This is a genomic window from Streptomyces sp. NPDC047017, from assembly GCF_040644175.1.
Taxonomy (GTDB): Bacteria; Actinomycetota; Actinomycetes; order Streptomycetales; family Streptomycetaceae; genus Streptomyces.
On sequence record NZ_JBEYVW010000021.1, the window covers coordinates 1 to 114,265 of the forward strand.

The following is a 114,265-nucleotide window of genomic DNA, read 5'->3' on the forward strand; positions in this document are numbered from 1 at the left end:
GATGCGCCAACACCGCCCGATTGACCTTGATCGCCACAGCGGGATCATGCCATCCACCTGGCACGACACTCACCCGCTATCACGCACCAACTCGTAAGGAATCAGGGCTGAGGAATCAGGGCTGAGGACTCCGGTCGACCACCGGCCACGTCCGGTATCCCTCGGGAAAGCCGCTCAGCGCAGTACGGCCGCCAGCAGGTCGGACCCGAGTGCCGTCAGATCGGGCAGGTTGACGGTGTAACGGACGTAACGCCCCTGCCGCCGGGCCGTGAGCAGGCCCGCGCGGCGCAGGACGGCGAGGTGGCGGGACACCTCCGGGGGCGAGAGTTCCCAGGCGTGGGCCAGCTCGCCGGTGGTGTGCGGGCCGCGGGCCAGGGTGCGCAGCAGCCGTAGCCGTATCGGGTGCGCGAGTGACTCCAGCCGTAGCGTGACCGTTTCCAGCGACACCGGCTCCGAGGGACTCGCCTCGGCCACGGGGTACTGCACCACCGGTTGCCACCCGGGCGCGTGCACCGCCACCAGGTGCGGGCGGCCGAAGACGCTGGGGACGAAGGTGACCCCGGTGTCGCGGGCGGTGGTCGCGTTGTCCTGCAGCTTGTCCACGATGATGCGGTTGCCGTCCGGTGCCAGGGTCACGGCGCTGGAGACCGACGCGAGGGCCGCTCCGATGCCCTGGCGCTTCAGCAGGTCGTTCTTCAGGCGCAGATCGGTGGCGAGTCGCACGGCGACGCCCGCCCACGCGGCGTCGAAGAAAGCCTCGGCGCACTGTTCGAGAGTGTGACGTACCCGTGCCCGTACGGCGGCCGGGTCGGCGAGCAGCCGCTCCGCGAAGGTCTCCTGGAGCGTGCCGCGGGCCTGGGCCAGGTCCAGGGCCCGCCCGCGCGCTGTCGCGTCGGCGAGCGGCGACGGCGCGGCGAAGTGGACCCGGTTGTTGCCGCACGTGGTGACGAGCGCGGCGGTCACATAGGTCTCGTCGTCGATCCGGTCCATGTCGTCCAACTCCTCGGCGAGGGTGGGCCGGGGACGGGCGGGTACCAGGAAGTCGGCTCGTGAGGAACGCCAGAGGAACTCCGCCTCCCTGAGCCGCTCGGCCAGCTCCGGCCGCAACCCGGCCCAGACGTCCGCGGCCCAGCCGGCGAGCTGCGGGTGATGCCCGGGTTCGGCCAGCACGTGCAGCATCGCGGTCAGCTCGGCCAGCGGGGAGGCGGCGAACCGCAGCCGCCCGGACGGCAGTCCGCCGATGTCGATCTTCAACGTCATCCCCTCATCATCACTGGTGGGGCGGCCGGCGAACGCGTCGATTGACGGTGTCCGTCAATCGTCCTGGCCGTCCCGGCGGTTGAACGCACCGTTGACGCCATGGCAACCACCACGGAGTCCCGGCCGCCGCTCCGGCCGCGCGCCCTCGTTCGCGCTTCCGGAGGCCCCCGCTACGCCGTCGCCCTGGCCGTGGACGCGCTCGGCACCGGCATGCTGCGGCCCTTTCTGCTGCTCTACGGGGTGACCGTGCTGAGGCTGTCCGCGTCGGCCACCGGCATCGCCATGACGGTCGGCGTCGTCGTGGGCCTGGTGTGCATGCCCGTGGTGGGCCGATGGCTGGACCGGGGCGCACGCAGCACGGTCGTGGCGGCGTCGATGCTGGTGCGGGTGGTGGGCGTGGCGCTGCTGCTGGCCGCCCCGGCGGGGCACGTCCGGCTGTTCGCGGCGGCGGCGCTCTTCCTCGGCATCGGCAACCAGGCATGGCCGGCCGCTCACGCCGCCCTCGTGGCCACGGTCGCCCACGGCCGCGAACGCGACGCCGCCCTCGCGGCGGGCCGCGCCCTGCGCAACGCCGGACTGGGCGCCGGTGCGCTCCTGGCCACCGTGTGCCTGGCGGGCGGCACCACCGCGTTGCGGGCACTGGCGGCGGTCACCGGGATCGCCTATCTCGCTGCGGCGGCCCTGGCCTGGTCGGTCCACGTGCACGCGCGGCCGGCCGCTGTCCCGGCCAAGGACCGGGCCGGCGGGCCCGCGCCTCGCACGCGCGTGCTGCTGGCCGCCAACGTCGTCTACGTCTTCTGCCTCAACGTCCCCGAGATCGCGCTGCCTCTGGTCCTGGTGACACAGTTGCACGCCTGCCCGGTGTGGTCGGCGGCCGTCTTCGTGGCGAACACGGTGCTGGTGGTCACCCTGCAGATTCCGGTCACCGTCCTGATGTCCCGCTTCTCCCGGCGGACCGTGCTGGCCCTCGCCGGCGTGGTACTCGCCGGGTCCTACCTGGGCTTCCTCGCGGCCACTTCCCTGGGAGGCGGCTGGAGTGCCCCGGCCGTCGCCACGGTGTCCGTGGTCTGCACCATCGGGGAGATCATCTATGCCGGCAGCGCCACCGCGCTCGTCACCGCCCTCGCACCGGCCCATGTCCTGGGGCGCGCCCTCGCCCGCTTCCAGCTCTCCACGGGCTTCGGCCTCGCCGTCTCCCCGGCGGTCATCACCGCTCTCGCCTCCCGCGGCTCGGCCGCCCTCTGGGGCAGCCTCACCGCCGCGACGCTGCTGTCCGCCGCCGCCGTCGCCACAGAGAAGGACGGAGGAACGCGGCCCAGCGGTGGCCGCCGCCGGGCGCGAACAGGCTCGTGAGTTCGACGATCGCCTCGGGGACTTGGGGGACTTGGGGGGCTTGGGGGGCTTCGGGGACTTCGGGGGCCGGACGGGGTCGCAGCCGAGCGGTACTCGCATCACCGTACGCGGGCTCCAGCACGTGTCCTCACGGGCCCGGCCCCGGCGGTGGGCCCGTCTTCTCCCGAAGGTGCACCTCGCGCCGCGCGATCAGCCGGTCGATCCTTGGACATCGGTATGGCCTGGCACCCGCGCGACGCCGACGCCGACGCCGACCCGGGCCACCAGTGGCTGCGGGGCCGGGTCGGGGATGTCCCGCTGGTCGTTCGGCATGTCCGGCGGCCTCTCGCATCCGGAGAACATTCCGCCCCCGGCACGCTGCTGCGACTCAGGTAGCACAGGGGCGTGCCCGGACTGCGACTGCGGTCGCATGTGAGGGCGACCCGGGGGCGATGTGGCAGCGCGTGCCCGTCAGGAGGATGGCCGGGTGACCGAGACCCTCGCGGGGCTGTACATGTCCCCTCTGGAAATCCTGGCCTTGCTGAGTGCCGTCGCGCTGGTGGTGGCGCGCTGGTTTCCCCCGACTGCCCGTCCACGCGTCACGTTCGTGGCGGTGGCGGTGCTCGTGCTGTCCGTGATCGTACTGAGTGTGGTGGGGTTCCGCTGGCAGCTGGCGCCCGTTCTGGCGGGCGCCGCCCTCGCGTTGCCGTTCGCCCTCGCTCCCCAGCTGCGACGCCGTACCGGGAAGCCGGCGTGGCGGGCCCGGTGGTGGCTGGCGTTGCCGGGGTCGGTGGCCTGCGTCGGCCTGATCGCCACGGGGCCGGTGGCCGCCTGGGCCTTTCCCGTCCCCGCGTTCCCCGAGCCGTCGGGCGGTTTCGCGGTCGGCACCCACGTGGTGCAGTGGACCGACCCCCACCGCCCCGAGACCTTCACCGCCGACCCGCACGACCGGCGCACGGTCGTGGTCCAGCTCTGGTACCCCGCGCGAAAGAGCCCCGCAGGCGTGCGGCGGGCCCAGTACCTCGGACGCACGGAGCACGAGGCGCGCACCGTCTCCGACGCCCTCGCCCGCCAGGTCGGCCTGCCCGGCTTCCTGGTCGACGGCGCCACGCGGGCCCACACCCATGCGGTCTTCGACGCCCCGGTGGCCGGTGGGGGCGCACGGTTCCCGGTCGTGCTGTTCTCTCCCGGGTCGGGCGGAGTGCGTACCCAGAACACCGCCTGGGCGGAGGAACTGGCCAGCCACGGCTATGTGGTCGCCGCCCTCGACCACCCGTACGACTCCGCCGCCGTCGTCCTCGACAGCGGCCGGACGATCCGCAGCAGGACCACCTCGACCGGGGACCGGGAGAAGGACGACAAGCTGGCGGCCGGCTGGACGGCTGTGCGGGCCGCCGACCTCAGCTTCGTCCTCACCCAGCTGGGCCGTCTGGACCGAGGTGAGATCACCGGACCGCTGACCGGACGGCTGGACACCGGCCGGGCCGCGGTCGGCGGTCACTCCATGGGTGGGGCCGCCGCGCTGCAGGCAGGCCGGCAGGACCGCCGCTTCGGCGCCGTCATCGACCTGGACGGCTACCCCCACGGCCCCACCTCCCCTTCCCTCCACCAGCCGACGCTCGTGCTCACCCAGGCCATCACCCCCCAAACCGACCCGCGTTACCTGCCCCGCCTCACCGAAGCCCTCAAGCACAGCACCGCGACGAGCTACCGGCTCACCATCCCCGGCGCCGCGCACCTCACCTTCATGGACGGGCCCCTGTACCTGCCGCCCGTGCCCTCGATAGTCGGCTCCCTGGGCCGCACCAGGAGCCCGCGCGTCGTCGCCGCGACCACCCTCGCCTTCCTGGACACCACCCTGCGGCACGAACCCGGTGACCTGACCGGCGTCCTGTCGGGCTACGGCGACCTCAGCGTCCTTCCTCCGGACCACAGCCGCTGACCGGCTGCGCCGCGACCGCCGCGACCGTCCGTGGCCTCAGTGTTCGTGGGTCGCCTCGCCGGACGCGGACGCGGGTGCGGGCGCGGTCGCCGGTGCCGGGTCCGTGTCCGTGTCCGTGTCCGCGGCCACCGTCCCGCCCGCGTGCACCGTGAACGCCGCCGTACGCACCTTGCCCGCGTGCTGGAAGTCGAAGAACAGCCGGTACGCGCCCGCGCTCGGCGCCGTCGCCATGAAGGAGACCTTCGGTCCGGGCTCGGTGCGGCCGTCGCCGGGCTCGCCGGTGGGGTGCACGTGCAGATAGGCGAGGTCGCCGGAGCGCAGGGCGACGAGATGTCCGTAGGCGCCGAGATAGGGCTGGAGGTCCCGCACCGGGCGCCCCTGCCTGGTGACGGTGAGGCTCAGTTCGGTGGCCCTGCCGGGGGCCGGTTCGCCGTCGAGGCGCACTTGGTAGCCGTCCACTTCGGCGATCGCGCTGGGCCCGGGCAGCGCCGCCGGCTCGTACGGCCCGGAAACGGCGAGATCGGCGCCGAGCGTGAGGGGTTCCCCGCCCTGCGGCCGGAAGTCGGCGAAGACGCGGTAGCCGCCCGCGCCGGGCAGGTTCACCGGCGCGCTCCAGGTGCCGTCGGCGGCACGCGTCGGATGCAGGTGGCGGTAGACGGTGAGGTCGCGTGAGGCGACGACCAGGTGCAGTTCCTTGCCGTGTTCCCGCTGGTAGGCGGTGACCTTGCGGCCCGTGGCGTCCCGCACGATCCCGAAGCGCAGTTCTGCTTCCCGGCCCGCCTGCGTGCGCGAGGTGCCCAGGGCGAGCGTGTAGCCGTCCCGGGAGATCTCCAGGCCGCCCGGCGTCTCCTCGGCGTGCCCGCCGCCCGCCGCCTCGGTGTGGCCGGCGTGGCCGGGTCCGGAGGCGGCATGGCCGCTGTGCGTGCCGGCCGCCGGCCGCGGGTCGATGGCGCCCACGGTGCCTCCGACGCCGTAGGCGGTGCCGAAGGTCGCGGCGAGCGCGGCGGCGAAGACGGTGATCCGCAGTGCGGTGTTCATGGCCAGCTCTCCTCATCTCACAGGCCGCTTGGCAGTGCGGCCGGCCGTCAGGCCAACATACCCCAGGGGGGTATCTAGTCAAGCCGGGGGTGCGGGCCGGAGGCGGAGGTTGCGCGGCATACGGGTGGGGGGTATACATGGAGGCGTCGAGATACCCCCTGGGGGTATGAATCGTTCCAATGGGAGGACCCCGTGTCGAACTGCTGCACCCCGGACGGCAACTGCCACACCGACGCCGACAGCACCGGAAACGCCAGCGGCACCGGCAACGCCGGCAACGCCGGCAACGCCGGCAACAAGGTCACTTACAAGGTCGGCGGCGTCGGGAGCGCCCACTGCCAGGGTGTCGTCGCCAAGGCGGTCGGTGGCCTGGACGAGGTCTCCGCGGTCGAGGTGGAGATCGGCACCGGCCTGGTGACGGTGACGGCCGCCGCCGCGCCCGACGAGGCGCTCGACGCGCTGATCGCCCAGACCGTCGACGAGGCCGGCTACGACTTCGCCGGCCGGACGGCCGCCTGACCGGCCGGTCCCGCCCGTACCGGCTGACCGGCCGGTCCCGCCCGGGCCGGTCCCGCTCCGGCACGGGCGGGACCGCTCCGGTACGGCAAGCCCCCAGAGCTCCGAGGAGCAGAGACATGACCACCATCACGCCCGGCGCGGCCGAGGTCGAACTCGCCATCGGCGGCATGACCTGCGCCTCGTGCGCCGCCCGGATCGAGAAGAAGCTCAACCGCATGGACGGTGTCGAGGCCACCGTCAACTACGCCACCGAGAAGGCCAAGGTCACCTACCGCGAGGACATCGGGGTCGCCGACCTGATCGCCACCGTCGAGGCCACCGGCTACACCGCGCGCGAGCCCGAGCCCGCCCGTACGGCACCGGCCGCCACGGACGACGCCGGGAACGGAGCGGAGGAGGACGGGCTGCGCCCGCTGCGCCTGCGGCTCATCACCGCCATGGTCCTCGCGGTGCCGGTGATCCTGACGGCGATGGTCCCGGCCTTCCAGTTCGAGTACTGGCAGTGGCTCTCCCTGACCCTGGCGGCGCCGGTGGTCACCTATGCCGCGTGGCCGTTCCACCGGGCGGCCTGGACCAACGCAAGGCACGGCGCCGCCACCATGGACACGCTGATCTCGGTCGGCACCTCGGCGGCGTTCCTGTGGTCGCTGTGGGCGCTGTTCTTCGGCACCGCCGGCCGGCCCGGCATGACCCACCCCTTCGAGCTGACCATCTCCCGCACCGACGGCGCCGGGAGCATCTACCTGGAGGCCGCCGCCGGAGTCACGGCGTTCATCCTGGCCGGCCGGTACTTCGAGGCCCGGTCCAAGCGCAAGGCCGGTGCCGCCCTGAAGGCCCTGCTGGAACTGGGCGCCAAGGAAGTCACCGTGCTCCGCGACGGCCGCGAGGAACTCGTCCCGGTCGCCCAACTGGCCGTCGGCGACCGGTTCCTGGTGCGCCCCGGCGAGAAGATCGCGACCGACGGCACGGTGGTCGAGGGCTCGTCGGCCGTGGACGCCTCCCTGCTCACCGGCGAGTCCGTGCCGGTCGAGGTGGCGGTGGGCGACGGCGTCACCGGAGCCACGCTCAACGCGGGCGGCCGGCTCGTCGTCGAGGCCACCCGGGTCGGGGCCGACACCCAACTGGCCCGGATGGCCCGGCTCGTCGAGGACGCGCAGAACGGCAAGGCCGCGGCCCAGCGCCTCGCCGACCGGATCTCGGCCGTCTTCGTGCCGGTGGTCATCGCCCTGGCCCTGGGCACCCTGGGCTTCTGGCTGGGCAACGGCGCCGGACTGACCGCCGCGTTCACCGCCGCCGTCGCCGTCCTCATCATCGCCTGCCCCTGCGCCCTGGGCCTGGCCACCCCCACCGCCCTCATGGTCGGCACCGGGCGCGGCGCCCAGCTCGGCATCCTCATCAAGGGGCCCGAGGTGCTGGAGACCACCCGCAAGGTCGACACCATCGTCCTGGACAAGACCGGCACCGTCACCACCGGCCGGATGACCCTGCTCACCGCGCACACCGCCGAGGGGACCGACGAGACGGAGGCGCTGCGGCTGGCCGGCGCCCTGGAACACGCCTCCGAGCACCCCATCGCCCAGGCCGTCGCCGCCGGAGCCGCCGCCCGCGTGGGCACCCTGCCCGCTCCCGAGGACTTCGCCAACATCGCCGGCCTCGGTGTGCAGGGCGTCGTGGACGGACACGCGGTGCTCGTCGGCCGTGAGCGACTGCTCGCCCAGTGGGCCATCGCGCTGCCCGCCGCACTGGCCCGCGCCAAGGCCGCCGCGGAGACCGCCGGGCGTACGGCCGTCCTGGTGGCCTGGGACGGCGAGGCCCGCGCGGTGCTGGAGGTGGCCGACGCCATCAAGGAGACGAGTCCGGAGGCCGTCCGCAGGCTGCGCGCGCTCGGCCTGACGCCGATCCTGCTGACCGGGGACAACCGGGCGGTCGCCGAAGCCGTCGCCGCCGAGGCGGGGATCGCCGCCGAGCAGGTGATCGCGGAGGTCCTGCCGCAGGACAAGGTGGACGTCGTCAAGCGTCTGCAGGGCGAGGGCCGTTCCGTCGCCATGGTCGGTGACGGCGTGAACGACGCCGCGGCCCTGGCCCAGGCGGACCTGGGACTGGCCATGGGCACCGGCACGGACGCCGCCATCGAAGCCGGCGACCTGACCCTGGTGCGCGGCGATCTCAGGGTCGCGGCCGACGCCATCCGGCTGTCCCGCAAGACGCTGGGCACCATCCGGACCAACCTCTTCTGGGCCTTCGCCTACAACGTCGCCGCGCTTCCGCTCGCCGCCGCCGGTCTGCTCAACCCGATGATCGCCGGTGCGGCCATGGCCTTCTCCTCGGTCTTCGTGGTCGGCAACAGCCTCCGGCTGCGCGGCTTCCGGCCCGCCGACCGCTGAGGCGCCGACGAGGACAAGGAGGCCGCCATGGCCCACCAGGACGACGTCGTCAGACGGCTGCGCCGGATCGAAGGCCAGGTCCGCGGCCCGCAGCGGATGGTCGAGGAGGGCGCGTACTGCATCGACGTCCTCACCCAGGTCGCCGCCACCAGCGCCGCGCTGCAGTCCTGCGCGCTGGCCCTCCTGGACGAACACCTCAACTCCTGTGTCACGCAGGCCATCGTGGAGGGCGGTGAGCAGGCCAGGACCAAGGTCAGCGAGGCGTCCTCGGCCATCGCCCGGCTCGTCCGCGCATGAGGGGGACGAGCCGGCCTCCACGCACCGGGGCCCGGGCGGACCGCTCCGCCCGGGCCCCGGTGCGCGTCACCCTCCCGCGCCCGCCGCGCGACCGGCCCGCAGCCGCGGACCCGGACCCGGTCGGGGTCCGGACCCAGGCACAGACCGAACACCTGACGCACCAGCACCCGTCCGGTCCCGGCGAACCGGAGCCCGCGGCCCCGGCGAACCGGAGCCGCGGAGCCCGCGGAGTCCGGCGCACGGGCCCGCGGGGGCCGCCGGTGCGGACATGTCCGCCGTACGACATCATGGGTCGGGTATACCCCACCCAGGTATGCCGACACAGCGGTCGGTCCGGAGATCCGAACAGGCCGAACGGGCCGGACGGGCCGAACACGTGGCCTACGATGAAGAGCGCCTCGGTGACGGGCGGCGGAGGGGAACAAGTGCGACGGCGCGGCGACTTGGAAGCCGAAATCATGGACCGCCTCTGGCGCTGGGGGCGGCCCGGCACCGTCCGGGAGATCGTCGACGACATCAACCTGACCAGGCCGGTCGCCTACACCACGGTGATGACCGTCGCGGACATCCTGCACCGCAAGGGCATGCTCCGGCGCGAGAAGGCGGGGCGCGCCTGGCTGTACGAAGCCCGGCGGAGCCGCGAGGAGAACACGGCGAGCCTGATGCAGGAGGCCCTCGGCAGCACCGAGGACCGGCAGGCCGCACTCCAGCGCTTCGTGGAGCACATGCCCCCGGAGGACGTGTCCGCACTGGCGGCCGCGCTCCGCGCCGCCGGGCACATGCCCGCCGACGCGAGACCGCCGGAGGGAGGTCGGTGAGCGGATCATTGCGCGGCGCGGCCGAGTTCCTGCTGGGCCTGCACCACGTCCTGGCGCCCCTGACGGTGGCGGTCGTCTGCGGAGTCTGCCTGCCGCGCGCGCTGACGCGCAGCCCCTGGGCGCATCGGACACCGCGGTGCACGCTCGCGCTCTGGGGGCTGCTGGCCCTCGCCCTGACGGCCTCCACCTCCCTCGCGGTCCTGCAACTGACCCTCCCGCTCACTTCGGGTCGTGGGCGAAGAGCATCATGAGCAGCGTCATGGCCGCCGGCGCGATCAGCGCGCCGCCCACGCCCTGGACCGCACGGCCGGCGACCTCCACGGAGGCGTTCTGCGCGGCGGCGGCGACGACGGAACCGGCGATCAGGACGACCCAGCCCGTGGTGAAGACCTTGCGGGCCCCGAGCAGGTCGGAGAGCCGGCCGCCGAGCAGGAGCAGGCCGCCGAAGGCGATGACATAGGCGTTGAAGACCCACTGCAACGCGCCCTGCGAGAAGCCGAGGTCCTTCTGCATCTCGGGAAGCGCCACCCCGATGATCGACGTGTCCATGATGACCATGAACTGGGCGGCGGCGAGCACGGCGAGCGCCCATCAACGCCGGGGATTGACGGCTGTCATGACTCCACCCTTCCTGTCTGTATACCCCCGGGGGGTACTGATCAGGCTGTGCCGTAGCATACCCGCGGGGGGTATATAAGAAGGGCGAATGATCCCTGCGGCAAGCACCCGCCACGCGCGCCCGCCGTAGCGGCCCGTGCGCGAAGGACGGGCGACGCGGTCGCCGGGCTAGCCGCGGTCCGGGGCCGGGTCCGGGGCCAGGTCCAGGTCCGGGTCGGGGGCCAGGGCCGGGTCCGGGTCCGGGAGCGGCGGAAGCGTGAGGGCCCGGCGGGAGGGGGCGGAGAGTTTGCGCATGGCCCGGCTGACGTGCTGTTCGACCGTGCGCGGGGAGAGGTGGAGGGTGGTGGCGATCTCGCGGTTGGTGAGGCCGCGGGCGGCCAGGTCCGCGACCTCGCGTTCCCGGGGTGAGAGCCCGAAAGCGTGAGAAGGGCGTCCGCGGCGGGGCTCGGTGAGCAGCCGGAGGTCAGCGCGTACCCGGGCGGTGTCCCAGGTCGCCCCCAGGCCGGCGAAGTCGCGCACGGCGCCTTCCAGTTCCGTCCGGGCCGATGCCCGGTCCCCCGTGGCCAGCGCGCAGCGGGCGGCGGCCTCGGTGGCCAGCGCGGCCAGGTAGGGCCGGGGCAGGGCGGCGTATCCGGCGGCCGCTGCCCGGTAGCGGGCGCGGGCCTCCGCGTGATCGCCGCTGTGCTCGGCCAGGGCGGCGGCGCACCAGTGGGCGGCGGCCGCGGCGGCAGGGGGTGGCGGCGCGTGCAGCCCGCCGGTGAACTCCTCGGCCAGCTGCGCGGCCTCGGCCGGCCGGCCGGCGGCCAGCGCCGCGGTGACCGCCCAGGGCGCGGCCTCCGCGGCCCAGGCCCAGATGCCCTTGCGGCGCAGCCGGTTCCAGGCGGCCACCGCCTGTGCCCGGGCTGCTTCACCGTCGCCCCGGGCGAGGGCGAGACGGATCAGGAGGGCGGAGGCGGCCGAGGCGACCGGCACCAACTGGGCGTCCAGCGGCAGGGCCCCGGGCCCCAGCAGGCAGTCGGTGACCTGCTGCCACTCCCCGCGGGCCAGGGCCAGGGAAGCCAGCACCAGGTGGGCGTCGGTGCCGAGCACCGGACTGCCCGAGACCTGGGCCACCAACCGCTCGGCCCGCTCGGCCAGTCCGGCCCAGCGGCCGGTGAAGCAGTCGAGCAACAGCGCGGCGCCGCGCCCGGCCAGCGTGGCGGTGGAGTCCGTGTGCGGGCGGCCCGGGTGGGCCAGGCTCTGGTCCAGCCAGTTGCGGGCCTCCTGGTAACGGCCCAGCCAGGTGACGGCGTCGGCGGCGTTGGACAGGCCGCGCGCCCAGTGGTGGAGGCACTCGGGGTCCGCGTCCGGGCCGGGCGGGACGGCGAAGGTGTCATCGGCCCGGGGCGCGCCCACGGTCAGCAGCAGGGAGACCCCGTTGGCCGCGACGGCCGCGTGCAGGGCGGGCTCCGCGACCGCCGCCGCTGTCACCTCGGCCCGCTCCAGCCAGCGCAGATGCTCCGCGACGGTGGCACCGGGCCAGTGCGGTATGGCCATGCCGGACAACACCCGCGCCACCAGCCCAGGTTGAGCGAACACCTCGTACGCGGTCAGTTCGCACGCCGTCCGCTCCAGGCACAGCCAGCCCTCCCGGTCGGGCGGCCGCGGACCGCACAGCGCCAGCGCCAGCGAGATCCGCGCGCGACCGCGTACCGCCCCCGGCAGCGCGGGATTCGCGGCGATCGAGGACAGCAGCCGTCCGGCGGTGGCGGCCGGCAGCGCCGCCGCCAGTGGACCCATCGCCAGGCTCGCGAGCCGGGCCCTGGAGTGCGTCGCCAGGCGCCCGTCGGCGAGGGTGCGGCGCAGCAGCCGGTCGGCCTCGTCGTGACGGCCCCCCTCCATGTGGGCGCCGACGGCACGTTCGACGGCACGCAGTCGCCCGCGCTCGTGGCCGCCGGCCTCCAGGTGCGCGGCGATGGACGGCCAGGGCGGTTGCCGGCGGCGGCCCAGCACCCGGGCCGCCGCGCGGTGCAGAGCGGCGCGCACCGGCCCCGGCAGTACGGCGGTGACCGCGTCGGCGGCCAGCGGGACGGCGAACCCGTAGGCGTCGGGACCGAGTTCCTGCAAGGCCGACACGTCCAGGGCCCGGACGAGTCCTTCCTCGCCCGCGGCCCCGGGAAGTCCGGCGATCTCCGCCAGCTCGGCGGCCGAGGCGGGCCGAGCGCCGACTCGGCCGGCCGGACTGCCCAGTATCGCGGCCGCCCGGACCAGGGACCGGAATCCGGCCGGGACGGCGGCCGTTCTGGCGAGGACCAGCTCGGACAGGCGCGGCGGCGGCTCCAGCGCCGCCACCTCGTCGGCGGTGAGCGGCCGGCCGCCGCGCGCCGCTCCGCCGAGCATCTCCAGTACGTCCACGACGACTTGAGCCACCCCGCCGGTCAGCCGGTGCAGCAGGACGTCCGGCGCGGCGGGGGAGGAGGGCGGCAGCGGGCCGAGCCGGGCGGCGAGCAGCCGCCGTACGGCCGCGAGGTCGAGCGGTCCCACCCGGTGACGCACGACAGCGGTACCCGCCGGGGGCGCCAACGGGCGGCCCAGGGGCAGACCGCGCACGGCCAGTTCCTCCGGCCGGTAGGCCAGCACCAGGACCTGACCGGGGGCCGCCCTGCGCACGGTCTCCCACAACAGCTCCCGGTCGGCTTCACCCGCCTCCTGGACGTCGTCCACGATCAGTACCGCGCACCCCCGGACCGGCCCCTGGACCGGGCACATGGCGGACGGTACGGCGGGCGAGGCGGAACCGGGTTTCCTGCCCGCCTCCGGCCGCCCCGTCGGCAGTCGCCCGGCGGCGGAGCGCACGGCACACTCCACACCGGCCGGAACAGCGGCGCGGAGCCGGCGTACGAGATGCGACTTGCCCGTGCCCGCCGCGCCCTCGACCAGCAGTACCAGGGCGGCGGCGTTCGGGGAGCCGAGGGTGCGCCGCACCCGCGCCGCCACCTCGGACTCGTCCACGAGGACCACCGCGCCCCTCCGGTCTGCGTCCCCAGCCCGCACGTGCGCCGGGCCGGTTCAGGACTTCTCTACTTCTTTGCGTATCCGTATTCCGGCCGTCCTGATTGCCCGGGCGTACGCCGGCGCAGCAGCCTAAGGGCCGCCGGGTGACCGAATCCAGACTTTGAACGGACACGGTCACGTGGCTGGCAGGCGTCGGCCCTCCCCACCTCCCCGCCTCCCCGCACGGAACCGCCCGGATCACGCGTCCCGGTCGTTCCGTCCATCCCCCCCACCTCCGGCGTCCGGCCCTGCCCGCACGCCGAGTAAGGAAGACGCATCGTGAAGACACTCAGAGCCGTCCCCGCGCTCCTGACCTGCGCCGTTATCGCGCTGTTGGCGAGCCCGGACAGCGCGAACGCCCGCGAGGCCGCCCACCCCACGAACCCCCGCTCCGCCGCCCCCTCCGCAGCCGGCCTGTGCGCCTCGGCAACGCTCTCCGGCCGGGGAGTGGAAGGGGCGCTCTCTCCGCGCGAGGTCACCCGCCGGCTCGGCCCGCTGACCGACTCGCACCGGGCCGCCCGCGGTTACGTGCCCGGCAAGGGCGCCCTGGCCGCTCCCGGTGCCGTCCGCAACGGCGGAAGTCTCGCGGCGACGGCCATCCATCCGGCGCAGGGCACCGCGTTCAAGCGGTTGCAGGGCAGCGACGGCTCCTGCGCCACGCAGTCCGTCTCCACCCAGGTACGGGTCAGGGGCGCCGACACCACCCTCTACACGCCGACCATGTATCCGGCGGGCGGCTCCTGCGTCGAGCTGGTGACCGTCTACAACCAGGGCGAGGCGTCGGTGTCCGCCTGGGACTGGTGCCGCAACGTCACCTTCGAGGCGTCGGTGCCCATCGACAGCGGCTTCCTGAGCACCTACACGGACGGTTCCTCCAGCGCCTACACCGGCCGGGTGATCAAGACGTCCGCGGCGAGCAACACATGGGCCGCCGACCTGTACAACTACCGCACCCGCGGCTGGGACCGGCTGTACAGCCAGTCGGGCACCACACAGGCCCGGTACGACGGCTGGGACATCTACGAGTTGTACTCCACGGTGGGGTCCTCGGGCCGGGCCGGCTCCTGTGACGCCCTGGCCGGCATCACCGTCGAGTCCTCGAACATATCGGTGCGCGTGGGCGGAGCCTGGACCGCGGCGTCCCCGGCCAACTCCGACACCGGATACGACGCGCCGAACAGCGCCTTCTACTGCCCCACACGCACCTATCGCATGGTGAGCGCCTACGACCACTGGCTGGCCGTGGGCTGACCCACCGCGCCGTGCCGCCGGGGAGCCTCGCGTCTCCCGGCGGCGCGGCGCTCGGACGAGGCGACCTCCCGGTGCGCGGCGGCCGGGGACGACCGGGGCGCGGCCGCGTCCGGCAGCCGGGCCGGCTGACGCGGCGGCGGTGCGGGCTCCCTCGCGACTACGACCGTGCCCGCGTCGGCAGGGTGAGAATCTCGGCCCCGCTGTCGGTGATGGCGATGGTGTGCTCGCTGTGCGCGGTCCGGCAGCCCGTCGCGCTGCGCAGAGTCCAGCCGTCGGGGTCGGTGACGAGGGTGGCGGTGTCGGCCATGACCCAGGGCTCCAGGGCGAGCAGCAGTCCGGGGCGCAGCTGGTAGCCGCGGCCGGGCCGACCGGTGTTGGGGACGTGCGGGTCCTGGTGCATGGTCGAGCCGATGCCGTGGCCGCCGAACTCGGTGTTGACCGGGTAGCCCGCCTGGCTGAGGACCGTGCCGATGGCGTGGGAGAGGTCGCCGATCCGCGCGCCGGGCCGGGCGGCGGCGATGCCGGCGGCGAGTGCGCGCTCGGTGGTCTCGATCATCGCGACGCTCTCCGCCGGCCTGGCCTCGCCCACCAGAAAGCTGATCGCGGCGTCCGCGGCCACCCCGCCCCTGGCCACGGTGAGGTCGAGTGTCAGCAGATCGCCGTCCGTCAGCGCGTAGTCGTACGGCAGGCCATGCAGCACTCCGTCGTTGACGGCCGTGCAGATGTAGTGCCCGAAGGGGCCTCGCCCGAAGGACGGCGCGTAGTCGACGTAGCAGGACTGCGCCCCCGCCTCGGTGATCATCTCCTTGGCCCACTGGTCGATCTCCAGCAGGTTCGTCCCGACCGCGCTGCGCTGCTTCAGCGTGTGCAGGATGTCTCCGACCAGGGCGCCGGTCTCCCTCGCCCGCTCGACCCGCGCGGAGTTCAGGATCTCAATCATGGGGGGCCTTTCCTCTACGACCAATAACTATCCCGGTCTAACTATACCGGTATTAGTATGGGGTCATGGTCAGGTCGCCGCTCACCCCCGCCGAGGTAGAACGCGGACAGCGCCTCGGCGCCCTGCTCCGCCGGGCCCGTGGCCGCCGCTCGATGCTGGACGTGGCGCTCGCTGCGCACATCTCGCCGGAGACTCTCCGGAAGATCGAAACCGGCCGCGTGGCCACCCCCGCCTTCCCGACCATCGCGGCGATCGCCGACACCCTCGGCCTGTCCCTCGACGCCGTCTGGGCCGAGCTGAGCCGACCGGAACGAACCGCCGACGATCAGCGGGTCCTGCCTGCCACACGGCGTCCCTCACTGGCTTCGTGACGCCGCGCTGAGGGAGTCGGCGGTTCACCGCGCCTTCGGGCGGCCCCTTCCGGGGGGCCCGGTCGGCCCGCGGCGGGATACGGGAGACAGGGGTCACATGTCATCGCGGTGCCGCTCAACGCGTTGCCGCGCGCGTCGGAGTCCGTCATGAAGCCGCTGGATCTGCGGGCGATGTCGTGAACAGCTCCGCGAGCGGCTTCCCGAGGGCTTCGGGCGTCCTGGAGGGTGAAGTTGCCTTCGACGTCGACGAACGGTGCCGTTGTGCGGTGCGTTTCGGCGCGGTCGGCCGCGCCGTGGATGACGACGAGCTTCAGCTGTCCTCCGGGCCGCGCGGGAGACCGCGTACAGGGACGACGCCCGCTGAAGGACGGCGACGGCCTCGTCCTCTCCACCCTGGTCATCCACTACGTCTACGACCGCATCGTCCAGCGGGCCAAGGAGGATGTCCACCGGGCCGCCCACGGCGACCAGGAGTTGCTTGAAGCGATGGCCGCCGGCGAGCCCCCCTCGACTCCTTCGTGCCGATCTCTCTGGGCGTCCGCCGCCCACGGGTCGTCGCCCGAGCCGAAGGCAGGAACTTGAAACGCGGTGCCGCACTGAGCCTTCGCCACCTCGAAGTCGCAGGTCACAGGGACGGTGTGCCTCGTGCTCGGGGGGCCTACCCGTTGTGGGCGGCAGTGCGCGGAGAACGGAGTTCGTTCTCAGGCGTCTGTGCCACTACGGTGGCGCGATGGTGCACGTGCGGGAGATGGGTGCGGCCGATGTCGAGGCCGTTTCGACGATCCGAGTCCGAGGATGGCAGGCGGCGTACGCCGGCATCGTTCCCCAGGCGTATCTGGATGCCATGACGGTGGAAGGTGATGCCAGTCAACGGCGGCAGTGGGTCTCGCAACCCGGACGGCAGTCCCGGGACCTCGTGGCGCTCGGTGAGCGGGGCCCGGTGGGGTGGATCTGCTTCGGGCCGTGTCGCAGTGAGGTGCCTGGTCCTGGACGGGCCGGTGAGGTCTATGCACTGTACGTCTTGCCGGATCTGATCGGCCAGGGCATCGGTGGGAGGCTCCTCGAAGAGGCTCACCGGCTGATGAGGAGTCAGGGCTTCGAAGTGTCGGCCCTGTGGGTCCTCTCTGACAATCAACGAGCCCGGCGTTTCTACGAGCGGTCCGGCTATCAAGCCGACGGTGCCGCTCAGGACGACGCCTACGACGAGGTCACGCTCACTGAGCTTCGCTACCGGCGAGGGCTCTGAGTTCAGCGGCAGCGGGCGCACCCTGGCCAGTGCGAAGGCCGCTGTCGCTCGTTCCGACTGTCAGCTTGCTGATCCCCGCAAGTCCGGAAGGGCGGCCGAGTGGGACGAATTCGCCGTCGCCGAACGCGTCCTTGGCGACCTGGCCGCGAGCCGTCACCGGGTGAGGAGTCGGCGGCACCGTCGCCGTGTGCGGGACGTCGCCGCGGTACGGAAGGAAGCCATCAAGCCTTCTTCAGCGTGCCCGGACGCTTGCGCCGGGTCAGCAGGGTGACCAGCAACGGCACGCCGCCCATCAGGATCGCCGCCACCGATTCGGCCACCGGCACGAAGCCCAGGACGTGGTACCCGCCGGTGCCCGAGCGGCGTACGTCGATCGTGTGCCCGTCCTCGCGGGAGCCCGCCGACACGGTGGCGTGGCTGTCGGTGATCGAGCCGTCGTCCGAGGTGAAGGTGCCCGAGCAGTGGTAGGAGGGCGTGTCCGTGGAGCCCTCGTCCCGGCAGGCGGTGACCTTGATGGTGCCGGGGGTCCCGGCCCAGCCGGCCGCGTACGGAAGAGTGACGGCACCGTACACCGCCAGTGCGAGGAGGAGCAGGACGAGTACCGACAGTGCGATGCGGCGCCCGGCACGGCGCCCCGGCGAGGCAGCCGTACTGGACCGGCCGGACGAGGACCGGCTGGACGAGGACCGGCCGGACGAGGACCGGCTGGACGAGGACCGGCCGGACGAGGACCGGCCTGTCGCGGCCGGTCGGCGAGCGCGGGCCATGCGGCGGCCTTTCCTGAGGTCGAACCGCACCGGGTCGGGCGCAGGGGCGGGCGATGACGTGCTCGCCATCCTCGTCCGGCCGACCGGCTCCGGGCAACTCCCCGTACTCGTGCGGTCGGCGGGGCTTCGGCGTGCTCACGAGGCGAGGAGGGGCGGGGACATCACTTCGCGGACCAGCGCCTTCGTTCTGCCGTCCCGCTCGACTCCGCGGACCAGCACATTGGTTCCGCCAATGCCCGGCCCCGGCCGCTTTCAGGCGGCGCTGCCGATCGGTGCCGGGTTCTCGGGAAGCCGCCAGTCGCCGCCGCGGTCCTCCTTCGAGAAGCGTGCGGCGAGATCGGGAACGCGCAGGAAGCAGGCCAGCGCGGTGGCGGCCTGGAAGGCGTCGATCGCACGCCGGGTCATCGGCAGGCCCAGGCGCAGAAGACGCGGATTGACCCCGCGCTGGATCGCGTCGGCGAAGGGCCGCAGCACGCGGTCGTAGTTCGCCAGTGCGGTCGGCAGGTCGCCCGGGTGCCGGTTGATCTCACCGGCCAGGACATGGGCGCCCACCAGGCCGCCGGAGACGCCCATGCCGCTGTAGGGGGAGGCGCAGTGGGCGGCGTCGCCGGCGAGGACCACACGGCCCTTGGACCAGGTGCCGGTGCGGACCTGGACGATCTCCTGGGAGTAGAAGAAGGGGCTCGTCCGCATGCCGTCGACGAAGCGCTCGGTCTGCCAGCCCGCGTCGCGGAACCTGCCCGCCCAGAACTCCCGTTGGCGCTCGACGGGTTCCCGGTGGATCGCCGTGGCCTCCGCGGACTCCTCCCGCAGCACGAAGTACACCTGGGTCTCGGTCGGGTTGTGGCTGCGGCGCATGATCTGACGGCCGCCCGGGACCATGTAGGTGTCCCGGATGGTGCTGTCGGACGCGGTGCGCGGGACGAACCAGTAGGCCATGTGGATGCCGAGCCGCCGGTACGGGTCGAAGCCCGCGGGGAGGAGCGCCCGCCGGATGCGCGATCCCTGCCCGTCGGCGCCGATCAGGAGGTCGAACTCGCCGGTCGACCCGTCGGAGAAGTGCGGGACGACCTTCTGTTCGTCCTGCTCGAAGCCGTCCACGCTCACGCCGAAGACGTACTCGGTGTCGTCCTTGGACGCGTCGTGCAGGACGCGTACCAGATCACCGCGCATGATCTCGTACTCGGAGGTGAGGGTCTGCCGGCCCCGGCCGGAGGTGTTGGCCATGATCGTCGCCTTCGCCCTGCCCCGCGCGTCGACGAAGGCGACGCCCGCCTCGTCCACCAGCTTGCCGCGGACGGCGTCGAGAAGCCCCATCCGCGCGACGGCCTCGATGCCCTGCCCCCGGAGGTCGACCTGCGCCCCGGTGGCCCGCAGCGCCGGAAAGCGTTCGGCGACGGTCACCCTGTGGCCGCCCCGCGTGAGCCAGAAGGCCAGCGCCTGGCCCGCTATGCCGCCGCCGGCGACAAGGACGCGCAGGGGGCGTGCTCCCGATCCGTCAGCCATGACCAGCACTCCAGAATCTATCAGTGAATGATTCGGCTTCAGGGTCATCTATCAGTGATAGATTTGTCAACGTGACCAAGGTGAACCGGGAGATGGTCGTCTCCGAAGCGCTCGACCTGCTCGACGAGGTCGGGCTGGACGCGGTCAGCACGCGGCGGCTGGCGAAGCGGCTGGACGTCGAACAGCCCTCGCTCTACTGGTACTTCCGCACCAAGAAGGACCTCCTCGCCGCCATGGCGGAGGCGGCGATGGCACCGCATGCGGCCGCCCCGCTGCCGGTGCCCGGCGACGACTGGCGCGCCTGGTTCCTGGACAACACGCGAAGTTTCCGGCGCACCCTGCTGAGGCGCCGGGACGGCGCACGCCTCCACGCGGGCAGCACCCCGGTCAACGACCTCGACCGGGTCCGCCGCAAGATGGAATTCCTGGTCACCTCCGGAGTGCCCGAGCGGGACGCGCAGCTGGCGATGCTGGCCGCCGGCCGTTTCACGGTCGGCAGTGTCCTGGAGGAACAGGCGGACGCCGGCCCGGGTGACGGCTCGGACGCGTCGGCGGACATGCCGGTGATCGACCACGAGTCGGCATTCGAGGCCGGCCTGACCCTCATCCTGGACGGCCTGGTGCACCGCACCGCGTAGCGGGCCGCCTCCCTGCCGTCAGGCGACCGAGCGTTTTCGGAGCGGGAGTCGCGGTACGGCCCGCAGGACGCGGTGCGGTCCGACGGCATCAGCCAGACCCGATCAGCCTTCCCGGTCACGGCGCTGGGCGCGGCCGGGCAGCGGGATGCGTACGGCCAGCAGGGCGACGTCGTCGTCGTTGTCGGACGGGCGGGTGCGGGCCAGCAGGTGGTCGGCGAAGGAGTCCAGGGACCGGTGCGCCAGGGAGGCCGCGTGCCGGCGCATGCGCTCCAGTCCGGCGTCGAGGGACTCCCGGCGGGACTCGATCAGGCCGTCGGTGTAGAGCACGAGCGTCGAGCCCGGCGGCAGGACGGTGCACGCGTCGGAGCGGGGACGGGCAGAGGCCGTGCCCAGCAGCAGGCCGTTGCCGCCCTCCAGGTAGGAGGTCACTCCCTCGTGGTCCACGAGCAGTGGCGGCGGGTGCCCGGCACTGGTCCACCGCAGCGTACGGCGGCCGGTGTCGTCGACGGACAGGCGGGCCAGGGTCAGGGTGGCCATGCGGACGGTGGTGATGGCGCCCATCGCCTGGTCCAGGCGTTCGACCGTGCGGTACGGCGGCTGGTCCTGCGCCCAGGTGTAGGCGCGCAGCATGTTGCGCAGCTGGGCCATGCCGGCCGCCGCCTCCAGGTCGTGACCGGCGACGTCGCCGATGACCAGCGCGGTGTCCCCGCACGGGAGCGTGAAGGCGTCGTACCAGTCACCGCCGACGTGCGAGGCGTCCGGGGCGGGCAGGTACCGTGCGGTCATCTCGACCCCGGACAGGCGCGGGAGCTGGGGCAGCAGATAGCGCTGCATGGTCTCGGCGACCTGGCGCTGGCGCTGGTAGTGGCGCGCGTTCTCCAGGGCGATGCCGACGCGCCGGGCGATGTCCTCCAGGAGGGCGAGATCAGCGGCAGTGAAGGCCTCGTCGCGGCCGGTGCGTCCCAGCGTGAGGGCGCCGAGCACCTCGCGGGGGCCGCGCACCGGGACGATGGCGGCGGTCCGGATACCGGTCACCTTGAACAGCTTGCCCTGCTCCACCGCGATGCCGGTGTCGGGCGGCACCTCGTAGGTCTCGGGCCCGGCGAGCGTGGAGGCCGCGCCGCGCAGCGCCCTGGACAGGGGCATGGTGGACGTCTCGGGCACCGGCGGCATGGGCCCCTGTAGGTCCTCGCGGACGTGCAACGCGCCGTCCCGGGCCTGGACGACCAGGGAGCGGGTGACCTCGTCCGTCTCGGTGATCAGGTCGACGACGGCCCAGTCCGCGAGCCGGGGCAGCATCAGCCGCACCACCTGGAACAGGGATTCGTGTACGTCGACGTTGTAGATCAGCTGGGCGGTGGTGTCGGCCAGCAGCTCCAGCCGTTCCGTCTCCGACAGGGCACGCGCCGCCACGGCCGGCCGCGCGGCACCCTGCGGTGAGTCCTCGACGGGATGGAAGGCGATCAGTCCGGCCACCGTCTCGTCGCCCGGCTCGCAGGGGAGGGAGAACCACTGGACGGGCAGCAGGGTGCCGTCGCCCCGGGGGAACCAGGCCCGGTCCGTCCGGAGCATGCGCCGGGCCGACGGCTTCCGGGACCGGTCGCACGACTCCCGGGTGACCGGGCGCCCGTGGGCGTCGCGGTGCAGCAGATCGTGGGCGTCCCGCCCGATCACGTCGCCGGGGGAGAGGGCCAGCAGTTCCAGGGCCCGGGCGTTGGCCCAGACGATGTGTCCGCTCCCGTCCACGGCATACACGCCCGCGCTCACGCGAGCCAGCGCCTCGGCCGCCTTCAGCCGGCCGGCGGTCTCCAGCGGTGCGTCCGGACTGCTCTCCACCACGCCTCCTCCTCTCAGAGACCTCTCACCCACCGCGATACTCCGGTGACGAGCACAAGGGCGGACAGGTCCGGGAGACAAGGCGGCGCGGCCGTTCTGGACGGAACAGCCGTCTGCGACCGGCTGCGGAAGCCGAAGCTCAAGTTGTAACACGCCTGGGCCCGGAACCGGTGGGGCCGGCGGCCTGGTCCGGGGCCGAGGGGAGCGGCGAAGCCGTCCTGCCGGAACCGGCGGACGGACGGGCGCGGCGCGCCGTTACGGTGCCACGAGACCGTGGACCGTGCGGCGGCCGTCGACCACGAGCGTGCCGCGCTTCGGCCGGGCCCGGGTCCTGCCGCCGCCCGGGGCGCAGCCGTGGGAGGGCGTGCGCCCGGCGGAGAGCGGAAGCCCCAGGTCACGAGACCCCGGCGGGGACCGCGACGCCCGCACCGGCGGCGACGCACCCGCCTCTCCGACACCGACACGGACTCCGCCACCGACACCGACACAGCCACCGGCGCCGCTACGACCTCGGACGCGAGGACACGGCCATGATGGCCGACGTCGTCACCGAGTGAACGTACCCCGGCAAGCGGACATGCCCATGATCTCGCGCACCGTACCGCCGTGCCCGGCCGCGCACCGCGTGAGTCACCCCGCGTGGAACTCAGGGGCCCGTCGCGGTCGGGGACGTGTCATTGCGGACGGTGCCTCAGTGGATGCCCCTCTTGTCGATGCGGGGTAGGTGAAAATGTCGGGGCGGCGCGAGGTCGATCAGCCCGTCGTCGATCAGCCGTCCCACCTCGTGGACGGTCTCGTCGCGCACGACACCCGGCGCCACCGGCGTCACCCTCACCGCCCTGGTCGTCCTCATGACCCGGACCCGGGCCCGGCTGACGGCGAGGGCCTCCGCCGTCGACCGCGCCCACGGCTGATGTCGACCGCGCCCACGGCTGATCCGGAGCGCCAACGTCCATATGTACGGGCGTACTTACCGAATGCGTCCCCGGGGCCCGGGTAGTCGGGAGGTTCAGTCGGTCTGGGAGGAGTGACAGCTAGTGGTACCGGAGGAGAAGACGGGGGACCGCGCACTCGGCGCGCTGAAGCCCGGCACCAGACAGCGTGCGCAACTGCGCGTCCGGGTCGCCGACATCGCGTGGACCGCTCTGTGCGCCGTGCTGGCGCTGTGGGCGGTGGCGAGCGCGGTCGGCGCCGTACGAGGGGTGACGGCCTGGGGGTACTGCGCGGTGGCGTGGGTCCTGGCGGCGATCGTGTGCGCGGTGCGGCTCGCCGCGGTCCGGCGCACGAAGCGGATCTGAGGGGGCGGGGGCGTGGAACGGATCAACGTCTTCCTGGCCAGGCACCTGTGGGCACAGACCCTCCTGTCCGTGCTCGTCGCCGCCGCGCTGCTCATGCTGGTCTTCCCGGGACGGTCGTTCGCCGAGGTGGCGGCACGCACCGCCGCCATCTCCCTCGGGGGGATCGGCGTCGCCGCCACCGCGCGGCGCAGGGAGAAGCGGGCCACGGGCGGTACGACGGACGGTGTGGTGTCGCTGGACCAGAAGCTGCGCAAGGGCGAGGTGCCGGCGGAGCCTCGGGAACGCCGGGCGATGAGCGCTCTCGTCGAGCAGCGGCTGCACCGCAGCCGTCACCGCGTGACGGCACTCCTCTTCCTGGCGGCGCTGTTCGTCTCGATCACGGTACTGACGGCCTTCACCTCGGGCCGGCGGCAGACCATCGGCATGGCGGTGTTCACCGTGGTCTTCGGCGGGTGGATGCTCTGGATGAGCAACTTGCAGAACCGCCGACTGCGCACCATGCGCGCGGCACTGCGGGACGAGTCCCCCTCCGGGGCCGCCTCCGGGTCCCCCGCCGAGACCTCTGACGGCGGCTCCCCGGCGTAACACCGGCGGGCCGCGCGCCGGGTGCCGGGCGGGCGCCGCGCGCCGGAGCCGCCTGCCTGTCTCAGTGAACGTCGGCGGGTCTCGTGCCTGTTCCTAAACCGGCTTGCTGAGCGGCCTCGGGCTCTACGCTGGCGGGGTGTCCGAGGACGGCAGGCGTGCCGTGGAGCGGGTGTGCGGGGGCTGTGGTGAACGGCTGTGGCCGGGAGCACGGCCCGATGCTGTGTACTGCTCGGCTGCATGTCGTTCCAGGCAGTGGCGCCGGGACCGCCGGTTGCGCAAGCGGGTGGCCGGGGAGCTGAGCGGTGCTGGCGAGGCCAAGTGCCCCAATTACGGGGCCACTTGGGTGGCCGGGGTCGACCGCCGTTCGAACGCGGTCTACTGCTCACGGCCGTGCGTCACGAGGGCCTGGAGGGCCCGGAAGGAAACGTTCGGCGAACGCTCACAGTGACCGCATCGCGAACGCATCCGGACCCCAACTTCGGTCAGAACCTGGTTAATTGCGGTCTTTCGTTGCGATCGTCGCATTATCGGTCTGACTCTCGGCCCAGGAAGCGGGCCGGGTCTTGTCACGGCCGCGGGGCCGTGCCCCGGCCCCGCGGTGGGTGGTGGATGCCATGCCCGATGAGATGGAGACGAGTGGCAAGGTCGGCAGCGTTAGCGCGAACCGCTATGCGGAGATCGTGGCTGAGCTGCGGAAACTGGTTGAGACGGCCAGTCGTATCCAGTTCACGATCGGCGACTACGCCCTGGAGGTCGAGCCGATGCGCGAGCACGGCGGCTCGGCGCCGGCCGATGAGCTGTTCACGGTCAAGGACTCGCTGTTCCGCCTGTCCGAGGACATCGGGCTGTCGTACTTAACGGTGAAGACCGCGCGGTGGACGGCGTCGAGGTGGCCGGAGGACCGCCGGGCTCAGGGGGTGTCCTTCACGGTCCACAACATCCTGGCGGGCATCGTCGACGACGAGGAACGGTGGGCGACCATCCTCACCCCGCCCGAGGGCAAGGCCCGGTGGACTCCGGATGAGGCCAAACGCCGGACGGGCCGTCAGGTCGTCAAGCCCGTCACTCCGCAGGAGAAGGTCAGCGCGATTCACACCCTGGCCCAGGACGAGAAGGTGGCCGCCCAGGTCACCGGGGATCTGCTGCGGCGTCCGGCGGTCGTCGCGCAGGTCAAGGAGGAGGACAAGGTCCGGGTGGTGGAGGAACTGACCCGTGAGGAGAAGGTCGCGGCGGCCGTCGCCCCGGACTTCCTGCGCCGGCCCGAGGTGGTCGCCCGGGTCACGAAGGCGGACAAGGTGAAAGTCGTGGAGGAACTGACCCGCGATGAGCACGTCGCGGCCGAGGTGACCACCGGCCTGCTCCGGCGTCCGGACGTCGCGTTCCGGGCGATGTCCGACGACACCGCCCGCCACCAGGTCAACCATGCCCAGGTCGAGCGCGGTCGGCAGGCCCGCGAGCACTTCGAGGAGACCAGTCCCGTCGCGCCGGCCATCCGCAACATCGACCGGTCGGTGGAGTTCCTGGACCTGGTCACCGCCTGCCACTCGTTCGTCGCGGCGACCGGGCGGGTCGTCCCGGGTATACGCGACCGCTAGCTCGGCGACGACGAACGCACGATCGTCCACGAGAACGTCGCACGAGTGAGGGCGACGCTGGACTGGATCGAGACCGCGGTGGACACCGGCCAGGTCGACGTCGACGGCGAGCTGGCCCGCCTGCTGCAAGGTGAGTAGGCGATGCCTCGCGCTTCCCAGCGCAGATCGCCCGCCGCCCAGCGACATACCGACACCGTCCGGTTCGTACTCTTCGAGGCCCGCCCGGCCGGTCTGGCCTTCAACCAGCTGGTCAGATCCAGTGAGCTGTCGCCCAGCCAGGCCCGCGCGGGCCCGGCCTGCCTGCGGGACACCATCGCCGAACGCGGCTGGCCCCCGCTGATCTGGACCCGGGTGGACGGCTACAAGTTCTGCTCGGACCCGGCCGAGCTCCAGGCATACGAGGTCGCGATCATCCGGGAGAAGCTCACCGAGATCCGCCGCTTCATCACCGGCGTCGTCGCCCCACACGCCGCCCAGCAGCCCAAGGGCCGGTGGATCAAACACCTGAACACCCAGCTCAGCTCGGTCGAGTCCACGCTCGACGTGATCGCCGACTACATCGACGCCTGACCGGCTGGGCCGGCCGTGAAGCGGCCGGCCCAGTCCCGTCCTTGAAAGGGAGGGAACAGAAGTTGCCGCGGCGCCGCTGCTACCCCTCCGACACGTTCGACGACGAATGGGCCCTGATCGAGTCCCTGCTGCCGCCCCCGGCCTGCGACTCCCCCAAAGGGGGACGCCCGGAGAAGCACCCCCGCCGGGAGATCGTCGACGTCATCCGATACGTCGTCGACACCGGCTGCAAGTGGCGGGCCCTGCCCAGCGACTTCCCGCCCTGGCGGACCTGCTACAACTTCATGGCCCGCTGGGCGGCGACCGGCATCATCGGGCAGATCCGCGACCATCTGCGCAAACGCATCCGCCGCGAGATGGGCCGGGCCCCCGGCGCGGTCGCTACCGTCATCGACTCCCAGTCCGTCAAAGCCGCCGAGACCGTCGGGAAGGACTCCCGCGGCTACGACGGCGCGAAGAAAATCAACGGCCGCAAGCGGCACCTCGTCGTGGACACCAAGGGCCTGCCGCTGTTCGTCATGGTTACCTCCGCCGACATGACCGACCGCGACGCCGCGAAGGAAATCCTGTTCCGGCTGCGGCTGATGCACCCGGAAATCACCATCGTCTGGGCCGACTCCGGCTATGCCGGACAGCTCGTGACCTGGGCGAAGGCCCACAGCGATTGTCGAGAGGTCCAGGTTTTTGCTGTCTCCCTTTGACGCCCAGCGAGTGGTTCCGGATGTTTCACCGGCTAGGCATCGGTGACGTCCCGGGGCGTCGCCGGGTGGAGGGAGTCGATGTCCTCCATGAAACTCAGCATCCGGGCGTTGACGAGGTCGGGGTGGTCGATCTGCGGCCCGTGTCCGGTCGCAGCGACGATCTCGGCGCGGGCGCCGGGAATCACCCGGGGAACGCGTTCGAGCTGACGCTTCGGGTGCACCAGCAGGCTGCGCTTACCCGTGATCAGGTAGAACGGCGTCCGGATGGAGCCCAGCTCGGCGTCGGACAGCGGCAGTGGAGCGGGACGGCGTATCCGGAAGGCCTTCACGCCGGCCTGGATCCAGGTGCGCAGATCCGGGTCGGATATGACCGGCTGTTCCAGCCACTTGGCCAGGGCCGGGCGCAGCCGCTTGGGAGCGAAGGTGGCGAAGAGGCTGGCGAAGATCCAGACGAAGAAGCGGAGCCCCACCTTTTCCAGCCCGCCCGGGTCGAGGGCGGTGACTGAGGCGAGCCGTTCGGGCCGGCGGTAGACCTGGTTGATGACGAGCCAGCCGCCGTAGGAGGAGCCAACGAGGTGGACCTTGTCGAGGCCCAGTGCGTCGAAGGCCTCGTCCATCCACTGGGCTGCCCGCTCGGGTTGCCACATCGGCTCGCGGTGGATGCTGCGGCCCGGGTCGCCGGGGGTGTCAAGGGCGTAGACGGGGCGATCGGCGCTGAGCGCGGCCGTGTTGGGATACCACATCGCGGAGCAACCGCCCGAGCCGTGGATCAGGACGACCGGCGTACGGGACTCGGCCGCCGGGTCCGCGGGGCCGTACCGGTAGACGTGAGTCGTCCCGAAGCTCGTCTCCACGTCGGTCTCGGAGCGGATCGGTGCGCCCTTCGCGTAAAGCACGTCGCAGGCGGCGAAGTAGCGGTCGCGCAACTGGTCGTTGACGTAACGCCCAATGTCGCGGCGCGTTCCGGGCGTGTTCTCGGACATGGGCTACCTCCGTGAGATCCGCTCTTTATGATACGACCGTACCATGGTGGTGATACGGCGGTACCATGAAAAGAAGCCCTCGAGCCGGACCAGACGGCGAACAGGGATCCCACCAACCCACCACGGCCGGAGACACCACGGATGCCCAAGCTCGTGGACCACGATGAACGCCGCACCCAGATCGCTGAAGCACTCATCCAGGTCGCAGGCCGACAGGGCCTGCACGCGGTCGGCATGCGCGACGTCGCCGCCGAGGCGGGCGTCTCACTGCGCCTGGTGCAGTACTACTTCCAGACCAAGGAAAAGCTGCTCTTCCACGGCCTCCAACACCTGACCGACCGCTTCACCGCACGCGTCGGCGCCAGCCTCGCCGCTGCCGGCCAAGACCCGGGCCCCCGCGCGACCATCGAGGCTCTGCTGCTGGCCGCGCTGCCGACCGACGAGGAGAGCCGAATCTTCCACCTTCTCTACAGCTCCTACTCGATCCTGTCCGTGACCGACGAGAGCCTCGCCGCCCAGCCCTTCATCGACAACCCTGACGCCGCCGAGAATGCCCTCACCCGGCTGATCCAACAGGCACAGGAGATGGGCCAAGCCGATGCTGGAGCCGACGCTCGCATTGAGGCGATCAGCCTGCTTGCCATGACGGCAACCATGGGCACCAGCATCCTCGTCGGGCAGCGCACGCCGGAGTCTGCCACCGCGGCACTCCAGTACCACCTCGATAGGATCTTCAGTCGCAGCCAGGCCTCGCTTACGACCCGGTGACTTCCGCTCTTGGCTTCACCGGCATCGGCCTGAGGTGCTGTTGAGCTGGGACATCAGCTCGCGGTTGGTGGCCCGAGTGGCTGCCAGATCCCCGTCGCGTTCACCCAGTTGATCAGTTGCGGTGCACGTGCGCCAGGCGCGCAACGATAGACAAAGCGATCTTCAGCCTGTCGCAGGTCAGTAGTCGAAGGCGGCCAGGACGCGGTGGCGTCCGCGGACTGAATCGTCAGAGGATGCCTTCGCGAGCGGGTCGGCAGGCAGCGGCCAGCTAACGCTTCCCCGCCTGGCCGGATACCGCTCGCGGCAGAACGGATGCCGGCCTACCTTGTGGCTCAGCTCGGAACATTGAACGGTCTTCGGCGAGGGACCACACACTCGGAGTGCGCTCAGCCAGGCAGTTTCGCTGCGTAGATCCAGTCGAAGCCGTCGTATCCGGGGCCGTCGAGGTGTTCTGCCCGCATCAGGTCGGCACGTACCGCCACGCGCTGCGAGGCAGCGTTAGCTGGTCGGACTCGGGCGATCAGCGGGAGGTCGGGAACGTGGCGCGATACCCAGTCGGTCACTGCGGTCGCCGCCTCGCTGGCGAAGCCCTGGCCCCATGCCGAGGCGGCGAAACGGTAGAAGAGGTTCAGAACGTTCATGCCATTCAGGTCCATGGGCTTGACCCCGCAGAACCCCAATTGCCGGGCAGAGCTGTGACGTCGGACGACCCAGTACCCGTATCCGCAGCTCCGCCATTGGTTGTTCCAGCGCTGATAGAGCTCCTCGGCCTCTTCAGATCGGGCGAGGGCGTCGGAGGGATTGTGCAGGCAGGTTGCGGGGTCACTGTGGATCGCGAAGATTGCATCGATGTCGGCTTCGGTCGGACGCCGCAGTGACAGTCGGGCGGTCGACAGCTCTTCGCCTGCCAGCTCCCATTCGCTCATACGAAGATCGTAGAGGCATGAAGATGGCGGCGATGTGGAGTCCGGCGAGGTAGATAGTGGCGGACTCGCTCTCGGCCTCAGTCGTTCAGTACAGCCCCCACACACCCGCCCTCCGGGCCGCCGGGCACCGTCGGACGCTGACCCAGCCTATAGGCACCAACGTCACCCAGAACCGGAGATATGGAACAGGCACTCAGCTTGTTCTTTTTCTTCTGGCCTCGAACGGTGTCCCGAACGAGGTCACTCACCTGGGCATTCGCCGGACATGAGGGTGGCCTTCGTCTGATCCTGTGCTCCGTCACGAGGAGAACCAGTCGAAGGCCGTTGTCATGAGTGTGATGTGCCCGGATGTCCGACGGGAAGCGTTAGCGGAAGCGTCACGCTTCCGAGCAGAGTTCTACGAGTGTCTGACCGCCCGACGTGACGAACTGTTCGAACTGACCGACGCGCTGTTGTGCGTCGAGGGGCCGGTCACCTCGCCGGTGGACCTGACGATGGTGCCCGAGCACCGGCGTGGGCACGGAGCGTTGTACGGAGCCCTCAACCAGGGCAGGATCGGCGTCGAGGGTGCTCGCCGGGCTGCCGTTGCCCCGGTTCGAGGGCGGCCGCCTGGTGCTGGCGGTCGACGTGTCGCCGTGGCTGCGCTCGGACGCACCGTGCTCGGCGGACCGGCTGTTCTGCCACGTCTACGGCCGGGCGAAGTCCGCCTCCCAGTTCATCCCAGGGTGGCCGTACTCCTTCGTCGCCGTCCTCGAACCGGGAGCCAGCTCGTGGACGTCGGTTCTGGACGTGGTCCGGCTCGGACCCGAAGACGATGCGACCGCAGTCACCGCCGCCCAGCTCCGCGCCGTGGCCGAGCGGCTCATCTCAGCCGGCCAGTGGGCGCCCGGTGACCCGGACATCACGATCGTCATGGACGCGGGTTACGACGTCACCCGCCTGGCCTGGGTCCTGCGGGATCTTCCTGTTGAGTTGGTCGGGCGGGTCCGCAGCGACCGGGTGATGCGGCTGCCGAAGCCCTCGGCCAAGGCATACGCCCTGGCCTATCCCCAGGGCGGACGGCCGCCGAAGCACGGCAAGGAGTTCCGCTTCGCCCAACCCGAGACCTGGCCCGAAGCGGCGATCACCACCGTCGCCGACACCGCCAACTACGGCAAGGCCGAGGCCCAGGCGTGGGACCGTGTCCACCCGAGGCTGACCCACCGCTCGGCCTGGCTGGAGCATGACGGTGAACTCCCCCTCGTTGAGGGCACTTTGGTCCGGCTGAAGGTCGAGCACCTCTCCAAGGAACGGGAAGCACCGCCGGTCTGGCTGTGGTCCTCCAAGACCGGCGCCTCCCCGGCAGACGTGGATCTGTGGTGGCAGGTGTTCCTCAGGAGATTCGACCTTGAGCACACCTTCAGGTTCACAAAGCAGACTCGCGGCTGGACCACCCCGAAGGTCCGTACTCCCGAGGCCGCGGACCGGTGGACGTGGCTCGTCGTCGCGGCCCACACCCAACTCCGCCTCGCCCGGCCGCTGGCCGCCGACCTCCGTCGCCCCTGGGAGAAGCCGGCCAAGCCCGAACGCCTCACCCCGGCCCGGGTCCGCCGGGGGTTCAGGAACATCCGAGCCCACCTGCTCTGCCCGGCCCGTGTTCCCCAACCCCGCGGCACCGGCCCCGGACGCCCACCCGGCACCAAGAACCGGCACCCCGCGCCCCGCTACGACGTCGGCAAAACCGTCAAACGCCCCGAGACCCTCAAGGCCATCGGCAGACCCGGCCGATCTTGGTAGATATAGAGCAAGCCGAGTCCGTTCCGTCGCCCCAGCACGCTGCGCCTATGGATGGTCGGGAGAACAAGTGAGGCCGATAGTCGGCCGTGACGGGCTGCGGCGGCTGGCCGGTGGCCTGTCAGTGGCACCTGGCACCATGGCCACCCATGAACGCTGAATCGGCCGACCGCTCCTGGCTCCGCGACTTCCACCGCGGCTTCCTGCTTGAGGGCTACACCCTGACGCTGGTTCGCGGGCTTACTCCGCGTGAGTACCTCGACCGCATCGGCGCCCAGCCGCAGGAAGACTGCGACGGCTTCGACGACTTCATCGCCCGGGACCGAGAATTCCAGGACGATCAGGACGACTGGGGCGACCGCATGTTCGTCGGCGCCGCCCTGGTCCACGACGAAGACACCGACTGGGTCCTGGCCCTCGAGATCAACGGCGGCATCGAGATCCACACCGATGCGATGAAGCACGCCACTCGCGGCACCCGCGGCGTCTCGCACTTCCGCAGCCCGAACGCCATGTCCCTGTTCTCCTGGTGGGAGGACGGTGAGCTGCGCACTCGCTTCGAAGGTCCCCTCCATCGAGAAGGCAGCACACCGGACCACCTCCTCGACCTCATGCGCCAGACGGGGTTCGACCTCGAAACCGGCGCCTACGACCTGGAGAATTACGTCGCACTCGCGGAAGAGCTCACCGGCGTCCACCTGACTGAGAACATGCTCGAAGACGGCACCTACTCCACGGGCACCGTCGAGATCCCCACCGAGCACTGAACCGGTGTCGTCATCGACGTCACCGATACGCACGACACCCGCACCTACACCAAGCTCCCCAACCCCGCGCACGATCAGCGTTAGATCGGCTGCAAGGCCATGTGGGTAGATAAAGAACAAGCTCAGCGGAGCTTGGCGGTGGGGGTTGACCAGGACCGAGCCGGCGAGAGACCGCCCCTCCCCGCACACCGACCACGAAGGTGACGTGGGCCCCACCGGAGGCGGGAGGTCGGCGGGGCCCGCGTGTGTCACTGCGCGGCAGATACTGCCTGGGAGCGGCGCCAGGCGATGTGTGAGGCGGCCTCGGTGACGGCGACGAGGTCGGGGGCGGAGGTGTCGCGGTCCAGGTGACGCCACTCGGCGGCGAGTGTGATGGCCAGCCGCTCCGGCAGCCCGAGTCCGGGATAGCGGTCCTCGGCGAGGAGGATCTCCGCGGCCTCCACGGGCGTCTTGCCCTGGCCGTGCAGGAGAAGCGCGTGGTCGGCGAGATCGTCGAGGTAGTCGATGTGGGCGCGCAGGCCGGCCGGGTCGAGAAGCGGTCCGTGACCGGGGACGATCCACTCGGGGTCGAGAGCGAGGATGCGCTCGCAGGCGGTGGAGACGGCCTCCAGCGGGCCCGCCCAGTGGGAGGGATGGTCGCCGTTGAAGACGATGTCGCCGGCGAACACGACGCGCTGTTCGGGGAGATGGACGACGAGGTCGCCGGCGGTGTGGGCCGGGCCGACTTCGTGGAGTTCCACGGGGATGTCGCCGACGGTCAGGTCCAGGCGGCCTTCGAAGGTTCGAGTCGGCGGAACGACCTGTATGCCGGCGAAGTCGAATATCCCGAAGTGCTCCCGGAAATACCAGCCCAGCGGCGTTCCCGGGTCCGTGTTCTCGGCGAGCGCGCGCAACTGCTGCGGCGTCGGCTCGTGACACAGATGATCGAGGGTGCCGCGCGTCGCGATGACATCGGCACCCGGGAGGCACTGGAGGCCCCAGGTGTGGTCACCGTTGCCGTGGGTGGCCACGACCGTGTCGAAGCCGGCGCCCGGAGCGGCCTGCCGCGCCGCGTCCAGGAACACCCGGGTGAGCGCCGGCGTGTACGGGGTGTCGATCACGAGCGCGTCCGTACCGGAGGTGACCAGGCCGCAGTTCGCGAAGCCCCAGGCGTTGTGGACGCCGGGAGACCACATGTGGACGCCGGGGGCCACCTGGTGCAGGGAAGGAAGAGTGTTCATGATCGAGCATTGTCGTAGGCCCCGGTGACGACCCGGTGGCCGCCCCCTGCGAAACGATCACCGGCGCGGTCACCGCCTCGTCCGCCTCCTGTGCACGTGCGCTCGTCAGGGACGTGGCGTCGCCGCCGTCCCCAGCCGTTTCAGGGCGCGGTCGACGGCTTGCCGGTACGCGCGGATCTCAGGTGTCCGCTCTTCTTCGATCCGGTCGCGACAGCGGGCATCGAGGGAGCGCACGACGCGAGCCCGCCCGGTGAGCCGATCGCACTCGGCGTCCGCCACCGCCAGAGCCGTCTCCTGCCTCCGTACGTCCGCCCGGGCGGCGGGGGCGGCCTTTTCGTAGGAGGCGGCGATCCGGCCGCGGGCCTCCTGCGGTGTCGCGTAGCGCAGACCTCGCCGGGTCATGCACGTGCTCCACGGCCGTACGGTCGCCGCCAGCCGCCGGTCCTTGGCGATGAGGTCGTCGACCTCGTAGGGGAGGTTGGCCACCACAGTGCTCGCGACGAGCCACTTCCTGAGATCCCCGTACAGGTCCTGTTCTGCCCGGGACAGGCATCCGTCGGTGTACAGGAAGACCACTTCGCCGTTGGGCAGCGTGGCGTCGACACGATGGGCGGCGGTGCCCATCAGCGCGTCGGTGTAGAGGGTCCGCCGCCGGGGCGAGAGACCTTCGACGTAGGCGTCGTCGGGTGAGGCGGGTGCGCTGCGGGCGCCGGCTGCGAGGCCGTAGCCGCTCTTGCGGTGCAACGGGACATCGTCGCCGTAACGCCAGTCCTGCGCCTTGTCGGCGGGCTCCGGAGGCTGCCACCGATTCGGCTCGTAGACCCAGCCGCGTGCGGTCATGCACCGGCGCGTGAGTGCCTCCTTCGCGTCGAACAGCCGCTTCAGATCGCGGTTGTCGCCTCGTACGGCGGCGACGTCCTGGCCGTGGAGGGGCGCAGGCCGGGCGGGACCGCCCGAGCACGACGTCAGAAGGGCGGCACACAGGGCCCAGGCGCTCACCGCGGCGGCCACGTGCCTGGTTCGTCGGATTCCGGGGGGCATGACAGGGCCTTCTCCTCGGCGGGAACCGGCCCCGGAGCCGAGTGGCCCCGGGGCCGGTCGATCGGACTGTGACGGAGGTCTCTAACAGACGCCGAACGGCTCTGTCAGCAGGCCCAGGTCCACTTGTTGCCCTCCCCCTTGTTGGCGGGGTTGTGGTGCCACCACCCGTGGTTCTGGGGGAGGCACCCGAGGACCCTGCCGCCGTCGCCGATGAGCTGCACGCCCATGCCGGAGGTGCCGGAGTTCCAGGAGGACTGGTCGTTGTGCCAGCTGCCGTAATTCCGCCAGCTCGGGTTGCTGTCCTTGTAGGCGTAGCGGGTGCCTTCGTAGCTGTCGAGGGTCCACACGCAGTAGTACCCGGCCACGCAGGTCTGCGCCTGAGCCGATGCCGGGGCGGCCGTGGCGGTGCCGGCGAGCACACCGGTGGCGGCCAGGGTGAGCGCGGACGTCGCGACAGCCAAGCGAGTGCGGAGTTTCACTGGGGCACTTCCTCTCCTCGGTTCTGCGGATCGGGCAGAAGCGGGCTCCTGATCCGGACTCGGCGCCGGTCCTGTCCGGTGCCGGCAGCCCGGAGGCGGTCGTTGCTGGTGGTGCTGCGGGCAAACCTAGGAGGCTGTGCCGGCCGAGTCATCGGACGGCCGGTCGAGTCCCGTCTCAACCTGCGGCGTACAGACGCCGCCTCGCTGCGGCCGGCGGTGTACCGCGCGTGGACCAGGGAGGTACGCCCTTCTGGCTCTCGGGCCGACGATCCCGGAGGGCGGGGTGTGTCACCATGACGGCCGCGAGCGGGGAGATGAGGGTGCGCAGAGCTGTGGACATCGCGTTGGCGCTGGCACTGGCGGTGAGCGGGTGCCTGGCGGGGGCGTTCTACCACCCGGCCCCATGGCCCGCGTTCGATGCCGTGGCCTGCGCATGGACCTGCGCGGCGGCGCTGCCGCTGGTGGCACGGCGGGACGCGCCGACAGTGACTCTCGTGCTGTGCACGGCGGGTGTGACGGGCTATCTGGCCCTGGGATACCAGCCGTCACTCAACTCCTGGATACCGGCGATCGCCCTGTTCAACCTCGCCGCGCGGCGCCCGTGGACCCGCACGGCGGCGGGCGCCGGGCTGACCGCGGCGGCCACCGCGTACAGCGGCTGCGCCGCGCGGCTGCACCCCGTGGTCATCGCCGTCCAGGCCCTGATCGTGCCGGTGGTCGCGGCCCTCCTCGGGCGCGGACAGCGGCTGCTGGCCGACCGCAACACGGAACTGCGCCGGCTCACCGAACTGCTGGCGCGCCGGCAGGAGACGGAGGCGGCGCAGGCGGTCGCCGACGAACGGCTGCGCATAGCCCGCGAACTGCACGACGCCATCTCCCAGCACATGACGGTCGTCACCCTGCAAGCGGGGCTGGCCGAGTACGTGTTCTCCACCGACCCCGCGACCGCCCACACAGCCCTGCGCACCGTGGCCGGGGCAGGACGCCAGGCCATGAACGAACTGCGCAGGCTCCTGGTCGTCCTGCGCGCCCACGACGCGCACACCGAGATCCCGCCCGGCGAGCTGCTCCCCGGCATCGCCTGGATCCCCCGCATGGCACAGGACATGGAAGCCTCCGGCCTCCACGTCGACACGCACATCGCGGACCTGCCGCCCGCACTGCACCCCGGAATCGAATGGTGCGCCTTCCGCATCGTGCAGGAAGCGCTCACCAATGTGATCAAGCACTCCGCCGCGACCAGCGCACAGGTCAGCGTCACCTGCGCGCCAGGGGTCCTGCGGATCAGCGTGGTGGACGACGGCGGGAGCAGAACTGACCGGAAAACGGTCCCGCCGGGCTCCGGTGCCGGGTTGATCGGCATGCGCGAACGCGTCAGGATCTGGAATGGCTCCCTGACCGCGGGGCAGCGCACACAGGGGGGCTTCGCGGTACGCGCGCTCATCCCTCTGGACAGTTGACCGGACCTGCACCACAACAGTGGGCGCCCGCCGCACTCGCGGGGCGCAGATCGGGGGAGAACGCCGTGCCGGGGATCCTGGTGGTCGACGATCAGTACCTGATCCGTGCGGGAATCGTGGCCCTGCTGCGAACCAACCCCCGACTCCCCGCGGTGAGCGAGGCGGTCGACGGGCCGACCGCGATCGAGAGCGCCCGCGGCCTGCGGCCCGAGGTCATCCTCATGGACATCCGCATGCCCGGCATGACCGGGCTCAGCGCCGCCCGGCAGATCCTCGACCTCGACCTGCGGCCCCGCCCCCGCATTCTCGTCCTGACCACCTACGACACGGACGACTACGTCTACGCCGCGCTCAAGGCCGGCTGCAGCGGATTCCTCCTCAAGGACATGCCGCCCGGACAGCTCCTCGACGCGGTGTCGGCCACCCTCCACGCCGACCTCCTGATCGCACCCGCCCGGCTGAAACACCTCATCGAAGTCCACGCACCCGCGGCCCGCCCGGCGGCCATGACCGCGCTGGACCAGCTCACCGGGCGGGAGATCGAAGTACTGGAACTCGTCGGCAGGGGAATGGCGAACGACGACATCGCCCGCCGGATCCACGTAACCGAGTCGACCGTCAAGACCCACCTCCACAACCTCATGACCAAACTCGGCCTCCGCAGCCGCGCCCAGGCTGTCGTGGTCGCCTACGAAACCAGGCTGGTCCCCGTCGGCGGGACCCTGGCACCGGGCATGTGAACTCCGCCTGGGCCGCGAATTCGGCCAGGACGCGGGCGCTCGCGGCGGTCAGGCGCCCCTCTCGGCGGTGAAGTGAGGTGCCCGGGGAAGTCGACGGCGACGTCAGATCGTCCCCCCTCGTGCCGTGCGTTCCGCCGGTCGGCCCCGGCGCTCTGGATTCGTCACTGATCAGGACTTGATCACCGTGCGCCAGCATGGTGGTGGACGTCTTCCGCCGGGGAGGTCCGTCGGCGGGGAGCCGTCAGGACGGAGCCCGCGTCGGTTTCACCCGGGTCGGCCAGGGTGCAGTCGTAAGCCACAGGAGCACGGATGAATCGTTCTTCGCTGATCACCGGAAGGGAGGTCCTGGTCTTTCTCGACCGAAGGCAACAGGTGCAGTACGGAAGTCCGGAATTCTTCCGGCAGTTCGCAGCCGCGGGTCAGGAACTGCACGGAAGACCGTTCCGCCACCTCGTGGCACCGGACCTCCGCGCGACCCTCGACCAGCACCTGCACCAGCTGCTCGCCGGCACCCGGGACCAGTTCAGCCACGCGACGGCACTGCTGCGGCGGTCCACCCCGCCGCTCGACGCCGTCCTGACCGCGACGGCCCTGCACGGCAGTTCACCGAACAGGGCTGTCGCCATTCAGCTCGCCCTCCCCGCGGGCGTACCCGCTCAAGGGGCCGTGAGCGCCGGCCCGAGCATCAGCGAGATGGCGGCGAAGGTGCTGGAGGGGACCGCCGCCGGACTGACCTCGGAATTCCTGGCGTCGCGCCTGTTCATCAGCCGGCAGACCGTCGAATACCACATCTCCCGCATGCTGCGGCAGTTCGACATACCGAACCGGGTGGCGCTGATCGCGCACGCCTATTCGACGGGAATCCTGAAGACCAACGCCTGGCCGCCCCGGGTCGCCGACGAGTTCGTCAAGTAGGGACCGGGACAGACCGGTCCGCCGCTCCCCGTCCGGCAGACAAGCCGATCACGTGTCACCGTTTCACAGAATGGGGTAGGAGTGGAGTTCGCGCCCAGCGCATGGCTGAACGACGGAATGCTTCGCACCGGTGCCGCCCGCGGCACGGCGGCCGAGCCCGGCCTCACACAGCTGAACCTCCTCGGGCCGCTGGAGATCCTCGTGTCGGGCGTCACCATGTCCCCGGGCGGAGCGAAGCCGCAGATCCTCTTCGCCTACCTGTGCCTCAACGTCAACCGGCATGTGTCGGTCGGCGACATCATCGAGGCCACGTGGGGAGAGCGTCCGCCGTCGAGCGCCAGGAAGAACGTACAGCTGTACGTCAGCCGGCTGCGCAGGCAGTTCCACCGGGCGGCCGACATCCGCCTGATCACCACGGGCGACGGCTACCAGCTCTCGGCCGAATCCGGTCAAGTGGACCTGGAGCGGTGCCGGCGGCTGGGGCAGCTCGGCAAGGAGAAGCTCCGAAACGGCGCGCCCGGAGAGGCGGCCGGGCTCCTGGGCGAGGCGATCCGGCTGTGGCGGGGCAAACCCCTGAGCGGCCTGACCAAGACCCTGTTCATGCAGGGCGAGGCCGCCCGGCTGGAACAGTTCAGGCTCGGCCTGCTGATGAACTACTTCCAGGCCCAGCTCGCGGACGGCCAGCATTTCGAGATCATTCCCGAACTCCTCGCCGCGGTCGCCGATCACCCTCATCAGGAACGGCTGCGTGCCGGTCTCATGCTGGCCCTGTGGCGGTCGGGCCAGCGCCGTGCCGCGCTCGCCGCCTATCGCGAGGCGTACCAGCTTCTCGCCGACGAGCTGGGCATCTCCCCGGGGCGGCAGCTGCACGCGCTGCACCAGGCGATCCTGGCCGACGACGCCGAGGTCATGGGCGGTTGCACGGCGCAGTGGAGCGTCGCGCAGTGAGGCCCGTGCTCCAGGTCCGCCGCCTCACCCGCGTACGGTCCGCCGTCTCACCCGCATACGGTCCGCCGTCTCACCTGCGAATGGGCCGCCGCCTCATCTGCTTATTGATCGGGCGTTGATCGCGGGCTGCCATCATGGCGAAGCGCCGCACACCCCGGCGGCGCGCAGTCCAGAAACACCACAGAAATGGGCATACAGAGTGACTTTGCGCAAGGGTGACAAGTCTTCGCGTCTGTGTCGTTCGTTCGCGGCGCTGGCATTGGCGGTCCTCGTGAGCGGCGTCGGCGCGAGCGCGCTGAGCGGCGCGGCGCCGGACCGTCCGTTCTCCGGCCCGGCGAGCCACCACGAGCTGGCCGGGGACCAGGCAAGTCCGGTGTGGAACAGCACGGGCTCGGAGTGCGAAACGTGCAACCAGCTATGACCTGTCACGGCGTGGCCGGCCGCCTCGTGGGACCGGCCCGCCGCTGACCTCCTGGGCCCGGGGCCGCCCGCTCACCGGTGACCGGTGCGCCCGGCGGCCAGGTCGCTGAGCGAGACCGGTACGCCCGGCGCGGGCAGCGCGGCGAGCCTGCTCCGCCTCGCGTGGTCCACCAGATCCTGAGGGGTCAGGTCCGCCACCGCCTTGCTGATGTGGTCGAGCATGGCGGTGGCGGCGGCGAGCAGGGACGCCTCGTCCAGCGGGCGGGCCTCGACGTCCATGGCCCTGGCCGACAGCCTCTGCAGGCTGCGGAACAGGTCGCCCTTGTGGACCTCCCGGATCGTCAGCGACAGGTGCGCGGACAGGCCCTCGCTGCCGACGGCCACATGAGGGAAGCCGCGCGGAATGTACAGGACCTCACCGGCGTGCACGGTGGTGCGCAGGACCTCGGCGGGCGGTTCCCCGTCCACGCGCCCTTCCTGCCAGTCGCCGTCGGCCGGGCCCTCGTGGACCCGCCAGTCCTTGCTGCCGCCCAGTTGGAGGACGAGCACGTCGGCGTCGTCGCGGTGCAGCGGGGCCCCCTGCGCGCCCGGCGGCGTGACGAAGCAGAACGCCTCCACCGGCCGCCGGAGTTCGGCCGACAGATCCGCGAGCAGGTCGCGGGTGGGGCCGTGCCACTGGTCGACCCTGCGCATGAGCAGGGTCGCACCCCGCTCGATCAGCGCCCGGATCTTCCCCTGGTCGGCGAAACCGGCGTACGAGGTGTGGTTGACGGAGCGGGCCGAGAAGTAGGCGTCGGGGGGAAGCGGCCCCTCGGGGCCGGTCATCTCCACATACGGCTCGTGCAGGAAGCCGGTGGCGAGGGCCTCGTCCACGTCGGCCAGGGTGAAGGGACTGGCCAAAGGCCCGTCGGGAGTGAAGACGCCGGGGCGGCGGCGCCAGTGGCCGGTGGCGAAGGCCGCCGGATCGCCGACCCACCGGGACAGTGTCGTGGCGTGTGCGATGTTCATGACGTGCGTTCCCTCTCGTACTCGGCTGGTGCCCGCCGCGGTACGCCGGGCCACAGGACGGGCAGGGCGCCCTGTTCGAAGCGCCGTCTCGTCTCCAGGACCCGGACCTTTCCGCTGGTCGTCACGGGAAGGCCGCCCCTGGGCAGCAGGGCGACCTCCGACACGTACAGGCCGAGGGCCTGCGCGAGACGCCGCCGGACCTGGGCGGCCACCTGGGCGGGAGGCGGTGCGCCGGGTCCGTCGGACGCCTCCGCCACCAGGCACAGGCGCTCGCCGGAGTCCCCGCCCGCGGCGGCGAAGACCGCGCACCGGCCCGGTCTCAGGCCCGGTACGCCGGCGCAGGCCGTGAGGATGTCCACCGGGTGGAAGTTGCGGCCGTGGTGGACGAGTACGTCGTCGGACCGGCCGAGGACGAACAGCTGGCCGCCGTGCAGGAATCCCAGGTCCCCGGTGGCGTGCCAGCGGGAGAGCCGGGCCGGCGCCCGCCAGTAGCCGCGGGACAGCTGCGGGCCCTGGACATGGATCTCGCCCACGCCCTCCTCGTCCTGCCGGCCGTCGCCGACGCGTACCCGGGTGCCGGGCAGCGGCACCCCCGAGGAGAGCAGGGCGACGGAGGAGGCTCCCGGCCCGGCAGGGACCACGCGGCCGGCGCGGAGCGCGTCGGCGGCGACGGTGAGCCGGAGCGGCGGGACGGCGGGGGTGGTGCCGGTGACGGTGAGGGTGGCCTCCGCCATGCCGTAGGAGGGGCACAGGGCTCCGGCCCTGAACCCCGCGGCCGCGAACCGCTCGGTGAACCGCTCGGCGGTGGCGGCGCGGACCACTTCCCCGGCGCTGCGGGCCACGCGCCAGGTGCGCAGGTCCAGGGTGGCCGCCTCGGCGTCGGTGGTCCGGCGCGCACACAGGTCGTACGCGAAGTCGGGAGCACTGGAGAGCGTGCCGCGGCGGGCGGTGAGCGCGCGGAGCCACTCCGCCGGGCGCCGGGCGAAGCAGTCGGGGGACATGAGCACCGACTCGTACCCGGTGAACAGCGGTCTCAGGACGCCGGTGATCAGGCCCATGTCGTGGTGGAGCGGCACCCAGGTCACGGCGACGTCCGCCGGGCTCTCACCGTAGAAGGAGGCCGCCTGGCGGCAACTGGCCAGCAGCGCGCGGTGGCTGACGACCACACCCTTGGGAGAGCCGGTCGAGCCGGAGGTGTACTGGAGGAAGGCGGGCGCGTGCGGGCTCACCGGGCTCACCCGGGCGCCGGGCGCGCCACCCGGCACGGGCGCGCCACCCGGCACGGGCGCGCCACCCGGCACGGGCGCGCCACCCGGCACGGGCGCGCCGCCGGGCACGGGCGCGGTGGCGCCCTCCGCCCGCAGCTCCTCCCAGGTGGCGACCCTGGGCCGGGTGGCCGGGCCGCCCAGCGCGCGGTGGACGGTGTCCCGCCACGCCTCCGTGGTGATCACCAGGGCCGGGCGGCAGTCCGCGGCGATGGCGCGCAGTCCTTGCTCGAACGCCTCCGTGCGGGTCGTCCGCGGGACGGGGGCGGGCACCGCGACGAGCCCGGTGGCGAGCGCGGCCAGCAGGACGGCGGTGAAGGCCCCGTCGTTCGGCAGCACCAGGACCACCCGTTCCCCGGGTGCCGGGTCCCGGCGGCGCAGCGCGCGGGCGGTCGCCTCCACGAGGCGACCCAGCTCGGCGAAGGTCAGCCGGTCACCGATCCCCTCTTCACCCCAGCGGGTCAGGGCGATGGCGTCCGGCCGCTGCCGGGCGTGCCGCCGGAGCCATCCGGCGGCGGTGCCCGTGGGGTGCCCGGCTTCGCTGCCGTCAGACGGCATGGGGCGCGCTCCCGGCCAGGGTGAGGAGAACGGCCCGCCGCAGTTTTCCGCTGGGCGTACGGGGCAGGGAGCCGGGGGCCGCCAGGACGACGCGGGGGCAGGGCAGTTCGAGCATGTCCGCGGTGGCCTCGATGGCGGGCACCGGGTCCTGGAAGGCGCTTCCGACACGGTGTTCCACGAAGCACACCGGCTCGTCACCGGGACCGTCGAGGACGGCCGCGTCGGTGACTCCGGGCAGCAGGCGGATGTCGTGTTCGAGGCGGGCCGTCCGGATCTGCCGGGGGCTCTCGGCGCGGCCGAGGACGAACAGGTAGCCCTCGTCGTCGACATGGCCCACGTCGCCGGTCTTCAGCACGTCCCCGTCCGCCGGGTCCCGGTCGGCCGCCCGCGGCCGGATGCCTATGTCCCCGGTCTCGCCCGCGGGCAGCGGCCGGCCGTCCCGGGTGATCTCGACCCGGATGCCCGGAAGGGGCCGCCCGACCGATCCGGGCCTGGCCAGCCACTCGGCCGTGGTGATCTCGGTGACGACGCCCTGCGAGGTGCCGTAGTACTCGTGCAGGACCGGTCCGAACAGGTCGACGGCCGCGCGTTTGACCGAGGGCGGGCAGGCGGCCCCGCCGTGGAAGACGACCTGGAAGCGGTGGTGCGGTGCCTCGCCCGCCTCGACGACGTCGGTCAGCCGGTCCGGGCTGAGCATGGCGCTGTCCGCGCGGTACCGGTCGGCCAGTTCCGCGAACGCGCCGGGGGACCAGGACCGCTGGACGACGACCGTGCTGCCGGCCTGGAGCGCGTACAGGGCGGGGCCCAGCGTGCCCAGGTGGTAGGTGGGGTTGGCCATCAGGTGAGGGCCGCGGCCGGTTCCGGCGCCGTAGCGTTCGACGACCGCGACGCCCTGGTACGGCCTGCGCGGGCGGGCGCGCGCCACGGCCTGGGGCAGTCCGGTGGTGCCGGAGGTGGCGAAGACCAGGCGGCCCGCGGCGGGCGGGCGCGCGGACGCGTCCGTGCCGTCCGCCCGGGTCGCCGTCAGCTCCGCGTCGGTCCAGACGGGGCAGGGCAGGCCGGGGCCGCCTTCCCACGGTCGCGCGGACAGGTGCGCGGCCGTGGCCACCGATGTGAGCAGGGACGATCCCAGGGGGAGTGCGAGCAGGTCACGGTCGATCGGGAACAGGCCGAAGCCGTGGCGCAGCGCGGCGAGGGCCAGCGCGAAGAAGGCGGGCCCGGTGGGGAGGTCGGTCGACACGGTCGCGCCGTCGGGCAGCCCCCGGGCGCGCAGGCCGCGGGCCAGGGCGTCGGCCCGGCCGACGAGGTCGCCGTAGGTGATCTCCTCGTCGTCCGCGATCACGGCCGCGCGGTCCGGGTCGGTCCGCGCGGTGGCCCACGGGTCCCACAGATAGGGCTTCATGATTCCTCAGCGCTTCCTCAGTGCTTGGCTGTCGACGGGACGGGAACCGGCCGCGCCAGCGCGGCGGCGAGGGCGGCGAGACTCGGGGCGGCGACGATCACTTCGACGTCGACCTCGGTGTCCAGGCGTTCCTCCAGGCGGATGCTCAGTTCGACCGCGGTGATGGAGTCGCCCCCGAGGGAGAAGAAGTCGTCCTCGGGCGTGACCGGGGGGCCGAACACCTCGCTCGCGGCGGTCAGTACCTCGTCGATGGGCGTGTCGGACATGGCGCCTTCTCTGCTGGGTGAGGGGACGGGGGTCGTCTTCGGGCGCGGCGGGGAGGCGGAGGGCTGCGGACGCGGCGGGGAGGCGGAGCGCCGCCGGGTCCCGCGCGGGCCGGCACGGGACCCGGCGGGACCGGTTCACCCCTCATCCGGACGCGCGCCGCGTACGGCGGACGTGATGCCGGCGACCATGTCGTCCAGGACCGACCGGGCCAGCCGGCGGTCGGCACGGTGCCCGTCGTAGAGGAGGTCGATGTCGAGGCGGTCGCGGAACTCGGTGCACCGAAGGTGCAGGGCGAAGGAGTCGTGGAAGGCGATCTTGTGCAGCGGGTAGGCGTCAGCCGTGATCCGCAGCCGCCCGCCGTCGTCCGCGACCGACGCGTCCCCTTCGTAGCGGCGCAGGTTGACGTAGAGGTCACGGCTGACGGGCGCGCCGCCGGCCTCCTCCGCCTCACGGGTCAGGGCGGCGATCTCGTCGGCGGTCAGCCGCTGGTGCCTGAGCGCGTTGAGCAACTGCTCGCGCACCTGGGTCCGTACGGACAGCGCGTCCGCCGCGGCGTCGTGGACGGTCAGCGGGCAGGAGCCGGCGAACATGCCCACCACGTCGCTGTCCCGGGACGCGCGCGAGTCCATCGAGGTCCACAGCCCCACGGCGGACCGGCCGGTGCGGGCGGCCAGCGCGGAGACGAAGAAGGCGACCGTCGACTGAAGGACGGTGAAGCGGGACCGCGCGCACAGGCCGCGCAGCGCCGCGACCGTCGCGGCGGGCAGTTCCACACCCACCATGCCGGCCTCGGTGCGGCGAGCCCCGGCGGGGGCGGTCCAGGAGGCGCGGGTCAGGAACGCCAGGCGCTCCCGCCAGCTCGCCAGCGCCCGTTCGCGCTGTCGTGCGCCGGTCCCGGCCCGCTGCCGGACCGCCGCCTCGGCGAAGGAGGGGGCGGTGGCCGGCGAGGACTCGCCCCTGCGCAGGGCCGCGTAGTCGCGCCAGACCTCGTGCCCGAACAGGTGATGGGCCCGGCCGTCGAAGACGAGGTTCTGGAAGGTGGCCAGCAGGGCGTGGTGGTGCCGGTCGTAGCGCAGCAGCCGCATCCTGAAGGGCCGTTGGGTGCCGTACGACCATGGGGTGACACAGTCGCGGGACAGCAGGGCGGAGGCGTAGTGGGAGAACTGCCCGGGCGAGGCGGCCTTCACGTGCGTCCGCTGGACGACGTCCTCGTCGGCGTCGATCGGCCGGGTCCACTGGAGGGGCCGCGGGCCCGGGGCCGCGGCGAGCTGGAGGTGCAGGGCGTCGTGCCGGACCGCGAAGGCGCGCACGGCGGCCGCCAGGGCGCCGGTGTCGAGATCGCCGAGGATCTCGAAGGCGAGCTGGACGTTCTTGTGGGACCAGTCGGCGGAGCGGGTCTTGGTGTGGAACCGGTCCTGCTCGTAGGTGAGGGGGAAGGGCGTACCGGCCCGGGGGCCCGTCAGGCCAGACACAGGTACTCCGTCCCGCTCTCCTTGAGGACGGCGGGGGAACCCGTCTCCACGATGCGTCCGTCGCGCATGACGACGACCTGGTCGGCCTCGTCCAGGACGGTCAGGCGGTGGGCTATGACGACGACGGTGATCCCCGCGTCCAGCAGCCCTCGCATGATGGATTCCTCCAGGGCGGGGTCCAGGGCGCTGGTCGCCTCGTCGAGGATGACGAGTTCCGGTTTCTTCGCCAGCATCCGGGCCAGCACGATCCGCTGGCGCTGTCCGCCTGAGAGGCCGTGACCGCCGGGCGCGACGAGGGTGTTGTAGCCCATGGGCATGGCTTCGATCTCCTCGTTGATGTGCGCCAGCCCGACAGCCGTGATCAGGTCGTCCTTGCTGATGTCCTCGGCGCCCAGGACGATGTTGTCCCGGATGGAGCCGCCGAACAGGTGGGCGTTCTGGTTGACGTAGCCGATGCGGCGCCGGTGCGTGGGCCGGTCGAGTTCGGCCAGGTCGGTGCCGTCGACGGTGAGGGTGCCGCTGGTGGGGGTGTGCAGGCCGGCGAGCAGCATGCCGAGGGTGGACTTGCCGGAGCCGGAGCGGCCGACGACGGCCATGAACTGGCCGGGCCGCAGGTCGAGGTCGATGCCGTCGAGGGTGGGCCGGGGGGCTCCCGGGTAGCGGAAGGCGACCCCTTCGGCCTTGATGCGGCCGGGCCTGGCGACGCCGGTGCCGGCGAAGGCGCCCCGGGGTTCGGGGGCCGCGCTCAGGACGTCGTCGAGCCGGGCGAGGGTGGGCCGGACGGCGGCCAGCTGGGAGCCGGCGTCGAAGAGGCCCTCCAGCGGGATGAACAGGGCGATCGTCAGCGTCATGAAGCCCATGGCCTCGCCGAGCGGGTAGTGGCGGCTGAGGACCAGCCAGATCCCGGCGACCAGCACGATCAGGGGGGCGGCGAACTGGAGCGTGCGGCTGAGGGAGGCGAACAGGGCGAGGTTGCGGCGGGCGCTCAGACGCTTGTTGACCTCGTGGACCAGGGTGTGCGACCAGCGCTCGACGGCTCTGCCGTCCAGGCCGGCGGCCTTGAGGGTGGTGATGCTCTCCAGCATCTCCACCAGTTCCTCCTGGGCCTTGGTCTGGCGTTCCAGGACCTCCTGGCTGAGGCCCGTCTGCCGCCGCCAGGTCAGGGCGAGGATGCCGGTCTGGAGCACGACCAGGGCGGTGACGAGGACCGCGAGCAGCGGGTTGGCCACGGCGATCGCGATCAGGTAGAGCACGATGAGCAGGCTGTCGAAGACGGCCGAGACCGCGGTGAGGCTCAGCACCTGGACGAGGACGTTGCTGGTGCGGACACGCAGCGCGAGGTCGCCGGAGTTGCGCACGGTGAAGAAGTCGTACGGCAGGTCCGCCATGTGCCCGACGATGCCCAGGGTGAGCCGCTTCTCGATGACGGCCTGGCGCCTGGTCACCATGAAGGAACGCGCCGCGTACAGCGTGAAGTAGAGGACGACGAGCCCGGCCAGGACGGCCCAGGCCGTCCACACTCCTCCGGTGGACCGGCTGCCGAGGACGTGCTCGACCAGGAACCCGGTGGTGAGCGGCAGGGCGAGTTCGAAGGCCATGAGCCCGGTGGAGGCCGTCAGGAGCAGGGCCAGTTCGCGTCCGCGCGGGAGGAACTGGCGCAGGCGGTGCCAGGGACCCGACCCTTCGCCGGCCCGTCGGCGGCCGGAGCCGGTGTCGAGCGGCGGCTCGAACTCCAGGGCCACCCCGGTGAAGGATTCGGCGACCGACGCCATGGCGAGCCTGCGGCGCCCGTGTACGGGGTCGATGACGTCCACATGGTCCCGGCCGGCTCTCTCCAGGACGACGAAGTGGCTGAAGTTCCAGAACAGGATGGAGCCGGGGGACAGCCGTGCCAGGGCCTCCGGGGTGGCCCGCACGCCGCGGCCCTTGACGCCGTACTCGCGGGCGATCTCCAGCAGGGTGCGGGCGGACGCGCCGTTGCGTCCGGAGCCGGCCCGTGCGCGGACCTCGTCGAGGGTCACGTCCACACCGTGGTGGCGCAGCACGCTGACGAGGGCGGCGGGGCCGCAGTCACTGACCTGGGTCTGGAAGCAGACCTGGAGCCGCTGAGCACGGGTGCGGCGCCCGAACCGCTCGCGGATTGCCGTGATCCGCTCGGCCGGTCCCTGGGGCCGGGCCGGGGAAGGAGCGTGACCGAACACCGGTCCCAGGCCGTCGCCCCTGCGGTGGTGTTCGAGCGCCTCGGCGTTGAAACGCGATTCGCCAGGCATGAGTCCCTTCCCGTGGTGAGCCGCCGACCCGTCTGCCGGAGGAGTTCTCGCTCCTCCGGCAGACGGGTCGTGGAGCCGGATCCGGGCGAGCGTCAGATGACGCAGCCGTTGGTGACCGCGAACTGGCCGCCGACGATGTCGTCCAGCTCCTCGTCCGACAGCTCAGAAATGTCGATGTCGTCGAAATTGTCCATGACTTTTTCCTTTCGAAGAGGCTTCTTCGCGCCTAAATGAATGGCCGGAAAAAATCCACTGCGGGCACCGGACCATCTGACAGGAAGAAGCGCAGGGGATGCTACGAAACCCGCAGGGAAAAGAGAAATTCCCCGCAACCGGTCGGAGTCATGTTCCCACGGCGAATCGAATCCCCGAAGTGGGTCGCGGAAAGACTAGTGGATTCCCTAGATTTTCGATACTTCCGGCCCCTTTCGCCACGCGGCGTGGGCGGGCGCCGCCACCCGGACAAGAGTTGCCCGCTCTGCCCGGCCATGGTCAACTCCTCTGACATGCGGCTCCGTTGACTCGCCGTGGTGGATGGGGAGGACTGATCTCGGTGTTGACGATGCAAGAAGCGCTGATGGTGCTGAACACGTACTGGACCGGACACGGATGTTTGATCGTCCAGCCCATGAACACCGAAGTGGGCGCGGGCACCCTCAATCCGGCCACGTTCCTGCGGGTCCAGGGGCCCGAGCCATGGCGGGTCGCGTACGCCGAACCGAGCGTCAGGCCCGACGACTCGCGCTACGGCGAGAACCCGAACCGCCTGCAGACGCACACCCAGTACCAGGTCGTCCTCAAGCCCGAACCCGGCAACGCGCAGGAGCTGTTCCTGGGCAGCCTGCGAGCCCTGGGAATCGACACGGCGGCCCATGACATCCGCTTCGTCGAGGACAACTGGGCCTCTCCCGCGCTCGGTGCCTGGGGACTCGGATGGGAGGTGTGGCTCGACGGCCTGGAGATCACCCAGTTCACCTACTTCCAGCAGTCGGGCGGCATCACCCTCGACCCGGTGTCCGTCGAGATCACGTACGGCGTCGAACGCATCCTGATGGCGCTCCAGGGCGTCAGCCATGTCAGGGACCTCCGCTACGCGCCCGGTGTCACCTACGGCGAGGCGTTCGGCCAGGCCGAGTACGAGATGAGCCGCTACTACCTCGACGAGGCCGACCTGGACACCCAGCGAAGCATGTTCGAGGCCGGTGCCGGCGAGGCGCGTCGCCTGCTCGACGCGCGCCTTCCGGTGCCCGCGTACTCCTTCGTCCTCAAGTGCTCGCACGCCTTCAACGTGCTCGACGCGCGAGGCGCCGTCTCCACCACGGAGCGCGCGCGTTCCTTCGCCCGGATGCGCGGGCTGGCCCACGAGGTCGCCGCGCTGTGGGTCGCCCGCCGCGAGGAACTCGGCTTTCCCCTGGGCCGTGGCTCGGACACCGGCTCCGGCTCGGCCCCCGCCGCCGCCTCCGCCTCCGCCTCCGCCTCCGCGAGCGGGACGCCGGCCGGGGAGTCACCGGGCGAGATGGCACCGGCCGAGGAGTCACCGGCCCAGGAGTCACCGGCCGAGCCGGGTCCCGACGAGCCGGGTCCGGCCACGCTGATGATGGAGATCGGCGTGGAGGAGATGCCGCCGGCCGAGGTCACCCGGACCGCGCGGGCGGTGCGGCACGCGCTGACCGGGAGACTGGCGGCCACCCGGCTGGGGCACGGGCACATCAGCGTCCACGCCGGCCCCCGGCGCGTGGTGGCCACCGTCGAGGGCGTGGAGCACCGGGAGGCCGACCACGAACAGACCCTGCGCGGCCCCCGGGTCCCGGCGGCCTACGACGCGGAGGGAAACCCCACGAAGGCGGCCGTCGGTTTCGCCAGGAGCCACGGCGCGGACCCGGCGGACCTCGGCCGCGTCACCGTGGGGGCCCACGAGCACGTCGCGCTCACCCGGCAGGTGGCCGGTCGTCCGGCCGAGGAGGTCCTCGCCGCCCTCCTCCCGGAGATCGTCACCGGCCTGCGGTCGGAGAAGAACATGCGGTGGAACGCCCCGCGGCTCTCCTTCACCCGCCCGATCCGCTGGATCACGGCCCTGCTGGGGGAGCGGGTCGTCCCGTTCACGGTGGCCGGCCTGACCTCGGGACGTACGACACAGGTGGACCGTGACGCGGTGCCCGCCACGGTGGAGGTGCCGACGGCCGACGGGTACCCGCGCTTCCTGAAGGACCACGGAATCCTCGCGGACGCGGCGGAGCGGCGGCGCCTGGTGGTGGACGGCGCGACCCGGCTGGCCGCGGGCGTGGGCGGACACATCGAGGTGGACCGCTACGACGCGCTGATCGACGAGATCACGAACCTGGTCGAACTCCCGGCCCCGGTCCTCGGCGGGTTCGACCCGAAGTACCTGGCGCTGCCCGCGGACGTCCTCGTCACCGTCATGCGCAAGCACCAGCGGTACCTGCCCGTCGTGGACGCGCAGGGCAGGATGCTGCCGTACTTCGTCGCGGTGGCCGACGGATCGTGCGACCACGACGTCGTCCGCCGCGGCAACGAGGCCGTGCTGCGCGCCCGGTACGAGGACGCCTCCTTCTTCTGGAAGGCGGATCTCGCCACACCGCCGCACGAGATGAGGGAGCGGACCCGCCTCCTCACGTTCGAGGAGCGGCTCGGCTCCATGGCGGACCGCGCCGAGCGCGTCTCGGCCGTCGCCCGCCGGCTGGCGGTGGCCGTCGGCGTCTCCGCCACGGACCACGAGGTCCTGGAGCGGGCCGCGGCGCTCACCAAGTTCGACCTCGGCTCCCAGATGGTCACCGAGCTGTCCAGCCTCGCGGGTGTCATGGCCCGCGAGTACGCCCTGCGCGCCGGTGAGAGCGAGGCGGTGGCGACGGCCCTCTTCGAGAACGAACTGCCGCGCTTCGCAGGCGACGCGCTGCCGGGCACCCTGCCGGGCGCCCTGCTGGCCCTGGCCGACCGGCTCGACCTGCTGACCGGCCTCTTCGCGATCGGAGCCGAACCCACCGGCAGCTCCGACGCGTTCGGGCTGCGCCGCTCCGCGCTCGGCGTGGTCAACATCCTTCTCGCCAGGAGCGACCTGGCCGGGATCACGCTCAGCCAGGGCCTGGCGATCGCGGCGGACCAGCAGGCCGTCGTGGTGAAGCCGGAACACCTGCACGACGCGGCCCAGTTCGTGCTGCGCCGCTTCGAACAGCAGCTCATCGAAGGGGGACATGCCACCACGGACGTCCGGGCGGTCCTGGTACGGGCCGACTCGCCGCGGCTGGCCGCGCACACCCTGGAGGAGCTGGAGAGCCTGCACGGCGACGACCGGTTCGCCTCGGTCCTGGCCGCGTTCCAGCGGGTACGGCGCATCGTACCGGCCGGACTGGAAGGGGCGTACGACCCGCACCGGCTCGACGAACCGGCCGAGCAGGCGCTGCACACCGCGCTGACCGCCTGCCGGCAGCACCTCGGCGCGAACACCTCACTGGTCCGCTTCACCGCGGAGACCGGTGGACTGGCCGCCGCGGTGAACACCTTCTTCGACGACGTCCTCGTGATGGCCCAGGATCCCGGCGTCCGGGCCGCCAGGCTGGGCCTGCTCGCCGCCGTACGCGACCTCGCCGAAGGAATCGTCGACTGGGAGACGCTCGCCTGAGGGGCCGCCGGCTCCCCCGAACAGTCCGCCGGGCCGCAACCGCCTGTTCATGTCCGCACACCGCCGAGTGACCGAGGCGGGAACCGACCGTTGCAGTGACCACTCTTCGTAACGGGACGTATTCACCAGTGGCGGTATGAAGGGGTGGGCGGCGTGATGGAGGAGCTTCGCTTCACTGTGCTCGGGGCGGTGCGTGTGCACCGGGGCGACGCCGAACTGCCTGTTCGGCCACCGCAGCTGCGGGCCGTGCTGGCGGTCCTGCTGCTGCGGCCCGGACACGCGGCGTCCAAGGCGCAACTGATCGACGCGCTGTGGGGGGTGACGCCGCCCAGCAGGGCCACCACCACGATCCGCACCTATGCCTGGCAGCTGCGCAGCCTGCTGGAACCGGACCGCTCCCGGCCGAGTGTGGTCGTGTCGGTCGGGGACGGCTACCGGCTGGCCGTCCCGTCCGCGGCGCTCGACGCCGGGCGGGCCGAACTGCTCACCCGGGAGGCGGCGCGGGCGCGTAGCTCGGGGCGGACACGGGAGGCGAGCGACCTGCTGGGCCGGGCCCTGGGCATGTGGCAGGGGGAGACCCTGGCCGGTGTGCCCGGCCCCTTCGCCATGCGCCAGCGCGACCGGCTGGAGGAGCTGCGGATCGCCCTGCTGGAGGAGCGCCTCGATCTCGACCTGGCCCTCGGCCGCCATCGCCAGGTCATCCCCGACCTGGCGGATCTCACCGCCACGTTCCCCTTGCGCGAGCGTCCGCACGGCCTGCTGATGCGCGCGCTGTACGGGGCGGGCAGGCAGGCCGACGCGCTCGCGGTGTACGGCGGTGTCAAAAAGCTGCTGCTGGAGGAGCAGGGCATCGATCCGGGGCCCGAACTGACCGCCGTCTACCGGCAGGTCCTGGAGAACGACCCGGCCCTGTCCATCGCGGTCGCCGAGAAGTCCGCGGCACCCGACGCGCCGGCGGGGCGAACCGAGCGCGAGGCGACGGGCACCCGTGACCGCCATGCGCCGCCGGCGCCACCGCCGCTGCCGGTTCCACTGCCGGTACCGGCCCACCTTCCCCCCGGTCTGCCCGACTTCGCCGGGCGCGCCGACGCCGTCAGCGACGTGCGGGCCGTGCTGACGATGTCCGTACGCCGGGCGCCGGCCGTCGTGGCGATCGCCGGGATGGGCGGGGCCGGGAAGACGACGCTGGCCCTGCACATCGCCCACGGGGTGCGCCACGCCTACCCGGACGGGCAGCTCTACGCCGACCTGCGCGGGGACGACGACAGCCCGGCCGAGCCCGCCCTCGTCCTGACGGGGTTCCTGCTGGCCCTGGGCGTCGGCGCCGAGGCCGTCCCGGACGCCCTCGACGACCGCTGCCGGCTGTTCCGTTCACTGCTGGACGGCCGCCGGGTGCTGATCGTCCTGGACAACGCGCGGGACGCCTCGCAGGTCCTGGACCTCATGCCCGGATCGGCCGGCTGCGGCCTCGTCATCACCAGCAGGTCGCGTCTTTTCGGCCTGCCGCTCACCCGGCAGCTCAGCGTGGACACGTTCCGGCCCGACGAGGCCCTGTCGCTGCTGAGCACGGTCATGGGGCCCGAACGGGTCGAGGCGGAGCGGGCGTCCGCGCTCGAACTGCTCGCCCTCTGCGGGTTCCTGCCGCTGGCCATCCGGATCGTGGCCACCAAGCTGGCGTCCCGGCCACGGTGGACCATCGCGACGCTGACCGCCCGGCTCGCCGACGAGCGACGCCGCATCGAGGAACTGCGCGTGGGCGATGTGTCCATCCACGCGGCCTTCGAGGTCGGCTACCGGCAACTGCCGCAGCCGCAGGCCCGCGCCTTCCGGCTGCTGGCCGTCGCGGGTCCGCTGGACTTCGGCCTGCCGGTGGCCGCGGCCGTGCTCGAAGCGGACGAGGAGACGGCGGAGGAACTGCTGGAGGCCCTGGTGGACGCCGCCATGCTGGAGTCCGCGGGGCCCGGCCGCTACCGCTACCACGACCTGCTGCGCGTCTTCGCCGAGCAGACGGGCAGCGGTCACCGGGCCGACACCGAGCGGGCCTTCGGCCGGCTGCTCGACCACCTGCTGGCCACCGCGTGCAACGCCTTCGCGCACGCCGTGCCGGGAGACCCGGTGGCCGGCTCCCTGGGCCCGCTGCGCTCGCCGGGGCTGCGGTTCGGCGACGTCCACGCGGCCCGGTCCTGGATCGCCGGCGAGATCGGCGTGGTGACGAGCGCCGCCCTGCGCACCGCCGCCCGCCCGGCGGAACCGGACGACGACCGGCTGCGGACCGCCGTGGACCTGCTCATCGCGGTCAGTCCCTTCTGTGTCGACGTCCGCTTCGAGGGACTGGAGTCCGCCGCGCTGGAGCTGGCCCGGGAGGCCGAACTCCGGGGCGACCGGAGGGCCTTCGGGCGGGCGCGGTTCCTGTGCAGCAACCTGGCGCTGCAGGCGGCCAGGCCCGTCGACACCGAGCAGCACGCCCGCCTCGCCGTGGACGCGTCGAGGGACACGAAGGACCCGGTGATCCTCCGCCAGGCGCTGAACAACCTCGGCGTGGCCGTCATGTTCCTGCGCCGGCACGCCGAGGCGGTGGTGTGCTTCGACGAGGCGATCGCGCTCGCCCGCGTGCTGGGCCACAGGTCGGGCGAGGCGGCGACCACGATCAACGCGGCCCTCGCCCGGGTCCGCAGCGGCCGGGCCGGCGAGGCGGCGGCGGCCTGCGAGGCCACGCTGGCGGTACTGCGTACCCTGGGCGACCTCCCGGGACTCGCGTACGCGCTGTACGTGCTGGCCCTGGCGCTGCACGAGGAGGGGCGGTTCGAGGACGCCATCGCCCGCTACACCGAATGCCTGGCCCTCTGCCGGTCGGCCGACCTCCGCGGGCGCGAGGCGCACGCCCTGTACCGGCTCGCCGAGACGCTCCGCAGGACGGGCCGGCCCGAGGAGGCGGTGCGCTACGCCGCCGAGGCCGTGGACCGGTGCGAGGAGATCGGCGCCGTACGGGACCAGGCGTACGCCCTGACGGTGCTCGGCGAGGCCCAGGCCGATCTCGGCCGGACCGGGACCGCCCGGGTCCAGCTGGACCGGGCGCGGACGCTGTTCGCCCGCCTCGGGCTGCCCGACGCGGGCGATGTCGGCCGGATCCTGGACCGCCTGGCGGAGCGCCCGGTGTCCTCGGGCGGGCTGTGACCGATCACCGCGAGGAACGCCGCGGCCGGCGGCCGGCAGCGGCCTTACGCCACTGAGAGAAAGTACCGAAAACACTCGGGGAACGCCGAATATACCGGGAATGGACCGCGTTTATGGCCCGCCGTGCGACGCTTACCATTACCACTCAGAATGTGCGTGAAAAAGCCGCATGGCTTTCCGGAGTTCGGTTCCGGTGCAGCACAGACTGAATTCTCTCATTTCTCCAGGAGGCGTTCAGATGCCCAAACCTCGCGAACAGAAGGACAACCACCTGATCTACGCCGACGCGGTGGGATCACGGGGGAAGTCGGGCGTTTGGTTCGGCGAGCGCGAAGACATCAAGGCCAAGCAGGTCACCGTGATGGACGCGGTGAAGGAGCGGGTCGAGTGGGTGCCGGTCGAGGACGCCGTCATGGCGATCAGCCTCGACCCGCCCGGCATCGTGCTGATGGCGCCCAACCCGTCGCTGCCCGGCATCATCGTCCTCGCCGACGGTGCCACGGCCGAGAACACCGAGCACCTCAAGAAGCACTACACGGAGATCGTGCAGGACGTCCTGAAGGCCGAGAACATCGAGCAGGAAGACTGACGTTCCCCTTCTGCTGCGGTGTCATCGGCGATCGGCGGTGACACCGCGGCAGGCTTCTCGCCGTGCGTTTTCCGGCGCACGACTGATTCCGCTTCTAGGAGGTCTCCGTGCTGAACGATGCCGATCGGCTCTGGAACAAGTATTTGCTGGTGGCTCAGGGTTCGGAGGGAATCGTCTTCGATCCTGTCTCCCTGGGGAGTGCCAGTCTCACCGCCGACGAGCTGCGGCGGATCCATGCCGACGAGCCCGGGATCCTGGAGGAGATGCGGCAGCTCGGCTTCACTCCGGACCCGGCGACCGTGCCGCAGCGTGATCTCGTTCTCGACCGGGTCCGCGGGCTGGGCATGACGGGAAAGCCGCCACGGATCAGCGGCTACCGCATCGTGGTGACCGACCGCTGCAACATGACCTGCACGTACTGCTTCGTGGACACCAACACGGGCGCCGACGACATCACCATTCCCGACCTCCGTGAGGGACTGGAGTACCTCTTCGAGCAGAACGCCGGCCAGGAGGAGGTCACGATCCAGTGGTTCGGCGGCGAGCCGACCACCCGGTTCGACCTGATGAAGTACGGCGACGAGTACGCTCTCGAACTCGCCGAGAAGCACGGTGTCGGACGGGTGCAGTTCACCGTCGTCACCAATGGCGTCCTGATCAAGGACCCCATGATCGAGCACTTCAAGGAGTTCAAGTACGGCGTGGGCGTGTCCTTCGACGGCACCCCGGACGACAACAAGCTGGAACGCTTCCTGCTGTCGGGCAAGCCGGCCGACGCGCGCATCCACCGGAACATCCAGCGGCTGATCGAGGCCGGCGTGTACGTGGGCTGCAACCTGACCCCCACGCCGACCAACGTGGGCAATCTGCCGGACACCGTCGAGTACGTGCTGTCGCTCGGCATCAACTTCATCTACGTCAACACACCGATCCCGATCTCGGGCCGCTGGCATGTCGACGGCGAGGCACTGTGCCGCGCGGTCTTCCGGTCCCGGCTGCTGGCCCTGTCGCGCGGCGCCATGCTGTTCTCCTCGCTCGACCGCATCTACCAGGCCCTGGACACGCGCCTGCCGAAGATGTACGAGCACATCCAGCAGGACGGCGGCCTCAACGCGGCGCTGCTGTCCCGCGGGCGGATCTCGGTCCTCGACCTCAACTGGCGCGACGACTCGTTCGTGTTCCCGATCAGCGAGCTGCGGGAACACCCGGAGCTGCTGGCCGGCGCCGCGAAGAACCTGCTGCCGTCGAAGGCGTGCGGGGAGTGCCCCGCGGCCGCCGTCTGCGGCGGCCCGTCCCGCAACGACGTCTCGCTGCGCGACAACGCCGAGCCCGACCCGCAGATGTGCGACTTCTTCCAGGTGGGTCTCGAACTCGCCCTCACCGACCAGACGGGGTTGCAGTGACCGACCGGCTCGCAGCACTCAGCGGGGTGCTGATCTCGACGGCGGACAACTGCGAGGTGAACTGCCGGTTCTGCTTCCGGGCCGACGTCGGGCGGGACGTCCTGAGCCTCGACGCCTACTCCCGGGCCCTGTCCAGGCTGCGTGAGTTCGGCGTCGACGAGCTGTGCCTGTCGGGCGGCGAGCCGACCGATCACCCGGAGTTCCGCCAGCTCGTCCGCGTGGCCCTGCAGTTCGGCTTCCGCCCCTCGGTGGTCACCGCCGCCAGGACCGGGCCGCGGCTCGACGCGCTCGCCGACGTGGCCGGCATGCTCAGCCATGTCACCGTCTCCGCCGACAGCCGCCGGGCGGACGAACTGGGCCGCACCGGCCGGACGATCTCCTCCACACCCCCCGTCTTCGAGGCGCTCGGACATCACCGGGCCAGCCTGCACGTCACCGCCTACGAGCTGGACGAGGACGACCTGAAGTCGATCGTCGGCGTGGTCGAGACGGCCGACGTCCCGGTCGAGGTGAGTCCGCTCCTGCCGTCACCGACGTTCCGGTTCGAGAACCCCGACCTCGAACGGGACCTGGCCCTGATAGACACGTTCTTCGGCATGTCGCAGCAGCTGAGGACCGTGGTGTCCGACTACCACGCATGGCTGCGGGGCCCGGTCGTGCGCCCCTGCCAGTCCGCGCGGCTCTACCTGTCCGCCGACGGCTTTCTGCGCCGCTGCCCGTACGACAAGTCCGGCCAGGTGTCGGTCTTCGCGCCGCGGCGGGAGATCGGCGAAGCGCTGGAGCTGTCGTTGTGCGAACCACCGGCGACGAGTCTCGCCTGCATGGCGATCTGCCGTTCGGAAACCCCCGAGGGATGAGGTGTCGATGAGCACGACGCAGGACCGACCGACCGTGGTGATCGGCACCATGCGATGCTCGGGTTCCTTCAACGGCCTGATGGTGCTGGGCCGGGACACGCATGACGGCCGCGAGTTCATCGAGGGGGCGATCGCGCGCGGATTCACCACCTTCGACACGTCCCCCGTGTACGCCCGCGGGAACGCGGAGGAGGACCTCGGGGCCTACCTTCCCGCCGACGCGGCGGTGTGGACGAAGGTGGGCATCGACACCACCACACCGCTGCCGCAACTGGACTACAGCCCCGAAGGACTGGCCACGTCGCTGCGGGGCAGCCTGGACCGGTTGCGGCGGGACCGTGTCGAGGTCGCCTTCGTGCACAACCCGGATCCGAAGCGGATCGCGGACATCGACCTCGCGGGCTTCGCCCGGCACTGCACGCGGACGGGCCAGGCGGAGCGGGCCGGCGTCAGCGTGCTCCTGCCGGAGGTGAGCCTGCCGCGGATCGCCGGCCGGCTGCCCGCCGGCAGCGTGATCATGTGCGAGGCGGACCAGCTGGACCCCGACGACAAGGACACGCTGCGCCTGCTCGCCGACTACCGTCTCGTGGTCCGCAGCCTCTTCTCGGGCGGCGCGCGGCTGCACGCCGTACCACCGGAGCGCAGGGCGGAGGCGATCGCCGCCAGGATCGCCGAGATCCACGAGATCTACGCTCCCGAGGCCGTGGTCGTGGGGCCCCGCACCCGGGAGCAGCTGGACGACTACGGGGCGGCGGCGCTCGGGGTGCCGGCCGCCGGTCCGGCCGCTTCGGCCGGGGGGTCCCATGCCGCCCCGTGACGCCGAAGTGTCCCGGCAGCTCCAGGTGTTCGGCTTCGCGCATCTCCGGCAGGCCGCCGCGGACGCCGTCGGGGCCCTGGAGCGCGGTTTCGACGGCCTGATCGACCTGCCGGCGGACGGCCTGCCCGAGGAACGGGTGACCGAGTTCGACATCCTCACCGAGCTGCCCGCCCTCGGGCTCCTCTCGCGGTCGGCGTGGGTGCGGGGCATCTGCGAGGCGTACTTCGGGCGCCGCCACCGCATCATCACCAGTGACGCCAATGCGCTGGTCGGCGATTCCTACTGGCACTCGGACGGCTTCTACAACACGCCGTTCCTGCGTTTCGTGCTGTATCTCGACGCCACCGCGCACGACACCGGCGCGCTGCGCTTCCTGCCCGGCTCGCACCGGGCCGACAACGGCTGGCCGGGGGAACCGACCCGGCACGTCATCAGGCACCGGCAGGACCTCGGTCTCGACGGCGGCGACGTCCCGGCGGTGGTCGTCGAGTCCCGGCCCGGCGACGTCATCGTGTTCGACACGAACGTCATGCACGCGGCGTGGCACGGCGGCGTACGCCGGCAGCTGGCGTTCAACTGCGTCGGTGAACCGGAGACCGAGGCCGAACAGCTCGACACCCGCCGCTATTTCCTCAACCGCTACGTCTCGGGATCGGTGCTCATCGGATGAGGCTCGGCTCTTTGTCGGTGACCGCTGCCGAGGTCACCCATTTCAGGACGTTCGGATTCGTGCGCCTGCGGGGTGTGCAGGACGACGTCGTACCGGCGACCGGCGACGCCTTCGAGGACGTCCTCGGCCGCTTTCCCCTGGTCGGGCGGCAGGGGGGCGCGGGCGTCACCCGTATCGCCGAGCGCAGCGACGTCCTCCAGGAGGCACTGCTGGCGGACGACCGGTGCCCCCGGCTGGCGCGCCGGCTGCTGGGTACGGACGTGGTCTACGCCGGCGGCGACGGGGTGCGGTACGACGGTGCCGTCGACTGGCATCGCGGCAGCGAGCACCGCGCCCTGCGGCTGGTCGCGATCGTCCAGCATCTGGAGCCGCTCGACGGCCGCACCGGAGCGCTGCGGATCATCCCGGGCACCCACCGGCGCGGCGGGAGCTGGGACACGTTCTCGGCGGACCTGGAGAACCCGCTGCGGTGCCTCGGCATGGAACCGGCGCAGGTGCCGGCCTTCACCATCGAGTCTCAGCCAGGTGACCTCGTGGCCTTCGATCCCCGCGCGTATCACGCGTCGTTCGGCGGCTCGGCCGGACGGCGCCGGATCACCACCACGTATGCCTCGGTGCCGGAGTCGGACGCGGCACGGCGGGAGCTGGGCGAGCACCTGCTCGGCGACCGGCCGGGGCTGTAGACGCCCGGCACCGGCCGGGGTTTCGGAACGGATGAGGGAATAGGGCGGTGCGCGATGGACGAGACGACGACGGGGACCGGGGTGGCGCGGCTCCGGGCGAACCGGGAGACGGCGCCGCTGGAGTGGTTCGACGAACTGCGCGAGTCACGCGGCATGGACTGGGACGAGACCACGGGCACGTGGTACGTCACGCGCTACGACGACGTGTACGAACTGCTCCGGGACGCCCGGCTGGGCGCGCAGGTCGAGACGTACTGCCCGCCCGGCCTGACGGAGGAGCAGGAGAAGACGTACTGGCGGGTGACGGAGTTCATCGACCGCTGGCCGGTGTTCTCCGATCCGCCGCGGCACACCGGCATGAGACGCCTGCTCCTGCCCCTGTTCACCCCCACCGCCGTCAGCCGTACGGCCGCCGCCGCGGCCGAATTCGTCGCGGCGGCGGGTCCCGCGGCGGCGCCCGGCAAGCTGTTCGCCGAGGTGATCAGGCCGGCGTTGTCGGCCGGCCTGTGCCGCCTGCTCGACGAGCCGCCGGACGCGCTGGCGGAACTGGCGGACTGCGCCACCCGGATTCTGGCCTTCGGGTCGGTGGAGACGTACGAGCCCGCGGCGGGGCTGCGCGCGGAGGAGGCCCTGGACGAGCTGACCGACCTCGTCGCGCGGCGCTGCACGGCCCCGCGCGGGGCCCTCGCTTCGGCGCTGAGCCGCTCCCTGTCCGAGGGGGCGCTGGATCTCCTGGACGCCACCGCGGTCTACGCCCAGCTGGTCAGCGGAGCGCTGGAGCCCACCGCGGCGGCTGTCGCACGCCTCCTGGAGGCGGTGACGGGCCCGGAGGGCGCCGCGCTCGACATCAGGACGGACACCGACGGAGTCATCGACGAGGCGCTGCGCCTGGCCACCCCCTTCCACCTGGCCATGCGCCGCGCCCTGACCGATCTGCGTCTGCACGGCCACACCGTCCGGGCCGAGTCGCGCGTGGTCCTGGTGCTGGTGGCGGCCAACCGCGACCCGAGGAGGTTCACGGACCCGGGCACGTTCCGCCTGGACAGGACCGGGGCACGGCATGTCGCCTTCGGGCGCGGCCGGCACGCGTGCCTGGGCGCCGCGCTGACGCGGCAGGTGATGAAAGAGATGGTGCTCGAACTCGCGGCGACCGGAGCGCTGGAGGAGCTGCCGCCGCTGAAGGCCGTGTGGAACACGGACTTCGGGGGCCGCTTCGTCCAGGACGTCGTGGCCACGCAGGGTGCGTGAGGCGGGCCGGGCACAGGTGACGGACGACCATTGACCACCGAGGATATCGATGCCCAAGACGATCACGACCATCAGCGAGTTCAAGGAACTCTGGACGGCCCCTCCCAACTTCCGCATCGGCCCGGAACTCTACCGGCCGGACTTCTCCTTCCCCAGCGCCCTGGAGGTCCTGGACGTCGTCCGGCGGGACGACGAGGCACGCCTGACGCTGCTCGGCGCGGACAGCCCGGCCGTGCGCACGGCCAGGACGATGTCCTTCAAGCGCGCGCCGGTCGAGGAGGTGGCCACCTGGTCGTTCCGGCTCGCGCACTTCAACCTCTCCCGCCTGTACGACACGGTGCTGGCCGGCTTCCACGAGCAGGTGATGGTCCCCTGGCGGACGTTCCTGGCGGCCCAGGGCTACACCTGGCAGCGCTGTGCGCCCGACCTGTTCATCTCCGGCCCCGGCGGCAGTTCCACCTATCACGCCGACCAGTCGCACGGTCTGGTGTGGCAGGTCGAGGGGGTCAAGACCTTCCACAGCTACCTGTCCCCCGACAGCGCGGTCCCCACGGACTCGGCGATCAGCGGCGACTTCACGGCCGAGGACCCGCCGCCCCATGACGACGCGGACCGCCAGGACGCGCTGATGGAGCCGGGCGACCTGCTGTGGAGCCACTTCCTGACGCCGCACTGGGTCACCGGCGAGTCGCCCCTGAGCATGAGCGTGACCCTCTCGCACGGCGGCCTGTGCCACCGGGGCCGCTACGCCGAACGGGAGACCGCCCTGCGCCGGCACTGGGACCGGCACCCCGACCAGGCGTGGCTGACCGATCTGCGCAACACGCGCTACTGACCGCCCAGGCCCCCGAAAGCCGATCAGGGCCGGCTCCGGACACCTCCGGAGCCGGGCCCCTGCCGGCCGCAGGCCCGGGGCGGCGAGGCGCGAGGTGTGCGTGGGAGTGGTGAAGAGTTCCCGCACGGTTCTGGGGATCCGGTCCCGGGAGCGGAAGGATCGGGGGGCTCACTCGGCGCTCGCGGACAGGCCGGGCGCCGCTCCATGCGATGGGAGACCGATCAACGATGTTCACTCCGGTACGGAGCAGAGTACGCACGGCCGTGCTCGCACTCTCGGCCGTCACGGCCCTCGCCCTCGGCGCGACCGCCACGACGGGTGCGACCGGCGCGGCAGCGGCCCCCGCTCCCGCGAAGCAAGGGCCGACCTCGGTGGCGTACGTCGAGGTGAACAACAACAGCATGCTGAACGTCGGCAAGTACACCCTCGCCAACGGCGGGGGCAACGTCTTCGACGTCGCCGTGATCTTCGCGGCGAACATCAACTACGACACGGGCACGAAGGCGGCGACGCTGTACTTCAACGAGAACGTGCAACGCGTCCTCGACAACGCCGCCACGCAGATACGGCCGTTGCAGCGGAAGGGCATCAAGGTCGTCCTCTCGGTGCTCGGCAACCATCAGGGCGCGGGCTTCGCCAACTTCCCGTCGAAGCAGGCGGCTTCGAAGTTCGCGGACCAGCTGTCGGGCGCCGTGGCCAAGTACGGCCTCGACGGCATCGACTTCGACGACGAGTACGCCGAGTACGGCAACAACGGCACCGGCCGGCCCAACGCCGGCTCGTTCGTGTATCTGGTGTCGGCACTGCGCGCCGACCTGCCGAACAAGATCATCAGCCTCTACAACATCGGCCCGTCCGCCTCGCGCCTCTCCTACGGCGGCGTCGACGTCTCCTCCCGGTTCGACTACGCCTGGAACCCGTACTACGGCACCTGGCAGGTCCCCGGCATCGCACTGCCCAAGTCGAAGCTGTCCCCGGCAGCCGTCGAGATCGGCGGGACCTCGCAGAGCACCACCGCCGACCTCGCCCGCCGCACGGTCGACGGGGGCTACGGCGTCTTTCTGACGTACAACCTCGACGGCGCCGATCGCAGCGCCGATGTCTCCGCGTTCACCAGGGAGCTGTACGGCAGTGCCGCCGTCTACACGCCGTAGCCCGACCGCCGTCCCCGGCGTCCGGCGCCCCCTCGGGGCGTGCCGCGTCCGGTAGACCCGGGTCCCGGACGGACCGCGCTTCCGACAACGATGTCGGAGGCGCGGTCGCACGGAAGGCGACTCTCACGCCCTCCTGTGCGGCGACGGTGAACCGCCTCCTTCGGGCGCCGGCCCGGAATCCCGCTGATCTCGGAAGACCACCGCGCGAGTCCGGGCCCCCGCCCCACAGGTCACGGCCGACGATCACGGCACCGGCGCGCCACCACCCACCACGCACGACCTCGTGAGTCCGCCGTGTGCCGGTTCACAGGGTGATGACGATTTTTCCGTGAACGTGCCTCTGGGCCTGCGTGGTCACGGCTTCGCGGATCTGCTCGACCGGGAAGGCCGCCGCGATCGGGACGGTGATCTCGCCGGAGTGGACGGCGTCGGCGATCCGTTCCAGGGAGCCCGGTGCCGCTTCGAGGGCGCCCGTCTTGCGTACACCGGGCGGCGGGGCGGGGCCGTCGGCCACGACGGAGATCCGCTCGGGTGCCACGCCGAGCTTGAGCGCGGTCTCGGCCGTCTCCCTTCCGAACAGGTCGGTGGCGGCGGTGATCCCCTCGGGTGCCAGGTCCCGCACCCGGTCGGCCAGCCCGGGGCCGTACGCCACGGGTTCGGCGCCGAGCCCGCGCAGAAATCCGAACGTGCCTTCGGAGGCGGTGCCGAGCACCCGGGCGCCCGCGAGCTTCGCGAGCTGCACGGCGAAGATGCCCACGCCGCCCGCCGCCCCGCCGATCAGGACGGTGTCGCCGGCGCGGAGCCCGGTCGCGGCGAGCGCGGCGGCGGCCGTCAGGCCGGACACCGGAAGCGTGGCCGCCACCTCGTCGCTGATGCCCTCCGGGGTGCGCCACAGGTGTGCGGTGGGTGTCTTGACCAGTACGAAGTCGGCGACGGACCGGCCGATCGCAGCCCCGTACACCCGGTCGCCGGCCGCGAATCCGGTGGCCTCGGCGCCCACTTCGTCCACCACTCCGGCGAAGTCGCTGCCGAACCCGGCGGGCAGGGTGATGCCGAACCCCGCCGCCATGTCGGGCTGTGTGGTGATCTGCCAGTCCATCGGGTTCAGCCCGGCGGTGGTGACCCGGACGCGGACCTCGTCCGGTGCGGCGTGCGGCTCGGGTATCTCCTGCAGTTCGAGTACTTCGGGACCGCCGAATCGCCGGTAACGGACAGCTTTGCTCATCGGTGACCTCTCCTGGCCAGTGATGGGACTTGGTCTCATCGACCCTACACCAGTGATGGGACGAAGTCCCGTACACTGCTCCCATGGCCCGCTGGCAACCCGACGCACCAGGACGACTCGCCGCCGCCGCTCTCGACCTCTTCGAGGAGCGCGGCTACGAGAACACGACCGTGACCGGGATCGCGGAACGAGCGGGGCTCACCAAGAGCACGTTCTTCCGGTACTTCCCGGACAAGCGCGAGGTGCTCTTCGGCGGGGGCGAGGTGTCCGGCCTGCTCGCCGAAGGGATCGCCTCGGCGCCGTCGGCGGCCGGCCCGCTCGACGCGGTGGCGGACGCCCTCGACGCGCTCGGCCGGACGTTCTTCACCGCCGACCGCCGCGAGTTCAGCGCCCGGCGCCAGGCCGTGCTGAACGCCAACCCGGAACTGCGCGAACGCGAAGCCCTGAAAAGGATCGACCTCACCACCTCGACGATCGAGGCCCTCAACCACCGCGGGGTCCCGCCCCTGACCGCGCGCGTGGCCGCGAAACTGGGCATGCTCGCCTGGGAGATCGCCTACGCCCAGTGGCTCGACACCGACAACAGCGAGGACTTCGGCCCACTGGCACGTCAGGCACTCGCCGCGGTACGCGCGGCCGGAGCCATGGGCTAGGGGCCGTGGGCCAGGTCCGTCTTCACGGATCATCCCGGTGACGGCTCGTGGAGGAGCGGTGGGTCGTCAACGGGACGGTCTGCAAGGCCCGTACGGGAACCTCTGACGTCACCTGCCGGGCGAGTTGGCCGCCGGCCCGGACGGCGCTGCGGCCGTCTCCCCCCTGCTGATGCTCTTGCCCTTCCCGCGCGGGGGCGCCCGCGCTCCGGCGACGCCGCGGGGGACTCGGCCGCCCGCGCCCCCGGGGACATCGCACGTGCGTGGTGGACGGCGACGCTGGAGGCTGGCCTGCCACCCGGCGCGCCGCCGACGCCAGTTGGCTCACCCCTCTCTCTCCGGCCTCACAGACGAGGTATAGGGGTTTCCGGTCACATGGCCAGGTCCAGCCATTCCCCGACGGCCAGCACATGTGCGCGCCGTCCGGCGTGCGTACGCAGTTCATCCCCCGGGTCGGAGACCTCGACGTAACCCGCGATCTTGTCCGGCTGCTCCGGCTCGTAGTGGATCGGCACCGCGTAGCGGGCGTCGAGGATCTCCGAGACCACGGCGGCCTGCCGGGGGTCCAGCGCGGCGGGCAGCGGGCTCGGCGGCTGTAGGTGCGGTGCGTCGACCACGGCGCCGTTGGCGGGCAGGAACACCGCGTCGAAGGGGCCGAACCGGCGCGCGATGAGCCACCAGTAGCCGTGGAACATCGTGTCGCCGCCGTGGAAGACCCGCTGCCCGTCGGCCTCCACCACCCAGTTCAGCTGCGGGTCGCCCAGTCCGTCGACGGCCGGGACCGCGGTGGCACGGAACGGCCCGAGTTCGCGGGTGGACCAGACGTCCACGACCTCGGCGGCCAGCCGGTGCCGGGCCAGTTCGCGCTCGGCCGGCAGTGTCGTCATGTTGTCCACGTCGTCGCCGTGGCCGGGCGCCGGCCGCAGCACCGGCGCCCCCGGCGTCAGCGCGTCCGCGAGCGCGGGCGCGTCGGTGTGGTCCCGGTGCAGGTGGGTGACCAGCGCGGCGGCGGCCTTCCCGCTCGGCGCCGCCACGTGTTCGCCGGGCTTCCACCCCGTGAACAGCGGCGAGAGGTCCCGTACGTAGTCGATCAGCAGTCGCTCGCCGCCCGCCTCGATCTCCAGCCCGGCCCAGCCCAGTCGTCGCGCCCGCATCTCGCACTCCTTCGTCTCGTGTGGTTGCCGTGGAATTTAGCGTACGACCGTTCTCCAAATCAATAGCGAACGGACGTACGCTATCCTTGCCGCATGTCACCACGACGCTCCGCGGCCGAAGCGCAGGCCACCAGGGGCCGGATCCTGGGCCGTGCCGCCGAGATCGCCTCCGAGGAGGGGCTGGACGGCATCACCATCGGCCGGCTCGCCGAGGAACTCGGGATGAGCAAGTCCGGGGTGCACAAGCACTTCGGCACCAAGGAGACGCTGCAGATCTCCACGCTGGACAAAGCGTTCGTGGACTTCTGGCACCGGGTGGTCGAGCCCGCACTGGCCGAGCCGCCAGGGCTGCGGCGGCTGCGCGCGGTGTGCGCCAACTCCGTGGACTACCTTCAAACGCCCCTGCTGCCCGGCGGCTGTCTGATGACCGCGGCGCTCACCGAGTACGACGGCCGCCCCGGCCGGGTCCGCGACGCGGTGGCCGAGGTGTGGTCGCGCTGGCGGAGACAACTGCGCGCCGACCTGGCCGCGGCGGTGGACAACGGCGAACTGCCCGCCGGGTTCGACGTCGACCAGGCGCTGTTCGAGATCGTCGCAGCCGGGCTGGCACTGAACGCGGCCATGCAACTCCAGCACGACCGGGCGGCCGCGGGCCGGGCCCGCCGCGCGATCGAACGGGCCCTGGAGCAGCAGTCCTGACCGCCCGCCAGACCGGGCCGCGCCGGCCCGGCAGGCTGTGAGGGCGTGGCCGGAGCCGGTGCTCAGCGGACCTCCTGCCCGATGTGGGAAAATCGTTCGACGCTGCCTTATTCTTTGGTCCGCGCGACGGCCAGGGGAGGTGCCGTCCGCTGCGAGTCATGACGGGGGTGGCACATGTCCAACCAGACCGATGCGTCTGCGGACACGCTGGAGCGGCTTTTCGTGGAACTACGCCGCATCAAGCAGGCGGCGGGGTTCAGCTACGGGCAACTGGCGGACAGGACGCACTACAGCCGCTCCTCCTGGGAACGCTTCCTGAACGGGAAGCAGCCTCCTTCCAAGGTCACCGTTGAGCAGTTCGCGGCCGCTACCGGTGCCGACCCGCGTCCTCTGCTCGCCCTGCTCGAACTGGCGGGGCAGTCGTCGGCCCGGGGCCCGGCCGCAGGTGAAGCGCACGCGCCCCTGCCGGCTGCCTCGTCCACCACTGCCGACGCTGCCGAGACCCCCAGGGCCCAGGACACCGCGGCCTCGGAGGGGCCGGACATCACGGCCTCGGAGGGGCTGGACGCCGGTCCCCCAGAGGTGCGGGAACCGGCTCACCGCGCCGCGGAGCCGGCTCGCACCGTGCGGCGTGCATCGGAGTCGCCCCTGGGGTTTCTCGCCCGCGGCGGGAACGTCGCCCGTCCGTCCTGGCAGCGCCAGCTGAGGGCGGCGGCTCTCATCTCGGCCGGCGCGGTCATCGGTGCGGTCGCCATGGTGCTGACCATGGGTTCGGGAGCCGGCCCCCACGGCGGGTCCGCCGGCAGTGCCGGTGTCCAGGCGCCGGGTACCGTCGGCGACGGCGGAGCCTCGGCGGTGCCCGCGGCCGGGAAGGTCGACGTGCGCTGTTCCGGGGACACTTGTCTGCGGCGTGATCCGCAGGCCATGGACTGCCAGTGGGACGCGACCACCGCGCATGACACCTGGCTGCGCGGCATGCACATCGAGCTGCGCTACAGCCCTGCCTGCCATGCCGTGTGGGGGCGGATCGAGAACGGGGCCGTGGGGGACGTCGTCACGATCAAGGACCGGACCGACCTGGAACTGCAGGCCACGATCAGGACCGACCGGGACACCTACACCCAGATGCTCGCGGTCACCGACGACGCGCCCGCCGAGACCGTGACGGTCTGCGGAGCGATACCGAGCCAGAAGCAGTCGGAGTGCTCACCCAGCTCCCACGTCCAGCCGTAACACCACCTGCGAAGACCGGCGGCGGGACGGATTCGGCGTAGAGCGCCGCCGTCCCCGCCCGGCGACCATGCCTGGGCTCCCGAGGGGAATCCTCCCGTCCTCCCCACCCCTGTCCAGTGACCTCGTAGCAGCCACTGCCGCGCTCCTTCCCGGTGGCGACATCCGCTCCGCACCGGCGCCCTCCGCCGCGACGTACCTCCTGGTCATCGCCACCGGTCCCGAGTAGTCGACCGGGCACCGGGCCGCCCGGCCATCCCCGCCCCCGGTGCGATCGGGCGGGCGTCGACGTACCCCCGAGCGACCCCGGCAGCCGGCGTCCCAGCCGCCGTCTCGGCCACCATCCCGTCACTTCCCTGATCCCGGGCGCGTTTCAGGGACGCCCGGGACGCCACAGCGGGTCGCCGCGGGGCTAGCGTGCGGTGCGCTCCGGGTTCCGGCAGCGCCATCGGCTCTGCCCGCCCGGTGCCCCGGGCCACCGCTCGGTGCGCCAGGCCACCGCCTGGTGCCCCGGGCCTCAACGTCCTTGAACACACGGGCAGGACGACCATCCCTGCCTTCTCTCCATGAGTCGGCATAAGTCGGCATGGCTCCGCATGACTCGCATGTCTCCGCATGACTTCGCGTCACGTGCCGCCGACACGGGTGTGCCCCTACAACACCAGGATTCCCCTTGAGACTTCGCAGACCCACCCGCACCGCGCGGGCACCACTGTTCATGTCGGCAGCACTGGCCATCATGGCCGGGCTGCTGCAGGGCAGCGCCGCCTGGGCAGGCCCGGCCGAGGCCGCGTCCCCGCCGCCCGCGGGTTCACCACCCGACACGGTGGCCCCCGACCAGCGCGCCGACCTGCTCGGCAAGGACTGGAAGAGCTCCGGCGACCGTGCTTGGACGACGGCGGGCGACGCCACCGGGTTCCACATGCTGGTCGCGGACGCCGATACCGGCTACACCTGGCGGACCGTGGCCACGCTGTCCGAGCCGGGACTCGAGACCGATCAGTGGATCGGCAACGCCTGTGTCACCGGATCGGGCAGACGAGCCGTGGCCGTATACGCTCCCCGGGCCTTCGCCAACCGGCCCGAACTCTTCGACCGCGGCGCCTTCACGGCCGTGATCGATCTGGACTCGGGGAAGGTGACCAAGCTGGCCCTGAACGCGAGCCTGGCCTACTTCGACCCCGGTTGCGGGACCGGCGAGAACGCGGTGGTCACCCAGGCGTCCTCGGACGCGAAAGGCGAGCAGACCCGACTGCAGACGGTCGACACCACCTCCGGGACGGTCGTCTCCACGGCTGCGGCCGATGGCCAGGTGACCTCCGCGATCCCGCTGGGCAAGGACGTCGTCGCCGCCTCCGGACCGCACCTGATCAAGGTCGCGCCGGGCGGCAGGGCACAGGTCGTCGCGACCACGCACGGTACGCCGACGCGCCTGCACCCCGATGCCCGCGGCGACGTCACCTTCCTGGAGCCCGCCCGCGACGGCAAGGTCAACGTCCAGCACCTCCAGGGCCGTACGGTCACCACCCTGGCCAGAGGCAGCGTCGGGCAGGTCGGCCTGGCCCAGGGCAGGGCCGGCAAGGTCTTCGTGACGGGCCGGTCGGAGCCCGCGGCTGGACTTCCCGACCCCGTACGCCGCCTCTCCACCGCGCCGGCCCAGGCGGAGCTGTCCACGGACGGCAAGCTGGCGGTGGTGCAGGCAGCCCCGCGGCACCTCGCGGACCAGGTGGCGTCTCCGCTGCGGGCCGGGACGCGGTCCGCCGAGCCCGTCGACATCAAGGCGACGGCAACCGGCTCCGGCAAGCCGCTGGCCTTCACGGTCGCCACCCGGCCCACCGCGGCGCAGACCGCTACCGGTGCCAGGCCCTCACCCCTGCTCCCGTTCATCGCGGGCGGACGTACCGCCGTCAAACGGGCCCTTGCGGCATCCGGAGCCAGGAGTGCGGCCACGGGGGACACCGCGAGCGATCCGGCGGACGGCGAGCGCTCCTGTTCGGTGCCGCGCAACGACGTGAACACGCAGGTCTACCAGCCGACTCCGGCTCAGGTGGAGTGGGCGGCGGACATGGCGATCCGCGGGTTGCTGACCTCCGACCACCTCGCCCGCCCGGCCAACTGGCACAACTCGGGCCTGCCGGCCTGGTCGCCCCAGGGCATGTTCCCGCCGCTCCCGGTGGCCGGCGGCGGCCGGATTCCGGCCCAGGTCCTGCTGGGCATCCTGACGCAGGAGTCCAATCTCTGGCAGGCCAGCTCGCACGCGGAGCCGGGCGAATACGGAAACCCGCTGATCGGCAACTTCTACGGCACCAACATCTATCCCGGGACCACGGGATACGACCCGAACCGTGTCTGGAAGATCGACTGGGACAAGGCCGACTGCGGTTACGGCATCGGCCAGGCCACCGACGGCATGCGCCTGTCCGGGCACCCCAAACCGGGCGAGTCCCTGCTGCCCCCCGACCAGCAGCGAGCCGTCGCCCTGGACTACGCCACCGGCATCGCGTACTCGGTACGCATCCTCCAGGACAAGTGGAACGAACTGCACACCGCGGGAACGCAGATCAAGCTCAATGACGACGACGCGGCCCGCCCGGAGAACTGGTTCGCCGCGGTCTGGGACTACAACGGCGGCCTGAACCCGCGCGGCAGCAATACGGACGACCCCGCCGCCTGGGGCCTGGGATGGGCCAACAACCCCTCCAACCCCAAGTACCCGATGGACCGCGGGGCGTTCCTGGACAACAACCACTACGCGGACGCCGCCAAGCCGCAGAACTGGTCCTACGAGGAGAAGGTGATGGGATGGGGAGCGTTCCCCATCGACACCGGACACTCCTACGACGACAACGGCAACCTGAACAAGGGCAACACCCACGGTTTTGCCGCGGCGTGGTGGGTCAACCCCTCGGAGCGCACCTACGCCGTCAAGCCGCCGGCCGGGACGTTCTGCGACACCACCAACGGATGCGACCCGTTCAACCCTCCCGTGTGCCACACCGTGGCCTGCTACAACCAGCACTGGTTCAACCACGATGTCACCTGGAAGAACTGTGGCAGCAAGCCGACGGTCCCGGGCGGCCCGGTGGGGGAGTGCGGCAACGAGTACCTCACCTACAAGACGGTGCGCGGTGAGCCCGGGGACGCCCATCCCAAGCTCGGGCCGTGCGACTCGGCCGCGCTGCCGAGCGGCACGGTGCTCGTCGACGACGAGCCGGACGGGGCCCCGCAGAACCGCTGCGGCACGAGGGGATGGTCCAGCAACGGCTCCTTCTCGTGGGAATTCCGCCCCGACGACGAGGGGCGGTACGAGGCCAAGGAGGATCTGCACCAGATCGGCGGCGGCTTCGGGGGACACTACTGGTTCTCCCACGCCCGCCAGCCCAACAACTGGGACAACTACCTCACGACCAGCGGCACATGGACACCGCACCTGGGCGACCACATCTACCGGATCCAGGCGTTCGTCCCCTATCCCTCACACACGACGAAGAGCGCGCACTACGAGATCACCACGAAGGACGGCAAGGTCCGTGAGCGGATCATCGACCAGTCGAAGGCCAACAACGACTGGGTGACCCTCGGCTACTTCCAGCTGGGGCCGAACGCCAAGGTCTCCCTCACCAACGTCACCAGCGACTCCACCTCCGGCGACCTGGACGTCGCCTACGACGCGCTGGCGTTCGTCCCCGTGGAGGGGACCTACGAGCACCACACCTTCGACGCGGCCGCGATCTTCGAGAGCAACCAGAATCTGGACACCGACACGCCCTGGCTGATGGACACCCCGATGCGGACGCGTCAGACCATCTACGACTGGGCCCACTCACGGACCACGGGCGGCCCGACCTTCGACAACCACGGACGGCTGGTGGGCCTGTCCAACTTCCAGGTCTGCGACGGCACCACGTACAACGATCTCTGCCTCGGCAGCAACGTGTCCACTGCCGTCAAGGCATGGGGCGCGGACGTCGAGAAGGCGGGGACGGACCCCAACAACCACCCCTCCCAGTCCGACTGGCTCGGCTTCGCGATACCGGCGCCGCCGGCCACGATCGACGAGCACACCTTCGACGACGACCGCTCCTACAAGATCAGGACGCATATCGACACGTCGTACGTCGTCGGCCCGGACGGCAAGATCATTCCGGGGTCCGAGGAACTGACGGACACCGGCAGGACGGGAAACACCGAGATCGCCCCGTTCGCACGGGACTTCGTCCAGGCCACCGTCAAGGACTACGGATCGCTCGGCGTCACCCTGCCCGACCTGTCCTTCGACGCCAAGGACGGCAACGTCACCGGTCGGACGACCCATGTGGCCAATCCGCTGGAGACCGGTGTCACCCCCGGCCAGGCATACCGCCCGGGCCGGCAGCCGACCGCCATCGACTCCACCGGCAAGTGCCTGACCACCAAGTACGTCAGCGGCGGCAGCATCGGCTACCGCCCACTCGATGAAGCGCCCGACACCGACGCCCGGATGAGCGCGTGGGTGGGCAAACTGAAGAGCCTGGCCGACCAGCGCTCGATCCCCGCCGAGGTGGCGGACACGGCCGGCGACATCTACAGCCTCTTCTTCCGCAAGCCCGCTCTCGACGGCGGCGGCAACCCCCAGGGGTCGTTGTTCAACATGGCGCCCCCGATCTGGCAGAACGTCAGCATGGGCTTCTGCGCCGGAGGGACGGTCAAGTCCACCGCGGCGGCCGACATCGACGACACCCCCACCACCGGCCTCGTCTACCAGAGTTACATGCCCAACCTGTACCTCTACCTCGACGGGCACATGGTCGACCAGAACGGCCGGCCCACGAGCGGACCCGTACAGCGCGGCGACTTCCGGTCCTTCTCCAGCCTGCCCCTGGGCGACGACCACCACACCGGATACGGCTCCTGCGGCACCGAGGTGAAGGGCAACGGCGGCAATCCCTGGAGCCTCAAGGCCGTACCCTCCGGCTTCCCGGGCGGCACCCCCAACATCCCCATGTTCTGCGACGACGGGAGCCACGCCGGCTCCTGAACCCATCCCGGCGGGTCCCGCACCTGCGGGCCCCGCCGGCCCACGCCCCGATCCGGAGACGGGGACCGCCCGTTCTGAAAGCTTCCGTCGAAGGGACGGGCGGTCGGCGGCCCGGCCGGCCCCCACGCGCTACGACCCAGTTGGCGCCGCGAACCAACGCCTCCAGCCCCGGAGACGGAGTCGGCTCGGCCACGGCGGGGGACTGAGGTACCTGTCAGCCGGTACGGACACCAGGGCCTGCGGGCGTCTGCACCCGAAGCCGCAGTGGTCCGGCCGCAGTTGGACGCCGCCCCCGCACAACGGGAATCCGGGCCGTCCCTGGGACGCGGTGAGAAAGAAGGACCGAGGGTGTGGGAAGGACGGGTTCGGAGCCTGTCCCGGAGCATCCCGGGGCCCGGTGGGACGGGCGGGACGGCAGGGACGGGGCGGGAGAGGGGAGACGGCGACCGGGGCCGCGTTGTTAGCTTTCGGTCGTCGCCCTCCGGCGGCACATCCCGATCACGCCTCTCAGGGGGAGCCCAGTCATGAAGCGCACACTCGCCGGCCTCGCCGCCATCGCCACGATCTCGCTCAGCGCGATCACCACCGGCGCCGCTCCGGCATCTGCGGCGATTCCGACCTGCACGAGCTTCGGCGGGTACACCGACGCCGCCGGCTACATCACCGTGGTGCCGCTCGACGCGGCTCAGAGCAACTTCTGCACCCTCCAGGCGGGCAACTCCGGCGAAAGCGTCCGCGCCCTCCAGCAGACCCTGAACGGGTGCTACTACGACGGAGTCACCCGCCTGGCCGAGGACGGCGATTTCGGCCCCGCCACCACGAAGGCCCTCAAGCGGGCGCAGCAGCTGGCCGGCGTCACCGCCGACGGCGTCTACGGCCCGAACACCCGCGACGCCCTGCGCTGGTCCTGGAGCCTGAACTGGCAGCCGCGCTGCCTGCGCCTGAGCGCCGCCCCGCAGCCGATCCGCTAGCGCCCTACGCCGCATCCCGGCTCCCGGAAGCCGACGAGTTGAGGCCGGCTTCGGCTCGCCGGGTCCGGATGTGGTGCCTGACGCTGCCGGGGATCTTGGAATTCGGTGTGGCTGATTTCGGCCGGTCGCGGCGGCGTGTGGGTGGGCGCGGACGATGGTGGAGTCGATCTGGACGAGCCGGTCGATGTCGCCGACCGCGTCCGCACGGGACTGGATCTGCTGCGGAGCCTGGGTGAACACGCCCGTCAGGGCGTAGCGGCGGAAGCGGGTGAGACGGTCTTCCACGGCCTGTGACGTTCCGGCAGGTCACGCCACGAGATGCCGGTGCGGATCCTGTAGACCATCCCGTTGACGCCCCGCCGGTCCGACACACGCGGCCGCCCAGTAGCAGCCCCCGGTATCAGTGGAGCGAGTAACTTCCACTCCTGACCGCTGAGTTCATGGCGGCGTATCACTCCACCATGATCCACCACTGGATGATCTTCGAAGACGGACCCTGGGCGACGTCGGACGGGTCGGGATGTTCGGCCGGTCGGCTGGCGGTTTCACCACGCTCCAGGCGATGTACGACGACCCGCCGCGGATCGTGGCCGGCGCGAACTTCGACGGCGTGACGGCCTACGTGCAGGACGGACGACGGCGACCACGGCTACCTCGCGCCGGTGACCGAGGCCGGCCTCGACCGCCCGTTCCTGCTGATCGGCAAGGACGGCAACACCCGCCGCACAGTGCCTTCCTGGGACGCGCTGTGGCGGCACAGCCGCGGCTGGCACCGGGGCCTGACCCCGGTCGGCGCCGAGCACGCGACGTACCCCGACGCCGAGAGCCTCCTTCCGCAGATCGCCCGCGACCTCCACCTGCCCGCCGGCACGGCCGAGGCGAGCATCGGCACGCTCGCGCCCGGACGCGTCGTCCGCACCCAGCGCGCCTACCTCACCGCCTTCTTCGACCGCTGGCTGCGCGGCATCGACGACCGCGACCTGCTCGACGGCCCGTCCCCGCACCACCGCGAGGCACGCTTCTTCGGGTGAACGGCATCGGGTGCGAGGCGTATCGGCGAAGCCGCGGAAACCGGGCTGTGTGCTGCACCCACCTAGGGTGGGCGTCTCGGCGGCAGCCGAGGAGCGCCGGCGACCAGCGATCCACGAGCTGCGTCAGCGCATAGTGCGCCGCGCGGCATAGGCCACAACGCCCACTGTTACGGCGATCAGGGCTGCGAGTGCGCCGGCGGCTGCCCACTGCATGGCGTTCATGTGGGAGTAAGGAAGGTACTCGACCGACCAGCCGACTACGCCTTTGTCTCGCAGGCAGGCGGGACTGTCCTCCGCGTTGACGCAGCTGCCCCACCCCACCAGTGATCCGTCACCTGTGACATAGGAATGGTCTATCGACAGGGCACTGGCACTGATCTGAGGGAAGTCCTCGCTGCCGAACCGGCCACCACCCGTCGTCTTCGTCAATGTGGGAGCGAACATCATTCGCACCGATCCCCAGACAGCCTTCACTGCCAGCAGGACGATGAAGGTGGTCACCATCGCGGGCAGCGTCCGCCGCAGAAGCAACCCGCTGGCAGCACCGATCAGCAGACCGAGCAGGGACAGGGCCACCACAACCGGTCCCGTGGTGTCGAATCCGCCCGCGGTCGTGAAGTCGGCGTTGACGGCCGCATGACGGGCCAGCGGGGACCACAGAGCCTTCACGGCGAGACCGGTGGACAACGCCACAACGATCACGAACGAAGCGGCCATGAGCAGTTTCGTCGTCACCCAGTTCCAGCGGCTGCGGGACTGGACCCCTACGAACTTGGCGGTACCGGTCTCCAGATCACCGGCGAACAGCGGGGCGCCGACGAACACACCGATGACAAACGGCAGGCAGGTCAGCGCCAAGCCGACCGGCTCCAGTCGTTGGTAGACGCTGTCGAGAGCTGCCACCTTGGCAAGGGACGGATGCGGCCCCTCGACGGCGGCTACCGCGCTGGTCGCGTCCTGGGCCAACCAGAGCACACCGGCCGTTGTGGCGGCGCCTGCTGCGAGCAGCAGAACGAATGTGAGCCTGTGCTGCCGCCACACCAGCCAAGGCAACCCGCTCAGGCGCACGCGTCCGGTCCGCCCGCGCCGAGGTGTACCTGAAAAGTCTTCGCTCGTCGTCCGAGGCTGTACGGTCCCGCTCATCTGGCCACCTTCGTTTCCGGGCCGGGCACATGTGAGTGAGGGCTGATGAGGGGTGAGGAAGTGTTCTGCTCCAGATAGGCGAGCACCACTTCCTCCAAGGTCGGCGCGGTGACGTCCCATACGGGGTCGAGAGGTCCTCCCGGGCGCACCAGCGCGGTGGTGAACCGGTGATCGCCATTCGTATGCACCACCGCGTGATCTTGCAGCCCCGTGGGCAGCCCGTCCGAGTCCGTAGCTATACGCGCGGTGGGTGCGGAGAGCATGCGGTGGACGCTGACGATCTCATCCACGTCCCCGGCGAGGCGGAGGCCGCCCTCGGCTACGAGCAGCAGATAGTCGCACAGAGTGTCCAGCTCGGCCACCAGATGGCTGGAGAGCAGAACGGTGATACCGCGTTCGGCGACCTCTCCCAGCAGAGCGGAGACAGTCTGCCGGCGCACCAGCGGATCGAGATCGGCCAGAGGCTCATCCAGGAGAAGTAGATCGGGACGCTTGCCCAGGGCCACCGACAGCGCGACTCGGGTGCGCTGGCCACCCGATAGCTTCCCCACCTTGGCGTCGAGCGGAACCGAACCCGCCCGCACGAAGTTCTCGGCCAGCGCCTGGTCCCAGCGCGGGTTCAGCTCCCGGCCCAACCGCAGCGTCTCGGCCACGGTGAACCTTGCGAACAGCGGCTTTTCCTGCGGCAGGAACGCCACCCGCTGACGTGCCTCCGCTCCGCCTGCCGGTTCGCCGAAGACCTCGGCCTGGCCGGCAGACGGTGTGCGCAGCCCCGCGATGATCTCCAGCATCGTCGTCTTACCCGCTCCATTGGGCCCCACGAGCCCGCACACCCGTCCAGCGGGGAGCCGGAACGTCGCATCGCGCAGTACCCATGTGCGCCCGTACTGCCGGCCGAGCCCCCGCACTTCCAGGGCTGTCTGTTGATCGTCTCGCACCAACGCCCGTTCAGAACCTTCACGCATGATGGTCTCGGCCCCCTTCGACGGCCCGGGGCTCGGACTCCCGGCATTCCTGCAGAATCAACTCGACCAGGTCCCGCACGTCCTCCTCCGCCAGGCCCACATCCAGCGCCCGCCCTACCCACTGCTTCAGTCCGGCATAAAGCGGCGACTCCGAAGCGGCCACAGTGCCGGCCACCGCTTGCGCGGCGCCGGCGATGAAGGTGCCGACCCCCTGCCGCAGCTCCACCACTCCGTCCCGGTCGAGCTCTCGGTACGCCTTGAGCGTGGTGTTGGGATTCACCGCGCAGGTCTCGGCCACCTCACGCGCGGTCGGCAGCCGATCGCCGGGCTTGAGCACGCCCATCCTCACAGCCCTCTTGGTCTGCTCGACGATCTGCTGATGGGCCGTGACCCCACGACGTCTCTCGATGTAATACCGCACGCACCTCACCACTTGTCAACTAGTCGAATAGATGAATAGTGGAATGAGGGTGCCGCCTTGTCAAGCACCGCACGCGTGGCCATCCCGCGACCGGAGGTCGACTCCATGGACTCAGAACCAGAGCCGACGGAAGAGGGTCGAAGCAGTGGACCAACGCTTCCATCGTGAGCAGCGCGACCAGCAACGCCACCGCCATGACCGGGGCCGTGACGGCGACCGCCCACCGCGGTTCGACCGGGCGGTCCACCACCGACGCAACACCGTCGAACCCTGTGTCGACCGACTCAAGAGCTTCCGCGGTATCGCTACCCGACACGACAAGACCGCCACTTCCTGCGAAGCAGCGGTCACACTCACGTCGTTCCTGCTCTGCGCAAGATCCGTTTGAAGACGGACCCTGGCCCGCCCGTCCGCACGACAGGGCAAACGTTGCCTGATGCGGCACTAGTGATGACGATGTGACCACTGACGGTGGGTCGCTCGGCTCCGCCCGGACGGTCCGGCCACCGCCTCCTCCTGGACGGCAAGAAGGGCCGCGCGGTGTCCTCAGCCCGCGAGTGCCACCAGCGGTGTCGGCAGCGGACCCGCGGCCCCGTCGCGGGCGAAGGCGGCCCAGGCCGCACGCATCCGACGGCCGACCGCGTCCACCTGCGCCCAGTCGAGGTCCCCCAGCATCGGTGAGTTCCGCCAGGCGTCCGCGGAGCCGAGGAGCAGGGGGATCTCGACGCAGTGGGTGGCTCCGAACGGGGAGCCCGGTGGACGCCAGTCCAGCCGGTAGCCGTGCACGCGGGCACCGGCCCGCTCCAGTTCGCCACGCAGGGCCGTGAGCGGGGCCTCGTACACGCGCCGGGTGCGCTCCGCCACACTCCCGGTGTCGTCCGGGCCCTCGGGGAAGGCGGACATGTCGTCGCCATTCCATCCGTACAGGACCTCCGGGGTGCCCTCGGGAAAGCTGGGCGGACCCGTCTCGGCGGGCAGTGGACCGATGCCAATCACCGGTCCGAAAGGGGGAATCAGGAAATTGCCCGTACGGCGTCGCTGCTCGGCTGCGGTCCGCGCCTGGGCGGCCAGCATCCTGTCGGGTTCGGCAGTACGCGGGTCGGTGCCGAGGTGGGCGGCGAAGACGCGGCCGAGGTCGTGTGCCTCGTCCGCCGGTCGGATGCCGGCGGCCAGCGGGGCGCTTTGCAGGATCGCCCGTCGGAACAGGCCGCGTGCCTCAGGCACGTCCATCAGCAACCGAATGGACAGCGCACCGGCCGACTGGCCGAAGAGGGTCACGTTGCCGGGGTCCCCGCCGAAGCGGGCGATGTGGTCACGCACCCAGCGCAATGCCTCCACCTGATCCCACAGTCCCAGGTTGCCGGCGCTGACGCCGTCCAGGAGGAGGTAGCCGAGCGCGCCGAGCCGGTAGCCGACGCTGACGACGACCACATCCTGCTCCGCGGCGAGGGCGCCGCCGTCGTACCAGTCGAGGATGCCCGCACCGCTGCTGAACCCGCCCCCGTGGAACCAGATCAGCACCGGGCGGCCCGGCGACATGCGTGCGGGGCGGTCCGCCGGAGCCGTGACGGCCAGCTGTAGGCAGTCCTCGCTCTGGGGACGCCGGTCGCGGGGTGGACCCATCACGGCGTCGAGACGGGACGGTGGCTGCGGGCAGACGGCGCCGGCCGGCGTGGCGGGAGTCGGCGAAGCCGGGGGGCGGGGCCGACCGAAGCGCTCGGCGGTGGCGTACCTCAACGGGCCGCTGCGGAAAACGGGACGGCCGGTCATGCCTCACCCACACATGCGGGCAGTGCCGACGCCTGCTCCGCCGGGGCCCGGGCTTCGGGAGAACGCGGAAGAATGCCACCGCGCCGTCCAGACTGAGGGCGCATACGCTGACCATATATCACGTCGCGCCGGTCGAGGGACTGCCCACTCCGAGGGGCGCTGGAGATCATGGATGCTGGGCCATCACCGAGCGCGGCACCGGTTCGGTGATCAGTGAGGTGCCGGAGTACCGGACTCGCACCGGAATAGTGTCGGCGACGGTGGCGACTTGAACGCAGTGCGTCGCCGGAATGATCACACCCATTCCGGCGAGCACCAGAGGTGTCATGGTGGCGTCGCCGCTGTCGAGCAGCGGGAAGAAGGCCGCGCATCAGGTCTGGAGGGCCACCGAACCGCGGATGAAGAGAGTGCGGCTGCTCTTGAGGTCGGCGACCAGGGTCCCGAGTTGGCCGAGGGCCCCGACGGGGACGATGCTCGGACTGGGCCTACGGATCCGGTGATACCGGGAAGGGTGGGATTGACGGCGCGTCAGGGGCGAGCGGGATACATGATCCGCAGAAGCGCGTTCGGTGAAAAGGCTTTTCGGCCTTCGGGAAGGATTTTCAGACCTCGGTGAAACTCACTGAACCCCGGCGACCACACCCGCATCTCACGGTACGCAGGACGCGCACGGTAGTGACTGCCGACCCAGTTCGGAACAGGTCAGTTCCGCGAGCGGTAAATTGCACGCCCTCTGTCGCACGGAGGACTTATGAAGTCACCCGGGGGACGAGGTGATTTCCGACGACCACTCAGCCCAGGATCCCGATGTGTCCGCCGCTGGCCGAAGTGTGCGCGCCGGTGACATGTCCGGCGCCGGCCGGAACGTCAGGCCCGGCCGTGACGGTCACGATGGGTGACGCCCTGCCGGAGGCCACTGAACTGGTGGCCAACGCTGAGGCCGCGCAGCGGATGGAGGCCGCCGGCGGGCCCGAGCCCCGGTCGCGCGAGGACGTCGCGGAGACGGGCGTCGCGAACGCGGCGAGGTGTGGGCCTGGGGGAGGCGGGCGGCGTACCGCGCGGTCCATCGGTGAGCCCGGACCTGACGCCAGGCCCCGGCTTCCTGGAGGCCGTGCCGTGCCTTTGCCCTCTGCTGGTTCGTACGGAGCGCTCGGCGTGGCAGGCCGGGACGGTGCTGACGCTCCAGTGGGCTCCGCCCGCCGGCTGTCGGGAAGACCGGACGAGAGGGGGCGGGAGGAACCGGACGCACCGCGCGGACGTCGCGTCGTGAACCATCGGATGCCTGGGTGAGGGCCGAAACTGGGCCGGCCCGCCGTTCGGCATGGATTGCAGCCACAAAGTACGACAATCCAGTTTTGGCGGGATCGGGTCGTGCACGGGCGGGGGAGGGTCGGGCTGAATGGTGTCGCTCATCGGCACTTCATGAGGAATGGAGGGGATCATGACCGCAAGCGCTGGCAAGGTCGGAAAGGAACAGGTTCAGGCGCGAGTCCAGAAGATCCAGGAAGTGTTCGCGCGCAAGCAGGCGGAGAGCAGGGGCCTGGAGGCGGGACTCGACCTGGAGGCATCCGTGCGCCGGGCGATGCAGGCGAGGGCTCAGTCGGCCGCGCTGGCACAGGAGGCGGCCGGAGCCGAACAGCACACCGACGCGCAGTCCCTCGACAGCGATCCCGCCATCTGGTGCGAGCTCTACGGGTTCCTGGACCTCGGGTACAAGATCCACCTGAACTCGCCCGCCGTGGCCATGGTCACCAGCACTGCTTCGGCTCTCGAACAGGTGCTGGGCGACGCTGTCGAGGGATTCCCGGAGCTTGAGGCGATCTTCATCCCGCTGCTCGCCGCCGTCTACGCCGAGGGCGGAGCGATCGGCGCTGCCGCGCAGGTCAACGGCTCGGTCGTGCTGATCGGGGTGATCCCTGACCCGATCCCCGTCCCCTTCCCCGACAACTTCTAGGCACGCCACCGCCGACGCGGCCCCGGGTGGTCGCCGCCTGTGCTGGTCGACGAGTCGATCCCCACGAACGGTCCGGTGCCACATTCCACCGGACCGCCCCGAACGTCATATGACGGGCGGCCCGCGGGGATCGCAAGGAAATCCGGGACCTTCACCCGCAGGGCCGACCCCGGTGTCTTCTGCGTCCAGGTGAACGGACCGGGGCCGGCTCAGCTCCGCTCACGCGGAAAGGACACCGCCGTGTCGTCCCACTCCGAGCGCAGAATCGGCTCACTTCCGCTTGAGCGGAAGTGAGCCGCAGGGGCCAGTGATGACCGACACCTTCCCCGAGGCCCAGCGGGCGATCGAACCGTCAGGATCGCGTGCCGGCCCGGAGCGTTTCGGGGGCTTCGCTGTCTCATTCGGCTGCGCCGCTACGGCAGATCCCGGCGCATCAGGTCGGCGTAGGTCTCGCGGCGCACCACGGCGCGGTGCGCGCCGTCGCGGACGAAGACCACCGGCGGGCGGCGCGCGCCGTTGTAGTTGTTGCTCAGCGCATAGGTGTAGGCGCCGGTGACCGGCACGGCGATCAGGTCCCCGACGCGCGGGTTCGCCAGCGGGACGCCGGCACTGAGGGTGTCGCCGGACTCGCAGTGCCGGCCCACCAGGTGGCACAGTTCGCCGTCGCCGGTCGGGCGGCCGGCGACGGCGGCCTCGAAGCGCTGCTGGTACAGGGAGACTTCGAGGTTGTCACCCATGCCGCCGTCGACGGCGACGAAGGTGTGGCCGCCGCCGCGCTTGACGGAGACGACCCGGTACAGCGAGACACCGGACTCGGCGACCATCGAGCGGCCCGGCTCGATGAGGATGCGGGCGTCGGCGGGCAGCAGGCGCCGGGCGACGTCGGTGACGGTGTCGAGATACGCCTCCACCGTGGGCGGCCGGTCGGCGTAGGTGTAGCGGGAACCGAGGCCGCCGCCCAGGTCGTAGACGGCGAACTCGCCGAGTTCGGCGACCGCCTCGACAGCCTGCGCGAAGGGTGCGAGGTCCAGGATCTGCGACCCGACGTGCACGTGGACGCCGTCCAGCCGCAGCCGGTCGCTGCCACGCAGCCGCGCTATCGCCGCCCGGGCCTGCGACAGGGACAGACCGAACTTGGAGCCGTTCTGGCCGGTGGACACGGCCTCGTGGGTGTCGGGGCGGATGCCGGGGGTGACCCGGACCAGTACTGCCTGCTCCGCCGCGGTACCGGCGAGGATCTTCTCCAGCCGGTCGATGTCGTCGAAGTTGTCGACGACGACCGTCCCGGCGCCGGCCTCGACGGCGAGGCGCAGCTCCTCCTCGGTCTTGGCGTTGCCGTGGACGACCAGGCCGGCCGGGTCCGCGCCCGCGGCGAGGGCGAGGGTCAGCTCACCCCCGCCGGCCACGTCGATGCCGAGACCCTCCTGCGCGAGCAGGCGGATGACGGCGGTGCAGGGGAAGGCCTTGGAAGCGAAGGTGGCGCGGGAGTTCGGCCAACGGGCGGCCAGGCCGTCGGCGTAGTGGCGGGCACGGGCGCGGACCGACGCCTCGTCGAGAATCAGCGCGGGAGTGCCGTAGGAATCGGCGAGTTCGGCCGCCGGTACGCCGCCGATCACCAGTGCGCCGCTCCCGTCCCGGGTGGTCCCGGGCGGGAACAGCCCCAGCAGTTCCCGGCCCTCGTGCGTCCCCGTCGTTGCCATCCGCGCTCCTTGTGCCACTGATCCGGACCGTTCTCCTGCCATGCTCCCGCTACGGTCACTCCGGATCATCGTTGACATCGTCAATGTGGGTCTCCCAGACTTGACGTCCTCGACAACCTTTGAAGTCGGAGGTGCACCATGCGGGAGTGCGGCCCTCGGGGGCACCTGCCCGTCCGGCAGCTCGTGGACAACATCGGGCCGGCGCTGCTGCGCCTGGTCCAGGAGGGGACCGGCGGCGGGCCGCTCACCGACGTCGTCATCCATGCCCCGGGCGCGCCGACAGTGCTCGGCCCCGGGTGCGTGGTGCTGGGGGTCGGTGTGACCACGGCGGCCGAGCTGCGCGAGCTGACCGCGGCCATGCGGCAGGCCGGCGCGGAGGTGCTGGCGGTGAAGGCCCCGGTGCCGCCGTCGGCCGACGACAAGCCGGCGATCATCGAGGTCAACGCGGACGCGTCCTGGATGCATGTGGCGACGACCGTCCGTGAGCAGTTGCTCGAGTACGCGAGGACCAGCGTGCGCTCGGCCGGCAGCGGCGCGGAGCTGTTCGCCCTGGCGAACGCGGTCTACGAGGCCGTCGGCGCCCCGGTCACCATCGAGGACCGCTCCTCGGCGCTGGTCGCCTGGTCGCAGGGGCAGGACCGGACCGACTCCGAGCGGATCGAGACCATCCTGGGGCGGGCCGTCCACCAGCGGACGCTCGCCGAACAGCGCGAGCGCCAAGAGTTCGAGCGGCTCCATGCCAGCACCGAACCGGTGTACATGGAGGCGACCGGGGCCGATCAGCTGGCAAGGGTGGCCATCGCGGTCCGGGCCGGTTCGGACGTCCTCGGCTACATCTGGGCCGCCGTCCCCGGGCCGCTCGACGAGGCGGCCACAGCCCGGCTGCGCGAATTCGCCCCCCTTGTCGCGCTGCAGCTGGTCGGCCTGCGCACGGAGACCAGCTACGTCCGCCGTCAGCGCGGCGAGCTGGCCGCTGCCGTACTGGGCGGGGCGGCCGACCCGGTGGAGGCGAGTCGGCTGCAGTTGGGCTCCGGTCCGGTCTGCGTCCTGGCCGCGGCCCCGCGGATGGCCCAGAGCACGGGCCCCGACGCGCTGGACGCCGCCGGGCTGCGCCGGTTCGCGGACACCCTGGAGTACTTCCTGGCGGCCGTACATCCCCGTTCAGCCCTGGTGACGGGCACCGGAGCGGTATACGTACTGGCCGCCTGGCCGCCGGAACACGCCACGGCCCTGGAGTCGGCCCTCGCCCTGGCCCGTGACTTCCTCGCGCGGACCCCACTGGCCGGTGACTACGTCGTCGCCGTGGGCGGCCCGGCCGAATCGGTGCGCCGGATCGCCGATGTGCGGGTGCAGGCGGACGCCGCGCTGCGGGCCCTGCGGCACCCGGCCGTCCGCGGACCGGCCGTGCGCACCGTGGAGGACATGGCGCTGGCGGTGCTGCTGCTGCATCTCGCCGACGCGACCGAGGCGCTCGGCCTTCCGGACGCCGGCGGCGCCCTGTACCGGCTGCGCCAGGAAGAGGGCCAGGACGGTCCGCTGGCGACGACCCTGGCCGCCTATCTCGCCGCCGCGGGAGCCACCGACACCGCGGCGGAGGCTCTGCACATCCACCCCAACACCATGCGCTACCGGCTGCGCCGTATCCGCGAGGTCTCCGGGCTGGACTTCGCCGATGCCGACGCCATGCTGCTCGCGCACCTTCAGCTCCGGGTGCGCGAGCTGCGGACGGGCGCTTCCCGAGCTTCCGGTTGATCCCGGAACGAGCGTGTGTAGCGGCATCCGTCCAGGTCGACCCAGAGCACCGCGCCGTCCGGGGCGGGGCCGGACGTCAGGCGCTCCGGCAGCCGGGGGTCGGCTCCGACGCGGAACGTCCCGTCGTCGAGCGGCACGAGTTCCGGTTCGTCGCAGGGCGCTTCCACGCCGGTCGCGGCGATCATGTGCAGTCGTCCCGCCCGCTGCACGATGCTGAAGCTGGGATACCAGGGGGTGTAGCTGCGGTAGTGACCCGCGAGCGCGTGCGGGGGAGCGGCCGGCGCGCAGGGGCCGGGGCCCAGTGACTCGGGTCCGTAAAGCCAGCGTCCGTCCAGAGAGTGGTGGTAGGCGGACCATTCCGGGTGATCGCACACCAGCCGCCCGTCCCCCGCGTCGTACAGCCTGCCGCTCACCCCGTCCGAGGTGAGCGAGAGACGGTCGTCCCCCGTGGCCTCGACGCGGATCTGGCGCGGCGCCGCTCCGTGGGTCCCGACGTAGCGCCGGGCGTCGGGGATCCGCTCCGGATCGAACAGCGCCGGGTCCGCCGGGGCTCCCTGGACGACGGCGAGCACATGGCGGGCGAAGCGGTCGATGATCTGGCACTCGCCGGGCGCGTTGGTCAGCACGGCGACACCGTGCCCGCCGTCGGTGTCGACGGCGAGGTACGAGCGGTATCCGACCATCCCGCCGGCGTGCGTCAGCCAGGTGCGGCCGTCGATCACTTCCACGTCCACGCCGAGCACGTAGCTGGAGCTGGCCGCGTCGGCAGGCACCGTGACGATCTGCCGGAAACGCTCCGGCCCGATGATCCTGGTGCCGTCCAGGGTGCCCCGGCCCAGCAGCATGCGGGCGAACAGTCCCAGGTCGGAAGCGGTTGCCAGTACGTTCCCGTCGGCGGCCGAGTACTCGAAGAAACCGGCCGGCGCGAGCGGGGCCGACGGTAGCGGCGGGCGGTCGTCGCGAAGGAACCGGTACCCGGTGGCGAGTTCGGCGATGTCCTCGTGGGTGATCCGCGCCGCCGAGTCGTGCATGCCCAGGGGCCGCAGCAGCCGTCCGGCCATGGCGTCCGCCAGCGACTCCCCCGTCACCTGCTCGACGATCAACCCCAGCAGGTTGTAGCCCTCGTTGGAGTAGTGGAACAACTCACCCGGTTCGGCCCAGGTCCGCGCACCGCGCAGCGCGTAGCCGCGTGCGGCGGCATCGGGCAGCGCGTCGGCCCCGGCCACCAGGCCGGAGGTGTGCTGCAGGAGGTGCCGGACGGTGATCGCGCGGGAGCCGCCGTTCGGGGCGAACCAGGGCAGGTGGTCGGCGACCGCCGCGTCGAGGTCCACCTTCCCCTCGTCCGCCAGTATGCCGAGCAGGAAGGCGGTGAAGGTCTTGCTGATGGAACCGATCTCGAACCGTGTGCGGCGGGAGAGCGGCGCCCCGGACTCCGCGTTCGAAAATCCCGCGGTGACGAACGCGGACTCGCCGCTCCCGTCGACAACGCTGATCGCGATTCCCGGCACCGGCCACCAGGTCCGCAACCGCTCCGCAAGTCCAGTGAGCACCCGTTGCACATCCATCAGACGCCCGCCTTCCGCGAACCGAATCCCGCGAACCGGTCCGGACCCAGCTCGACCTGGGAGGAGTCGATCTCCGCGTCCGGCCGGTCGCCCTTGACGAACCGCCGGCACACCGGGTAGAGCAGCACGGCCAGGAGCGCCACCGCGAGACTGATGCCGAACATCGCGGCCTCGTCGACCGCCGTACTCCATGCCAGGTACACGATCATCGCCGTGGGCAGTGCGACGACCAGGACCGCGCCGAGCCGGCCGCCGGGGACCCGAACCGGCCGGAGCATCTGCGGATACCTCCAGCGCAGGACCAGGAAGGCCACGAATTCCAGCAGGATCGAGGCCAGGGTGAGCAGCACCGTGGCCCGCAGGATCGAGCTGAAGTCGACGGCGGAGAGCACGACGACGACGGTGGTGCTCGCCAGCAGCGCACCCACCGGCGTGTTGAACCGTCTGCTGTCCCGGGCCATCCAGCGCGGCAGGTACGCGTCCGCGGCGAGCGCCCGCGGGACCCGGGTGCTCGTCAGCAGGATCGCCATGAACAGCCCCACCAGGGAGAGCGCCGATCCCAGGGAGATCAGCACCTTCAGCCAGATGCCGCCCAGGGCGTCGCCGGCCACGACGAAGTCGCCCTGGGCCCAGTCGGCGGGCGAACCCCGGTGCAGTCCGCTGCCGAGGGCGGCGATGGTGGGCAGCAGGTAGGCGGTGATGATCAGCGGAACCGAGATGACCAGTGCCCGGGTATAGGTCCGGTGCGCGTCGGCGACCTCGCCCAGCACGGTGCTCGGCCCGTCGAAGCCGAGGTACAGCCACACGATCACGCTGAGCGCGCCGGCCACCGACGAGTGGACGCTCTGCCCCGGCACCATGAAGGGCTGGAGCACGTTGATCCCGTTGCCGACCGCATGCCAGATGCCGAGGACCGTCAGCACCGCGAACGGCGCGAGGATCAGCAGCATCATCCCGACCGAGTACTCGCTGACCGCCTTGGAGCCGCGGTAGTTCAGGTACGCCATCGGGACGATGAGGGCAACGGTGACGATCCAGTGCAGGTCCACGACGAAACCGCCGTGGAACAGGTTCACGATCACCAGCCCCTTCCCGCGGGCGATGTCCGGGATCCAGGTGGCCAGGTAGTCGACCAGCAGGATCGGGTAGAGGGCGAGGTTCAGCACCGACCCGATCGAATTCCAGGCCCCGAACACGAATGCCGCACCTCTGCCGAGCGCGATCTTCGTCCAGTGGTAGTAGCCGCCGTCGACCGGTATCGCGGCACTCAACTCCGCTGCCACCAGCGCGTTCGGCACGCCGAAGACCACCGGCACCAGGACGATCATCAGCAGGGTCATGCCCGGACCGGCGCTGGAGAGTGAGGCTTCGAGCCCGAAGGGGCCTCCGGACACCGTGAAGAAGAAGATTCCGACCAGCGGCAGCACGCCGAGCGTGCGTCTGCCCGCCCCGGGCGCCGACCGCGTGCTTTCCAGCGGGATCAGTTCGGTCATCCTGGGCTCCACTCTTCGTTCGCGCCTGGTCGGCACAAGGTACGGGGGCCTCATCGGGGCCGTCCTCGTCGTGCGCGCCAAAGCGACAGGCCGCCGGTTGTCGCTGCCGTCAACGCCGGGCTGATCCACCCGGAACACGACGAAGCCCAGGGCGCCTGGCCTGCCGGGTACCCGGGCGGGGCCGGTCAGATTGTGGTCGGCAGCGCGTGGTCCAGGAGGATCTGGGCCGCTGCCCGGGCGTGCCGGCCGTAGGCGGAGTCGCCAAGGACCATGGCGCGGCCGGCGGCGCCGTCCGCGAGGGTCACGAGCTGCTCGGCGAGGGTGGAGGGTTCGCGGCAGCCCAGTTCCGCTACCAGGTCGGCCACCAGCCGGACCATCAGCAGTTTCTGTTCGCGGGCGTAGGAGTGGACCGCGTTCTGCGGGTCGGGGAACTCCACGGCGGCGTCGATGAACGGGCATCCGCGCACCGGATCCGTGCCGGCCGGGGGCGGGTCGAACAGGGTGAGGATGCGCTCCCTGGCGGGGATGTCCTCGCGTGCCAGCGCGCCCTCCAGCGTGCGTCCCGTCGAGGCGAGGTCCTTGAGGTGGGCGAGGACCAGCTCGTCCTTGGTCCGGAAGTGCGCGTAGAGGGTGCGCTTGGACACCGGCGCCCGCTCCGCGATCTGCTCCATGCCGGTCGCGTTGATCCCCTGGGCTGCGAACAGTCCGGCTGCGGCGGCCAGGATGCGCTCCCGTCCTCCGCGTCCTTGCCGTCGAGACGCCGTCGTCGCCGTGGTCATAGCGTAAGTATACGTTCTCGTTTACTTCGGAGGGGCGACTGGCTATAGCGCGATCCCAGGTAAACACTTCTGTTTACTTCAGTGCTGCTGGGGAGAGTCCCATGACCGGACCGGTCTTCACCGGACACACACGAGCGAGGCGCCCACCGGCGGGACACAGCCGGAGGGGAAACGAACGTGGGGGTACGCCGAGCAGCTGATCCGCGGGCGCCACGCGACCCGCGCCTTCCTTCCCGACCCGGTGCCCCAGGACACCCTGCGCGGGATCTTCTCCCTGGCCGGGGCCGCGCCGTCCAACTCCAACGCGCAGCCCTGGCGGGTCGAGGTGGTCAGCGGCACACGGCGAGACCGTCTGGCCGACGCCCGGCGGACGGCGCACGCCGAGCGACGTGTCACGGCCGTCTACCCGTACTCCGAGGACATGTACGCCCCCTCCACCAGGAACGCCGGGCCGCCTTCGGCGCCGATCTGTACGGAGCACTGGGCATCGCCTTCGACGACCACCCGGCCCGCGCGGCCTACGACGCGGAGAGCCTGGGCTTCTACGGGGCGCCCCATGCCGCGTTCCTGTTCGTCACCGGCGACGCCGGGCCCCGCCTGGCCGCCGACGCCGGTGCCTACCTGCAGACACTCCTGCTGGCCCTGACCGCCTACGGCGTGGCCAGCTGCCCACAGGGCCTGCTCAGCTTCTACGCCGACACCGTCCGCGACCAACTTCGAGTGAACGAGGGGAAGCTGCTCGTCGGGGTCTCCTTCGGTTACGCCGACGAGAACGCACCGGTGAACCGGGTCGCGACCGGCAGGGCGGCCCTGGAGGCAACCACCACATTCCACACCTGGAGTCCGCCGCGAAAGTGCTGGTTTCTTGAAGTCGTCCTGGTCGAAGGCCGGGTGAAGGCCAGTGGTCGGCCACCCGGGATCCGCGCTTCTCGCGGAGTCCATAGGCTTCGTCGGTCGGACTCCGTCCGACGTGGTGCGCGGGCGTCCGAGACCGGTACGAGGCACGCGGACGCGTTCGAGGACGTGCTGGAACTGCGGACTGTCGTCGCAGTGGCCCGCAGTGATCAGCGGAACAGTGGCTGCTGCCCCTGCTCGGCCGCGAGGTGGGTCTTCGTTGCCAGGCCGCCGCGGAGAGGCCTGTTCGGTGTTCGGGGTCCTCCCGTGGCCGACTGCTCCTCGATCGAAGGTGTGGCCGGCTTGTCTGCGGCGGGCCGGAACCGTCCCACTGCACACGGGCGCTGGGGCAGTCGGGCATCGCCGACCTGGTGGATACGGCGGCCGCCGGTGGCACGGTCGTATTTCACGACGCCATAGCCGCCGAAGCCTTCCTGGTCGGGGAAAGAGACCGCGTACTGGCAGCGATGCTCCGCTCCGAGGAAGTCGTCGTTGCGGGCCGGGAATTCGACGGCGAGGCCATCGATGTTCTGCTCGTCGACCTCGCCGGCAGTGGGGTCGACGACCCAGCGCCGCCCACACCCTGGCCCGTCAGACGCCGGCCGGTTCACCGAATGCGCCGCCGCCCGCCCGCGTGAGCCTGACGCCCTGCTGCTGGCCGCGCACCTGCTCACCCGCCCCGCCCCCGAAGGCGCGTACGACGGCGACGTCCGCCGCCACGCCCGCGCTCTGCTGCGGGCTGCCGAGGCCCTGTCCGTATCCGACCGTCCGGCCGAGACCGCGCAGCTGCGCCGGGCCCTGCTCGAAGCCGGCGAGGTGGACTTGGCTCAGCACCGTCGACGGCCGGCTGTCCGGTTCGGCTCCGGACTCCGGCCGGACCGGGAATGATCGGGGGATGACCGAAGACCTCCCCGCCGGCCCCGTGCCCGGACAGATACCGAACCCCGGCGGCCGGGACGGGCCGCGCGGGCTGGTGGCGCTGCGCCAACGCACTGTGGTCGAGCCCATGTTCACCGCCCCCGGTGCACGTCCGGTACCGTCGCCGACTTCCTCGGCACACCGGCCGTGGATGTCTGGCAGCGGGCCGACCAGCGGATCGCCGACCAGTTCGGCGTGAGTCCGAGTGCGTCCGATGCGGAAGCGGACCCGGATGGGGGTCGTCGTGATCGTGGCCGCAGACCCGGTCGCGCAGCAACTGCTCGTCATCGGTGTTCGTCCGACCAGCCTCTCAGCCGCCGCCGACAGCCCCCCGCCTCGATCAGCCTTTCGGGGCGGCGGTGCTGCGGGGAACCGGGTTCAGGCGAAGCCACGCTGTCAAGGCGGCCTGGAGCCCGGCGACCTCGTCATGCGAGAGGGCCACGCCTCCAGCCCCTGCGTGAAGGCGTACGTCGTCGGCGGTGACCCTCCAGCCGATCGACCGGCGTTTCGGCGAGGTGACGGCGGAGCCGCGGGCGAGAACGCGTAGCGCTCCGCTGACCCGAGAGGGAAGAGCCGTCGGCGTTCGCCCGGCGCGGATGAGGTGCTTGGGGCGTGTCGGCAGGCCGATGGCTACGTAGAAGTCGTGCAACGCCTCGTCAAGATCCCGGGCAGCGGACGGCGCGAGGCCGATGAACTCCTCCAGCAGCTCCGGGTGGGCGGCGGGGGCGTTCGGCCCGTACGGATGCGCGTGAAGTGGGTGCTCGGCAACCTCCAGGCGCACGCAGGCCGGTGGCACCAGCACACGGCCGTAGCCCTTCTCAGTCAGCTCCGCGTGGATCTTCCGGAGTCGCGCTGCTTGCCGCGGCACTGGATGGGGATCCCCGGGAGTGGGCACGGAGGGCTTTCTGGTCGGCTTGGGGGCCGCGCCCATCGGGCCGTTGCAGCGGTGCAGGACACCGGCCTGCGTCAGCACGGCCGTCACCTGACGGCCCTGGCTGTCGGACCCGAGCCGGAACCCGACGACGGTTGTAGGCACTCGACCTCCCTGCGGCTGCCGGCCACCGTAGCGGGAACGATGTGGGCGAGTGGGAGAGTTGCCCAGTCCGACCGAAAAACACCGGCGTGGTCCCCTCGCCCTCGACCGCTCAGCCCCGGCCGTTCAGCCGGGCGACGGCTCCTGCCGCGCCGGGAGCCGCACGCGTCACCGGCTGGTGGGCCCGCCCGGGTGGCGCGGCCCACCGTTGTCACCGCGCCCTCGGCCACGCGTCCGGCGTCCGGCGTTCCTCGCCGTGGCCGCTGCCGACGGCCCGCCACGCCGCTTGGTCCGCGCCGTAACCCCCTCAGCATCGGTCGTCCCTGCGCGTGCGGGCCGGTCCGGGGCTCGCGGTGGCCATACCGGCCGCGACGGGCCCGATGACGGTCAGGGAGGGCATGCGCGTACGGCTGCGGTCCCGAGCTCAGGTGGTGTTCGGGAGCGGGCGCTGCCGTGCGTGGCTGGTCAGGTGTGATGTGTGGCCAGTTGGGCTGGGGTATTGAGTGCCTGATGGTGGCGGCGGGTGACGGTGGCCGTGCCGATGAGAAGTCCGTCGGCGGTGAAGTGTGGCGGTGCGAGGTTGGCCTCGACGGCGGGCAGGTAGTTCCACCGAAGGCCTGGGTGGGCGGAGTGTGCGTAGTGGTGGAGGTCGCCGTAGGGGAGCCAGGTGGTGGCGGCGATGGCTGCCATGGTGCGGCTGCCGGGGTAGAGGCGCAGGCAGCGGCCGGCTTCGATCTGGGCGGGGGTGCCGGTGCGGTGGTCGGGGTCGAACCAGGTGTGTTCGACCAGCAGGGACATCCAGGCCAGCTGCGGGTAGAGCAGCAGCCGCGGGATGAGCAGGCCGCACAGCAGGGCGGGCCATCCGCCTGCGGTGTACGCGGCCGCGCAGACGGCGGCGGTGGCGGCGGTGCGGTGCCAGGCTCCGGGGCCGCGCAGGTGAGCGGTGAGTCCGGCGACGGTGCCGCGGATGCCGCGTGGGGTGAGCGGGTGGACGAGCGCGGCCGCGAAGGCGGGGCCCGTGGTGCCTGCGCCCAGCCCGGCCTGGCGGAGTTCGGCGAGGTTGGGGTCGCCGGCCTGGGTGGCGTTGGGGTGGTGGTCGCGGACGTGGCGTCGGCGGCGTGAGGTGACGGGGCCGAGTCCGAGAGGGTGGTGGGCGAAGACTTCGGCGAGCAGCTGGTTGGCGCGCGGGGTGCGGGCCAGGACGCCGTGGACCGCTGCGTGGCTGATCTCCTGGAGGTGGCGGAAGTGCACGGCGACCGCGGCGGCTGCGAGGGCGGCGAGAAGGGGGCCGTGGGCGGCGAGCATCCACCAGCCGGTGATCTGTACCCATTGTCCTGCCAGGAGCAGGAGTGGAGTGAGGTTGTTGGCGCGTGTGCGCTGGATGGCTATGAGGAGGGCGGCGTCGGCGGCGTGGGGCCGGTGGCGGGCGAAGTGCAGGCGGTCGATCTGGCGCAGTGCGGTCCCGGTGATCAGAAGGACTAAGCACAGGAGCATGGTGGTCCTGGGTTGATGAGGGGCGGGCGGCTCCCACCGGTCATCACCGAGGGTACTTATTGGTTCACCATTTTGACTTGAGATTCACGCGCTCGCTTGTCGGCCCGGCGGCGCGAAGGCCCGGCACGGGGCCGGACCTTCGCGTGTGTGGGGCAGGAGGGTGGCTGCTACAGGGTGTCGACGGTCTGCCGGATGCGGATGTCGTCCCAGGCGGAGCCGAGTAGAGGTCGTGCGGTGTTCTCGTAGGTGCGCAGCGCTGCGGCAGCGGAGTCGGCTCCGTTGCCCCAGGCGGACTCGAAGCGCGTGATCCAGCGGCCGACACCCTTGAAGTGCACGGTGCTGCGCCCTCTGGTGTAGTCGGCGTCCCCTTGTTCGTCTTCGACGAGGGCGGCGGCGGCAGAGATGATGATGACGTCCACGGCCTGGTCGGCTCGCAGCCGGTCACGAACGGCCAGTCCGCAGGTGACACCCATCTCGCGCTGGTGGTCGATGAGTTGTAGCAGGCTGCGGGCGTAGTCCTCGCGGACCAGATCGCGTTCGTAGGCGATGTAGAGCCGGTTGATGGTGCCGCCGGCCTGGAGCAGTTGCCGGTTCGCGGCGAGGTATTCACGGCGGCGGGTGAGGAGGCCGGGGTCGGTGGTCAGGTCGCTGGCGAGGACTCGCTGCGGCTGCGATCGGGCCTCGAGGAGGGCCTGGACCAGCATGACCGAGAGGCGTGGCACCTCGCTGGCGTAGACCTGGAGGTGGCCGTCGGCGACGGCACCGTAGTCCGAGACGAGTTCGTGCTCCAGCTTCGCACGGATCAGGTCGTAGTAGTACGCGTCATCCATGTCCCGCAGGTTATTGGAGCGCCGGAGCTGGATGAAGCGCTTGCGCAGCCAGATGTGTGAGCCGACGAGCATCATCACGATCACCGTCTCGGCGATCAGGAGGACGTTCTTCGTGGTGCCGCGCGCGGTGAGCCACGCGATGATCGGCGTGACGATTCCCACGAGCCCGATCACATTCGTGAGCGCGGGTGACGCCAAGGTGTCGACAGCCCGGCCTGCGGAGTCGCGGCGCGGTGCAGCCATGGACCCTTCCCCCTCCCTGCCGCGGCCCCCAGGGGGCCGCGCTGCCTGCTGATGATCGTCCGCCCCCGGCTGGCCGGCGCGGGCCCCTCTGACGAACCCGGCATCAGGTGCGGGGCACCTGATAGAGGGGGATGTCGTACGTGATGTCCCAGCGCTCGGTCGGTACCAGGATGTCTGCGGTCTCCACGGGCCGGCCGCCCGTGTCGTAGTGCGTGCGCTCGATCAACACCGCCTGACCTCCGGGCGAGGCGCCGAGCAGTTGCGTCGTCTCGCGGTCGAGCTGAACGGGGCGGGGCACCTCGGTGACGCGCGCCACCGTGATGCCGATCTGGGCCATCCGCATGGCGACACCGCGGCCGGCCAGCGGTCCGCCTTCGGGAAGGACGACCGGTGTACCGGCGGTCAGGGCGTAGGGCTCCCAGCTGGTGGCCGTCAGCACGCACCTCCGGGCGGCGAGCACCTCGTAGTCGGTGCGTACGCAGAGGTCGCCCGCTGTGATGCCCAGGCGGGCGGCGATCGGTGCCGGTGCCGGGATCTTGGCCGTGCTTTCCGCTTCCACGCTGGTGGGGGAGCCGGCCGGGGCGAGCCCGAGGCGGCCGGGCGCGGCGGTGGGAGTCAGGGTGCGCGGCAGAATGTGTCGTTCACGCGGGGCGCGGACGTACGTGCCGCGGCCACGGCCGCGGAAGCTCTCCAGCAGACCCTCGGCCAGGACGATTTCCAGGGCTTGGCGGACCGTGTTCTCACCGACCCCGAACTCACCCGCCAGAGAGGGCCTGTTGGGGAGTTTGTGGCCGGGCAGCCAGGTGCCGTCGGCGATGCGGTCCCTGATGGCCTGGGCGACACGCAGGTATCCCGCCTCCTGACGGTCGGCCTGTCGGTCAGCCATGCATCTCCCTCTGCCCACGGCCTGGTTGAAACGGATTGACAATTTAGTCCACCAATAAAAAAATGGGGGACCAATAAGTACGCGCAGTAATCACCGGTATGTGAATGTGGGTGCAGTGGGCTACGACCGCCGCCAGAGAGCCGCCATCGATGCCGCGGCCGCGAGGGTCGCGCAGCAGCTCGCCGAGCTGACCGGCGTCCCTCCCCGCGTCACTGCCGAACCGGATGGGGTCCGCATCGAAACCGACGTCACCGACGCCGCTCTGGATCACTGGACACGTCTCCTGGCCGTCCTCGAACTCGGCACCGAATACGGCGTCACCAACACCCCCGACGGACAGACCGCCTGGCTCCGCATCGAGTTGCGACGACAAGGCCTCCATCCATGACCGAGATCACTGGCTCTCGGATGGACACCGTGCCTTTCGCCAAGGGGCACGGCTGCCAGAACAGCTTCCTCATCCTGCCCGACCCCCACGGTCGCCTCTGCCTCTCCGCCGAGACCATCCGCCTCCTGGCCGACCCCCACACCGGCGCCGGAGCCGATGGCATCCTGCGTGCCGTCCGCTGCCTCGCCCATCCCCGAACCGTCGCCACGGCCCGAGTCGCCGAATGGTTCATGGACTACCGCAACGCCGACGGAAGCCCCGGCGCGATGTGCGGCAACGGCATCCGGGTCTTCGCCCGCTACCTCGTCGACACCGGACGGTGCGCCCCGGGCACCTTCACCATCGCCACCCGCGCGGGCGTGCGCCGTGTCCGGGTCCCCAGCCGCAGCGAAGACTTCCAGGGCCCGGTCACCGTGGCCATGGGCGCCCCGGCCTTCCCCGGCCCGGACCGCATCACCGTCACCGCTGCTCAGCAGAGCCGGCCCGCCATCCACGTCGATGTCGGCAACCCCCACGCCGTGGTGTTCGTCAACGACCTGGCCGTCGCGGGGGACCTGGACACTCCGCCCGCTGTCGAACCGGCCGATGCCTACCCCCACGGCGTCACCACCGAATTCGTCACCGTCCTCGGCCCGGGCCACCTCGCGCTACGGGTCCACGAGCGGGGCGTCGGGGAAACCCGCGCCTGCGGAACCGGCGCCTGCGCCGCTGTCGCCGCTCACCGACGGCACATCGGCCAGACCGCAGCCGCCGACTACCGCGTCGACCTCCCCGGCGGGAGCCTGTACGTATCCGTCAGGGCCGACGGCACCATGGCGCTGACCGGCCCTGCTGTCATCACCGCCCAGGGCACCCTCCACCTTGCCCACGCGAAGAAGGGCAACGGCTGACCCGGGGAACGAGTGGTCGATCCGCCGGCCCAAGCAGCCGCGGTGGCGGGTGGGGGCGGTGATCGGCTCCCGCCAGACTGGGGGGCAGGCGCTACCAATCTGGCGGACTTCGCTGCCGGCACCAGCCACATCAGAGCCCGGGCGGTACCTGGCGCCCAGCCGAACACCGGACACCACCCGCAGTGGCCAGGGCATCCTCGCCCACCGCGTTGCGTCGGCTACCGTTGGGCGGGCAACACTGAAGGCGGGCGAACCCGGTGTACGGCTGTGCTGTTACTTGCGCCTGCGTCATACCATAAGCGACGCTGCGCTGGCCGAGCTTGGCTCGCAGAGCCGCCGGACTTCACAGATGGTGGCAGAGCCTGCGGTCTCCTGGACCCAGGGTGTGCTGCTCTTGTGCCCCCGTCCGACTGCGCCTTCAGCCAGAGCCCACAGGATGCGGGTGTGCTCGTGGGATGGCTCGAGGACGACGACGGTGGCGGACTCTATGGCCATCGAAGCGATGCCGTGGGCACAGTCGGGGAAGGTGTGCTCGCGGCGAGTCCCGCTGATCGTTACGGCTATGGCTCTGACTCTCCCGGGGCCGGTGCACTGGAAGTCGAGGCGACGGTCGGGCGGGGTGCCGGGCTGGGCGAAGCGCAGGGTGGCGGGGAGCCCTGGCCCGGATATGCCGGTGCGGACGACCGTCTCGGCGAAGGGGCGGCTCTGCTGCAAGGCAGCGAGAAACCGTGTCATCCGCTGGTCGGTTCCCTCGCTCTTGCCCTCCGGGGTTTCGTCGGAGGTGTAGGTGCCGGCCAAGGCCAGGCCCACGGCGCACAGGGCTGCGAAGCCCACGGTGGCGATCGCGACGACCGGGCGTTGCCCTTCGTAGAACCGCCCCGGAGCGCCGAAGGTGCTGCTCCGGGCATCACGTCGGCTGGTCCGTCTGCTGTGCACCCCTGGCTCTCCTGTCTACTGTTCGCTGGGGGGACCTGCCCTTCCCGAGGTGCCGGGAGAGCGGGCGTAGTTGGCGATGGCGGCGGCGATGAGGGTGAGGGCGGGCCCTCCGCTGTGAGCCAGATCGTTCAGCCGTGAGAAGCCGTCCAGGTAGCGTTCGACCTCACCGCGCTGTTTGACCGTGAGGTAAGCGGAGACGAGCTCGACGTTGACCTGCCGGTCGTCGAACACCCAGAAGTCCTCCACCGGTGGCATCAGGCCGCGGTCGGCACCCATGGGGATGATCCCCAACCTGACGGAGGCAAGGACACTGGCCTCCAGCAGGCGGCTGAGCTGCTCGACCATGACCTCGTGAGGCCCCACCCGCCGGTAGAGCACGGACTCCTCCAGGACGATCTCAAATCGCTTGCTCCTCTCGGTGAGGACCTTCTGCTTGTCCATCCGAGTGGCGACCGCGGCCTCCACATCGTCGAGAAGGCCACGGCGCTCCCGGATGCCGGCCAGGACGGCTCTGGTGTAGGCGCGGGTCTGCAACGGACCGGGGATCAGGTTCTGGGCATACGCCTTGAACAGACGCGTCTGGTCCCACAAGGGAAGGACGCTCTCCTGGGCCCGCTTGAGGCCGGCCTTCTCCATGGCCCGCCACTCGACGTACATGCCGTCGATGCCGCGGGCGATGTCGATGAGTTCCGCTGCTGCGGCCTGGTCCCCGCAGGCAGCTGTCCAGGCTCGGATGTCCTTCGGGGAAGCGGCTATGTGCCCGTTCTCGATACGGCTGCACTTCGACTCGTGCCAGTCGCACCGGCGGGCCAGTTCGCGTGCTGTCAGGCCGTGTTGCTGGCGCAGGGCCCGTAACTGCTGGCCCAGGGCGAGTCGGGCTTCGCGGATGCTGGAAGAGGTAGGCATGCGGACAGTGTGCAGGCTTTGGAGTCGGAGCCTCTAACCGCACGAATGCCTATCTCACCCGCAAATCAGCAGCTCTCACCCGATATATTTCTTGTGTTTCTTGCGATTGTGTGCGGCATGGATTCGCATGACGGGAAGAGCGCGAGCAGTCGTGCGGGGAACTCGACGACAGTCTCGTGATCGGGCACGACGACCGAGGACAGACGGGAAGGGTCCTCGACCTTCCAGGACTGCAGGAGATAGCTGCCCGTTTCATCATCATAGTAGAGGGTTGGGCTGCCATTGTTCGGGCTCTCCGGGTCCTTGCACAGCAAGTGCAGTGCCACAGAAACCTCCATGTGGCTCGGGGTTCTTGACCCTTCGAGGGTGAACGATCGCGCACCGTAGCACCCGCTCCTTGCCAGGACTTGCTACGACTCGTAGGCCAGGAAGCCTTTACTTGCGGGAACTTGCTCACACTCCTTGGTGTGATGGGATGAGAGGGTGAGGCAAGCAACCTCCTGCTGACGAGAGCTGCGTCGTCTTCGTCCACATCGACCAGTACGGCGAGACGTCGGCGGGCCAGGCGCCTGTCCAGCCTTCAACTGGCCGAAGAGGCAGAGCGCCCGGCGGAATGGGACTACACCGAGGCGCCAGAGGGACGCGAGAACGAGGCGGACCGCCTGGAAGCGGTTCGGCGCCATGCTCACGGCCGCCGGCTTCCCGGTGCCCGAACCCACCGTCGACATCCACGCGCAATTCCTGCCCGGCTTCTACCGTGAGGCCCTGCACGCCGCCGGTCTCGCCCGGCCCGACGGCATCAGGGCCCTCCCCGCACGGACGCCGCCCCGCCCGGGCCACCCGCCGTCCATCACTCTCATCCGTCCGACCCTACGACCTCTCACACCGGCCTTCATCACTCCAGAGGACCACTCACACCACAACGCGGCACGGCCGGTCCTGAATGTTGCCGGCCGGACCGCCTGGCGACCGAGGTCCCCGCCGGCCTCGGACCCTCGACGGCCGGGGCAGCACTCCGCTGGGAGAAGTGCTTCACTCCCGGATCGAAGCCCGGCCGGCCGGGCGGCCCAGCGCCACCCCCGGCGGCCCCGGTGGCCGCGGTGTCCTTCGGGCGGCTGGGCGAGCGGGCGTCGGTGCGGGGTGCCTTGATCGACGAGCGCTCGACCGTGCTGGCCGGCCGCCCCGAAGGCCGTTCCCCTGCTGGAGGCCGCCCCGCGCTCACCCGCCGGCCGGCCCGGAGCGGGTGACTCGGCGGCCTGAGCAGGCACGCTGTCCCGCAGCAGGGACAGGACGTGGCGCGAGCACGCGTCGAGGGTGCGCCTGCTGGTGTGCATGGAGACGTTACCGCGGCCACCTTGTTCGGTAGGTAGCCCTGCTCGTGGCGTCGCCGGAGGGCGATCTCGCGGGGGCCGAGGTAGTCGTCGAACGTCGTGCCGTCCTGGAAGCGGCGCGGGGTGCCCGGCGACACTGACTGCAGGTCGCCGGCCCAAGCGGCACCGTGGGCATGGCCCAGCAGTTCCGCCACACGCGGAAGGTCCTCGGGGCGTGCGGAGCGGCCCTCGATCCGCTCGAATGTCAGGCTGCCTATGCTGGCACTCCGGGGTTCCTCGGCCAGGTACGGCAAAGCATTGGCGCGTCCGAGTGCTTCGAACAGCATGACTACGGTGCAGATCGCGACGGTGTGGGCCTGGTCGAGCGCCGAGGGCCAGGCCCACCACGGTGCGGGAGAGTCCGGTCTCGTCGTATCCAACTCCGCGAACGACGACAGGGGCTGCCGCAGTACGCGCCTTGCCGGGTGACCAGGGGCGAGTTCCCCAACTGGTCTCATATGGGCGTACGCGGGCGCAGTCACGGCGCATACCAGCGCTTGGCCGAGAGTGGATGCGCCCACCCGGACAGGCTATGGCCGCCGGCAGTGTGGAGCGGCACAGTCGGGGATGCCGTGGTGCAGCACGCACCGCGTACCGTTCTCGGCCGACTCCCGGGCGGCCGAGCCCGTTCCCAGGAGACTCGGCATGCGCATCCGCACCCGTATAGGTCTGATCCTGGCTGCCGTGGTGGCGGTGGTGTCCGCAGACACCGTTCCGGCGATTGCAGCCGCCCCCTCCGGCGCCGCGCTCGTGGACGTTGTCTGCCCGGTCGGCTCCAACATCTCCACCTACACCCCCGGACTGACCTACACCTCCAAGCCGACCCACTTCACCGCCACCGGACAGGTCTCCGGCTGCGTGTCCCTCAGCAACCCCGCTCTCACCGGTGCCAACCTGTCCGCCGCCGGTGACGGCACCGCCAGCTGCACCTCCGGCTCATTCTCCAACACCACCGTCTACCACTGGAACACCGGACAGAGCAGCACTGTCGTGGGAACCGGCTCCATCAACCTCAAGCCCGACGGAGAGACGGTCTTCGTCCTCACCGGCACCGTCACCAGCGGCCCCTTCACCGGAGCCACCGTCCTGCAGACCAAGGTGCTGCTCTCCACAGACCTCCTCGCCTGCCTCACCCCAGGAGGTCTGACGAGCATCGCCGGCCCCATCACCCTCACCTTCAGCTGAGGTTGCAATTTATGGTCTGACGTCGCACGTGACGCGAACCTGATCGGCGCTTTCGAAGCTCAGTGGACGTGAAGACGGCCTTCGCCTGATCCTGTGCTTCGTCCCGGGGGCATGACTTGCATCACAACTGCCCGCGACGACTCAGACTCAGGGGAGATATCGGCCAGGACGTCGATGGAGACGACACCGCGCGCTCGCAGCGTTGTGTTTTGTATGAAGAACCTGGACCTGTGGCCGGAGTTCTCCACACGATTCCCCAGTGTGCGTGAGGCCATGGACTCTGCCGGCCGACGATCAGTCAGCGTGTGCGTCACCGGAGAACAGGTGTCTCTGCGACGTGTCCTGCCGACCGCCGGTCCCGAGGCCGGCGTGCTGGTGGACACCATCCGGTCCGCAGGAGACATACACCGGATCGTCGCATCCAGCTACACGGGAGACCGGTCTGACCATATCCGCTCCCTTCGGTACCGCATCACCAGCAAACGGGCGTTCCCTCATTCCTCGGGGACGACACCACAGGACATATTGCGCACGGTTGCGGATCTTGTCCACACCTGCCGCTGAGAGCCCGATGGGGGATGTCCGGTTCCCTTCCTCGCGACACAGAGCGGTCTCGGCCCGGACGGTCAGGCGCCTGCCGAGTGGTCCGAGGATGGTATCGGCGCCGGGCCAATGGGGCAGGTCATCGTGCGAGGGCCGACAGGCTCGGGGCATCTGGCCCGTTGTCGATGGGGATGAGCTGTCGCATCGCTCCTGGGTGGTCAGGAGGTCATGAGGTGGGCAGCCACTCCGGTTGCTGGGCCCTCCAGGGGACGAGGATCTGACGGTAGCCGCCGGGGTGTCCGACATCCGCACCCGGTCGATGATGCCCTGGTAGTAGCCGAGGGGAGTGCCGGCCCAGTCCGGGGTAGAGCAGGGCGTTGTCGGCCTGCGCCATCCGATAGGTCATCTTGTCGTGCTCGACGGGAGGGACGGGGATGCCGACGGCGACCAGGGCCTTGCCCTACGTCCAGGCGATGACGTCGTCCGGCATGGCCTCGATGCGCGAGATCGGGTTGGACAGCGGCAGGATGACCGGGCGATCGGTGCCCGCGGCCATGGCCTCGACGACCTCACGCGTGAAGGCCCTGTGCACAGTGGAGGTGCCCACCAGGATCGTCGGCCTGACCCGCTTCACGGTCTCCAGGAGAGAGGTCCCGCCGTCGTCCTTCGACCAGTCCGCGACTTCCGAAGGCTCACGCGCGTAGGGCTGCCGGAAGTCGCGCAGGTCGCTCGTGGCCCGGGTGAGCAGCCCCGGTCTGTCGATCAGCCAGACCTGTCCGGTGGCCTGTTCACGGCTCGCTCCGTTGCGGACCACGGAGCCGCGGAGCTGGTCGGCGATCCCGACCCCGGCGGTGCCGGCGCCGAAGAGCACCAGCTTCTGCTCCCGCATCGGCACACCGCTGACCTTGACCGCCGACAGGACCGCGGCCAGGGTGATTGCGCTGGTGCCCTGCATGTCGTCATTGAAGGCCCGGTAACGGTCACCGTAGGTCTGGAGAATGCGCCGCGCGTTGCTGGGGCCGAAATCTTCGAAGTGCGGCAGAGCACGTGGAAACACAGCCGAGGCCGTCCTCTGGTAGCTCTCGGCAAATGCGTCGTCATAGTGGGCGCCGCGGGCTCTGCGGTGCCGGTGGCCCAAGTACAGCGGGTCCTGCAGCAGTTCCTGGCGGTCGGTGCCCACGTCCAGCGACACGGGGATGACACGTGCCGGGTCGATGCCGGCCGCCGCGGTGTACACCGCCAGTTTGCCGACCGAGGTCTGGATCCCCCTCCCACGCCCCAGCCGCCGATACCGGGAATCTGCTCGGCGTCACTGCACGCGATCAGGTCCGCGTCATCGGACCCGAGCCGGAGCGTGGCGAACGCTTTCTCCATCTCGTCGGGCCGGTCGACGGACAGGAAGCCCCCTCACGGGCTGCGGTGCTTGTGGGAGTACTCTCGATCGCCTCGCCGGCCGTGGGGTCGTACACGACCGGCAACAGCTCCACGAGATGCTCGGTGAGCAATCGGTAGTAGAGGACCTCGTTGCGGTCGTGCAACTGCTCCAGGTACACGTCCTTGGCCAGGTCACTCCCTCGGGCCTGCAACTGCTGGTAAGCGCGCCGCGCCTGTTGCTCCAGCGTCAGCACCCCGGACGGCAGGCGCCCGGTCAGACTCAGCTCGTTCCGCTCCGCCTGGGTGAAAGCCACGCCTCGGTTGCCCAGCGGGTCCATGAGGGCGCTCGGGCGGCCGGAGCGCGCACAGTGTGCTCGGTCAGCACATCTCTCCATCCGCACGCGTGCGGGCGACACTGCCCGCCAGGCGTGGAAACAGGGGGCTGCCCGACCCCTTCTCACCGTACGCGGACACCGGTCCCCTTCGCCCTCTGACGTGAGCCGGCTGTGACCTCCGGCGGTGGCGGACGGACTGGACGGCTACCGGTCGCAGGCACCCTTCGACCGGATCGTGGCTCCCGCTCCTTCCGCGCCGTCCCCGGCGGATTTCGCCCAGGCCCGGCCGGGCGGGCAGATTCTGCTCACCGTGTTTTCGGTCGGCAGTAGGCGACGCGCGCCTCCTGCGAGACCACCCACCGGACCTGCGGCCGGGGCTCCGGGAGGGCGTCGACCAGCCGCAGGACCGTATTCCGGCTGACCCGCGCCGATGGAGCCGATGGAGCCGATGGAGCCGACGGAGCCGACGGAGCCGACGGCCAGCTGGGCACCGGCGCGAGCCACTAGGGCAAGGCCGACCTCGGCCAGCACAGAACACATTCGTTCAGTCCGTTGGCCGTACCGCCGGGCCAGGCCCGCGACCTGCTTGACGAACGTCCGCCACCCGCACGAAACGTCTTCGCACGTGATGCGCCGTGCACGAAGCCGCAGCACCACCCGCCGTCCCGCCACGGGGACGGCAGCAGGAGACCGCAGGCAGGAGCCGTACACCCGCCCCGTACGGCTTCGGCAACTCAAGCAGGGCGGTCCAGCCATCACATGGTGGCCGAGCCGCCCCCTGCGACCGGCGACAGCGCCCACACACTCGCCTCCGGCGCACCCCCAGCGCCTCCGGTGCGCCCGCCGATGATCGGTGAGTTCGGCAGTGTAGGGCCGGGCGTTGGCGGCGAAGGAGCCAAGTTCCACCGACGCCCCACCTACGGCTCTGCTGTGCTGTCCGGGCACGCGTAGGTGTCCTTCGCGGGCACGGTACTGCCGAGCCCGCCTCCAGCTTGAGCGTCCACCGGTTCCTCCACGGCCGTGCATCGGCTGGCCGGGGTGCAGCACCCAAGGGGTAGACATCTTCGGTCAGTTCAGCTTTGGCGGAACATCCTTGGAAAGCAGCTCGTCGCTGTACGGGACAGTGATGAACTCCAGCTCGTGGCCATCGGGATCCTGGAGGTACACGCCGCGGCCGCCGTCCAGATGGTTGATGGTCTGCGGTTCAGTGTGCTGCGGGTCGGGCCAGTAGGGCAGGCCGCGCTCCTGGATCCGGGCGAAGACGGCGTCGAACTCCTCCTCGCTGACGAGAAAGGCGTAATGAGTGGGCACCCAGTCCCTGCCCTTGATCAGGTGCTCGGCGTAGTCGAGGGTGACACCGTTGTCGAGACGGACCATCACGAACGAACCGCCTTCTTTCGGCTCAGGTGCGCCAAGGAGGTCGGCCAGAAAGCGGGCGCTGGCCCACTTGTCGGTGCTGTGGACGATGGTGTGATCAAGCCTGAGCATGCGTTCCTCTCCCGTCGAGACCTTCGCGACCGGTCATGGCGACGCTAAAACCTGAACCGCACTTGATGTCAAACGCGAACATCCCGTGTTCTGCTTGTTCCTGCCGGAGATGAACCTGTCATGGTCCTCGCGCCTGGCTGCCGACCGGCGGACCCGGATCCCAGTGCCGTCGATGATCACCGTCTTCCCGTCGGCACCGAGGTGGTCGACGACCTGGGCCGGAGTCCGCAGCCGCACACGTCGTGCGCCGTGGCATGCCGGAAGCGTGCTGTGGGCGGATGCACGAGCGTGGCCAGAGCCGGTCGACGAACACCAACCGATGCTTCGCGCCCGCGCCCACAGCACGCTTCGCGGCCGGGACGCAAGCTTGTCCTGGTGCTGCGTATGCCACAAAGGGCCCAGCTCCGCGACCAGTTCAGCAATCACGTCCGCTGACAGGCCCCGTGACCCTCCGGTCGCTGCTGATCGCTGCACGAGACGCGACCCCCACCACACGACCATGATCGGTGATCAGAAGCCCGACGCCGCACCGCCTACCATGCACGAGCTGGTTAGATGCGGGTGCCGGTGTGGCGTCGTTACTCATGGTCCCGGCAGGGATGGCGTGTCGAAGCATGAATTACGGACTGTTCCGGGTTCCTGGCTGAGCTGATGGTGTCGCGAGGTTGGGGGTGAAGGGTGTAGTCCCCGTCACCGTGGAAACTGCGCCGGCGCATGGACAGGGCATCGATGTCGCTGTCGGTGACCTTGAGGCCCGTGCCGTAGGTGTGCGGGTCGAGTTCGGCGTGGATGGTCAGTCCGTCGGTGATGAAGAGGGATCAGCATCTGCGCGCGGCAGTTGAGCGTCCGACTTTTCGGTGGCTCGGCCAATACCGAGGGAACGGCGAGGCCGGCGTCGCCAAGCGCCCAGTCGGAATCGACGGAAGTCGGTTCGTGAGTCGGCGAGCGCGCCAACTCCTTCCGGACACATACCCGCAGACTTTCTGCCAACGTTGTCATCCATTCCTGGGCTGCACCCTTGACTGTACCGACCAAGCCGGTTGAGGTTGGCTCCACACCCCTCACCGCGGCCGCCCCCGAGCCGTGGCCGACTCTGTCGGTGGCATGCATGCTCTGCTTTGTCTCTGGGGCGGCCCGCAGCGCGAAGGAAGTGGTTCTGTGCCGAAGCGCCACATGTCTGCTCTCATGGCCGCGATCGTGATCGGTTCCGCCGCACCGATGATACTGTCGGCCACAGGCGCGTCCGCCGCGTCCTGTTCGAGCTATCCGAGCTGGACGGCCGGCAAGTCGTACGTCACCGGCGACATCGTCCGCTACACGGACGGCCGGGCCTACATCGCCGAGCACGACAATCCGGGCTACGACCCCACCATCAGCACCTGGTTCTGGGACCCGTACGCCTGCGACAGCGGTCCCACGAATCCCTCGGGCAACTTCCCCGTGAGCGAAGCGCAGTTCAACCAGATGTTCCCGAACAGGAATCCCTTCTACACCTACGCAGGCCTCAAGGCCGCGCTGAGCGCCTATCCCGGCTTCGCCAACACCGGCAGCGACACCACCAAGAAGCAGGAGGCCGCGGCCTTCCTCGCCAACGTCAGTCACGAGACCGGGGGACTGGTCTACGTCGTCGAGCAGAACACCGCGAACTATCCGCACTACTGCGACTGGAGCCAGCCGTATGGCTGTCCGGCGGGTCAGTCCGCGTACTACGGACGCGGCCCCATACAGCTCAGCTGGAACTTCAACTACAAGGCCGCGGGCGACGCGCTCGGCATCGATCTGCTCCACAACCCCAATCTCGTCCAGACCGATGCCTCCGTCGCCTGGAAGACGGGCCTCTGGTACTGGAACACGCAAACCGGGCCCGGCTCGATGACTCCCCACAACGCGATGGTCAACGGCGCCGGATTCGGCCAGACGATCCGCAGCATCAACGGATCACTGGAGTGCGACGGCAGGAATCCCGCGCAGGTACAGAGCCGGGTGGACGCCTACCAGCGGTTCGTGCAGATCCTGGGGACGACGGCCGGCGCCAACCTCTACTGCTGAGCGCAGTGCCCTTGGCGGTAAGACGCAAGGGCCAGCGGAAGGCCGTGCATCGGACGGCTCCCTCGTCCCGGGGGGGGTGCGCGTATCCGTGGACCGTGGGCGGCACCCTCGCCCCGGTGCGTGACCGGAAGGCGGGCCACTGAGGTCGCGGCACAGGTTGCCTCGCCCGCGCCCGGCTGCCCGCGCAACCGCTGGACAAGACGTGCGCGCCGGGCTGTCACGCGGGTTGACATCCCTCTTTCCGACGTTGCGATCGCCCTCGATCGCACCAGAACGCGAAGGCGTTACGTGCTGCTGGTTCACCTGCCGAACGGCCGGGGCACCGAGCTGGTCCGCGACGCCTTCGCCCGCCAGGCCCGCGTCCGGCACCCCGACGAACAGAACACCGCTGACCGGCGCGGCCCCAAGCCGGACACTGGCCTCGTCCGCGGTCCGTGACTGCTCCTTCGGCTTGGCGTGCTCGGTGACCGCGGCCTGGACGTCCCGGGCGAGGTCACGCCATCTGGTGCATCGCCGGTTCGACGGGGGAACCCTCCCTGCCAGCCGGCTGTTCGGCGCGCCTCATTCTCAGGGTTGTCGACGGCACGCGGCGACGGTCCGGGAAGGGTGACGCGGTCGTCAGGCAGGACGGAGGAGCGGCCATGGCGGAGTCCGCGGAACGTGGAACGGCTCGTCCCCTCACCCCCGAAGCCGACGCCCGCCGCCGCCAGTTCGAGGACCCGGGGGCCCGGCGACCCAACCGGCCGGTCCGGTCGACCAGCGCCGCCAGAAGCACGAGCGGCCCGGCTCCGGCCAAGGCCAGGGGCGCCAGCCGTGACGCGCAGCGGACCGTCCGGCGGGACGGACGAGGAGGTCACCGCGCCAGACGCCGGGACGCGACTGGCCACCCGCCCCGAGGGCCGCCAGGAGCGGAGAGGGTGCGGGGGACCGCTCCCTCAAGCACGGAGGCCCCATGGTTGCCCCGATCCCGCTCCACCTGTCGCCGGAACGCCTGAAGCACGTCCAGCAGCTCGCCGACGCGTCCCGGCCGCGCGCGGCGCTGTATCCGTCGCCGAAGTCGACGCCCGCCCGGCGCCGCTCCCGCTCACGGCAGTTCCCCGGCGCCCGGCCGAACCTGCGGCGCACCGTGCGGGGCCGCCGCCGGGGATGAGTGGGCACGGCGGACTCCACCACGCGCCCGGTGCGCGAACCGCTGGCCGGATGGCAGCGGAGTCCGCCCGAAGAGTAGGGACCACGGTGGTACGCGTCGAGTGGATCCCGCTGCTGGCGCACCACAGTGCCCAGCGGGGTGGGCAGTGTGACCCGATGCGGTAGGTCCTTGGGACGGTCGCGCGCCTCGGCCTGCCTTTGGCCGCCTTGCCCTCGGCGGTGGTGCTTCCGGGCCGGGGAATCCTCTGATGACCGGGCCGCCTGCGCCGTGTCGCAGGCGGCCCGGTCGCTCGCCCGCCGGTGTGGTCAGGCGGGTGGTGTACGGGCGGTGAGGATGATGGCGTGCGGGGTGGTGAGGTAGCCCGCCAGGGCGGTGTGGTCGGCGCCGGGTCCGGCGGTGGGGACGGTCCAGGCGGGGTCGGTGAAGCCGGCCGTGTGCAGGGCTGCCTCGTGGGTGGCGCGGCTCCAGTAGTGGGCCGTGACGTCGAAGACGAGGTCGCCGATCCAGGTGCGCAGGGCGATGACGTCGCCGTCCCGGGGGTCGGTGACCGGAATCTGGTCCGGGTCGCCGGGGCGGTGGGCCGTGAGGTCGAAGCCGTGGGGGCGGTAGTAGCCGGGCGTAGTGGCGAAGTCGGGGTTGAGTGCGGCGGCGACGAGTCGTCCGCCGTGCCGGGACAGGGCCGTACGGGCGGTGCGGCACATCGCGGTGAGCACCTGCGGTGTCGGAGCGTAGGGCAGGACGTAGACGGCGAGCACGGTGTCGTAGTCGCGGCCGGGCGGTTCGGTGGTGCCGGCGTCCTGCAGGTGGTAGTCGATGCCGAGCGGGTCCTCGGCCTCCCGGCGGCGGGCCAGGGCGATCATGCCGGGTGAGGCATCGGTGCCGGTGACCTTCGCGCCGGCCTTGGCGAGCAGCCGGCTGTGCAGGCCCGGACCGCAGCCGAGGTCCAGCACGCGCCGGCCCTCCAGGTTCCCGAGGGCATTGAGCAGGGAGGGGATTTCGATGTCGCGGCGGAAGGCGAGCTCGTCGGCGCTGCGGTCGTACGCTTCGGCGAGGTCGTCGAAGGAGTCGGGCAGGCCGTTCACGTGTGTGTTCCTTCGCTCCAGGTGACGGGCAGGGCGACGGGGCGGACGAACATGATGTCGTTGCGCCACGGGATGTCCTGGTCGGCGACGGCGAGCCGGAGACTGGGGTGCCGTTCGAAGAGGGCGCGCAGGGCGGTGGCCAGGTAGAGCCGTGCCAGCTGGGCGCCGAGGCAGTAGTGGGGGCCGGCGCCGAAGGTGGCGGTGGCGTCCTCGCGGCGGCGTACGTTGAACTTCTCCGGGTTGTTCACGTGCCGGGGGTCCCAGGTGGCGGCCTGCATGGAGGCGACGACGGCGTCCCCGGCGGCGATGGTCACACCGTGCAGCTCGACGTCCTCGCGTGCGACGACCGGGAAGCCCAGCACGCCGTTGTGGAAGTACCGCAGTACCTCCTCGGCCGCACTGGGCCACAGGCCGGGGTCGTCCAGCACGGGCCGCAGCTGTGACGGGTTGAGCATGAGAATCATGGCGCCGGTGGTGGTGGGCGCGATGATGCCGTCGGAGCCGGTGAAGAAGAGCAAGAAGGCGGTACCGAACATCTCCTCCTCGCTGATGGCGCCGTCGGCGGCGGCGCGCAGCAGGGCGCCGATCGGGTCGTCGCGCTCCGGGAGCCGGCGGCGGGCGGCGATCACGCGGGCGGTGAATGCCTTGATCTCCTCCGTCTCCGTCGCCGTCTCTTCCGGCCCGGCGGTGATGCTGGAGGCGGAGGGGAAGACCCGGCTGTGGTCCTCCCACAACTCTTCCGGCACGCCCAGGATCTCGCGCATGACCCGCATCTGGAGCAGCGAGGTGTAGCCGGCGACCAGATCGCAGGGGTTGGGGCCGTCGTCCATGGCGTCCAGCAGGTCGGCCGCGTGCGATCTGACGAGGGTCTCGTACCGGCCGACGGCGCGCCGGGTGAAGAATCCGGACACCACCGACTTGACCCGGGTGTGGTCGGGCGGGTCGAGACTGAACAGGCCCCGGCTGACGGTGGTGATGTCCTGGCCGGCGATCCGGGGCGTGGCCGGGTCGTCGAGTTTCCGGCTGAAGCGCGGGTCCGCGAAGATGCGGGCGATGTCGTCCTTGCGGGTCAGCATCCACATCCGGGCGCCGCTGGGCATGGCGACGGGACACACCGGTTCGTTCGCCTGGGCCCATCGGATCAACGGTGGCAGCTGACCGTTGTCGCCGAGCGGGAAGGGATAACTCAGTGGCAGCGCGGGCTCTTGGAGCGGCGTGGGAATCGTGTCGGTCATCGTTCGGCTCCGATCGGTTCCACGATGGCGTATCCCTGGCCGGTGCTGGGGCGCAGGGTATGGGCGGTGCCGGTGAGGAAGGGGCGCAGCAGTTCCATCTCCCGGTGGTACAGGAAGAGGGAGGAGGGCACACCGAAGATCACCGGCGAGTGCAGGGTGAGCGGTAGCTCCGCGAGCGGATAGCTGACCGCCCTGTCCAGAGCCGCCTCGCTGGGATCGACGCAGCCGGCGTGGGCCAGGGCGGCGCGGGCGGTCTCCCGGCAGGCGGCACGCACCGCGGGGTCGTGACGGTACGCCCGGTGCACCTCGGCCAGCCGGCTGGCGTACGGCGCGTTGGACAGTAGCCGGGTCCAGGCGTGGACATGGCCTGCGGGGTCGGAGACCCCGGCATGTCGTAAGGCGCGTTCAGCGGGGTTGCGGAGCTGGTTGACAGAGCGTTTCGCGCGTTTGACCGCCGAGTCCGGAGAACGGCCGGCCGCCACCAGCGTATGGGCGGCCTCGTAGCCCGGAATCATGATGTCCACCTGCGGGAAGCGGGAACACGCCCAGCCGACCAGTTCCTCTATGTAGGCCGTCTTGTACCGGCCGTTCCAGGGACTGATCCCCAGCAGTACATGTGCTGGGCACTCGGTGAAGAAGGCTCCGCCGCTCTCGATGGGACGTAAGCGGAATCGGTGCATGGCAAACTCCTCGTTCGCCAGACGATGAGGGATGGCGCCGGAAGCAGGGAGGGGCGAGTGCCGCCGGGTGGCAGGTGCCGATGCTTCGTGCGGCGCCGCGTACCGAAGACACCCGGCAGTGCATCATCGGCTCCTGATCGACCCGCCGAGCCGATCCCCGTCGACGGGGATCGGCTCAATCCCACCCCCGCGCTGCACGCCCGGAGGCTGCATGGCACGTAGCAGGGGCGCGGGTCCTTGAGATCCAGGGCACCGGGCCGACAGAGGCGATGGAGGTCCGGGACTCCGAGGACGTCCATGCCGGCTCCTAGGCGGCTTCTCGCCCTGAAAGCAGGGTCCTTCGGGGCACCGGACCAACATGGCAGTCACGCACAGCAGGTGCCACTGTGCGTACCCGGGCATACAGTGCACCTGAAGCACACGGGGTGCGAAACACAGGCCGGCACCGTGCGCCGCGCAGTTCCACGGACCGCACGGCGGCGTTAGGCCTTGTCCGCGGTCACCTGAGCGGGGCGGCAGCGTGGCCGGCCCGGGCCGGAGTAGGGGACACGGATCCGTTCCAGCAGGGTCTGTGCGCAGACGTTGTCGTGGCGTTGGCCTGGTGTCACGAGCACGGCGAGAGGCCGGGCCTCGCCGTCGCAGGCGAGGTGGATCTTCGTGGCCGGTCCTCCTCGTGATCGGCCGAGGGCGTGATCGTCCGGTTCGTCCGGCCGGTGCCCCCCTTTTCGGCCGGTGGCGGCGGCGTGCTGGTGAGCCCGGACGATGGTGGAGCCGATCTGCACCAGCCAAGTCGATGCCACCCGCGGCGTCCGCCCGGGCCTGGATCTGCTGGAGAGCGCGGGTGAACACGCCGTCGAGGGCGTAACGGCGGAAGCGGGTGCAGACCGTCTGCCAGGGCCCGTGGCGTTCCGGCAGGTCACGCCACGAGATCCCAGTACGGATCTTGTAAACCATCCCGTTGATCACCCGCCGGTCCTCCACCCGCGGTCGGCCCGTGGCGGCGCGAGGTATCAGTGGAGCGAGTAACCCCCAATCCCGGCCGGTGAGTTCATGACGACGCATCATCCCACCATGATCCCCCACCCGATGATCTTCGAAGACGGACCCAAGTTGGGGTGGATGAGGGATGCCCCGGCTGATGCGGTGGGCCATATCTGGAGTGAACGGGCGTGTGGTGATGCCCGGCCCCGTGGCTGTGTCGAGGTGGTCGGGCAGACAGCGGCGCGGCTCGGCGAAGGATTCCGGGTCCTGGTGGGTGCGTTGCTGGTGGCGGCGGTTGTGGGCGGCGGCACGGCTTGGGGTATCACTCGGTGCGCACCGGGGTTGCGCTGGTCTGTCACTGCCGGTTCCTGCTGCTGTCGTGCTGCGACGGTTTCCTTGAACTCAGCTTGCCGGTGCTGGTGATCGGCATGCCGCTGTGGGTGGCGCAGCGGTCCGTGGTGCCGACGGCGATCGCGCCGTTGTCAGTCGCGGTCGACACCGTGATCGTGATCGTGCTCTGGGTGTCGCTGAGTGGGGGTGCCAAGACGGTGCCCGCGGCTGCGGCGCTCATGCTGGCCTCGGTGGTGCTGCATACCCTCGGCTACGGAGGGCATGGTGGGGGTGTTGCTGGTTGCGGGCGGTGTGGTGGCCGTGGGGGCGGTCGGCTGGACGGTGTTGGGCGCGCACGCGGTGTCGGTGCGCGCTGCCCGGATCACAGGGCCAGCGCGCCTCGACCTGGGGCCGGGCGCCGCCGTGCCCCGTCCCCGAACCCCGGCGGAGGCCGCCGACCGGTCGAGCACGGAGATGCGATGAAGGACTTCGCCGACCTCACCGACCCCCAGATGAACGAAGTCGCGCGGCGGGCACCGGGGACGGTCACGGTGGGCACGCACATCGCCAGGCACCCCCCAGGACTGCCGACCAGTCGGCGGCGGACTCGGCACCCGGGACGGTGCGGGATGATTCCCGGCGCTGGGTCCGGGTGTATCTGTCCGGCCTCACTGCCCGGGTCATTTGGCCTGTCTCACATGTCTTCGAGACCGTCGGCAACGGTGGAGGTCGGGGTGTGGAGGATGGCGTCGAACGCCTCGAGGATGGGGGTGTGAAGGTAGGCGCTTTGGATCCGGATGCGGTCGGGTCCCGGGGCAGGGTCGGCGTTTCCGTGGGCCGGCTGCGGGCGTGCCTGGTGGAGATCGGCGATGCTGAGCCCGAGTTCGGCGTCGGCGAATGCAGCCTCGATGCTCCCCGGCTCGGCCGGTTCCAGCGGGGTGGCGTCGATGGTGAAGCCGAAGGGTGTGTTCTCGTCGCGGGGCATGTCCGCGGTATGCCCGGTGGTGCTCGCCAGGCCGAGGGCGAAGTAGTCATCGCCGAGCGCGCGGTGCAGGTGCTGTCCCATGGGGAGCCCCGTGAGGTGGCCGTGGAAGGACACCGGTGTCTTCTGGATGTGGGCGTTGTGAGCCGCCAGCACGACGCGGGTCCCGGGCGCGAAGCGTTCCAGGTGCCACAGGACCGACTCGGCCATGTAGACGTCGCGAGCCGAGGTGTCGGCGGTCAGCCCTTTGCCGGCGAAGAGGTCGGCCATGGCGCGGAAGGTGTAGTCGGCGTGGCAGGCGCCTTCGAGTCGGCGCACGGCGATGTCGTAGCTGTGCTGGTCGCCGCGGGAGACATACAGCGGTTCGACGGAGCGGAACCGGATGAGCAGACGTGTCAGAGTCGCGCTGAGGACGTCCTGTTCGGCGGTGGCCAGGCGTCCCCACGCGGGGGCGGCGACGGCCGCGGAGCCACCGGCGAACGATTCGGCGATCCGTATCGCCTCTTGGATGACCGGCAGGGTTTCGGGATCGATCCGGCGCAGGTAGTCGGCGACCGGGGCGAGGGCGGGAAGCAAGGACCCACCGGCCGCCGGGATGTCGATGCCTGCGAAGCGCACCGGTGTTGAGGTGGTCCGGTTGTGCCGGCGCATCCAGCGCAGCGGCTCGTCGACTCCCACGGGGATCGTCCCGGCGAGGTGCGCCGACAGGTCGTCGTCCGTCCCCTCACCCTGGGCCCACGCGTCCAGGGGGAAGCCCTCGCTGAAGCCGTATTCGAAGGCCAGGACGGTGAATCCGCAGCGCTCGGCGAGGAACCGCAGGATGCGCTCGCGCATGGATGCGAACTCGACAATGAAGTGGGAACTTTCGCCGATCGCGACGACACGTGCGTCGCCGATGATGGCGCGCAGCGGCTCCAGATCGTCGAGGGGTGCCTCGGGGTCGAGGTGGTCGAGGGGGACGGCGTGGGCGCGAAGCCAGTGGGCGAACAGTGTGAGGTGGGGCGAAGCAGGCATGCTGACAGCTCGATTCTCGGTGCTGGAGTGGTGGATCGTGGGCAGGGGAGCGGGGCGCCGCGCAGGTCGCCCCGGGCCCGGGTTCGTTCAACGGTCCTTGGTGCTGGGGGGTGCCGGGTCCGGACGTTGCGTTTCCACGTGCCCGGGTGCCGCGTTCTCCAGGCCGTCGACGCTGCCGGACATGATCGTGCGGATCTGTTCGGTGATGTGCTGGAGCGGCCAGTCCCACCAGGCCAGGGCGAGGAGGCGGTTGATGTCGGCGTCGCTGTAGCGGCGACGGATGAGGCGGGCGGGGTTGCCGCCGACGATGCCGTAGTCGGGGACGTCGTCGACGACGACGGAGCCGGACGCGATGATCGCTCCGTGGCCGATGCGGACGCCGGGCATCACCATGGACCGATGGCCGAACCAGACGTCATGGCCCACCACGGTGTCGCCTCGTCCGGGCAGGCCGGTGATGAGGTCGAAGTGCTCGGACCAGGAACCGCCCATGATCGGGAAGGGGAACGTGGAGGGGCCGTCCATGCGGTGGTTGGCACCGTTCATGATGAACCGCACGCCCTCGCCCAGCGCGCAGAACTTCCCGATGACCAGTTTTTCCGGCCCGTAGTGGTACAGCACGTTACGGGTCTCGAAGGTGGTCGGGGCATCGGGGTCGTCGTAGTAGGAGAAGTCTCCCACCTCGATCAGAGGTGAGGTGATCAGCGGTTTCAGCAGTACCACCCGCGGCTGTCCGGGCATCGGGTGCACCACGGTCGGGTCGGCGGGAACAGGCGGCATCACGGATTTCATCCTTCCTGAGCGATGTCTGTGGGTGTCTGCGGGGCCCGAGGGCCTCAGTGCGTGGTGGCGGACGTGTCAGTTCCCCTGCAGGGCCAGCTGGGCGCCCGGCCAGTGCCGACGCAGTCGGCGGTCATGGCTGACGATGACGAGGGTGCCGCTGTACCCGCTCAGAGCGGTTTCCAGCTCCTCGGCGAGGGCGGGCGAGAGGTGGTTGGTGGGTTCGTCGAGCAACAGGACGTCCGATGGCGCACTGAGCAATCGCGCCAGGGCCAGACGCTGCAACTGCCCGGTGGACAGCCGGCCGACGGGCACCTCTAGCTGGTCGCGGTCGAACAGGCCGAGGGACAGCAGCTGTTCGGCGTGTACGGCGGCCTCTCCTGTCCGGCCACGGGCAAAGGCGGCCAGCATGGTCTCGGCCGGTTGCCCGGGGCGCGGTTCTTGGGGAAGGTAGCC

At 71.0% G+C, this 114,265-nt stretch carries 99 protein-coding genes and 9 pseudogenes (1 of these 108 cut by a window edge); 53 read left to right on the forward strand and 55 right to left on the reverse strand.

The genetic code is table 11. The features are described 5' to 3' along the window. Positions 1–174: 174 nt before the first annotated feature. Positions 175–1,260 (reverse strand): helix-turn-helix domain-containing protein, encoded by a 1,086-nt coding sequence (locus ABZ858_RS29600; protein WP_361385243.1) that lies wholly within the window; start codon positions 1,258–1,260, stop codon positions 175–177. A 99-nt stretch (positions 1,261–1,359) separates the two neighbouring features. Between ABZ858_RS29600 and ABZ858_RS29605 the strand changes: the two genes are divergently transcribed. Together ABZ858_RS29605 and ABZ858_RS29610 are read left to right on the forward strand one after the other, a co-directional pair. Continuing rightward, complete coding sequence (locus ABZ858_RS29605; protein ID WP_361385246.1) at positions 1,360–2,613, forward strand: MFS transporter; 1,254 nt, start codon at positions 1,360–1,362, stop codon at positions 2,611–2,613. A 466-nt stretch (positions 2,614–3,079) separates the two neighbouring features. Beyond that, positions 3,080–4,534 (forward strand): hypothetical protein, encoded by a 1,455-nt coding sequence (locus tag ABZ858_RS29610; RefSeq protein ID WP_361385249.1) that lies wholly within the window; start codon positions 3,080–3,082, stop codon positions 4,532–4,534. A gap of 36 nt (positions 4,535–4,570) precedes the next feature. Here ABZ858_RS29610 and ABZ858_RS29615 read toward each other — a convergent pair whose 3' ends face one another. Then, positions 4,571–5,572, reverse strand: coding sequence for a hypothetical protein (locus tag ABZ858_RS29615; protein WP_361385252.1), 1,002 nt, complete (start codon positions 5,570–5,572; stop codon positions 4,571–4,573). Between the two features lie 192 nt (positions 5,573–5,764). Between ABZ858_RS29615 and ABZ858_RS29620 the strand changes: the two genes are divergently transcribed. From ABZ858_RS29620 to ABZ858_RS29640, 5 genes are all read left to right on the forward strand, one after another. Continuing rightward, positions 5,765–6,091, forward strand: coding sequence for a heavy-metal-associated domain-containing protein (locus tag ABZ858_RS29620; protein WP_361385255.1), 327 nt, complete (start codon positions 5,765–5,767; stop codon positions 6,089–6,091). A gap of 116 nt (positions 6,092–6,207) precedes the next feature. Next, a complete protein-coding gene (locus ABZ858_RS29625) occupies positions 6,208–8,475 on the forward strand; it encodes a heavy metal translocating P-type ATPase (protein WP_361385258.1) in 2,268 nt (755 codons plus the stop codon). Positions 8,476–8,502: 27 nt separating this feature from the next. After that, positions 8,503–8,772, forward strand: a complete 270-nt coding sequence (locus ABZ858_RS29630) for a metal-sensitive transcriptional regulator (protein ID WP_361385261.1) — start codon at positions 8,503–8,505, stop codon at positions 8,770–8,772. A 425-nt stretch (positions 8,773–9,197) separates the two neighbouring features. Then, positions 9,198–9,590, forward strand: a complete 393-nt coding sequence (locus ABZ858_RS29635; protein ID WP_361385264.1) for a BlaI/MecI/CopY family transcriptional regulator — start codon at positions 9,198–9,200, stop codon at positions 9,588–9,590. Then, complete coding sequence (locus tag ABZ858_RS29640; protein ID WP_361385267.1) at positions 9,587–9,841, forward strand: hypothetical protein; 255 nt, start codon at positions 9,587–9,589, stop codon at positions 9,839–9,841. The genes ABZ858_RS29635 and ABZ858_RS29640 overlap by 4 nt, the downstream gene beginning before the upstream one ends. On the opposite strand, the pseudogene ABZ858_RS29645 reads toward ABZ858_RS29640, so the two are convergent. Together ABZ858_RS29645 and ABZ858_RS29650 are read right to left on the reverse strand one after the other, a co-directional pair. Next, positions 9,813–10,148: pseudogene (locus ABZ858_RS29645) on the reverse strand (MFS transporter); the annotation flags it as partial. The gene ABZ858_RS29640 and the pseudogene ABZ858_RS29645 sit on opposite strands and share 29 nt — an antisense overlap. A gap of 228 nt (positions 10,149–10,376) precedes the next feature. Continuing rightward, positions 10,377–13,199, reverse strand: a complete 2,823-nt coding sequence (locus ABZ858_RS29650; RefSeq protein WP_361385270.1) for a LuxR C-terminal-related transcriptional regulator — start codon at positions 13,197–13,199, stop codon at positions 10,377–10,379. A gap of 321 nt (positions 13,200–13,520) precedes the next feature. Here ABZ858_RS29650 and ABZ858_RS29655 point away from each other — a divergent pair, with 321 nt between their 5' ends. Then, complete coding sequence (locus ABZ858_RS29655; RefSeq protein WP_361385273.1) at positions 13,521–14,492, forward strand: hypothetical protein; 972 nt, start codon at positions 13,521–13,523, stop codon at positions 14,490–14,492. Between the two features lie 157 nt (positions 14,493–14,649). Here ABZ858_RS29655 and map read toward each other — a convergent pair whose 3' ends face one another. Continuing rightward, entirely contained in the window at positions 14,650–15,432 is a 783-nt protein-coding gene (gene map / locus ABZ858_RS29660) for a type I methionyl aminopeptidase (RefSeq protein WP_361385276.1), read from the reverse strand. A gap of 65 nt (positions 15,433–15,497) precedes the next feature. Here map and ABZ858_RS29665 point away from each other — a divergent pair, with 65 nt between their 5' ends. The 3 genes from ABZ858_RS29665 (at position 15,498) to ABZ858_RS29675 (ending at position 17,049) form a co-directional block, all read left to right on the forward strand. Further along, positions 15,498–15,803 carry a helix-turn-helix transcriptional regulator gene (locus tag ABZ858_RS29665; RefSeq protein ID WP_361385279.1) on the forward strand — a complete coding sequence of 102 codons (306 nt, stop codon included), beginning with the start codon at positions 15,498–15,500 and terminating at the stop codon, positions 15,801–15,803. 297 nt (positions 15,804–16,100) lie between these two features. Then, positions 16,101–16,385, forward strand: a complete 285-nt coding sequence (locus ABZ858_RS29670) for a hypothetical protein (RefSeq protein ID WP_361385282.1) — start codon at positions 16,101–16,103, stop codon at positions 16,383–16,385. 148 nt (positions 16,386–16,533) lie between these two features. After that, positions 16,534–17,049 (forward strand): GNAT family N-acetyltransferase, encoded by a 516-nt coding sequence (locus tag ABZ858_RS29675; protein ID WP_361385285.1) that lies wholly within the window; start codon positions 16,534–16,536, stop codon positions 17,047–17,049. Positions 17,050–17,270: 221 nt separating this feature from the next. Here ABZ858_RS29675 and ABZ858_RS29680 read toward each other — a convergent pair whose 3' ends face one another. Both ABZ858_RS29680 and ABZ858_RS29685 read right to left on the reverse strand, forming a co-directional pair. After that, positions 17,271–17,621: a hypothetical protein gene (locus ABZ858_RS29680; RefSeq protein WP_361385288.1), complete on the reverse strand. Its 351-nt coding sequence runs from the start codon at positions 17,619–17,621 to the stop codon at positions 17,271–17,273. A gap of 447 nt (positions 17,622–18,068) precedes the next feature. Continuing rightward, positions 18,069–19,322, reverse strand: coding sequence for an FAD-dependent monooxygenase (locus ABZ858_RS29685; RefSeq protein ID WP_361385291.1), 1,254 nt, complete (start codon positions 19,320–19,322; stop codon positions 18,069–18,071). Positions 19,323–19,393: 71 nt separating this feature from the next. Between ABZ858_RS29685 and ABZ858_RS29690 the strand changes: the two genes are divergently transcribed. Continuing rightward, entirely contained in the window at positions 19,394–19,960 is a 567-nt protein-coding gene (locus ABZ858_RS29690) for a TetR/AcrR family transcriptional regulator C-terminal domain-containing protein (protein WP_361385294.1), read from the forward strand. 102 nt (positions 19,961–20,062) lie between these two features. Here the strand turns inward: ABZ858_RS29690 and ABZ858_RS29695 are convergent, their stop codons facing one another. Further along, positions 20,063–21,727, reverse strand: coding sequence for a SpoIIE family protein phosphatase (locus ABZ858_RS29695; RefSeq protein WP_361385641.1), 1,665 nt, complete (start codon positions 21,725–21,727; stop codon positions 20,063–20,065). Positions 21,728–22,487: 760 nt separating this feature from the next. Further along, positions 22,488–22,649: a hypothetical protein gene (locus ABZ858_RS29700; RefSeq protein ID WP_361385297.1), complete on the reverse strand. Its 162-nt coding sequence runs from the start codon at positions 22,647–22,649 to the stop codon at positions 22,488–22,490. A 184-nt stretch (positions 22,650–22,833) separates the two neighbouring features. On the opposite strand from ABZ858_RS29700, the gene ABZ858_RS29705 reads away from it, so the two are divergent. The 5 genes and pseudogenes from ABZ858_RS29705 to ABZ858_RS29725 all read left to right on the forward strand — a co-directional run. Continuing rightward, positions 22,834–23,094 carry a hypothetical protein gene (locus ABZ858_RS29705; RefSeq protein WP_361385300.1) on the forward strand — a complete coding sequence of 87 codons (261 nt, stop codon included), beginning with the start codon at positions 22,834–22,836 and terminating at the stop codon, positions 23,092–23,094. 12 nt (positions 23,095–23,106) lie between these two features. After that, on the forward strand, positions 23,107–23,679 hold the full coding sequence (locus ABZ858_RS29710) for a hypothetical protein (RefSeq protein ID WP_361385303.1): 573 nt from the start codon (positions 23,107–23,109) through the stop codon (positions 23,677–23,679). Positions 23,680–24,293: 614 nt separating this feature from the next. Further along, positions 24,294–25,412 (forward strand): annotated as a pseudogene (locus tag ABZ858_RS29715) (DUF6192 family protein). Positions 25,413–25,415: 3 nt separating this feature from the next. After that, on the forward strand, positions 25,416–25,844 hold the full coding sequence (locus tag ABZ858_RS29720; RefSeq protein ID WP_361385306.1) for a RacP protein: 429 nt from the start codon (positions 25,416–25,418) through the stop codon (positions 25,842–25,844). Positions 25,845–25,906: 62 nt separating this feature from the next. Next, positions 25,907–26,503 (forward strand): annotated as a pseudogene (locus ABZ858_RS29725) (IS5 family transposase); the annotation flags it as partial. Positions 26,504–26,577: 74 nt separating this feature from the next. Here the strand turns inward: ABZ858_RS29725 and ABZ858_RS29730 are convergent. After that, the gene (locus ABZ858_RS29730; protein ID WP_361385309.1) at positions 26,578–27,528 is read right to left on the reverse strand and encodes an alpha/beta hydrolase; all 951 of its coding nucleotides are present in this window, start codon (positions 27,526–27,528) and stop codon (positions 26,578–26,580) included. A gap of 141 nt (positions 27,529–27,669) precedes the next feature. Between ABZ858_RS29730 and ABZ858_RS29735 the strand changes: the two genes are divergently transcribed. After that, a complete protein-coding gene (locus tag ABZ858_RS29735; protein ID WP_361385312.1) occupies positions 27,670–28,296 on the forward strand; it encodes a TetR/AcrR family transcriptional regulator in 627 nt (208 codons plus the stop codon). 386 nt (positions 28,297–28,682) lie between these two features. Here the strand turns inward: ABZ858_RS29735 and ABZ858_RS29740 are convergent, their stop codons facing one another. Beyond that, positions 28,683–29,222, reverse strand: a complete 540-nt coding sequence (locus tag ABZ858_RS29740; RefSeq protein ID WP_361385315.1) for a GNAT family N-acetyltransferase — start codon at positions 29,220–29,222, stop codon at positions 28,683–28,685. 329 nt (positions 29,223–29,551) lie between these two features. Between ABZ858_RS29740 and ABZ858_RS29745 the strand changes: the two are divergent. Next, positions 29,552–30,998: pseudogene (locus tag ABZ858_RS29745) on the forward strand (NF041680 family putative transposase). Between the two features lie 146 nt (positions 30,999–31,144). Next, on the forward strand, positions 31,145–31,762 hold the full coding sequence (locus tag ABZ858_RS29750; RefSeq protein ID WP_361385318.1) for a DUF6461 domain-containing protein: 618 nt from the start codon (positions 31,145–31,147) through the stop codon (positions 31,760–31,762). A 248-nt stretch (positions 31,763–32,010) separates the two neighbouring features. Here the strand turns inward: ABZ858_RS29750 and ABZ858_RS29755 are convergent, their stop codons facing one another. From ABZ858_RS29755 to ABZ858_RS29765, 3 genes are all read right to left on the reverse strand, one after another. Next, positions 32,011–32,982: an MBL fold metallo-hydrolase gene (locus ABZ858_RS29755; RefSeq protein ID WP_361385321.1), complete on the reverse strand. Its 972-nt coding sequence runs from the start codon at positions 32,980–32,982 to the stop codon at positions 32,011–32,013. 105 nt (positions 32,983–33,087) lie between these two features. After that, positions 33,088–33,822, reverse strand: a complete 735-nt coding sequence (locus tag ABZ858_RS29760; protein WP_361385324.1) for a hypothetical protein — start codon at positions 33,820–33,822, stop codon at positions 33,088–33,090. A gap of 305 nt (positions 33,823–34,127) precedes the next feature. Beyond that, positions 34,128–34,484 (reverse strand): peptidase inhibitor family I36 protein, encoded by a 357-nt coding sequence (locus tag ABZ858_RS29765; protein ID WP_361385326.1) that lies wholly within the window; start codon positions 34,482–34,484, stop codon positions 34,128–34,130. Between the two features lie 338 nt (positions 34,485–34,822). Between ABZ858_RS29765 and ABZ858_RS29770 the strand changes: the two genes are divergently transcribed. The 4 genes from ABZ858_RS29770 (at position 34,823) to ABZ858_RS29785 (ending at position 38,565) form a co-directional block, all read left to right on the forward strand. Then, positions 34,823–35,962 (forward strand): sensor histidine kinase, encoded by a 1,140-nt coding sequence (locus tag ABZ858_RS29770; protein ID WP_361385329.1) that lies wholly within the window; start codon positions 34,823–34,825, stop codon positions 35,960–35,962. A 65-nt stretch (positions 35,963–36,027) separates the two neighbouring features. Further along, on the forward strand, positions 36,028–36,702 hold the full coding sequence (locus tag ABZ858_RS29775; RefSeq protein WP_361385332.1) for a response regulator transcription factor: 675 nt from the start codon (positions 36,028–36,030) through the stop codon (positions 36,700–36,702). A 309-nt stretch (positions 36,703–37,011) separates the two neighbouring features. Continuing rightward, the gene (locus ABZ858_RS29780) at positions 37,012–37,617 is read left to right on the forward strand and encodes a LuxR C-terminal-related transcriptional regulator (RefSeq protein ID WP_361385335.1); all 606 of its coding nucleotides are present in this window, start codon (positions 37,012–37,014) and stop codon (positions 37,615–37,617) included. A gap of 117 nt (positions 37,618–37,734) precedes the next feature. Beyond that, a complete protein-coding gene (locus tag ABZ858_RS29785; protein ID WP_361385338.1) occupies positions 37,735–38,565 on the forward strand; it encodes an AfsR/SARP family transcriptional regulator in 831 nt (276 codons plus the stop codon). A 492-nt stretch (positions 38,566–39,057) separates the two neighbouring features. Here the strand turns inward: ABZ858_RS29785 and ABZ858_RS29790 are convergent, their stop codons facing one another. The 6 genes from ABZ858_RS29790 to ABZ858_RS29815 all read right to left on the reverse strand — a co-directional run bounded on the left by ABZ858_RS29790 (position 39,058) and on the right by ABZ858_RS29815 (position 47,227). Further along, complete coding sequence (locus tag ABZ858_RS29790; protein ID WP_361385341.1) at positions 39,058–39,993, reverse strand: cupin domain-containing protein; 936 nt, start codon at positions 39,991–39,993, stop codon at positions 39,058–39,060. Continuing rightward, the gene (locus tag ABZ858_RS29795) at positions 39,990–41,816 is read right to left on the reverse strand and encodes an AMP-binding protein (RefSeq protein WP_361385344.1); all 1,827 of its coding nucleotides are present in this window, start codon (positions 41,814–41,816) and stop codon (positions 39,990–39,992) included. The genes ABZ858_RS29790 and ABZ858_RS29795 overlap by 4 nt, the downstream gene beginning before the upstream one ends. Beyond that, positions 41,806–43,218 carry an AMP-binding protein gene (locus tag ABZ858_RS29800; RefSeq protein ID WP_361385347.1) on the reverse strand — a complete coding sequence of 471 codons (1,413 nt, stop codon included), beginning with the start codon at positions 43,216–43,218 and terminating at the stop codon, positions 41,806–41,808. The genes ABZ858_RS29795 and ABZ858_RS29800 overlap by 11 nt, the downstream gene beginning before the upstream one ends. Positions 43,219–43,235: 17 nt before the next feature. Continuing rightward, positions 43,236–43,484: an acyl carrier protein gene (locus ABZ858_RS29805; protein WP_361385350.1), complete on the reverse strand. Its 249-nt coding sequence runs from the start codon at positions 43,482–43,484 to the stop codon at positions 43,236–43,238. A 135-nt stretch (positions 43,485–43,619) separates the two neighbouring features. After that, positions 43,620–44,957, reverse strand: coding sequence for a condensation domain-containing protein (locus tag ABZ858_RS29810; RefSeq protein ID WP_361385353.1), 1,338 nt, complete (start codon positions 44,955–44,957; stop codon positions 43,620–43,622). Next, positions 44,945–47,227, reverse strand: a complete 2,283-nt coding sequence (locus ABZ858_RS29815) for a peptidase domain-containing ABC transporter (RefSeq protein ID WP_361385356.1) — start codon at positions 47,225–47,227, stop codon at positions 44,945–44,947. The genes ABZ858_RS29810 and ABZ858_RS29815 overlap by 13 nt, the downstream gene beginning before the upstream one ends. A gap of 562 nt (positions 47,228–47,789) precedes the next feature. Here ABZ858_RS29815 and ABZ858_RS29820 point away from each other — a divergent pair. The 11 genes from ABZ858_RS29820 to ABZ858_RS29870 all read left to right on the forward strand — a co-directional run bounded on the left by ABZ858_RS29820 (position 47,790) and on the right by ABZ858_RS29870 (position 62,294). Beyond that, the gene (locus ABZ858_RS29820; protein WP_361385644.1) at positions 47,790–50,864 is read left to right on the forward strand and encodes a glycine--tRNA ligase; all 3,075 of its coding nucleotides are present in this window, start codon (positions 47,790–47,792) and stop codon (positions 50,862–50,864) included. 156 nt (positions 50,865–51,020) lie between these two features. Further along, complete coding sequence (locus ABZ858_RS29825; RefSeq protein ID WP_361385648.1) at positions 51,021–54,038, forward strand: BTAD domain-containing putative transcriptional regulator; 3,018 nt, start codon at positions 51,021–51,023, stop codon at positions 54,036–54,038. A gap of 238 nt (positions 54,039–54,276) precedes the next feature. Next, positions 54,277–54,627 (forward strand): hypothetical protein, encoded by a 351-nt coding sequence (locus ABZ858_RS29830; RefSeq protein WP_361385359.1) that lies wholly within the window; start codon positions 54,277–54,279, stop codon positions 54,625–54,627. A gap of 107 nt (positions 54,628–54,734) precedes the next feature. Further along, the gene (locus ABZ858_RS29835; protein WP_361385363.1) at positions 54,735–56,030 is read left to right on the forward strand and encodes a radical SAM protein; all 1,296 of its coding nucleotides are present in this window, start codon (positions 54,735–54,737) and stop codon (positions 56,028–56,030) included. Continuing rightward, complete coding sequence (locus ABZ858_RS29840) at positions 56,027–56,887, forward strand: radical SAM protein (RefSeq protein WP_361385366.1); 861 nt, start codon at positions 56,027–56,029, stop codon at positions 56,885–56,887. The genes ABZ858_RS29835 and ABZ858_RS29840 overlap by 4 nt, the downstream gene beginning before the upstream one ends. A 7-nt stretch (positions 56,888–56,894) precedes the next feature. After that, positions 56,895–57,704, forward strand: a complete 810-nt coding sequence (locus tag ABZ858_RS29845) for an aldo/keto reductase (protein WP_361385369.1) — start codon at positions 56,895–56,897, stop codon at positions 57,702–57,704. Next, on the forward strand, positions 57,691–58,374 hold the full coding sequence (locus tag ABZ858_RS29850; protein WP_361385372.1) for a phytanoyl-CoA dioxygenase family protein: 684 nt from the start codon (positions 57,691–57,693) through the stop codon (positions 58,372–58,374). The genes ABZ858_RS29845 and ABZ858_RS29850 overlap by 14 nt, the downstream gene beginning before the upstream one ends. Before the next feature lie 17 nt (positions 58,375–58,391). After that, positions 58,392–59,057, forward strand: coding sequence for a phytanoyl-CoA dioxygenase family protein (locus ABZ858_RS29855; RefSeq protein ID WP_361385375.1), 666 nt, complete (start codon positions 58,392–58,394; stop codon positions 59,055–59,057). Between the two features lie 54 nt (positions 59,058–59,111). Beyond that, positions 59,112–60,305 (forward strand): cytochrome P450, encoded by a 1,194-nt coding sequence (locus ABZ858_RS29860; RefSeq protein ID WP_361385378.1) that lies wholly within the window; start codon positions 59,112–59,114, stop codon positions 60,303–60,305. A gap of 49 nt (positions 60,306–60,354) precedes the next feature. Then, positions 60,355–61,140, forward strand: a complete 786-nt coding sequence (locus ABZ858_RS29865; protein ID WP_361385381.1) for a hypothetical protein — start codon at positions 60,355–60,357, stop codon at positions 61,138–61,140. Positions 61,141–61,367: 227 nt separating this feature from the next. Continuing rightward, entirely contained in the window at positions 61,368–62,294 is a 927-nt protein-coding gene (locus ABZ858_RS29870; RefSeq protein ID WP_361385384.1) for an endo-beta-N-acetylglucosaminidase H, read from the forward strand. Between the two features lie 304 nt (positions 62,295–62,598). Here the strand turns inward: ABZ858_RS29870 and ABZ858_RS29875 are convergent, their stop codons facing one another. Continuing rightward, positions 62,599–63,519, reverse strand: coding sequence for an NADP-dependent oxidoreductase (locus ABZ858_RS29875; RefSeq protein ID WP_361385387.1), 921 nt, complete (start codon positions 63,517–63,519; stop codon positions 62,599–62,601). Positions 63,520–63,602: 83 nt separating this feature from the next. Between ABZ858_RS29875 and ABZ858_RS29880 the strand changes: the two genes are divergently transcribed. Continuing rightward, positions 63,603–64,172, forward strand: a complete 570-nt coding sequence (locus ABZ858_RS29880; protein ID WP_361385390.1) for a TetR family transcriptional regulator — start codon at positions 63,603–63,605, stop codon at positions 64,170–64,172. Between the two features lie 368 nt (positions 64,173–64,540). Here ABZ858_RS29880 and ABZ858_RS29885 read toward each other — a convergent pair whose 3' ends face one another. After that, positions 64,541–65,323, reverse strand: coding sequence for an MBL fold metallo-hydrolase (locus ABZ858_RS29885; RefSeq protein ID WP_361385393.1), 783 nt, complete (start codon positions 65,321–65,323; stop codon positions 64,541–64,543). A 93-nt stretch (positions 65,324–65,416) separates the two neighbouring features. On the opposite strand from ABZ858_RS29885, the gene ABZ858_RS29890 reads away from it, so the two are divergent. The 5 genes from ABZ858_RS29890 to ABZ858_RS29910 all read left to right on the forward strand — a co-directional run bounded on the left by ABZ858_RS29890 (position 65,417) and on the right by ABZ858_RS29910 (position 73,534). Then, a complete protein-coding gene (locus ABZ858_RS29890) occupies positions 65,417–66,022 on the forward strand; it encodes a TetR/AcrR family transcriptional regulator (protein WP_361385396.1) in 606 nt (201 codons plus the stop codon). A gap of 174 nt (positions 66,023–66,196) precedes the next feature. Further along, positions 66,197–67,255, forward strand: a complete 1,059-nt coding sequence (locus ABZ858_RS29895; protein ID WP_361385399.1) for a DUF2690 domain-containing protein — start codon at positions 66,197–66,199, stop codon at positions 67,253–67,255. 670 nt (positions 67,256–67,925) lie between these two features. Then, positions 67,926–72,269 carry a hypothetical protein gene (locus ABZ858_RS29900; protein WP_361385402.1) on the forward strand — a complete coding sequence of 1,448 codons (4,344 nt, stop codon included), beginning with the start codon at positions 67,926–67,928 and terminating at the stop codon, positions 72,267–72,269. A 524-nt stretch (positions 72,270–72,793) separates the two neighbouring features. Next, positions 72,794–73,240, forward strand: a complete 447-nt coding sequence (locus ABZ858_RS29905; protein ID WP_361385405.1) for a peptidoglycan-binding domain-containing protein — start codon at positions 72,794–72,796, stop codon at positions 73,238–73,240. Positions 73,241–73,345: 105 nt separating this feature from the next. Further along, a complete protein-coding gene (locus ABZ858_RS29910) occupies positions 73,346–73,534 on the forward strand; it encodes a hypothetical protein (protein WP_361385660.1) in 189 nt (62 codons plus the stop codon). Here ABZ858_RS29910 and ABZ858_RS29915 read toward each other — a convergent pair. Beyond that, the gene (locus ABZ858_RS29915; RefSeq protein WP_361385408.1) at positions 73,486–73,713 is read right to left on the reverse strand and encodes a transposase; all 228 of its coding nucleotides are present in this window, start codon (positions 73,711–73,713) and stop codon (positions 73,486–73,488) included. The genes ABZ858_RS29910 and ABZ858_RS29915 overlap by 49 nt on opposite strands. Before the next feature lie 189 nt (positions 73,714–73,902). On the opposite strand from ABZ858_RS29915, the gene ABZ858_RS29920 reads away from it, so the two are divergent. Continuing rightward, positions 73,903–74,271, forward strand: coding sequence for a hypothetical protein (locus ABZ858_RS29920; protein ID WP_361385411.1), 369 nt, complete (start codon positions 73,903–73,905; stop codon positions 74,269–74,271). Positions 74,272–74,394: 123 nt separating this feature from the next. On the opposite strand, the gene ABZ858_RS29925 is transcribed toward ABZ858_RS29920, so the two are convergent. The 5 genes from ABZ858_RS29925 to ABZ858_RS29945 all read right to left on the reverse strand — a co-directional run bounded on the left by ABZ858_RS29925 (position 74,395) and on the right by ABZ858_RS29945 (position 78,898). Continuing rightward, positions 74,395–75,414, reverse strand: coding sequence for an ABC transporter permease (locus ABZ858_RS29925; RefSeq protein WP_361385415.1), 1,020 nt, complete (start codon positions 75,412–75,414; stop codon positions 74,395–74,397). After that, positions 75,411–76,379 carry an ABC transporter ATP-binding protein gene (locus tag ABZ858_RS29930; RefSeq protein ID WP_361385418.1) on the reverse strand — a complete coding sequence of 323 codons (969 nt, stop codon included), beginning with the start codon at positions 76,377–76,379 and terminating at the stop codon, positions 75,411–75,413. The genes ABZ858_RS29925 and ABZ858_RS29930 overlap by 4 nt, the downstream gene beginning before the upstream one ends. Further along, a complete protein-coding gene (locus ABZ858_RS29935) occupies positions 76,372–76,800 on the reverse strand; it encodes a GntR family transcriptional regulator (protein ID WP_361385422.1) in 429 nt (142 codons plus the stop codon). The genes ABZ858_RS29930 and ABZ858_RS29935 overlap by 8 nt, the downstream gene beginning before the upstream one ends. Positions 76,801–77,346: 546 nt before the next feature. Further along, complete coding sequence (locus ABZ858_RS29940; protein WP_361385425.1) at positions 77,347–78,570, reverse strand: carboxylesterase family protein; 1,224 nt, start codon at positions 78,568–78,570, stop codon at positions 77,347–77,349. A 166-nt stretch (positions 78,571–78,736) separates the two neighbouring features. After that, complete coding sequence (locus ABZ858_RS29945) at positions 78,737–78,898, reverse strand: hypothetical protein (RefSeq protein ID WP_361385429.1); 162 nt, start codon at positions 78,896–78,898, stop codon at positions 78,737–78,739. Positions 78,899–80,011: 1,113 nt separating this feature from the next. Between ABZ858_RS29945 and ABZ858_RS29950 the strand changes: the two genes are divergently transcribed. Further along, complete coding sequence (locus ABZ858_RS29950; RefSeq protein WP_361385432.1) at positions 80,012–80,524, forward strand: hypothetical protein; 513 nt, start codon at positions 80,012–80,014, stop codon at positions 80,522–80,524. 413 nt (positions 80,525–80,937) lie between these two features. Here ABZ858_RS29950 and lysA read toward each other — a convergent pair whose 3' ends face one another. Then, positions 80,938–82,224 (reverse strand): diaminopimelate decarboxylase, encoded by a 1,287-nt coding sequence (gene lysA, locus ABZ858_RS29955; RefSeq protein ID WP_361385435.1) that lies wholly within the window; start codon positions 82,222–82,224, stop codon positions 80,938–80,940. Between the two features lie 138 nt (positions 82,225–82,362). Here lysA and ABZ858_RS29960 point away from each other — a divergent pair, with 138 nt between their 5' ends. Beyond that, positions 82,363–83,976: a helix-turn-helix domain-containing protein gene (locus tag ABZ858_RS29960; protein WP_361385439.1), complete on the forward strand. Its 1,614-nt coding sequence runs from the start codon at positions 82,363–82,365 to the stop codon at positions 83,974–83,976. Here ABZ858_RS29960 and ABZ858_RS29965 read toward each other — a convergent pair. The 3 genes from ABZ858_RS29965 to ABZ858_RS29975 form a co-directional block, all read right to left on the reverse strand. Continuing rightward, entirely contained in the window at positions 83,925–85,526 is a 1,602-nt protein-coding gene (locus ABZ858_RS29965) for a serine hydrolase domain-containing protein (protein WP_361385442.1), read from the reverse strand. The genes ABZ858_RS29960 and ABZ858_RS29965 overlap by 52 nt on opposite strands. A 14-nt stretch (positions 85,527–85,540) precedes the next feature. After that, entirely contained in the window at positions 85,541–87,034 is a 1,494-nt protein-coding gene (locus ABZ858_RS29970; protein ID WP_361385445.1) for an APC family permease, read from the reverse strand. A gap of 185 nt (positions 87,035–87,219) precedes the next feature. Continuing rightward, entirely contained in the window at positions 87,220–87,813 is a 594-nt protein-coding gene (locus tag ABZ858_RS29975) for a TetR family transcriptional regulator (RefSeq protein WP_361385448.1), read from the reverse strand. Positions 87,814–88,054: 241 nt separating this feature from the next. Here ABZ858_RS29975 and ABZ858_RS29980 point away from each other — a divergent pair. Then, a pseudogene (locus tag ABZ858_RS29980) lies at positions 88,055–88,156 on the forward strand (nitroreductase family protein); the annotation flags it as partial. 59 nt (positions 88,157–88,215) lie between these two features. On the opposite strand, the gene ABZ858_RS29985 reads toward ABZ858_RS29980, so the two are convergent. Then, positions 88,216–88,371 (reverse strand): hypothetical protein, encoded by a 156-nt coding sequence (locus tag ABZ858_RS29985; RefSeq protein ID WP_361385663.1) that lies wholly within the window; start codon positions 88,369–88,371, stop codon positions 88,216–88,218. 9 nt (positions 88,372–88,380) lie between these two features. Between ABZ858_RS29985 and ABZ858_RS29990 the strand changes: the two are divergent. Further along, positions 88,381–88,515, forward strand: a pseudogene (locus ABZ858_RS29990) (nitroreductase family protein); the annotation flags it as partial. 362 nt (positions 88,516–88,877) lie between these two features. Here the strand turns inward: ABZ858_RS29990 and ABZ858_RS29995 are convergent. The 6 genes from ABZ858_RS29995 to ABZ858_RS30020 all read right to left on the reverse strand — a co-directional run bounded on the left by ABZ858_RS29995 (position 88,878) and on the right by ABZ858_RS30020 (position 94,111). Then, positions 88,878–89,318 carry a carotenoid oxygenase family protein gene (locus ABZ858_RS29995; RefSeq protein ID WP_361385451.1) on the reverse strand — a complete coding sequence of 147 codons (441 nt, stop codon included), beginning with the start codon at positions 89,316–89,318 and terminating at the stop codon, positions 88,878–88,880. Continuing rightward, on the reverse strand, positions 89,299–89,541 hold the full coding sequence (locus ABZ858_RS30000; RefSeq protein ID WP_361385666.1) for a hypothetical protein: 243 nt from the start codon (positions 89,539–89,541) through the stop codon (positions 89,299–89,301). The genes ABZ858_RS29995 and ABZ858_RS30000 overlap by 20 nt, the downstream gene beginning before the upstream one ends. Before the next feature lie 424 nt (positions 89,542–89,965). Further along, positions 89,966–90,661 (reverse strand): hypothetical protein, encoded by a 696-nt coding sequence (locus tag ABZ858_RS30005; protein ID WP_361385454.1) that lies wholly within the window; start codon positions 90,659–90,661, stop codon positions 89,966–89,968. Between the two features lie 462 nt (positions 90,662–91,123). Then, positions 91,124–92,152 (reverse strand): fatty acid desaturase, encoded by a 1,029-nt coding sequence (locus tag ABZ858_RS30010; RefSeq protein WP_361385457.1) that lies wholly within the window; start codon positions 92,150–92,152, stop codon positions 91,124–91,126. A gap of 167 nt (positions 92,153–92,319) precedes the next feature. Next, positions 92,320–93,144 carry a hypothetical protein gene (locus ABZ858_RS30015; protein WP_361385460.1) on the reverse strand — a complete coding sequence of 275 codons (825 nt, stop codon included), beginning with the start codon at positions 93,142–93,144 and terminating at the stop codon, positions 92,320–92,322. 184 nt (positions 93,145–93,328) lie between these two features. Further along, on the reverse strand, positions 93,329–94,111 hold the full coding sequence (locus ABZ858_RS30020) for a GntR family transcriptional regulator (protein ID WP_361385462.1): 783 nt from the start codon (positions 94,109–94,111) through the stop codon (positions 93,329–93,331). A gap of 115 nt (positions 94,112–94,226) precedes the next feature. On the opposite strand from ABZ858_RS30020, the gene ABZ858_RS30025 reads away from it, so the two are divergent. Continuing rightward, positions 94,227–94,499 (forward strand): hypothetical protein, encoded by a 273-nt coding sequence (locus tag ABZ858_RS30025; RefSeq protein WP_361385465.1) that lies wholly within the window; start codon positions 94,227–94,229, stop codon positions 94,497–94,499. Next, positions 94,496–95,389 carry a diaminopimelate epimerase gene (dapF, locus tag ABZ858_RS30030; protein ID WP_361385468.1) on the forward strand — a complete coding sequence of 298 codons (894 nt, stop codon included), beginning with the start codon at positions 94,496–94,498 and terminating at the stop codon, positions 95,387–95,389. Before ABZ858_RS30025 ends, dapF begins: the two co-directional genes overlap by 4 nt. 288 nt (positions 95,390–95,677) lie before the next feature. Here the strand turns inward: dapF and ABZ858_RS30035 are convergent, their stop codons facing one another. From ABZ858_RS30035 to ABZ858_RS30045, 3 genes are all read right to left on the reverse strand, one after another. Then, positions 95,678–96,325, reverse strand: coding sequence for a hypothetical protein (locus tag ABZ858_RS30035; protein WP_361385471.1), 648 nt, complete (start codon positions 96,323–96,325; stop codon positions 95,678–95,680). A gap of 15 nt (positions 96,326–96,340) precedes the next feature. Beyond that, positions 96,341–97,231 (reverse strand): helix-turn-helix transcriptional regulator, encoded by an 891-nt coding sequence (locus ABZ858_RS30040; RefSeq protein ID WP_361385474.1) that lies wholly within the window; start codon positions 97,229–97,231, stop codon positions 96,341–96,343. A 65-nt stretch (positions 97,232–97,296) separates the two neighbouring features. Then, positions 97,297–97,557, reverse strand: coding sequence for a hypothetical protein (locus ABZ858_RS30045; protein ID WP_361385477.1), 261 nt, complete (start codon positions 97,555–97,557; stop codon positions 97,297–97,299). Between the two features lie 1,689 nt (positions 97,558–99,246). Here ABZ858_RS30045 and ABZ858_RS30050 point away from each other — a divergent pair. Further along, positions 99,247–99,786 carry a hypothetical protein gene (locus tag ABZ858_RS30050; RefSeq protein ID WP_361385480.1) on the forward strand — a complete coding sequence of 180 codons (540 nt, stop codon included), beginning with the start codon at positions 99,247–99,249 and terminating at the stop codon, positions 99,784–99,786. 769 nt (positions 99,787–100,555) lie between these two features. Here ABZ858_RS30050 and maeA read toward each other — a convergent pair. Both maeA and ABZ858_RS30060 read right to left on the reverse strand, forming a co-directional pair. Next, a pseudogene (gene maeA, locus ABZ858_RS30055) lies at positions 100,556–101,566 on the reverse strand (oxaloacetate-decarboxylating malate dehydrogenase). 85 nt (positions 101,567–101,651) lie between these two features. Then, the gene (locus ABZ858_RS30060; RefSeq protein WP_361385483.1) at positions 101,652–102,017 is read right to left on the reverse strand and encodes a hypothetical protein; all 366 of its coding nucleotides are present in this window, start codon (positions 102,015–102,017) and stop codon (positions 101,652–101,654) included. A 205-nt stretch (positions 102,018–102,222) separates the two neighbouring features. Here ABZ858_RS30060 and ABZ858_RS30065 point away from each other — a divergent pair, with 205 nt between their 5' ends. Then, entirely contained in the window at positions 102,223–102,459 is a 237-nt protein-coding gene (locus tag ABZ858_RS30065; protein WP_361385486.1) for a hypothetical protein, read from the forward strand. Between the two features lie 647 nt (positions 102,460–103,106). Here ABZ858_RS30065 and ABZ858_RS30070 read toward each other — a convergent pair. Both ABZ858_RS30070 and ABZ858_RS30075 read right to left on the reverse strand, forming a co-directional pair. Then, positions 103,107–103,526, reverse strand: coding sequence for a VOC family protein (locus ABZ858_RS30070; protein ID WP_361385489.1), 420 nt, complete (start codon positions 103,524–103,526; stop codon positions 103,107–103,109). A 632-nt stretch (positions 103,527–104,158) separates the two neighbouring features. After that, positions 104,159–104,326 (reverse strand): annotated as a pseudogene (locus ABZ858_RS30075) (ISAzo13 family transposase); the annotation flags it as partial. A gap of 358 nt (positions 104,327–104,684) precedes the next feature. On the opposite strand from ABZ858_RS30075, the gene ABZ858_RS30080 reads away from it, so the two are divergent. From ABZ858_RS30080 to ABZ858_RS30090, 3 genes are all read left to right on the forward strand, one after another. Continuing rightward, entirely contained in the window at positions 104,685–105,575 is an 891-nt protein-coding gene (locus ABZ858_RS30080) for a glycoside hydrolase family 19 protein (RefSeq protein ID WP_361385492.1), read from the forward strand. A gap of 288 nt (positions 105,576–105,863) precedes the next feature. Then, positions 105,864–106,013: a hypothetical protein gene (locus ABZ858_RS30085; protein WP_361385495.1), complete on the forward strand. Its 150-nt coding sequence runs from the start codon at positions 105,864–105,866 to the stop codon at positions 106,011–106,013. Positions 106,014–106,527: 514 nt separating this feature from the next. Then, positions 106,528–106,725: a hypothetical protein gene (locus ABZ858_RS30090; protein WP_361385498.1), complete on the forward strand. Its 198-nt coding sequence runs from the start codon at positions 106,528–106,530 to the stop codon at positions 106,723–106,725. A 305-nt stretch (positions 106,726–107,030) separates the two neighbouring features. Here the strand turns inward: ABZ858_RS30090 and ABZ858_RS30095 are convergent, their stop codons facing one another. The 9 genes and pseudogenes from ABZ858_RS30095 to abc-f form a co-directional block, all read right to left on the reverse strand. Continuing rightward, positions 107,031–107,807 (reverse strand): methyltransferase domain-containing protein, encoded by a 777-nt coding sequence (locus ABZ858_RS30095; protein ID WP_361385501.1) that lies wholly within the window; start codon positions 107,805–107,807, stop codon positions 107,031–107,033. Continuing rightward, complete coding sequence (locus tag ABZ858_RS30100; RefSeq protein WP_361385505.1) at positions 107,804–109,042, reverse strand: cytochrome P450; 1,239 nt, start codon at positions 109,040–109,042, stop codon at positions 107,804–107,806. The genes ABZ858_RS30095 and ABZ858_RS30100 overlap by 4 nt, the downstream gene beginning before the upstream one ends. Continuing rightward, entirely contained in the window at positions 109,039–109,722 is a 684-nt protein-coding gene (locus ABZ858_RS30105; protein ID WP_361385508.1) for a tRNA-dependent cyclodipeptide synthase, read from the reverse strand. The genes ABZ858_RS30100 and ABZ858_RS30105 overlap by 4 nt, the downstream gene beginning before the upstream one ends. Before the next feature lie 482 nt (positions 109,723–110,204). Then, positions 110,205–110,522 carry a transposase gene (locus tag ABZ858_RS30110; RefSeq protein ID WP_361385511.1) on the reverse strand — a complete coding sequence of 106 codons (318 nt, stop codon included), beginning with the start codon at positions 110,520–110,522 and terminating at the stop codon, positions 110,205–110,207. Positions 110,523–110,571: 49 nt separating this feature from the next. Then, positions 110,572–110,874 (reverse strand): annotated as a pseudogene (locus tag ABZ858_RS30115) (transposase); the annotation flags it as partial. Between the two features lie 184 nt (positions 110,875–111,058). Next, positions 111,059–111,274, reverse strand: a complete 216-nt coding sequence (locus ABZ858_RS30120) for a hypothetical protein (protein WP_361385514.1) — start codon at positions 111,272–111,274, stop codon at positions 111,059–111,061. 453 nt (positions 111,275–111,727) lie between these two features. After that, positions 111,728–113,029, reverse strand: coding sequence for an erythromycin esterase family protein (locus ABZ858_RS30125; protein WP_361385517.1), 1,302 nt, complete (start codon positions 113,027–113,029; stop codon positions 111,728–111,730). 87 nt (positions 113,030–113,116) lie between these two features. Then, the gene (locus ABZ858_RS30130) at positions 113,117–113,809 is read right to left on the reverse strand and encodes a CatB-related O-acetyltransferase (RefSeq protein WP_361385520.1); all 693 of its coding nucleotides are present in this window, start codon (positions 113,807–113,809) and stop codon (positions 113,117–113,119) included. A 78-nt stretch (positions 113,810–113,887) separates the two neighbouring features. After that, positions 113,888–114,265, reverse strand: the 3' end of a protein-coding gene (abc-f, locus tag ABZ858_RS30135; RefSeq protein ID WP_361385523.1) for a ribosomal protection-like ABC-F family protein. The gene runs 1,221 nt beyond the window's last position; 378 of the gene's 1,599 nt are visible here — the last part of the coding sequence; the start codon falls outside the window, past its right edge — the gene reads right to left on this strand; it ends in the stop codon at positions 113,888–113,890.

What these genes read in the sequence shown, in the direction of transcription:
- ABZ858_RS29950 (WP_361385432.1), top strand. Translation starts at nt 80,012, where the DNA reads ATGACCGCAAGCGCTGGCAAGGTCGGAAAGGAACAGGTTCAGGCGCGA.
- ABZ858_RS29970 (WP_361385445.1), bottom strand. Translation starts at nt 87,034, where the DNA reads ATGACCGAACTGATCCCGCTGGAAAGCACGCGGTCGGCGCCCGGGGCG.
- ABZ858_RS29975 (WP_361385448.1), bottom strand. Translation starts at nt 87,813, where the DNA reads ATGACCACGGCGACGACGGCGTCTCGACGGCAAGGACGCGGAGGACGG.
- ABZ858_RS30120 (WP_361385514.1), bottom strand. Translation starts at nt 111,274, where the DNA reads ATGAGCGCCGCAGCCGCGGGCACCGTCTTGGCACCCCCACTCAGCGAC.
- ABZ858_RS30100 (WP_361385505.1), bottom strand. Translation starts at nt 109,042, where the DNA reads ATGACCGACACGATTCCCACGCCGCTCCAAGAGCCCGCGCTGCCACTG.
- ABZ858_RS29760 (WP_361385324.1), bottom strand. Translation starts at nt 33,822, where the DNA reads ATGACCGCACGCGGCTGGGTCTACGAGCCGAATCGGTGGCAGCCTCCG.
- ABZ858_RS29825 (WP_361385648.1), top strand. Translation starts at nt 51,021, where the DNA reads ATGGAGGAGCTTCGCTTCACTGTGCTCGGGGCGGTGCGTGTGCACCGG.
- ABZ858_RS29675 (WP_361385285.1), top strand. Translation starts at nt 16,534, where the DNA reads ATGGTGCACGTGCGGGAGATGGGTGCGGCCGATGTCGAGGCCGTTTCG.
- ABZ858_RS29685 (WP_361385291.1), bottom strand. Translation starts at nt 19,322, where the DNA reads ATGGCTGACGGATCGGGAGCACGCCCCCTGCGCGTCCTTGTCGCCGGC.
- ABZ858_RS29780 (WP_361385335.1), top strand. Translation starts at nt 37,012, where the DNA reads ATGAATCGTTCTTCGCTGATCACCGGAAGGGAGGTCCTGGTCTTTCTC.
- ABZ858_RS29615 (WP_361385252.1), bottom strand. Translation starts at nt 5,572, where the DNA reads ATGAACACCGCACTGCGGATCACCGTCTTCGCCGCCGCGCTCGCCGCG.
- ABZ858_RS29985 (WP_361385663.1), bottom strand. Translation starts at nt 88,371, where the DNA reads ATGGGGCGCCCCGTAGAAGCCCAGGCTCTCCGCGTCGTAGGCCGCGCG.
- ABZ858_RS29700 (WP_361385297.1), bottom strand. Translation starts at nt 22,649, where the DNA reads ATGAGGACGACCAGGGCGGTGAGGGTGACGCCGGTGGCGCCGGGTGTC.
- ABZ858_RS30090 (WP_361385498.1), top strand. Translation starts at nt 106,528, where the DNA reads ATGGTTGCCCCGATCCCGCTCCACCTGTCGCCGGAACGCCTGAAGCAC.
- ABZ858_RS30040 (WP_361385474.1), bottom strand. Translation starts at nt 97,231, where the DNA reads ATGCCTACCTCTTCCAGCATCCGCGAAGCCCGACTCGCCCTGGGCCAG.
- ABZ858_RS29820 (WP_361385644.1), top strand. Translation starts at nt 47,790, where the DNA reads ATGCAAGAAGCGCTGATGGTGCTGAACACGTACTGGACCGGACACGGA.
- ABZ858_RS30020 (WP_361385462.1), bottom strand. Translation starts at nt 94,111, where the DNA reads ATGGCTGACCGACAGGCCGACCGTCAGGAGGCGGGATACCTGCGTGTC.
- ABZ858_RS29735 (WP_361385312.1), top strand. Translation starts at nt 27,670, where the DNA reads ATGCCCAAGCTCGTGGACCACGATGAACGCCGCACCCAGATCGCTGAA.
- lysA (WP_361385435.1), bottom strand. Translation starts at nt 82,224, where the DNA reads ATGGCAACGACGGGGACGCACGAGGGCCGGGAACTGCTGGGGCTGTTC.
- ABZ858_RS29960 (WP_361385439.1), top strand. Translation starts at nt 82,363, where the DNA reads ATGCGGGAGTGCGGCCCTCGGGGGCACCTGCCCGTCCGGCAGCTCGTG.
- ABZ858_RS29720 (WP_361385306.1), top strand. Translation starts at nt 25,416, where the DNA reads ATGCCTCGCGCTTCCCAGCGCAGATCGCCCGCCGCCCAGCGACATACC.
- ABZ858_RS29945 (WP_361385429.1), bottom strand. Translation starts at nt 78,898, where the DNA reads ATGACACCTCTGGTGCTCGCCGGAATGGGTGTGATCATTCCGGCGACG.
- ABZ858_RS29740 (WP_361385315.1), bottom strand. Translation starts at nt 29,222, where the DNA reads ATGAGCGAATGGGAGCTGGCAGGCGAAGAGCTGTCGACCGCCCGACTG.
- ABZ858_RS30125 (WP_361385517.1), bottom strand. Translation starts at nt 113,029, where the DNA reads ATGCCTGCTTCGCCCCACCTCACACTGTTCGCCCACTGGCTTCGCGCC.
- ABZ858_RS29665 (WP_361385279.1), top strand. Translation starts at nt 15,498, where the DNA reads ATGGTCAGGTCGCCGCTCACCCCCGCCGAGGTAGAACGCGGACAGCGC.
- ABZ858_RS29930 (WP_361385418.1), bottom strand. Translation starts at nt 76,379, where the DNA reads ATGCGTGAAGGTTCTGAACGGGCGTTGGTGCGAGACGATCAACAGACA.
- dapF (WP_361385468.1), top strand. Translation starts at nt 94,496, where the DNA reads ATGACCGAGATCACTGGCTCTCGGATGGACACCGTGCCTTTCGCCAAG.
- ABZ858_RS29895 (WP_361385399.1), top strand. Translation starts at nt 66,197, where the DNA reads ATGTCCAACCAGACCGATGCGTCTGCGGACACGCTGGAGCGGCTTTTC.
- ABZ858_RS30050 (WP_361385480.1), top strand. Translation starts at nt 99,247, where the DNA reads ATGCGCATCCGCACCCGTATAGGTCTGATCCTGGCTGCCGTGGTGGCG.
- ABZ858_RS29800 (WP_361385347.1), bottom strand. Translation starts at nt 43,218, where the DNA reads ATGAAGCCCTATCTGTGGGACCCGTGGGCCACCGCGCGGACCGACCCG.
- ABZ858_RS29630 (WP_361385261.1), top strand. Translation starts at nt 8,503, where the DNA reads ATGGCCCACCAGGACGACGTCGTCAGACGGCTGCGCCGGATCGAAGGC.
- ABZ858_RS29815 (WP_361385356.1), bottom strand. Translation starts at nt 47,227, where the DNA reads ATGCCTGGCGAATCGCGTTTCAACGCCGAGGCGCTCGAACACCACCGC.
- ABZ858_RS29830 (WP_361385359.1), top strand. Translation starts at nt 54,277, where the DNA reads ATGCCCAAACCTCGCGAACAGAAGGACAACCACCTGATCTACGCCGAC.
- ABZ858_RS30070 (WP_361385489.1), bottom strand. Translation starts at nt 103,526, where the DNA reads ATGCTCAGGCTTGATCACACCATCGTCCACAGCACCGACAAGTGGGCC.
- ABZ858_RS29870 (WP_361385384.1), top strand. Translation starts at nt 61,368, where the DNA reads ATGTTCACTCCGGTACGGAGCAGAGTACGCACGGCCGTGCTCGCACTC.
- ABZ858_RS30130 (WP_361385520.1), bottom strand. Translation starts at nt 113,809, where the DNA reads ATGCCGCCTGTTCCCGCCGACCCGACCGTGGTGCACCCGATGCCCGGA.
- ABZ858_RS29790 (WP_361385341.1), bottom strand. Translation starts at nt 39,993, where the DNA reads ATGAACATCGCACACGCCACGACACTGTCCCGGTGGGTCGGCGATCCG.
- ABZ858_RS29845 (WP_361385369.1), top strand. Translation starts at nt 56,895, where the DNA reads ATGAGCACGACGCAGGACCGACCGACCGTGGTGATCGGCACCATGCGA.
- ABZ858_RS29755 (WP_361385321.1), bottom strand. Translation starts at nt 32,982, where the DNA reads ATGAACACTCTTCCTTCCCTGCACCAGGTGGCCCCCGGCGTCCACATG.
- ABZ858_RS30105 (WP_361385508.1), bottom strand. Translation starts at nt 109,722, where the DNA reads ATGCACCGATTCCGCTTACGTCCCATCGAGAGCGGCGGAGCCTTCTTC.
- ABZ858_RS29600 (WP_361385243.1), bottom strand. Translation starts at nt 1,260, where the DNA reads ATGACGTTGAAGATCGACATCGGCGGACTGCCGTCCGGGCGGCTGCGG.
- ABZ858_RS29925 (WP_361385415.1), bottom strand. Translation starts at nt 75,414, where the DNA reads ATGAGCGGGACCGTACAGCCTCGGACGACGAGCGAAGACTTTTCAGGT.
- ABZ858_RS29940 (WP_361385425.1), bottom strand. Translation starts at nt 78,570, where the DNA reads ATGACCGGCCGTCCCGTTTTCCGCAGCGGCCCGTTGAGGTACGCCACC.
- ABZ858_RS29670 (WP_361385282.1), top strand. Translation starts at nt 16,101, where the DNA reads ATGACGACGAGCTTCAGCTGTCCTCCGGGCCGCGCGGGAGACCGCGTA.
- ABZ858_RS30010 (WP_361385457.1), bottom strand. Translation starts at nt 92,152, where the DNA reads ATGCTCCTGTGCTTAGTCCTTCTGATCACCGGGACCGCACTGCGCCAG.
- ABZ858_RS29785 (WP_361385338.1), top strand. Translation starts at nt 37,735, where the DNA reads ATGCTTCGCACCGGTGCCGCCCGCGGCACGGCGGCCGAGCCCGGCCTC.
- ABZ858_RS29865 (WP_361385381.1), top strand. Translation starts at nt 60,355, where the DNA reads ATGCCCAAGACGATCACGACCATCAGCGAGTTCAAGGAACTCTGGACG.
- ABZ858_RS29605 (WP_361385246.1), top strand. Translation starts at nt 1,360, where the DNA reads ATGGCAACCACCACGGAGTCCCGGCCGCCGCTCCGGCCGCGCGCCCTC.
- ABZ858_RS29885 (WP_361385393.1), bottom strand. Translation starts at nt 65,323, where the DNA reads ATGCGGGCGCGACGACTGGGCTGGGCCGGGCTGGAGATCGAGGCGGGC.
- ABZ858_RS29805 (WP_361385350.1), bottom strand. Translation starts at nt 43,484, where the DNA reads ATGTCCGACACGCCCATCGACGAGGTACTGACCGCCGCGAGCGAGGTG.
- ABZ858_RS29795 (WP_361385344.1), bottom strand. Translation starts at nt 41,816, where the DNA reads ATGCCGTCTGACGGCAGCGAAGCCGGGCACCCCACGGGCACCGCCGCC.
- ABZ858_RS29890 (WP_361385396.1), top strand. Translation starts at nt 65,417, where the DNA reads ATGTCACCACGACGCTCCGCGGCCGAAGCGCAGGCCACCAGGGGCCGG.
- ABZ858_RS29625 (WP_361385258.1), top strand. Translation starts at nt 6,208, where the DNA reads ATGACCACCATCACGCCCGGCGCGGCCGAGGTCGAACTCGCCATCGGC.
- ABZ858_RS29875 (WP_361385387.1), bottom strand. Translation starts at nt 63,519, where the DNA reads ATGAGCAAAGCTGTCCGTTACCGGCGATTCGGCGGTCCCGAAGTACTC.
- ABZ858_RS29880 (WP_361385390.1), top strand. Translation starts at nt 63,603, where the DNA reads ATGGCCCGCTGGCAACCCGACGCACCAGGACGACTCGCCGCCGCCGCT.
- ABZ858_RS29860 (WP_361385378.1), top strand. Translation starts at nt 59,112, where the DNA reads ATGGACGAGACGACGACGGGGACCGGGGTGGCGCGGCTCCGGGCGAAC.
- ABZ858_RS29850 (WP_361385372.1), top strand. Translation starts at nt 57,691, where the DNA reads ATGCCGCCCCGTGACGCCGAAGTGTCCCGGCAGCTCCAGGTGTTCGGC.
- ABZ858_RS29750 (WP_361385318.1), top strand. Translation starts at nt 31,145, where the DNA reads ATGAACGCTGAATCGGCCGACCGCTCCTGGCTCCGCGACTTCCACCGC.
- ABZ858_RS29905 (WP_361385405.1), top strand. Translation starts at nt 72,794, where the DNA reads ATGAAGCGCACACTCGCCGGCCTCGCCGCCATCGCCACGATCTCGCTC.
- map (WP_361385276.1), bottom strand. Translation starts at nt 15,432, where the DNA reads ATGATTGAGATCCTGAACTCCGCGCGGGTCGAGCGGGCGAGGGAGACC.
- ABZ858_RS29730 (WP_361385309.1), bottom strand. Translation starts at nt 27,528, where the DNA reads ATGTCCGAGAACACGCCCGGAACGCGCCGCGACATTGGGCGTTACGTC.